Below are 115,343 nucleotides of genomic sequence, written 5' to 3' on the forward strand. Positions count from 1 at the left end.
TTATAAATGGTATTTAATCACTTACAAAGTGTTAAATCACTGTAATTTCTCAGACACAATCGCTTGCGTCCTGTTGAATTACTTGTTCTTTTGGAATTGATTATAGTGTTTTTCCAAACACTGTAAGGTTCCACAAGTTTCAGGTTTGTTCAATTTTCAAGGTCCTGCTTGGCGCTGCCCTCATCGGGACAGCTTGCTTATTATATCTCGCAAAGTTCTTTTTGTCAAGCACTTTTTTGAGATTTTTTTGAGCTGCGAAGTTCTTGATGAACTTCTTTTCTCAGCGCCTGCCGTTTCTTGCGAAACAGCTTAGTTATAATACCACCCGATCAAGCAATTGTCAACACCTTTTTTCAGATTTTTCAAAAAACTTGCCTGTGGTTTGCCAGCATTTTACCGGCATGTAGTAAGTTTAGCATGCAATCCTACTTCCGTCAAGCATTTTGCTTCGCTATAACGCAAATTTGGCGTTTTACCCATCCGGAGTGTCCCCAGTTGGATAAAACGCCTAAAAAATCATACTTTTGATTTGGGTCTTTTCTTTTCCTCCTTCCTCTCTTCCCCGGTCAATTCCTGACGCATCCACTTAAGAATCTTCCGTTCGCGGCGCGAAATCTGGACCTGCGTGGTGTGCAGCACCTTGGCGGTTTCGCTCTGGGTCTTTCCTCCGAAAAAGCGAAGGCGGATCAGCACTCGGTCCTGGGGCGGCAGCTTGTCCATAACCTCCCGCAACCCGATCCGTTCTGACAGCTTCTCTTCCGGGGATTCCACCGGTATATCCCACTCCCGGTTTCCGTCCTCACTTTCGGTAGGAGTCAGGGATACCACCGGCATGGACGCCCGGATGGCCATGGCTACCTGTTCCGGTGTAGCCCCCAGTGTTTCGGCCAACTGTGTGACCCCCGGTTCGGCGCCTGTCTGTTTGAGAAACCGTTCCCGTTCGGCATTGATCTTCAGTCCCAGTTCTTTAATGGAGCGGCTGACCTTGACCGTGCCGCCGTCCCGGAAAAGCTTTTTGATTTCCCCCAGGATGACCGGTACCGCATAGGTGGAAAAGCAAACGCCACGTCCCGAATCAAACCCGTCGCAGGCCTTGACCAACCCCAGGCAGCCCGCCGCGTACAAATCCTCGTACTCAATGCCCCGACCGATGAACCGTCCCGCGCAGGTACGGGCCAGGCCCAGGTTGCGCTGGATGAACTCTTCCCGGGGAATCCGATCATACAGGGCGGTGGTATTGGCCGATTGGGACACGGCAGAAGTCGTTGCTGACATGACGGTGACCTCCTTATGTTGGTATGTAGGAAGTCAGCCTTTGGCCTCCAGCCGCTTGGCCATGGTCACCCGGGTTCCCCGTCCCGGTGTGGAGCTGACCTTGACCTTATCCATAAAACTTTGCATGACCGCAAATCCCAGTCCTGCCCGTTCATCCGGGTTGCCTGTGGTGAACAAGGGTTCCATGGCCTTGTCCACATCCGGAATGCCCACGCCACGGTCGGTGACGGTGATGCGCACCAGGCCGTTTTCATACAAAGCCGCGGTCAGGGTGACCTGGCCCACCGCATCCGGGTAGGCGTGTACAATACAGTTGGTAACTGCTTCGGACACGGCGGTCTTGATGTCGGCCAGCTGGGGCACCGTGGGATCCGCCTGGGCCAGAAATGCCGCCAGGGCCGCCCGGGCAAAACTTTCATTGACGCTGCGGCTGAGAAAGGTAAATTTGACCTGATTGACCATCTTCATGTAACATGTATCCTCCGTTCACACATAGGAGATCCGGGCCAGGTCCAGCATGCGCCGGACAGCCGCGGGCGGGTTCTGCACCGTGAGGCGGCCGCCCAGGGAGGACATGTACCGTCCCCGTCCCAGGATCAGTCCCACACCGGAGGAATCCATAAAAGTAACACCCGAAAAATCCAGGGTCAACAGTTCCGGCATGCGCGCATCGATCTGGGCGTCGATTTCCCGGCGCAGCCCCTGGGCCGCATGGTGGTCGATCTCCCCCGAAAGATAGGCAGCCAGTGTTCCGCTGGCGGGCACAAAACAGATCTTTGCCAAGTTTGTCCACCTCGATCATACAAAAAGCGCCCCGTAGGCTGGTTTGTATCACCAGTATACGGGGCGCTTGGCAAATATTTTGCTGAAATACGGCGTCACCTGCAAAAAAGAGGTTCCGTGCTTTTTATTCCGGGACCGTACTTCCGGGGGAATCAGTTTTCCGCTTCTTCCAGCAGAATCGGCCGGGCTTCGGCGGCCAGATACAGACTGCCGCAGACCACCACGCCGGCCAGGTTGTGGTAGTCGGCATAGTCCACCGCCTTGCGGATGGCTTCGCGGACGGTACCACCTGCTTCGGCGTCCAGATGGAACCGGGCGGCATGCTCCAGTTCCTCCGCCGTCATGGCACGGGGACAGTCGGGAGTGACCGTGAACACCTTATCAAAGGTTTTGGAGAGGGCTTCCAGCATAGGACCGTGGTCCTTATCCTTCAGCACTCCCATCACCCCCACCAGGTTGCCTTCATATCCGGCTTCGGACAGGGTGGCGGCCAGGGCGGCAGCGCCGTCGGGGTTGTGGCAGCCGTCCAGCAACAGCAGCGGATGGCGACGGATGACCTCGATGCGGGCGGGCATATGGGCCGCCTGCAGACCGGCTTCAATGGCTTCGTCGGAAATGTCGTAGCCGTACTGACGCCAGAGGGTCAGGGCAATCTCGATGGCCATGGCCGCATGGTTGGCCTGGTGCTTGCCGGGAAAGGACAGCATGACCCGGTATCCGCCGTAGTCGATATAGTTCTGCAGCGGGCGGCATTTCAAGGGCAGAATATCCTCCAGGTCCGGGGTCTGGATGGAAGTATGGGCTTCGGTGGCCGCGGTGAGCAGCGGCCCCATGGCTTCCGGCGGCTGGTCCGGGTAGCAGATGACGGCACAGCCTTCCTTGATGATGCCGGCCTTCTCGGCGGCAATGGCGGCCAGGGTATCCCCCAGCACATCCATATGGTCCATACCGATGCGGGTGATGGCCGCCACCAGCGGGGCGGGAATGGCGTTGGTGGCATCGAAGCGGCCGCCCAGACCGGTTTCCAGCACCACGAAATCGCACTTTTCCCGGGCGAACCAGAGCAGCGCAATGGCGGTGACCACCTCAAATTCCACCGGGGAGGGCTTGCCGGCGGCACACAGCTCGTCCACGGCGTCCAGCACTTCCTCCGCCAGATCGCCCAGGGTCTGGGGAGGAATCATCTCGCCGTCGATCTGAAAGCGTTCCCGGAAATCCAGCACATACGGGCTGATGGTGAGCCCGGTCTTGTAGCCGGCATGGGTCAGGATGGACGCGGTCATGGTAGACAGCGTCCCCTTGCCGTTGGTGCCGGCAATATGGATGCATTTCAGCTTGTTTTCTGGGTTGCCCAGGGTATCCAGCAACGCATGCATGCGTTCCAGGGTCGGTTTCCCCGTGCCCATACGGGGCAGGGCGTGAATGGCCTGCACGGCCTGTTGTTCGGTCAAAGCAGTTCCCTCCTGTTAGGGTTTTCGTGGTGGGGCGGTTCCGCATTGATGCGGTCCTCCTCCTGTTCCCGCAGCAATCGTTCCCGTTCGGCACGCAGGCGGCGGTTTTCCTTCTTGATGCGGTGGAAGGCTGTGATGGCCCGCACGATGAGCAGCAGGATCAAAGCCACAAACAGGCCGAAGACCACACCGCCCATGTCGATCCAGACGTCGGTGACCTGGGAGGTACGGCCGGGAATGAATTTCTGGATGGTTTCATCCATCAGTGCCGTGGTCATACCGCCCAGCAGAGGCCAGCTGACGTGGCGCACAAAGTGGGAGGTATACACCCGCAGGCAGAGCATGAGCAGGAAGCCTTCCAGGGTGAACTCGGCAAAATGGGCCAGTTTGCGGACGGTGTGCTCGGAAAGCGGGCCCAGGTTCACCTTATCCAGCAGATGGTTCAAAGCCCGCATGACCGCCTGGCTGCGCTCGGAGGAGAAATATCCTTCCTGCAGCGAATTGCGGAAGATGAACACAATGCAGGCAATCAGCGCGATGGTGAAGATCACCCGGAAGGCGATCAGCCATGGACTTGTTTTTTGATTTTGCATTTCAGTTCCTTTGTTTTTCTATGTTTTTGATACGGGTTTTACTGATTATAGCACCGGCAACGCCAACAGGCAAGGCCGTGGATTGTAAAAGCAGAACCGCCGACCGCACGCCCCGGCGTTGAAAACAGGCCGGAATGGCAGTGCGGGCAGCGGCTCCGCTACAGATATTCCTGGGTAGGGATTTACTGGATAAAGGCGTCGTGGATGGCGGAGACGGCACGGTCCGCATCCGCCTTATCGATGATGACGCTGATCTTGATTTCGCTGGTGGAGATCATGCGGATGTTGATGTTCTGGCCGGCCAGCGCCTCAAACATGGTGGAGGCAACACCCGGATGGCTCTGCATGCCGGCGCCCACCACGCTGACCTTGGCGCCGGTCTTATCCACCGAGATTTCGCCGCCGCCGAAACGGCCCTTGTGGTTTTCCAGCACGCTGACGGCGCTTTCGGCATCGGTGAGGGGCACGGTGAAGACCAGGTCCTTGTTGCCCGCGGTGCCGGAGCTCTGCAGAATGATATCCACGTTGATGTTGCGCTGCGCCAGCAGGCTGAACACCTTGAAAGACATGCCCGGCACGTCGGGCACTCCCTTGATCGAGATTACGGCCACGTTGTCATCCTTCGCAACGCCTTTGATCAGCATACCTTCCACTTTCGTTTCCTCCTTCACGATGGTTCCCGGAACGGGATTGATGCTGGAGAGTACCTCCAGCTCGACGCCGTACTTTTTGGCAAGTTCGACGCTGCGGTTGTTCAGGACCTGGGCTCCCAGAGAAGCCAGTTCCAGCATTTCATCAAAGGTGATTTCCTGCAGCTTGGTGGCTTTGGGAATCTTGCGCGGGTCGGCGGTGAACACGCCTTCCACGTCGGTGAAGATCTGGCAGCGGTCCGCATGCAGCGCAGCCGCCAGTGCCACGGCCGAAGTATCACTGCCGCCACGGCCCAGGGTGGTGATGTCGTCGGAACGGTTGAGGCCCTGGAACCCGGCCACCACAACCACACGGTTGCGGGCCAGCTCGCTTTCCACGCGCTCGGTGTCCAGGCGCTTGATGCGGGCCTTGGAATAGGAACGGTCGGTGACGAAACCGGCCTGCCAGCCGGTGAGGCTGACGGCGGAAACGCCGATTTCCTGCAGGGCCATGGCCAGCAGGGCGATGGAGATTTCCTCGCCGGCCGCCAGCAGCATATCCATCTCCCGGTGGGACGGGTCGCCGGTGATCTCGGCCGCTTTGGCGATCAGGTCATCGGTGGTGTCGCCCTGGGCAGACACCACGACCACCACATCATTGCCCGCGTTGCGGGTGTTGGCCACGATGCGCGCCACATTGAAGATGCGGTTGCGGTCCTTGACCGAGGTACCGCCGAATTTTTGTACAATCAATGCCATTGGTGAATTTCCTCCCCTTCTATGCTGTCACGCCTCAACGGTCGCGCCGATATTGTCGGCCAGCAGGCGATAGACGGTGAAATGACGGAGTTTTTCGGTCTGGGGCAGGGCTTCCCGCGCCTGCTCGAAGAACTCCTGGTCGTCCTTGTGGACGACCGCTATGATGGTGGGGCCGGCGCCCGAAATGTACACGGCCTGGGCTCCCAGGTCCTGGGCCAGCTCAAACATTTCCTCGCCCCCGTCAATGAGCGGCAGGCGGTAACGCTGGTGTAGGGCGTCCTTGGTAGCCACCCCCAACAGGCCGTAGTCACCGTCGCAGAAAGCTGCGGTGGCCAACGCCGCCCGGGACAGGTTGTAGACGGCGTCCTTATGGGAGACCATCTGGGGCAGCGCTGCGCGGGCCTTGGAGGTGAGCAGGCGGAAATCCGGCACAAAGGCCGCAAAGGCCAGGTCCGGGTCGATGTTCTTTTTGACGGTGTAGACAAGGCCTTCGTCATACACGCTGGTGACGAAGCCGCCTAGCATGGCGGGGGCCACGTTGTCAGGGTGACCTTCGATGGCGGTGGCCAGGGTGAGCATCTGACGTTGGGTCAGAGGCTTGCCCAACAGGGCGTTGGCTCCCAGCAGACCAGCCACGATGCAGGCGGAGCTGGATCCAAGGCCCCGGGCCATGGGAATATCATTGCGCTGGGTGATATTCAGTCCCTTGAGGGGCACCCCCAGCTGGTCATAGACGGCGCGGGCGCTGCGGTACACCAGATTGTTGGCGCCGCCCGGCACGTGGGTGTCATCCAGCGAGGTGATATGGATACGGTCGGATTCCTCAAAGGTAAACACATTGTGCATAGAAAGCGCCAGGCCCAGAGAGTCGAACCCGGCGCCCACATTGGCGCTGGTGGCAGGTACGGTAACGGTGACCATTGTGTTGTTCCCTCCCCTGTTTACTCTTCCATCTGTTTCAGGACCAGATCCACATGGCCCCCCAACAGCCCGACCTTTTCGCACACGGCGTTGACAACGGCGGGGGTGGCGCCCTGCATCCGGTAGCTCACCCCTTCGGGACCTTCGTCCACCGGGGAGCCCGGTCCGGCCAGGGAGGCCAGCACGGCGGCGGAAATGCCCCGGGCCCGGATGTACCAGGAATATGCGGCGTCATCGGGCAGCATGCCCTCCCGCTTGGGGGCGGGCTGCCAGAACAGGCTGTCATGGATCTTGGCGCCGTCCTTCAGTGCATCAATGACATCGGCCACCACAGCGCTGGCGGTGGGCAGCTTGCCCGCGCCCTTGCCGTAGAAGATCACGTCCCCCAGCATATCGCCCTTCATGAGAACGGCATTGAAGACGTCGTCCACGTTGGCCAGCTGGTTGGTATCCGGCACCAGCATGGGCTCCACGCCGGCGGAAACACCGCCGTCCGGCAGTTCCTTGTACCAGGCAATGAGCTTGATGGCGCTTTCCAGCTTTTCCGCCGCCTTGATGTCGGCCACGGCGATCTGGCGGATCCCCCGGGTGGGGATGTTGTCGGGATAAACGGCGGAACCGCTGGCCAGCGAGGCCAGAATGGCGATCTTGCGGCAGGCATCCCGGCCGTCCACGTCGTCGCTGGGATCCTTGGTTTCGGCGTAGCCCAGCTGCTGGGCGATCTTGAGGGCGGCGCCAAAGCCCATGTTCTCCCGCTTCATCTTGGTGAGCATGAAGTTGGTGGTGCCGTTGACGATACCTTCGATGGAGCTGATATGGTTGGCGGCCAGGCACTGGTGCATGGGGGTGATGATGGGCGTGCCGCCGCCCACGCTGGCCTCAAACAGGAAAGCCACATTGTGCTCCCGGGCCAGAGCCAGCAGTTCGGCGCCGTAGGTAGCCACCATCTCCTTGTTGGAAGTGCAGACGCTGCGGCCGCTTTCCAGGCAGCGCCGCACATACGGGTAGGCAAACTTGGTGCCGCCGATGGTTTCCACCACCACCCGCACTTCCGGGTCGGCCAGGATGATGTCCAGGTCCTTGACGAACAGGGCCGCATCCGGCGAATCGGAGAAATCACGCACATCCAGGATATATTTGACTTCCACGGGTTCGCCCACGCGCCGGGCGATGGAAGCCGCGTTGCGGCGGCAGACTTCCAGCACGCCGCTGCCCACGGTGCCGAACCCCATGATCGCGATTTTAGCCATAATTACACTCCCTCTCACATTTTATGCCGGCGCCTTGCCTCAGGTGCCCCGGTGTACTTCCACCACAAACGGCTGGCGGGCCAGCTTGAGCAGCATGTCTTCCACCGACATCTGCATGGTGGCGGTGCGCACGGTGACTTCCACCTGCGCGGTGCCGTTTTCCGGCCGGGACTGGGTGATGGTCACGATGGACGCCCCCGCCGCCGAAATACCGGACAACAGCCCCTGCAATGCACCGGTCTTATCCAGCAGGGTGGCAATGACGGTCAGTGTTTCGCGCCCGGACTCCGCATCAAAGACGTAGTCCTTGTATTTATAAAAGGCACTGCGGGAAATACCCGCCCGGCGCGCCGCCGAAGATATGTTGGTGACCGCGCCGGAGGCCAGCAGCTCTTTGGCTTGCAGGACTTTCAGAAACACGTCCGGCAGGACTTCGGCGTCCACCAGAAGAAAACGTCGTTCCGCCATGTGTGTACCTCCTTCAAAAACAGTTGTGTTTGCGACAAGGATAATCATAGCACATGGCGCCTGTGGATGCAAGGGTGTGCCCACCCACCGGCCACAAATTGAGCAAGGTGCACACCCTCGCCGTCAGATTGTGGATTGTTTTCGTCAGACAGACAGTCCTTGTATGCCAGCGGCGCACACGCACAGCCCGGCAAAACCCCGGACAAGCGCGGGGCTTATCCGGGGTCAAAAGTTTTGCCTGTGTTTGGGCTCAGGCGGCCGGGTCGGCGCTGGCCAGCGCGTCCGCAGTGAGCTGTCCCAGCGCAGCGGCGTCATCGCTCAACAGCGAGGCGGAGCTGGAATCGGGCAGGTTGTCGTCGGTGTAGTAACCGGTTTGCCCGCCGCTGGACACAATGGCACCGGTGGAGGTGTTGAACTGGTACTTGTGCACGTTCTCGTTGGTGTAGAAGTTTGCAGCCGGCTTGTCGGCCTGGATCTCCTCCATCAAGGTCTTGAAGGCACGCTGGGTGGGTTTACCGCTGTTGCCGCGGCTGCCGTCCACACCCCACATGCTGTACGGCTTGTCATAGCCCCACCACACAGCGATGGAGTAGTAGGGGGACAGACCGGCAAAGGTGTAGTCCTTGTAGTCGGAGGTTGTACCGGTCTTGCCCACGGCGTCGATGCCCTCGGTTTCGGGCTTCATGCCGTTGGCCGTGCCGGGGCTGGTCCAGACGTTGGCCAGCAGGCGGTTCATGATGACGGCGGTCTCGGGCTCGATGGCCTGGGTAGTGGTGGTCACCTTGTCCATATCCAGCACCACATTGCCCTGGTAGTCTTCCACGCGGGTGTAGTAGTGGGGGGTGGTGTAGGTGCCATCGGTAAACATGGAGTAAGCGTTGGCCAGTTCCACCACGGTCAGGCCGCGGTTCTGGGCGCCCAGCACCAGAGGCGCCAGGTCGGCGTCGTTCTCATTGATCCACTGGCACTGCAGGGTCTCGGTGACGAAGTCGTACATATAGTCCACGCCCACCATAGAGCCGACCTTGACGGCGATGGTGTTGTAGGACTGCCGGATGGCGTCCCAGATCAGCATGGGGGCTCCGTCGCCGCCGGCACCGCCGTAGTTGGTGGGCCATTCCTTCCAGACATCACTGCGGGCCTGGTTGGTGGGATCGTTGGGGTCCAGAGAAAGGCCGAGCTGCAGGCACTTTTCGGTGTCCAGCATCTCCTTGCCTTCCTTGGTGTACAGCGGAGAATCTTCCAGCGCGGTGGAATAGTTGATCAGATGGTCATCCAGAGCCAGGCAGTATGCCGCGATGGGCTTCATGGTAGAACCGGTCTGGTGGGGCACCACAGCACGGTTGATACCGCGGTCCACCGTCTTTTCGCCCAGACCGCCGCCCACGGCGATGACCTCGCCCTTGTGGCCTGCTTCGGTGCTGGTAACGGCAATGGCGGCCTGGGTACGGACTTCCTCATAGAAGGTCAGATACTCGTTGCCATCCTCCGCCGTGTAGGTGCCGGTCTTGAAGGTCTGGTTGGTCTTGTCGGTGTAAACGGGCACATCGTCCTGAGCAAAAATGCTGCTGGCCGATTCGTCGGTGGGATTCATGGGCAGGCCGTTGACATCATACTTGATCTCGGCCCCCACAGGGATATCACTTTCGATCTCTTCCTCATGCCACAGGGCATAGAACAGCTCGTCGCCGTTCCAGGTGTTGTTGAGCATGAGCTGCTCCACCGAGTTCTGCACCGCCGGGTCCACGGTGGTGTACACGCGCAGACCGCCGTTGAAGATCATGTCCTGGGCCTCGGCGTCGGTTTCCAGGTTGTAGGCTTCCTTCAGGTCCGCGGTCAGCTGGGTGATGACCGCCTCGGTGAAGTAGGAGTTGTTGGAGCTGACGGCCACGTTCTCAGTCTTGGACTTGCTTTCGGCCAGGGTGATGGTCTCGGCCGTGGCAGAATCATACTCTTCCTGGGTGATATAGCCCTGGTTGAGCATCTCATACAACACGTGGTTGCGGCGCTGAATCAGATTTTCCGGGTTGGTGAAGGGGTTGTAGCCGGTGGGGTTCTTGGAGATGGACGCCAGCACGGCACATTCGGACAGGGACAGTTCGCCCACGCTCTTGCCGAAATAGGTGTTGGCACCGGCCTCCACGCCCTGGATGGTGCCGGTCAGGGGCACCGTGTTCAGGTAGGCTTCCAGAATGGTTTCCTTACTGTACCGGTTGGACAGGCCGATGGCTCGGAAGATCTCGCGTACCTTACGCATATAGTCCACTTCGTTATCGTCGGTCAGGTTCTTGACCAGCTGCTGTTCCAGGGTGGATGCGCCCTGCTGGCCGCCCAGCAGCTGCTGGCCGGTCAGTTCGTTGAGGGCCGCGGCGATGGTACGCTTGAAGTTGACGCCGATGGAGTCATAGAAGTCCTTATCCTCGATGGCCACCACCGCATGCTGCAGGTTTTCGGGAATATCCGAAAGGTTGACCCACAGAGAGCTGACGTCACCGGACAGGGTGGTGTACTCGTCCCCGTTGCGGTCAAAGAAGATGGTGGACTGTTCGTCCTTTTTCTTTTCCAGGTCCAGCTTGCCTTCGGGGTCGGCGGTGACCTGCACCACATACATGGCCAGCAGCACCGCCCCCACGCTGCCCAGCATGATACACACGCAGATCAGGCAGCCGATAAAGCGCATGATCATACCGAAGATGCTGCGGCGCTTTTTCTTGGCCGGTTTCTTGCCGCCTTTGGCGGAATTGGGCGCGTCACCGGGAACTTTCGCCCCCTGGGTGGACAGATGCCGTTGCTGTTTGGGGTCTATGGGGACCGCCTCCTTTGCGGGTTTTGGTTGTATGGCAGACGGTGACGCTCCCCGCGTCACACAATCATGGACAATACCATATCCTGAATTATAGCACAAACCGCTGCCAAAAGTACAGGTATGGAATGTAAAATTCACAAGAAATTGTTTTTTGGGGTGCGCGGCGGACAATACTTGTTCTGGCGCCGTTGTTTTTTTCTTTTGGCTTTTACGATTTTGTCATCTTTTGTGTGCGGCGCGGGACAGGCAAAAGGGGGATTGGGAATGGAACACAAGCTGCCGAAATTTGTGCGGATTTATCTGGCGCTGCTGGGCGGCGCGGCCCTGCTGTGCGTGGTGGCGGCCGCCGTCTGGTTTGCCCGGGCGGAGTACGATGCCCGCATGCAGGACGGCCCTGCCTATCTGCTGAAGGACAACGGCGGGTATCTGGCCCTGTACACCGGTGAGGGAGAAGGTCCCCTGGCCGAATATGACCTGCGCACCCGGCTGCTGCCGGAGCAGGATGTGCTGGCGCTGCAGCAGGGCGTGCCGGTACAGGATGAAGCGGAGTTGCAGCAGCGGCTGGAAGATTACGGGCTGTAAGACTCCGGGACGGTGCAGGCGGAAAAATCTGTGGATTCCCGTGGTCTTTGTCCCGCCAAAATGGCGGTTTGTGTTGCGAAAACCGAATGAATGTGGTATTTTATATACGTTGGCATTCTATAAAAAGGAGAGTACCGCCATGACCGAACAAGCGATCCTGGACGCCGTGCAGGAAATTTTCCGCGATAATTTCGACGATGACACCCTGGTGATCACCCGCAGCACCTGCGCCGATGACATCGAGGACTGGGACAGCCTGGAGCAGATTAATCTGCTGACCGCCATCGAAAAGAAGTTTTCCATCAAATTCAAGCTGGCGGATGTCCGCGATCTGAAAAACGTGGGCGATCTGCTGGACCTTGTTGCACGCATGACCGCGTAACCACACATTCTGCGGGCGGCCGCTGCTTCTTTCAAGCGGCGGCCGCCTTTCGCATATACAGGAGGGCTTTCATGAACCACTATACCTTGGCCGACATGACCCCCGGCCTGACCGAAAGTTTTACCGTAACCGTAACCGAAGAGATGATGGATGCCTTCAAGGCCATCACCGGTGACTGTTCCCCCATCCATGTAGACGCCAACTACGCCAAGGGCCGGGGATATCCCGGCCGGGTGGTCTACGGCATGCTGGGGGCCAGCTTCTTCTCCACCCTGGCGGGGGTCTACCTGCCCGGGGAGCACTGTCTGCTCCACGGGGTGGAATGCAAGTTTGCAAAGCCCATCTTCATTGGCGACACCCTGACCGTCACCGGCACCGTGGTCAACGTGAGCGAGGCAGTGTCCGAAGCCGAGATCAAGGCGGTCATCACCAACCAGGACGGCAAGAAGGTGACCCGGGGTATTATCCGGGCCGGACTGGCAAAATAACCCTGCACATATTTCCTATAGATAATAAGGAGAAAACCTCATGGCTTATACTTATCTGATTTCCGGCGCCACCAGCGATGTGGGCCGGGCTCTCATTGAACGGCTGCTGAAAACCGCCCCCGAAGGCACCCTGGTTCTGGCCCAGGGCTGCGGCGACGTGGAAAAGCTGGCCCCTCTGTGCCAGGCTTATCCCGGCATGATCCGCCCCTTTGACGTGGACCTGTCCGATCCGTACAAGGTGGACACCTTCTGCCAGGTGCTGGCCTCCACCTGCCCGGCGCCCACCCATTTCATCCACCTGCCCGCCCTGCCGGTGGTGAACACCAAGTTCAAGGCCTTCGACGAGCCCCGCTTTGCCAAGGACATGGAAATCCAGGTGCACAGCGCCGTCAAGCTGTGCAAGGCAGTGCTGCCCGCCATGACCAAGGCCCGATTCGGCCGTATCCTCTTCATCCAGACCAGCTACACCCTGGGCGCTCCGCCGAAAAACACCGCCGCCTATGTGATGGCCAAGCAGGCCCTGGGCGGGCTGTGCAAGAGCCTGGCGGTGGAGTATGCCCGGTTCGGCATCACCGTCAACTGCGTGGCCCCCAGCATGATGGAAACCAACTTTCTGAAAGATACCCCCGACCTGATCGTGCAGGCTTCCGCCGCCGACAACCCCATGGGCCGCAACGCCACTCCCGCCGATGTGGTGCCGGCCATGGCCTTCCTGCTTTCGGATGAGGCCGGGTTCATCACCGGGGTGACCCTGCCTGTGACGGGAGGGTCCGCCATTGCCTGATGTGAGCTTTCGCCTGGCCCGGCCCGGAGAGGACGCCGCCATCCTGGATTTCATCAACACCCACTTTGACATGCATCTGCCGCTGATCAACCGGCCGGAGTTTTACAGCTTCTATTTTGCCGGGCAGGCAGGGGCCGCCCCCCACTTTGCGGTGGCCGTGGACGAAAACGGGCAGTATCTCAGCGCTGCCGGGTACATTCCCGCTGGGCAGTCCCCCGCCGCCGGGGCGTGGGTGTCCATCTGGGTGGCTGCCAAAGGCCACAACGGGGTAGGCCTGGAACTGATGGACGCTCTGCCCGATCTGCTGGGTACCCCGGTGCTGGCCTGCAACAACATCCGCCCCGCCACCTGCAAGCTGTACCATTTTCTGGGCTGGCAAGCCGAGCGCCTGCGCCACTATTACCGCCTGGGCACCCCCGGCCCCGAAGGCTGGACCCTGGCGGTGCCGGGGGCGGCCGCTCCCCTGCCCGGGCCCGCCCATGACCTGGACCTGGAACCGGTGGTAAATGCCCAGTCCCTGCAGGCTCTGGGTCTGCCCGAGACGCCCCACACGCCGAAAAAGGATCTCTGGTATCTGGCCCGGCGATACTTTGCCTTTCCCCACTTTCATTATGATGTGTGGGCGGTGCGGGAAAATTCCCGTTTGCTGGCTTACGCTGTGACCCGCACGGTATCGGCCGCCGACACCGGCTGTGCCTCCGTGCTGCGGCTGGTGGACTTTGTGGGGCCGGATGAGGTATTGCCGCGTATCGGATATGCCCTGAATGAACTGCTGCACCGCACCGGCGCCGAATATCTGGACTGCTACAACGCCGGCATCGATCCGGACATCTGGCGGCAGACCGGCCTCACCGAACGTCTGCCCGAAGACGGGGTCATCATTCCCAACTATCTGACCCCGCCTTTGCGGGACAACACCGAATACTATTACTTTGTCAACCGGCCGGAAAACTTCGTGCTCTTCAAGGCCGACGGCGACCAGGACAGGCCCAACCTTTCCTGATGTCCGACGGCAGGGACGTTTTCAAAAGTTCTCCACCGAACCTTCGTTTCCCGGTTGAATTCTGCTGCAAAGGCCCGGATGTTTCCACATCCGGGCCTTTTTCGGTGGAAAGACAAAAAATGAAGGCGGCACATTTCCGTGCCGCCTTCATTGCCGTATTATGAGATAAGAAATCAGTTGCCGTCGTCGCTCTGGTAGACGGGCACCTCCGCATAGGGGTCCGGGTCCTCGTCGGGCAGGCTCTGCATGTACTGGTGCATGGCTTCGGCCACCTTTTTGCTGTAGGCCACCGCCTCCACCACCGTGCGGGCCCCCTTGACGGCGTCGCCGGACGCAAAGATGCCCGGACGGCTGGTGCGGCCCACCTCATCGGTGACAAAGAGACCCCGGGGATTGACCTTCAGACCTTCGGTGCTCTCGGTGATGGTGGTGCAGGCCCCCTGGCTGATGGAAACCACCACACTGTCCGCCGGGTACAGCATCTCACTGCCCGGAATGTCGGTGAGGGTGCCGTCCTCGGCCTCGTTCACGTCCCGGAAGACCACGCCCTGGTCGGTGATCTCCACCGGCTTCTTGTTGTAGAAGAACTCCACCCCTTCCAGCTTGGCGTAGCTTTCCTCATAATGGCTGGCGGCAATCTTTTTGGTCAGGGAGAAGCATTCCAGATGCCGGGTGCCGTGGCGGATGGCCGTGCGGGCCACGTCCATAGCCGCGTTGCCGGCGCCGATGAGCACCACCCGGTTGCCCAGATGATACACATCCGGGTTCTGCAGGTAGTTGATGGCAAAATGCACGTGACCCAGACTTTCGCCCTTGATGCCCAGAGTGTTGGGCCGCCATACACCGGTGCCGATAAAGATGGCCTTGTAGCCGTCCCGGAACAGGTCGTCCACCTTCAGGGCCTTGCCCACGTCGGTGTTGGGGCGGACCTTGATGTCCTTCAGGCGAAGATGGCGGTATTCAAAGTCGTCCAGCACGCTCTTGGGCAGGCGGAATTCCGGAATGCCGTACCGCAGCACGCCGCCGATCTTATCATGGCTTTCAAAGATGGTCACATCGTAGCCGTAGCGGGCCAGGATCACCGCGATGGTCAACCCCGCCGGGCCGGACCCGATGATGGCCACCCGCTTGCCGTTGGGGGTGGCGGGGCCCTGGGTCATCTGGGACGCATAGGTGGAGGAAATATAGTTTTCGATGATGGAAAAATGCACGGGAGACCCTTTGATTCCCTGCACGCAATGGCCTTCGCACTGGTTTTCATGGTTGCAGATCAGGCTGCACACGGTGGTCAGGGGATTGTTTTCAAACAGCATCCGTCCGGCTTCGTTGAGCTTGTTCTCCTTGAGCAGGCGAATCACTTCCGGAATGTTGGTGTGGATGGGACACCCCTGCTGACAGCGGGGATTTTTGCACCCCAGGCAATGGTTGGCTTCGTCCATAACGTGCAAGGCCATGTTGTTCCCTCTTTCTTCTGTGACCGTTATTTTTGCAACAAAGTGTCAATACGGGCAATGAAAATCCATATCTAATTTATAATACCACTGGTTTTGCAGTATACGCAAGGCCCATGGGCTGGGTTTGTTCCCTGCATAGTGCCGAAAAATCCGTAAAAGAATTGTGCATCTTGATAAGATTTTCTGCTTGGGGCAGGGCCTGTTCCAGCTTGGACAGAGAGGTGGAAACGGGCATCGCCGCGTTCCGCAGCAAGGGCAGTGCCGCTCGCCGGGCCCCCAGCACATGCAGATAAGGCGGCAGTTCCGGCAGGGATCCGGCTTCCACCCCTATGGCCGCATCCAGGGCCAGGCGGCGCAGTCGGGCATGGGGGTACCGTTTTGTCTTGAGGCGAGCATACAGGTCCTCGGCGTCCGAGGCCTGCCGCACGGCAGCGGAAAGGCGGTGTTCCAGCCCTTCGTTGACACCACGCACCCGGGCAAAACGGGCCGGGTCCCCCGCACGCAGCAAGGTCAGCAGCGCCAGGCTGAACCGCCCGGCGTCCATCGTCAGCCCCTGGGCCGCTGCGTGCCGGTAGACCTCCATGGCCGGTTCCGGCACATAGGGGGCCAGGGCTTCCACCCCGCCCCGCCGCACCGCTGCCCGCAGGAAACTGGCCGAAGCCAGCAGCGTCTGCCCCGCCCGACCGGGCTGGACGGAACCGTGGTCAGCCCCCAGCCGGTGCAGGGCCAGCGGCTGCATGGGGCTGTGCTGGGCCAGAAGGGCCTTGCAGTATTCGATGCCCAGAATGTTGTTGGGCCGGGAGAGCAGATCGCTGAGCCCGGGCTCCAGTTCCTCCGCCGCCTTGGCACGGGCCGCCGCAAAGGTCATGCCCTGCCCCAGGTATCCCCGCAGCCGTGCCGACAGGTCCGGCGCTTCCAGCAAGCGGGCGGCTTGCAGCAGGCGGTCGGCGTCGGGGTCTTCCGCCCCGAAGGCCAGGGTATCACACCCCAGGGCGGTGAGCAGGGCCACCCCCGCCGCCGCAAAGGCTTCCGCCCCCGTGTTGGCATAAGGGGCCGGCAACGCCACCACCAGGTCCGCGCCGCCCAGCAAAGCCGCGCGCACCCGGACCGACTCCGGGAACAGGGGCACACCGCCCCGCTGCACCGCCCCGCTGCTCATACAGACGGCAATGGTTTCGGCGCCGCGCTGCCGCAGCATCTGCAGCTGGGTTGCATGACCGTTGTGAAAGGGATCGTATTCGGTGATAATACCGGCAAATTTCATATTGCACCTCAACTGTCCTGTTGTCCGCCGATCATCGTCCTGCACGGCGACTTTTGGAAACATTATACCATATTGTACCGCCTTTTTGCGGACTGAAAGCTGGATTTTCGCATTGCATCCCGTGCACCGGGCTTCAGGTGTATATTTTTTCACGCTTTTTTCATTTTTTTTTCCTTCTTTGCTCCCGTTTGGGGCTGAAACGGACTGTTTTTCCTTTGTGCAATCTGTCAAAAATTTATCAAGCCAATCCGCTCTGCCTTAGGCGTTTATACCGGAAACTGCGCAAGAAATGCACTGTTTAGCAGATTTCATTCTTGAAAAATGTCTGTTTTCATACTATAATTGAACTGTTATTGAATATACGGGATGCGTACCCGAATGATTGAAGGAGAATTGACCATGAAAGTCCTCGTTATCAACTGTGGTTCATCCAGCCTGAAGTATCAGCTTATTGATATGAACGGCGAACATGTGCTTTGCAAGGGCCTGTGCGAACGCATCGGCATGGAAAGCAGCATGATCACCCATGAGGCCAACGGCCACAAAGCCACCACCCCGGCGATCTTTCCCACCCATACCGAGGCTTTCCTGGAAGTGGTGAAGAAGATGACCACCGGCGACGGCAAGGTCATTGATGATCCGTCCGAGATCGACGCCATCGGCCACCGCATTGTGCACGGCGGCGAAAAGTTCAAGGAAAGCTGCCTGATCACCCCCGAAGTGGTGGAGGCCATCCGTGAGCTGAGCCCCCTGGCTCCCCTGCACAACCCCGCCGGCATCCTGGGCATCGAGGCCGCCAAGAAGGTCTTCGGCGACATTCCCAACGTGGCTGTGTTCGATACTGCCTTCCACAGCACCATGCCTCCGCGCGCTTACATGTACGCCATCCCCTATGAATATTATGAAAAGTACGGCGTGCGCCGCTACGGCTTCCACGGCACCAGCCACAAGTATGTCAGCCATCGCGCTGCCGAGTTCCTGGAAGAGCCCATCACCCGCCTGAAGCTGATCACCTGCCACCTGGGCAACGGTTCTTCCATTGCCGCCGTGGACCAGGGCAAGGTTGTGGATACCTCCATGGGCATGACCCCGCTGGCCGGTCTGATGATGGGCACCCGCTGCGGTGACCTGGACCCCTCTGTGGTCAACTACCTGAAGTACACTTTGAACATCACCGGCCATCAGCTGGACGAAATTCTGAACAAGAAGTCCGGCCTGCTGGGCATTTCCGGTGTTTCCAGCGACAAGCGCGACGTGGAAAAGGCTGCCGCCGAAGGCAACAAGCGCGCCCAGCTGGCCAGCGATATGCTGAACTACCAGATCAAGAAGACCATCGGCAGCTACATTGCTGCTATGGGCGGCGTGGATGCCATCGTCTTTACCGGCGGCATTGGCGAGCATGACGCTCCGTCCCGCGCCCGCATCTGCCATCACATGGACTGGCTGGGCATTCACATCGATACCGACAAGAACAACGATGCCCACAACCAGAAGTCCGACGTGGTGGAAATCACCGCCTGGGGCGCTCGTGTGCGCACCCTGGTCATTGAAACCAACGAAGAGCTGATGATTGCCCGGGATACCAAGGAAGTTCTGAGCAAGCAGTAATCTGCCTCATCCGCCAAAACGGCTTACACGTCGGGACCGCATATCAATGCGCGTCCCGGCGTTTTTTTTGTTGGCAAGAATCCCCGGATGTGCTAAAATGTGATAAAAATGTGGAATTATGTCGGGGATCATCTGCCCCGCCTGGGAGCGAATGGATATGCAGAAACAGCTGACGCGGGCTTTCTCCCTGGGATTTGCCCTGGTATGGGGCTGGGTTCTGCTGAACAGTGTGCTGCGCTGGCCCCACAACGGACCGGCTGCCCTGTTGGCAGGTCTGGCCCTGGGCTTCGTCGCCTTTTTTGCGGCCCGGTTCCTGCTGCCCCTGTTGGACCAGATTCCCATGCCCCGATTCCGCCGCGGCATGGCGGCGGCACTGGCGGTTTATACCCTTATCCTGGGCTGGCTGGGTTTCCGGCTGGCGGAACTGCCCATCATGGACATGGCCACCGTGCTGCAAAGCCTGCCGGATTTTCTGGACGACGGCGTGCCCCAGGTGTGGGGCGCTTACTACATCATCTGCAACAACAACCTGGGTCTGGCCTTGGTGCTGGTGCTGTGGTACCGTCTGGTGGGCATTTTCGGCATCACACCGGACACTGAGGCCGGCATTTACGCGGGGATTGTGCTGAATGTGCTGGTCATTGCCTTTTCGGTGGCGCTTGTCTGCCTGCTGGCCCGGCGGATTCTGGGGCGCAACAGTGCCGTAGCACTGGCCTTTTTGCTCTGCGTCGGTTTTCTGCCCTTTGTGCTCTGGTCCCCCTGCTTTTATTCCGATACCCTCTGCCTGCCCTTTGCCCTTCTGGTGGTGCTGGGATGGACCCGTTACCGCCAAGAACACCACCCCGGTGTGCGTCTGGCCCTGCTGGCTGCCATGGCAACCGCCGCCTTTGTGGGGTATGCCGTCAAGGGCAGCGTGGTGGTGGTGCTGGTGGCAGTACTCATCCAGCTGTTTCTGGAGAAAAAAGTCCGGCAGGCCCTGGTGGCGGCGGTTTTGTTGCTGGCGGTGTTCGGGGTGCTGCTGGCGGGATACCGGGCCTGGCAGCGGACCTTTCTGGATTTTTCGGTACAGGATGCGGTGGGGTTGCCGGTGGAACTCTGGTTTGCTTACGGCAGCGGCGGCGACGGCAACTACAATGACCAGGTATGCCAGAGCGCCAAAAGTCTGGCCACCATGGACCAGCGCCGGCAGATGCTGCGGCAGTATATTGCGGCCCAGTACGGGTCCCGCAGCCCGGCGGGGCAGCTGGACTTTATGACCCGCAAAGCCGCCATCACCTGGGGCAACGGACTGTATGACGCCCAGGAATTTCTGGCCACACCGTTGAAGGTGAACTGGACCCATCGGTTCATTCTGCAGGGCCAGCCCGGGTACATGCCCATGGTGTACTATTGTCAGACCTATCTGTATTTTGTGATGCTTCTGGTATGGCTGGGTACGGTGGGGGCCATCCGCCGCGCCGCCCCCGGTCCTCTGACCCTGGTGCGGGTGAGCGTGTTCGGGCTGATGCTGTTTTTATGCCTGTGGGAGACAAAGGCCCGGTACGCCTTTCAGTTCACCCCGCTGTTGTTGCTGCTGGCCACTGCCGCCCTGTGGCAGATGGCCGGTCTGGGGGCTTCCCGCCCCCGGACGGAGCAAGAAGCCGCCCTGGTGGGATAACACCATCTTGCACGCCGTTCCGGCTTACCGCCGGGGCGGCTTTTTTGCATGTCTGTGTAAAAAGTGCAGGGGCGGGGCATTGACTTTCTCGATAATCGAGATTATACTGAAGATAGAAAACTCGATATTCGAGATTGTGCAGAAAGAAGGTGGACGCCATGCCCCGGGAACGGTTCAAGACCCTGACCGAACAGATGTTTTATCTGCTGCTTTGCCTGCGTGAGGAATGCCGGGGCATGGAGATACTGGAGAAGGTGCGCCAGATGACCGACGGCCGGGTAACCATCGGGTCCGGCACTTTGTATGATCTTCTGGAGCAGTTCACCGCCGAAGGCTGGATCGAGGCCACCGGAGCCTTGCGGGGTCGGCGCCGCTACCACATCACCGAAAAGGGCTCCGCCATGCTGGCCAAGGAGTACGAGCGGCTGCGGCTGCAGGCTCGGGATTATGAGCGCTATTCCGGAAAGGAGGCACAGCCATGAACCAAACCAAACGCCTTTTGGTTCCCCTGTCCGTCTATGACCAGCGTGCCATGGAAAGCCTGTTGGAAAAACAGGCCGCCGAAGGCTGGCTGCTGACCCGGATCGGCACCCCGTTCTGGACTTTTGAGAGGATAGCGCCACAACCCCTGCGGTTTGCCGTTGTCTACTTTTCCAAAGCCACGGAATATGATCCCCTGCCTACCGAAGACCAGAAGGACAAGGAAATTCTGTGTGCCCAAAGCGGCTGGCATCCGGCAGCCCGACGGCATTATATGCAGGTGTTTTACACCGCCGACACCGACGCTCCGCCCCTGGAGACCGACCCGGTGGTGCAGGTGGAAAGTCTGCGCAAAGCCATGGGCCGCATGACCATCCGCCCCCGGATGCTGACGCTGGCAGTGTGCCTGATCTGGCTGCTGCAATATGGGCTGGATTTTCGGCATGATGCCATCCGGTTTCTTTCCGACGGGTTCAAGGTGATGGCTCTGCCTGTATGGCTGCTTTTGATGATTGCCTGCCTGGTGGAGCCCATCGCCTGCCTGGTCTGGTATCAGAAAGCCAAACCCGCCGCCGTGGAACAAAACCTCTTTCTGGAACCGCACATTCCGGTCCGGGTAAGCTGGCTGTTTGTGGGAGCGGCCTGCGTTCCGCTGGTTTTGGCCGCACTCACCTCCGGCCTGCCGCTCCAGTGGTTCCTGGCCTGGCTGCTGGTGTGTGTGGTGGCCATCGGAGGCGCCCCCCTGCTGCGCAACCGGCTGCGGAACCGGGAGTATCCCGCCGGGCTCAACAAAACCTTGAGTGTCTTCTGGGCGGTTGCGGTGTACGTGGTGGGCGTTGTGGTATTGCTGGCCGTGTCCCTTGCGGGCGGTCTGGGCCGCACACCCCACACGGAGGTCGACAGCTACGAGGAAAATGGCCGGACATATCCCATTTACAGCGATCCCCTGCCCCTGACTGTGGAGGATTTGACCGAGAGCGATGGAATGTATTCCCGCACAGCCTACACCTATGCCAGTCCTTTGCTGTTCCGCGGCCTGTATGACCAGAGCCCCCTCATCCTCGACAATGCCGGGGCGCCCACCCTCTGGTACACCGTCTATGACACCGATTTCGATTTTGTGCAGGAACTGGTGGTCCGTCAGCTGCTACGCGAGCACAAGGACGAGCCCTACGAGGACGGGCTGGTGTTCCGGGATTCTTACCTTCCCATCGACCCCACCCCCTACGGTGCCCAGGCCGCCTACCAGTTGCAGTGGAGCACCACCGGACCCATTCCGCGGTATCTTTTGTGCTGGCCGGGACGGGTGGTGGAACTGAGTTTTGCCTCCTGGGACCCCACCGACGAACAGCTGACCAAGGCAGCCGAAATTCTGGCCCCCGATGCCTGATGATAAAAACAGCGTGCATGTCCAAAGGACATGCACGCTGTTTGCTTGTTTATGGTATGCCGGAATCAGAACAGGCCGGTGATGCGGCCTTCCTCGTCGCAGTCAATGTCCATGGCGGCCGGGTGCCGGGGCAGACCGGGCATGGTCATGATGGAACCGCAGATGACCACCACAAAACCGGCGCCGGCGGACAGGCGGACTTCCCGCACATTCATGTGGAAGTGTTCCGGCGCCCCCAGCAGAGAGGCATCATCGCTGAAGGAATACTGGGTCTTGGCAATGCAGACCGGCAGCTTGCCGTAGCCCATGGATTCCAGCTGGTCCAGCATCTTTTTGGCGGCCGGGGCGTAGGACACGCCTTCGGCGCGGTAGATCTTGCGGGCCACCGCTTCCACCTTGTCAGCCAGAGAGGCTTCCAGGTCATAGGTGAACTGAATGGGATGAATTTCCGGATTTTCGTCCAGAACCTGCAGCACGGTTTCGGCCAGAGCCTTGCCGCCTTCGCCGCCCTTGGCAAAGACCTCGCTCAGCGCGCAGGGCACGCCGGCTTCGGCACAGACCTGACGGATGACATCCATCTCCTCTTCGGTATCGGTGGGGAAGGAGTTGATGGCCACGCACACCGGCAGGCCGAACCCGTTTTTCAGGTTGTCGATGTGGCGGGCCAGGTTCACCGAGCCCTTGCGCACAGCCTCTGTATTGGGGGCATTCAGGTCGGCCTTGGCCACGCCGCCATGGTATTTCAGGGCGCGGACGGTGGCCACCAGCACCACGGCGGAAGGATTCAGCCCGGCGTAGCGGCACTTGATATCCAGGAACTTCTCGGCACCCAGGTCGGCGCCGAAGCCGGCTTCGGTAACCACATAATCCGCCAGCTTCAGGCCCAACTTGGTGGCGGTGACGCTGTTGCATCCGTGGGCGATGTTGGCGAAGGGACCGCCGTGGATGATGGCGGGGTTGTTTTCCAGGGTCTGGACCAGGTTGGGGTCGATGGCGTCTTTGAGCAGGGCAGTCATGGCACCGGCCGCGCCGATTTCACCGGCGGTGACCGGCTTGCCGTCATAGGTGTAGGCGCAGACGATGCGGGACAGGCGTTCTTTCAGGTCCTTCAGGTCGGTGGCCAGGCAGAAGATGGCCATGACCTCGCTGGCTACGGTGATGTCGAAGCCATCCTCCCGGGGGGTACCGTTGACCTTGCCGCCCAGGCCGTCCACAATAAAGCGCAGCTGCCGGTCGTTCATGTCCATGCAGCGCTTCCAGACCACCCGACGGGGGTCAATGTTCAGGGGGTTGCCCTGCTGGATGGAATTGTCGATCATGGCCGCCAGCAGGTTGTTGGCGGTGCCGATGGCGTGAATGTCACCGGTGAAATGCAGGTTGATGTCCTCCATGGGCACCACCTGGGCGTAGCCGCCGCCGGCAGCGCCGCCCTTGACACCGAACACGGGGCCCAGAGAGGGTTCCCGCAGGCAGAGCATGGTGCGCTTGCCCATGGCACACAGCGCATCCGCCAGGCCCACGCTGGTGGTGGTCTTGCCCTCGCCCGCCGGGGTGGGACTGATGGCGGTTACCAGGATCAGCTTGCCCTGCTTGCCCTCCCCTTTGGCCAGTTTATGGCTGATCTTGGCCTTATACTTACCGTAGGGAATGATATCATCGGCGGAAAGCCCCAATTTGGCCGCCACCTGGGTGATGGGAAGCATATGAGCGTTTTGTGCGATCTGGATATCGCTGAGCATTCTGATCTCTTCCTTTCCTGTCTTTTTGTGCGCAACATCTTGGAAACATATGGATACTATGCTGATTGTAACAAATTTTTGGGAAAAATACAAGAACAGCCATTTTCCCCCAATCCCATTCTACGGGTTTTATTTTAGGACGTGCCATGCTATAATGGAAAAAGACTGTGGGCTCTCCCACAGGGAAGGAGGACTGTGATGCCTGCCATATTGATGCAAAGGCGCATCCCGTTTCTGGCCGGGCACCGACAGGCAGGGCAGCGGGTCTACTGTACGGCCATCGCTCTGCTGCTGATTCTTTCGGAAATTTTCAGTTCCAATATACAAAGTACCTTACCGGAATTCTGCCGCCTGGCACGGATGATTCTGACCGGGCTGGGCCTGGCGTTGCTGGTAATCAAATGCGCGTTCCTGACCCGGTATGACAACCGCCTGCAAGGGGGAATTGCCGCCGCCGCTGCCCTGTATGCGGCGGCGGCCGGAGCCCATGGCGGGGATACCTGGTTTCTGCTGGCCATTCTGGTGGGGTTGGGTGCCAAGGGCGTGGATCTGCGCCGGGCCCTGCAGGTCTATGTATGCGTGGGTTTTGCGGGTATCGTGCTGGTGCAGCTGCTGCATTACACAACGCCGCTGGTTCCTTTCAACGTCTACGCCCGCAACTGGGATTACGGGTATGGGCATTACAACGGCTACGGGTCCCGGCTGCTGGGGGTGTTTTTTGCCTGGAGCTGGCTGCGCTGGCCCAAGCTGCGGTGGTATGACTGGTGCCTGCTGGTTGCCACTGCGCTGTACACCCTGCTGGTGCCCCAATGCCGCGGGGCGGGTGGCGCCATGCTGCTGCTTTTGCTGTTGTTTGCGGCCCAGAAACTGCTGCCCCGCTTTTTTGAAAGTGTCTGGTGGCACGGGCTGGTCCTGGCGCTCTATCCCCTGCTGACCGCGTTCAGCCTGGTCATGGGGTATCTGTTTGACCCCGGAGCCTCCGATCTGACCCCCAAACTTTCGATTTTGAACCGGCTGTTTTCCGGCCGGCTGGAAATCTGGCATCACGTGTTCTGGGCCTTTGACTACCTGCACCCCGCCGAGGACGGGGCCGCGGCCTGGCTGCACAGCGATATGCCCCACGTGGTTACCCTGCTGGGCGGTTTTGCCACCGATTCGGATGTACACCATTCCATTGACAACACCTATCTGGCCCTGGTGATGAACAAGGGATTGCTGGGCGCCGTGCTGGTGACCGGGGTCACCTTGTTCCTGCTGTGGCGGCTGTGCCGGGGCAAGCATACGGGAGAAACCCTGCTGGTCTTTGCACTGCTGTGCTACCTGCTGATGGAAAACAAGATGTTCCTGGTTTCGGCCAATCCGCTGATCATGCTGCTGCCCTGTGCCCTGCTCACCCCCAAGGGAGCGCCGTTGCCTGTGGTTTGCCCCAAGCCGGATGCACCCGCAAACAAAAAGCATTTGTCGCACAAAACCTGAACCAAACAAAAAGGACACCGTTTTTTGAAACGGTGTCCCTTTTTATTTTATCAACACGACCGGGCTCAGTCCCGCTCCACCATATCCATGGCAAAGAGGGCCGCGCCCAAAGCACCGCACAGCTGGGCGCGCTCGTCCACCACCAGGGTGGTGCCCAGCTTCTGTTCCAGGGTCTTGACCAGGCTTTCATTCTTGGAAACACCGCCGGTCATCATGTAGCGTTCTTCCCCGCCCACGCGCTTGGCCAGGGCGGCAGTCTTGGAGGCCACCGCCTTGTTCAGGCCATGGACAATATCGTCGGCGTCCTTGTTCTGGGCGATCAGGGAGACGACTTCCGATTCCGCAAAGACAGTGCACATGCTGGAAATGGTGATGTCCTCCTTGTATTTCAGGCCCTTATGGCTCATCTCGTCCAGGCTCATCTCCATGGTGCGGGCCATCATCTCCAGGAAACGGCCGGTGCCGGCGGCGCACTTGTCGTTCATGACAAAGTTCACCACGGCGCCGTTCTCATCCAGGCGGATGACCTTGCTGTCCTGGCCGCCGATGTCCACCACGGTGCGCACCGAGGGATCCAGGAAATGGGCGCCCCGGGCATGGCAGGTGATCTCGGTGATGCTCTTGTCGCCCTCGGTGATGGCGGTGCGGCCGTAACCGGTGGTCACCATGGCGTCGATGTCCTCCCGCTGGAGGTGGGCCTCCTTCAAGGCCTCTTCCAGGGCGCGCTCGGCGCCGGCGGCGGCACCGGCACCGGTGGGCAGAATGATGCCGGTGACAATGTTCTTGTCCTTATCCAGAATTACCACGTCGGTGCTGGTGGAACCGCTGTCAATGCCCGCAAAATAGCCTTTACCCATCTTCTTTTCCTTCCCCTTCTGCCATTCGGCGTTGATGCTCTCGGCAAATGCTTCCAGACGGGTCGAGAGCTGCCCGCTGTTCTGCAGCGAATAGTCGGATTCGATCTTCAGCAGCGGCACGGCGGCTTCCCGCTTGACCTGGGCATACTCGAAGCTGTAGAAATCACAGAACTTGACGGTGTGGTAGATGATGCCCTTCAGGTTGGGGTTGTTGTACAGCTGCTTGCGGCCGGTGTTGTCGATCATGCGCATGCAGGGCAGCTGCCCCAGCAGCGCCCCGGCGTACCAGTCCATGAGCTCGTCAAAATCGGAGGTTTCGGGGGGTTGCTCGTTGCCCGCCGACCGGTTGTTGACGCAGGTGTCATTTTCCACCGGGTAGGGCATGGTCTGGCGGACCACCTCAAACAGCTCGTTGCCCATGCGGGCGCCCAGCACGCTGATGTAGGGTTCGTGCAGCCGCTGCCGGGGCCGGAACGCCTTGCGGAAGGCAGCCTCATCGAAGGTGGTGCCCTTGTACTCGCTGTAGGCCTTGGCCAGCCCCTTGAGCTGTGTCACGGTGCGTTCCCGCCCGCAGGAGCCGTTGTCGTGGGGCATGTCCATGATGTACAAAAAATCCAGCTTGCCGCTGTCGGCCAGGATGTCGTAGACGCTGCGGATGGTATCGCAGCAGTTCACGATGACCAGTTCCTTCACATGGTCGTTGATGACCTGTTCCAGCACCGCCTTGCCGAACCCGCAGATGTTGGGATGGGCCAGCTGGTCGGCATGCTCAAAACCTTCGGGCATCTCGTTCAGGCTGGCGCACTCGGCTCCCAGAGACTCCAGCAGTTCGATGGGCGTATATTTGCAGATGTAATACAGTTTGTTGCTCATGCTTGTCTCCCCTTTCACACCTTGTCGCCATTGAGCATTTCCAGGAAGGCACCCAGGCGGGTGGAGGTCTGGCCTTCACCGCCATGGCTGCGGTCGCAGCCGTCGCCGTCCAGGATCAGCAGGGGCAGGCCCGCTTCCTCAAACTTCTTCTTGGCGATCTGGGCGGCGCCCATGGTGTGCTTGCAGCCCCAATGGTTGAACCACACCACGCCATCGGCCTTGGTCTGCCGGGCATGGCGGATACCGGCCTCGATGCGGCGGGTCACGCTGCCGTTCAGGGCATGGTAGACCAGACGATGGGCCATGGCTGTGTAGGGATCCGCCGGGTCGAAGTCGGGTTCGCACACCTGGCTGAGCTCGCAGCCCACGATCTGGGCCTGCTCATTGAAGGCCAGGTCTTCCCGCACGGCGTCGGACCAGAAGGGAATGGTGTGCATCCAGTAGATGCGCTTGCCCTTCTTGGAGGGGGCCTTCTTCACATCCCGCAGCAGCATGTCCACGTACTTTTCCTCCTGGGGAGTGCCCAGCAGGATGTTGTTAGTCATACCGCAGTACAGCGGGCTGACCAGATCGGCGGGAATGTAGCGGTCGGCCTTTTCTTCCTGAAACCGGCCGAACTTTTCCAGCGTGCGCTTGCTGCGTTCCAGGCGCTGGGACAGCGCCGCCTCGTCAATCTTTTTGCCGGTGTTCTTTTCCAGGAAAGCGGCCAGGGCCCGCAGCTGCTCGGCCACATACCGCACATTTTCCTCGTTCTGCTGCAAGGGTACATCCAGGGCGAACATAGGCACCTTATACAGGCTGGCCAGCGCCCGGAAGGTCAGCATGTTGGCGTCGCACATGACGTTGGTGTACACGATGCACCGGGGCCGTGGCAAAAGGCCTTTCTGGGCCGCACCGAAAAAGGTCTTGTGGTAGCTGCACAGGGTTTCGGCAATGCCGCTGTTTTCCGCCTGCTGCAAAAGGCTCCGCTCCACCTTGCTGGCCGACAGGTAGCAGGACATGGCCTCGGCGTTATAGGGATGCAGACCAACCTCCTGCAGCATTTCGCAGGGGGTGAACACGCTGACCACCGCGCACCGGTCCGGGCACTGCAGCGGTTTGAGCATGGCATCCATCATCATGCCGGCCAGAAACCGGTCCGCCGGGATCAGCCGCTTGTCCGGCATGAGCTTGAACTTCAGGTTCTGGGCTTCCCAGCCGGTTTTCAGCAGCCAACGGGCACGGGTACGGTTGGTGCCGCTTAATTGTTCTACTTTTTCTCCAAAAACATCAACTATTGCCATATACTTTTCCCCTTTATTCCAAAACAAAACGATCGGCGCCCTGTTTCTTTCCCCAAAACAGGCGTAATTTTAAGTGTAGCACAAAAGCAAGGTATATGTAAGCCCCAAAACATACAAAAAGTGGTGATCTGTTCAAAAAACAGATCACCACCCGATGCCCATGATACAAGAAACGCCGGAACATGCCAAAGGCTGCCCCGGCGTCAACGGTCCGAGAATTCCCCGTTCCCAGAACCATCGAACCACAGGTTCCGGGCGTGAGCTGCCGTGCCCCCCGCAACAGGGCCCCGGACGGTTCACTGGGTTTCTTCGGCCGCGCATTTGCTGCAAAGACCAAACACGGTCAGGTTCCAGTCCTCGGCCACGATGCCGGGGCAGGACTTGACCAGATCACGGAGTTTTTCCGGATCGATGTACAGGCTTTCCACCTGGTGGCACTTGCGGCACCACAGGTGCTGATGCCGTTCCACCTGACCGTCAAAACGGTCGGCCTCCCCGGGAATGGAAACACGGCGGACCTTGCCGATCTCCACCAGGGTGTTCAGGTCGCGGTACACAGTACCCAGGCTCAGGCGCGGACATTCCGCCCGCAGGGAAGTGCAAATCTGTTCGGCGGTGGGATGATCGGTACGCCCGAGTACCTCCCGCAGAATCAATTCGCGCTGATGTGAATAACGCATGGGAGCTCTCCTTATAAAGTGAAAATTTGGCCGCCCGGCATGCCGGACGGTCCCCCTCACACGCTTTTATTCTACTGAATTTTATTGTTCTTTGTCAACACCTTTTGGTAAATAATGCAGGAAACGGCCGCCATTTCCTGTAAATTTTTGCCGGATTTCCTGCCGTGACAGTAGGATTTATTTTTTTGTTGCCCGTACAGACACATTTTCGCCATATCGGAAAAAAGATTCGGGATTATTTGCCGGTCTTATTCGGGCCGTCCGGGGCGGCTCTGTCCTGTCCCTTGACCCGTTTCCAATACTGTGCGGCAGCCTGTTCTGTTTTATTGTCACCAAAATGGTAGTATACCTTTCCCTGCAGCGCATCGGGCAGATACTGCTGGGAAACCCAATGGTTGGGCCAATCGTGGGGGTACTGGTAGTGCTGGCCCTTGACGGCGGCATCCTCCCCGTCAAAATGTTTGTTCTGCAGCTGGCGCGGGATGGGGCCGCCCTTGCCCGCCTGCACATCGGCCATGGCGGCGTTGATGGCGTCATGGGCGGAGTTGGATTTGGGTGCTGTGGCCACCAGCACCACCGCATCGGCCAGGGGCAGGCGGGCTTCGGGCAGGCCCAGCATGTTGGCGGCATCCACCGCTGCCTTGACGATGGGGATGATCTGCGGCCAGGCCAGGCCCACATCCTCACAGGCGGTGACCATCAGGCGCCGGCAGGCGGAAGGCAGGTCCCCGGCTTCCAGCAGGCGGGCCAGATAGTGCAGGGCAGCGTCCGGGTCGGAGCCGCGCATGGATTTCTGATAGGCCGAGATGATGTCGTAATGGTCATCCCCCTGTTTGTCGTACCGCATGGCGGTGCGGCGGGCCACCTGCCTGGCCATGTCCAGGGTGACCACCCGCGCCCCATCCACCGAAGGTGCCGCGGTGACCACAAATTCCAGATTGCCCAGGGCCTTGCGCATATCCCCGCCGGCACTTTCGGCCAGGTACGGCAGGGCGTCCGGCTCAATGCGCACCGGGATGCCGTCCTCCTCCCCCAGGCGGCGGGCGGCGTTTTCCAGCCCCGCCCGGATATCCTCCGGGGTCAGGGATTTGAACTCGAAGACGGTGCACCGGGACAGCAAGGCGTTATAAATATAAAAGTAGGGATTTTCGGTGGTGGAGGCGATGAGGGTGACGGTTCCCTGCTCGATGCACTCCAGCAGGCTTTGCTGCTGCCGCTTGTTGAAATATTGTATCTCGTCCAGATATAACAGAATGCCCCCTGACCCGTGCAGGGTGCCGATCTCCCCCAGCACCGTCTTGATGTCGGCGGTGGACGCGGTGGTGCCGTTGAGCTTGTGCAGCCGCATGCCGCTGTTTGCCGCAATGATGCTGGCCACCGTGGTCTTGCCTACGCCGGAAGGGCCGTAAAAGATCATGTTGGGAATGCGGCCGGAAGCCTGGGCTGCTTCCAGGGTACGGCGGAAGACCTGTCCTTCCCCCAACAGATGACGCTGACCGCAGACTTCGGCCAGGGTGCGCGGGCGCAGACGCTGTGCCAGTGGTTCCATGAAAAAATCTCCCTTTTTCGCAAATACGTGACTTACCCTTGCATTATAGACGATTAAAATGGTAGAATCAAGGCAGAGAAGTAATACCTTTGGAAAGGGAGAGACCCCCATGACCAAGAAAGAACTGGCCGCCATTTGCATCCAGCGGCTGAAAGAAGAGTACCCCCTGGCGGACTGCACCCTGGATTACGACCACGCCTGGCAGCTGTTGGTGGAGGTGCGTCTGGCCGCCCAATGCACCGACGAGCGGGTAAATGTGGTGGTCAAGGACCTGTTTGCCAAATATCCCAACGTGCAGGCCCTGGCCGCCGCCGAGCCGGAGGAGATCGAAGCCATCGTGAAGCCCTGCGGTCTGGGCCGCAGCAAGGCCCGGGATATTTCCGCCTGCATGCGGATGCTGCGGGACAAATATGACGGCAAGGTGCCGGACGACTTCGACGCCCTGCTGGACCTTCCCGGTGTGGGCCGCAAGAGCGCCAACCTGATTATGGGGGATGTATTCGGCAAGCCCGCCATCGTCACCGACACCCATTGCATCCGCCTGTGTGGGCGCATCGGACTGGTGGACGAGGGAGTCAAGGAGCCCAAGAAGGTGGAGATGGCTTTGTGGAAGATCATTCCCCCAGAGGAAGGCAGCGATTTCTGCCACCGGCTGGTGTACCACGGCCGGGCCGTCTGCACCGCCCGCACCCAGCCCTACTGTGACAAGTGCTGCCTGGCCGACGTGTGCCGGTACGCCAAAAAGAACGGCAAAGACAAGAAGGAGGAGGCGTGAGTTTGGAACAGCAAACCAAGGCCCCGGCCATGTTGGGCGGCGCGCTGATCTCGGCCCGGGTGGTGGATCGACTGCTGGAAGAGATGGCCCACGGTGCCTACGCCGGGCTGGACCGCCTGCCCCCGGAACTGGAGCTGGCCGCCCGGCTGGGGGTGAGCCGCACGGTGGTGCGGGATGCCCTGAGTGAACTGGAGCGGGGCGGATACCTGGAGCGGGTGCGGGGCATCGGCACGGTGGTGAACCGGGACGTGGTGCATCTGGCCCACCGCATGGACCAGAAGATGGAGTTTCACAAGATGATCGAGGCCATGGGACACATCCCCCACACCGACCATCTGCTGGTGACCCGCCAGACCGCGGATGAAGATCTGACCCGCGCCCTGGGCCTGCAGCCAGGGGAGACGGTTCTGGTGGTGGGCAAGCGGATGCTGGCCGATGACATTCCGGTGTTGTTCTGTACCGACGTGATGCCCCTGTCCCTGTTTGGCGGGCGGCTGGACGGCATCGACTTCAGCCGGCCCGTTTTTGATGTGCTGCAGGACCACTGCGACATCCAGACCACCAGCACGGTGGCCCGGCTGCACGCAGTGCCCGGCGAGACCGCCGTGCGGCGGCTGCTGGGGCTGGGCCCCGACAAAGCGCTGCTGGAGCTGGAAGAGACCTGTTATTCCCGTCTGTGCCGTCCCGTGGTGCGCAGCCGGACCTTGTACACAGATTTTTTTGATTTTGCTCTTGTGCGCAAGCTCGTATAGTTGTAGAATAGGTGAGGCTTACAGGCCGCTGCCTCTGCAAACGGGATTTTCCGTGCACAGGGGCGGCGGCCTTGGGCTGTACGTTCAAACAAACAGGAAAGGAAAGGTTGTTGCCCATGAGACACCTGATCGATCCGCTTGATTTCACCTACGAGGAAACGCTGCGTCTGCTGGATCTGGCCGACCGCATCCACGACGACCCGGCCGCTTACCGGGACGTGGCGTACCGCAAGCGCCTGGCTTCGCTGTTTTACGAGCCTTCCACCCGCACCCGGCTTTCCTTTGAGGCCGCCATGCTGAACCTGGGCGGCCAGGTGCTGGGGTTCCCCGACGCGGGGGTTTCCAGTGCTTCCAAGGGCGAGACGGTGGCGGACACCATCCGCATCGTCAGCTGCTACGCGGACATTGCCGCCATGCGCCATCCCAAGGAGGGTGCCCCCCTGCGTGCGGCGCGGTATTCCCGGATTCCGGTCATCAACGCGGGTGACGGCGGCCACAGCCATCCCACCCAGACCCTGCTGGACATGATGACCATCCGCCGCCGCAAGGGACATCTGGACGGGCTGACCATCGGCTTCTGCGGCGACCTGAAGTTCGGGCGCACCGTCCATTCCCTGATCAAGAGCCTGTCCCGCTGGCCCAACATGAAGTTCGTGCTCATCAGCCCCGAGGAACTGCGGGTGCCGGACTACATCCTGACCGAAGTGCTGGACCCCAAGGGCATCCCCTATGTGGAGACCCGCAGCCTGGAAGAGGCCCTGCCCCAGCTGGATATCCTGTACATGACCCGCGTGCAGCGGGAGCGCTTCTTCAATGAGGAAGACTACGTCCGCCTGAAGAACAGCTATGTGCTGACCAAGGCCAAGCTGGCCCAGGCCCCCGCCGACATGGCGGTGCTGCATCCCCTGCCCCGTGTGAACGAAATCACCCTAGATGTGGATGACGACCCCCGGGCGGCTTACTTTGAACAGGCACAGAACGGCGTTTACATGCGCATGGCGCTGATCATGACTTTGCTGGGTCTGAAAGACCCCAAGACCGGGGAGGTGGCTTTCGAATGCTGAACATCGACGAAATCCAGAACGGCGTGGTCATCGACCACATCACCGCCGGCACCGGCCTGGCGCTGTACCATCTGATGGAGCTGGAAAAGCTGAACAACGCCAGCGTGGCTCTGCTGCAGAACGTGCGCAGCCAGAAGAGCGGCAAGAAGGACATCATCAAGATTGAGGGCGACATCCAGAGCCTGGACTTTGACGTGCTGGGCTACCTGGATCCCCAGATCACCATCACCTACATCGAGAACGGCCATGTGACCCGCAAGGTCCGGCCGGAACAGCCCAAACAGCTGGTGAACGTGATCAAGTGCACCAACCCCCGCTGCATCACCTCCATGGAGGAAGGCTGCGACCACATCTTCGCCCTGACCCCCAGCGGACGGTATCGCTGCATCTACTGCGAACAGGAATTCAAGGTCCAGAACCTGTGAACCTTTTCCCATAAACAAAAGAAGTGCTTTCCTTTTATAAGGAAGGCACTTCTTTTTTATACGCAGGCGGCCAGATCGCCGCTGTCGCTGAGGATGATATGGCCGTCCGCTCCCACATCCGCCGTGTAGGTCACGCCGGGATGGGCGGTACCGTTGGCAATGCGGTCGGCCAGCGCCTGCTCCACCGCCCGGCTGACCTTGCGGCGCAGGTCACGGGCCCCGTAGGGCGGCACCTCCCGCCCGGCCAGAGCTTCGGCCGCGGCGGCCGTATGGCGCAGGGTATAGCCCTGCCGGGCCGCCCGCTCCTCCAGCTCGGTGAGCAGTTTGCCCGCGATTTGCGCCAGCTGGGCCGGGCCCAAAGGGTCAAAGACCACCACATCGTCCAGGCGACCCATGAGCTCGGGACGGAAATAATCCTTGGCCTCCTGCATTGCCTGACGGCTGCGGCGCTCGGTGTCCTCGGCGGCGGTGCCGAAGCCCAGGGGTGCTGCCTGCCCCACCAGGCACCTTGCTCCCAGGTTGGAGGTCATCAGGATGATGGTGTTGGAGAAATCCGCCTTGCGGCCCTGGGCGTCGGTGAGCACGCCGTCCTCCAGAATCTGGAGCAGGATGTTCTGGATGTCGCCATGGGCTTTCTCGATCTCATCAAACAGCACCACGCTGTAGGGGCGGCGGCGGACCGCCTCGGTGAGCTGGCCGCCCTCCTCGTGCCCCACATACCCCGGAGGCGAACCGATGAGCCGGGCCACCGTGTGCTGCTCCATATATTCCGACATATCAAACCGCAAAAGGGCCTTTTCGCTGCCGAACCAGTTCTTGGCCAGGGTGCGGGCCAGCTGGGTTTTGCCCACGCCGGTGGGGCCCAGGAACAGCATGGCCCCGATGGGCCGTCCCGCCTCCCGCAATCCGGTGCGGCTGCGGCGGATGGCCGCCGCCACCGCCCGCACCGCCCGGGGCTGGCCGATGACTTCCGCCGAAAGGCGGCTTTCCAGCTGATCCAGCCGTTCCCGCTCGGCCTCGCCCACCCGCTGGGCAGGCACTCCGCTGGCTTTGCTGACCACCCGGGCAATGTCCTGGGGCGTCAGGGCGGCGTGGCGGTTGCCGTTTTCGGCGCTGGCAATGCGGGCCGCCGCCGCGGCTTCGTCCAGCAGGTCGATGGCCTTGTCCGGCAGGAACCGCCCCGGCAGATACCGCACACTGAGTTCCACCGCCGCATGGATGCTTTCCGGCGGGATGGTGACGCTGTGATACCGCTCATACCGGGGCATGAGTCCCCGCAGGATCGTCTCGGCATCCGCCGGGGCGGGCTCCTCGATCATCACCTTGCCGAACCGGCGGTCCAGGGCCGTATCCTTGGCAATGGTCTTGCGGTATTCTTCCGGGGTGGTGGCCCCGATCAGCTGCAGCTCGCCCCTGGCCAGCATGGGTTTGAGGATACTGGCGGCGTCGATGGCGCCTTCCGCCGCACCGGCCCCCGCAATGACATGGATCTCATCGATGAAGAGGATGGTCATGCGGTCCCGGTAAAGTTCTTCCAGCAGGCTTTTGAACCGTTCCTCAAAGTCGCCGCGGTACTTGGTGCCCGCCACCATGGACGCCATGTCCAACGCCAGCACCCGGCGCCCCCGCAGGCTCTGGGTGACCTGGTCGGCGGCAATGCGCTGGGCCAGGGCTTCGGCCAGAGCACTTTTGCCCACCCCGGGTTCCCCCAGCAAGCAGGGGTTGTTCTTCTGGCGGCGGCAGAGAATCTCGATCATCCGGTCCAGTTCCTTGTCCCGGCAAAGCACCGGGTCCAGACGGCCTTCCTGGGCCAGGCGGGTCAGGTCACGGCCGTACTTTTCGCTGGGACGGCCGCTGCGGCTGGTGCTCATGCGCGGGGTGCCGGAGGGCAGAATCAGCTGTCCGGACAGCTGGCGGCATTCCCGGGCGGCCTGGGGCACTTCCACCCCCAGGGACGCCAGCCACACGCTGGCGGTGCAGGCACAGTCTTCCAGCATAGCGCAGAGCAGATGCTCGTTTTCCGCCTTGGGAACCCGGGCGGCGTGGGCGCCCAGCACCGCAAATTCCAGGGCCTTGCTCATCTCAGGGGCCAGGTCCCGCCGGGTCAGACGGATGCTGCGCCCGGTGCACACCCGCCCCGCCGTGCAGCTGCGCAGGGCTGTTTCGCTGATGTTCTTGCGCCGCAGGAAATCCGCAGCCGGGCCCTGGGCTGTTTGCAGCAGAGCCAGCAACAGATGGCCGGTATCGGCGGCGGTGCATCCCTGCTGCCCGGCCAGAGACAAAGCCCGCCCCACCGTGCGTGCGGCGGAGCAGGACAAACCTTTATGAAAATACAGCATATGCCTCCCCTTTCGGCACGCCGGAAAGCGCGCCCGCTGTGTGAATAAACTACAACCAGTATAGGCGGGCAGCGGGCAAATAATCATCGAAACCGGGCAAAAGCGCTGACAAATACGGGGCAGCATGGTATAATGATTCTGCATTTTTATAAAAGGTGGGTGAAGCATGCGTAGATTGCTGCATTATCTGAAAGGCTATGAGAAAGAGACCGTGCTGGCGCCTCTGTTCAAGATGCTGGAAGCCTGTTTCGAGCTTCTTGTGCCGCTGGTGGTGGCCGCCATCGTGGACACCGGCATCCAGAACCGGGACGTGGTTCAGATCTGGCGTCAGGGCGGGCTGCTGGTTCTGCTGGCGGCGGTGGGGTTGCTTTCCAGCGTAACGGCTCAGTATTTTGCCGCCAAGACCGCCCTCGGATACGGCACGGCTTTGCGCCGGGATCTGTATCACCACATCAATACCCTGTCCTACACCGAGCTGGACGGCATCGGTACGCCCACCCTGGTCACCCGCATGACCAGCGACATCAACCAGCTGCAGAACGGCGTGAACATGACCCTGCGCCTTCTGCTTCGGTCCCCCTTCATCGTCATCGGCGCGCTGATCATGGCGCTGTCCATCAGCCCTCAGATGACCGCCTGGTTCCTGCTGGTCACGGTGCTGATCTCCCTGGTCATCTACCTGATCATGCGCATCACCGTGCCCCGTTACCACCAGGCCCAGAGCATGCTGGACAAGGTCACCCTGCTGACCCGGGAAAACTATGTGGGCACCCGGGTGGTGCGGGCCTTCTCCCGCCAAAAAGATGAAATCCGGGATTTCACCGAAACCAACGACACCCTGAAAAAGGTGCAGACCACCGCCGGGCGCATTTCCGCCCTGATGAACCCCATGACCTACCTCATCGTCAACTTCGGCATCATCGTGGTGCTGGTGCGGGGCGGTGCCCTGGTCAATGAGGGTGCCCTGACCCAGGGCGAGATCATCGCCCTGATCAGCTACATGAACCAGATTCTGACCAATCTGCTGCGCATGGCCGACCTGGTCATCTCGGTGACCCGGGCCCTGGCCAGCGGCATCCGTGTCAACGAACTGCTGAAGACCGCCACCGGCATGCCCGACCCGGCCCTGACCGGCGCCAAGAAGCTGGCACCGGTGGCAGCGGCCCCCGCCGTGGCCTTTGACCATGTGACCTTCACCTACAAGAATGCCGGCGCGCCCAGCCTCACCGACCTGGATTTCCGGGCCATGAGCGGCCAAACCATCGGCGTCATTGGCGGTACCGGCAGCGGTAAGAGCACCCTGGTCAACCTGATTGCCCGCTTCTACGATGCCAGCGAAGGCACGGTGGCGCTGTACGGCCATGATGTGCGGCAGTATCCCTTTGCCCAGCTGCGCACCATGATCGGCGTGGTGCCCCAGCGGGCAGTGCTCTTCACCGGCACCATCCGGGACAACATGCGCTGGGCCTGCCCCGACGCCACCGACGAACAGATCTGGTCCGCGCTGGAGATTGCCCAGGCAGCGGATTTTGTCCGCGGCAAACCCGGCGGACTGGATGAACCCGTGGAGACCGCCGGGCGCAACTTCTCCGGCGGCCAACGCCAGCGCCTGACCATTGCCCGGGCGCTGGTTCCCCGCCCCGCCATCCTGATTCTGGACGACAGCGCCTCGGCCCTGGACTACGCCACCGACGCCGCCCTGCGCAAGGCCCTGAAAGAAAAGACCTCCGGTATGACGGTGTTCATCGTATCCCAGCGCGCCACGGCGGTGCAGCACGCCGACCGCATTCTGGTGCTGGACGACGGTGCCCTGGCCGGCAGCGGTACCCACGCCGAGCTGCTGAAAACCTGCGAAGTCTATCGGGAGATCTGCCTGAGCCAGCTTTCCCGGGAGGAGGTGGAGAAAACCGTATGAGCAAGGCAAAACAAACCGCCAGCCGCGATACAATCCGTCGGGTGCTGAAACTGATCGCTCCCTACCGCCTGCTGGTGCTGGTTTCTCTGCTGCTGGCCGCCGTGACGGTCATCACCACCCTGTACGCGCCCATCCTCACCGGCCTGGGGGTGGACCTGATTCTGGGTCCCGGGCAGGTGGACTTGCCCGGGCTTGTACGCCTGGCCATCCAGCTGGGCATCGTGGTTCTGGTCACCTCGGTGAGCCAGTGGCTCATGAGCCTGATCAACAACCGCATCACCTTCCAGGTTGTGCGGGATATCCGGGTGCGGGCCTTCAGCCACATGGAGGAGCTGCCCCTGAGTTACATTGACGCCCATCGCCCGGGCGAAACCATCAGCCGGCTGACCACCGACGTGGAACAGTTCTCCGACGGTCTGCTCATGGGCTTTACCCAGCTGTTTACCGGTGTGCTGACCATCCTGGTCACCTTGATCTTCATGCTCACCATCGACTGGCGCATCACCCTGGTGGTGGGGCTGCTGACCCCTCTTTCCATCTTTGTGGCCAAGTTCATCGCCCAGCACACCTACTCCATGTTCCGGGTGCAGAGCGAGACCCGTGCCGAGATGACCGGCCTGGTGGAAGAGCTGGTGGGCAACCAGCATCTGGTGCGGGCCTTCGGATACGAAAGCCGGGCCGAAGAACGGTTTGAGCGCATCAACCTGGACCTGCAGTCCTGCGGGCTGCGAGCCACCTTCTATTCTTCCCTGTCCAACCCCTGCACCCGCTTTGTGAACTCCCTGGTGTATGCGGCGGTGGGGGTGTTGGGTGCCCTGTTTGCCATTGCGGGGGGCATCACCGCCGGCAACCTGTCCGCCCTGCTCCAGTACGCCAACCAGTACACCAAACCTTTCAATGACATTTCCAGCGTTATGACCGAACTGCAGAACGCCCTTGCCTGCGCCCAGCGGGTGTTTGACCTCATCGACGAGCCGCCCATCACTCCCGACGCCCCCAACGCAGTGGAGCTGCATCAGGGCGCAGGTCGGGTATCCTTTGAGCATGTGAAGTTCCGGTATGTGCCGGACGTGCCCCTGATCGAGGACATGAACCTGCGGGTGTGGCCGGGCCAGCGCATTGCGCTGGTGGGGCCCACCGGCTGCGGCAAGACCACCCTGGTCAATCTGCTCATGCGGTTCTACGAGATCAACGGCGGTTCCCTGAAGGTGGACGACAACGCCATCGACGCGGTGACCCGGGATTCTTTGCGGGCCAACCTGGGCATGGTGCTGCAGGAAACCTGGCTGAAATGCGGCACCGTGGCCGAAAACATCGCCTACGGCAAGCCGGACGCCACCCGGGAGGAGATCATCGCCGCGGCCAAGAAGGCCCGGGCCCACAGTTTCATCTGTCGGCTGCCCCAGGGCTACGACACCATGATTGCGGAGGACGGCGACAACCTGAGCGCCGGACAGCGTCAGCTGCTGTGCATCGCCCGGGTCATGCTGCGCCGCCCGCCCATCCTGATTCTGGACGAAGCCACTTCCAGCATCGATACCCGCACCGAAGTACTGGTGCAGGACGCTTTTGAAGAATTGATGCGAGGCCGGACCAGCTTTATTGTGGCCCATCGCCTTTCCACCATCAAGAATGCCGACCGCATTCTGGTGATGAAGAGCGGCAGCATCATCGAGAGCGGCACCCACGAGGAACTGCTGGCCAAGAACGGTTTCTACGCCCAGCTGTACCAGAGCCAGTTTGCACCGGCCTGACCGGTTTGCATAGAAGGAGGAAAATGAGATGTCCAACACGCAGATTCCGCAGAACTACAAAAGCCTTCTGGGATTGTACGATACCCAGAAGGCCATCGGCCTGATCAAGACCATCTTTCAGGAAAAGCTGTGCGCCGCTTTGCACCTGAAACGGGTCACCGCTCCCCTGTTTGTGCTGCACGGCAGCGGTCTGAACGACGATCTGAACGGCGTGGAACGCCCTGTGCGTTTTGACGTTCCCTGCCTGGAGGAAGAAGCCGAGGTGGTACACAGCCTGGCCAAGTGGAAGCGCTACGCCCTGGCCAAATACGGGTTCCGGCCCGGGCAGGGGCTGGTGTGCGACATGAACGCCATCCGCCGGGACGAGACCCCTGACAACCTGCACAGCATTTATGTGGACCAGTGGGACTGGGAACGGGTGGTCACCGAAAAGCAGCGCACCATCCCCTTCCTGAAAGACACGGTGCGGGACATTGTGGACGCGGTATGTGCCACCGCCGATGAGCTGCGCTGGAAGTTTCCGGAGCTGAAAAAGGTCCGTCTGGGTCGGGAGGTTACCTTCATCACCACCCAGGAACTGGAAGACATGTACCCCACCCTGACCCCCAAAGAGCGGGAAAACGAGATTACCCGTCTGCATGGCACCGTCTGCATTATGCAGATCGGCGGCAAGCTGGCCAGCGGCCAGGTCCATGACGGCCGCGCCCCCGACTATGACGACTGGACACTGAACTGCGATATCCTGTTCTGGCACAAGGCTCTGGGCTGCGCCCTGGAACTGTCCAGCATGGGCATCCGGGTGGACGCTGACGCCCTGCGCCGCCAGCTGGAAGAGGCCGGCTGCCCCGAGCGGGCGCAGCTGCCCTTCCACCAGATGCTGCTGAATGGCCAGCTGCCCCTGACCATGGGCGGCGGCATCGGCCAGAGCCGCCTGTGCATGCTGCTGCTGGGCAAGGCCCACGTGGGCGAAGTGCAGGTCAGCCTGTGGGACGAGGAAACCCGCAGCACCTGCGAAGCCGCCGGGGTGACCCTGCTGTGACCGGAGAAGAGCGCCTGGCCGCTTTTGAGGCCATGCTGGAAGCGGTACAAAAGCAGTACGCCGAAACCACCGCCCGCATGGACAAGATGAAGCAGGAAGGCAAGGTCAAGACCGCCACCTATCGCCAGCTGTTTGCCCGCAAGCTGAGCTTGCAGGATGTGCTGACCCTGTATGAAGTATACGGGCTGTTGCCCAAGGATCGCGACATCCAATAATTTGCAAAGAGAGCCCGACCCCGGAATGATTGTACATTCCGGGGCCGGGCTGTTTCTTGAGAAAGTTTCAAGCTTTTGATTGCATAAAAACACGCCGCAAGCAAAAGGCTTGCGGCGCGATGGAGCTGGCAACAGGAATCGAACCTGCAACCTGCTGATTACAAATCTATCTTATAGCTACTGTACAGCGCTCTATTGTTCTAAATTTTATCGTTTATTCGCACTTTTCATACAATCAAAAATATCAGAGATGAACAGCGTGGTAGTCAAAAAGTAGTCAGTAAATGTAGTCAGCTTTATTTAATTTTATGCGACCAAATATAAACGAAAAGCCCCCGACTATCTGGACAAATGGACCGGACAGTCGGGGGTATTTCATTCATTTCATTTCGTTATCAGTAACCTGATCAACTGCCTTTTTTCCTGCCGCCAGCATCTTGGTGAGCCAACCGGGCACCGGGGCACCCATGTCGGTGGCGTTCTCGGCGATGCTGCCCAGCTCCGTAAAAATGTACCATGCCAGGACCATGGGCAGGACCAGAGTGCTGTAATCGACAGAAAGGCCCGGCAAATGCTCCACCACCATAGCCAGTACACAGTCGGCCAGGGCGGCCACGATGACTACCAGGATCATACCTGCCTTATGCCAGATACCTGCACGGGCGGCGGCACTGGACCACTCCCCTTTTGCTGCGGCCGCCGCGCTGCCGCTGATCCAGTCGATGACCATGCAGGCCACCCAGGCCACGATCAGCCATCCCAGCCAGCCGAAGGCGGCCGTGAAGCCACCGCACAGGGCCACGATGGCCGTCTTGATGGCCAGGAAAATGTTGTTGGTGTTTTCCATTATTATCACCTCTCTACGTACTTGCTGTGGTACAGCCCCATCTCCAGCAGATCCAGCTGTTCACACCGGCGCATGAGATAGAAGGCATCGCCGGAGCTGACCGGCCCGATGGTCAGTGTCTGCAGATGCTTGTCCGCATCATTCCATACACTGTGATACAATCCCTGGGCGGTAAGCCCAAGATCGGAACACAGCTTCTGCAGATTCAGCGCATCCCCGATGGTGATAGGCCCAATGGTAACCAACTGCATCAGCGTGCTGGCATCCGGTTCCGGATCTTCCTCCGGAGCTTCAAAGCCGTTCAGCCCTGCGTCTTGCATAATTTTCGGGTAGTCCTTATACACCCGGTTGCAGTCAAGACTATCACCGAAACCGGGAACGCCCAAGGCATTACCGGAGCTGTACTGCCAGATGCCATATGGCAGCGGGCAGGTGCAGGAGCTGCCGTACTGGGCGCACCAGACGTCGTACTGCTTCAGCTCACGCCAGTTGAGCTTGTTGGCGATAAAGTCCCGGCTGGCATACAGGATACCATAGTAGCCAGCCGCCTCGATCTCGCCCAGGAATGCTTTGACGATAGCCGTGCGGGTGGCGTTAGACAGTGCCAGGATGCAAGGCTCGTATTCGATGTCAAATGCCACCGGCATACCGGGCTTCAGACCCTTGATGACCTGCAGGCAGCAACGTGCCTCCTGGATGGCCTGCTCCGTGCTGGTGGCATAGCTGTACCAGTAGCAGCCCCATTCGATGCCGTGCAGGATGCAGTTGGTTACATTACGGCGGAACTGAGGATCCTCCTGCTTGATGCTGCTGCCGTATCCGGCCCGCAGCATCGCGTGACCAATACCGGAATTTTTGACAGTGGCCCAATTCACAGTTCCCTGCCACTTGCTTACGTCAATTGCAGAAAACAATATTTTATCCTCCTCACTTGGATTTTAGGAGCCTGGCTCATTCCTCCAGCTTGATCAATCACCGTCTTTTTAACGCTCAACACTGGATGATATTGAACTTGAAATTTCTCCACAGACCGGTACTGCGATTCTTCCAGACGGCACTATACTGGCTCATGTAGGCGATGCAGGTTTCGGTGGCATTGCTGTCGCCGAACACCGGATGAGTAAATGCGAACTGTACCTTTCCTGCAAACAACCCCCGCAGATAGGCCAGTTCCTCATCGGTAAGATAGGCATAGGAAAAGCTCCAGGTACCCACTTTTTCTCGAATCATAAACCGGTGCATGACACCGCTCTCGTCCCGGCCGGCATCGCTGGAATCCAGGTCCGAAAAGCCGAATTCCGGTTCCGCATCGGGTGCGAGCATGGGCTGTCCATCCACCTGGTAAAAATCCACCTTCTGTCTCATACAAAGCCACCTCCCGTGATAATGGCCTGCTGGAGTCGGTACCGCTCCGCAGCCCGTCCGATGACCTCATCTCCTACCCGGATTCCATACACAGCTTCCAGAATCTGGTGAAGCACATCCGTCATTCGTTCCATCGCAACAAGCTCCCCATCCTGCATATCCTGCATAACAGCAGCCACCGCTTCCTGGATGGTGGACAATGGCGCTTCGATGTTGGTGCCGCTGCTCTGGTCACCCAGCACAGCCAGGAACTCCCGGTTGGGCGGGATGACCGCGCCCTGGGCCAGATACGGAATCTGTGGGGCTGTGATGGCAGAAAGCTGAAAGCCGAACGTAGACCCGCCGATACCGGGAACCCAATCCGGGACATCAAAGGATAGGCTTCCAACCGCGCTGATGACACGGTTCAATGCATTCACAATAGCCTGGATCATGCTGTTCACAAAAGCGATGATACCGTTGATGCAGTTCTTGATTCCGTTCTGAATACGGTCCCAGACGGCCAGCGTGGTATCCGCAATGGCATTCCAGGCGGCGTCCCAGTCCCCTTTGAACACAGCGGTCAGGAAATCGGCCAGTCCGCGCAAAAGGACCATGGCCGCATCGATGACATCCGCCACCAACCCCATAGCTGTTTCTACGGCCCCTGCTACTGCATTGAATACATCAGTAAACACCGGTCCGAAGGTAGAAATCAGCCAGTTGATCAGCGGGGCCAGAACATTGTTCCAGAAGGTCAGCAGCATATTTTGCACACTGCCGATCAGCAAAAGAAGGTCATCCCACAAAGGCTTTGCATGCTGGGACCAGAACTTGTCCAGGAGTGCAATAATGTTGGCCAGAATTGGCTCAATCACGGTGTAATACAGATTGCTGAAAATGGACAGCAGGTTCTGAAAAGCCAGGACAATGCCATCCATTACAGGCTGGCCATAGGTAGCCCAGGCGTTGGAGATGCCCTCCATCATCCCCTGCCAGATGGTCAGGATCACCTCCAGCGCCGGCCGCACCAGATTGTTGATGGCATCAGTGAGGATACCGCACATCCACACAAAGTCGGCAGCAAAAAGCTGAATAGCCGTGGATACAGTCCCACCCACAATGGGAGCAAATGCCTGGGAAAAAGAATTGATCACACCAGGCACAAAGGTTCCTGCCAGATATCCCAGCAAAGGCTGCAACGCATTGGTCCACAGCCCTGATGCAGCCGCCTGGATCTGGGGCCACACAGCCAGGGCAGTGGCCTTGATCTGTTCCCAGGCCGCGCTCCAGGCGGCAATGGAAGGCGCCAGAGCGGTTGTGAAGGAATCCCAGAACGCCTTCACCCGGTCCATCAGAGAAGCAAATCCCGCCCCGGTCTGGTCCACAAAGTCATAATTGGGGGAAGTTGCGCCCCCGCCACCTCCTCCGCCGGAGCTGTCCGCCTGCGGCGCGTCCAGTCGGTTGATCTCATCGAATCCGGCCAGGCTGCGGGTGGCCTTTTCCGTCTGCTTGGCGGCACTGCCGGCGGCGCTCCCGTAGCTGTTCATTGCCTTGGCGCTACTCTTCATGGCCCCCAGGCTCTTGCCGGTGATCAGGCTGATGAACCGTGCCAGGTAGCTGATACCGGTAGCCAGCATATTGTTGATGTAGGCAAGGGCATTGCCCAGCGCCTGCACCAGAGGAGCGGCGGCCACGCTGGCAGCCCCCTGCAGGTTGGCCAGGCTCTGCCGGAAGGTGTCGCTGGACTGCATGGCCTGCCCGAACCAGCCCACCATTTTGGTAAGGGCCGAAGAAATGATGTTGAACAGCAGCGCACCGGACACAATGCCGGAAAGCCGTGTTCCGAACTTCTGCATGGCAGTAGAAGCTCGGGTCACATCCTTGGCCGCAGAACCTGTTTTCTTGGCAGAACCGGCCTTCTTCTGCCTTTCATAAGCTGCGGATGCCTTCTGTACAGCGGACTGTTCCTGCCCCAGCTGCTTCTCCAAGACGCCATGACGCTGCTGCAACTCCGCAACAGACTGCACCTGTTTCTGATATTCCGCCTGGATGGCCGCTGCCTTTTCCTCCTGCTTGGCCAGTGTTTGCACCAGCCGGTCACTCTCTGCATACAGGGATGCGTTCTGTGCCTGGGTCCGGCTGGCTGCCACGCTGGCGACATTGGCCTCGGACATAGAGGGGAACTCCTGCCGCACCTGGACTGCATTCTTGGCTCTGGCATCGTCCAGCTTGGCGTTCACGTCCTCCAGAGCCCGGGCGGTGGCTTCAGCTTCCTGCTTTGCTTTGGCCAGGTCATCCCCCAGCTTGGTGCGTTTGCCCGTTGCCTGGGAGATCTGCTTGTCCAGCGCACTGATCTGCTGGGCCGTGCTCTTGGCCTTGGCCTGCAGGGCTTTCAAATCTGCCTCGGCCCCTTTATTGTTCACCCGGGTATCAATGATGATAGAGCCGTCTGCTGCCATACACTACACCCCCAATCTGCGGAAGAATTCTTCCTCTTCTTTGGTCAGGCGCGTCACCGGCCCGATCAGTTCTTCATTTTCACGGGCAAAGGCCCGCTCGGCCTTGTCCAGTGCCTGTCCCCTGGCCCGCTTGTCCCGGATAGCAACCACCTGAGCAAACAGACCCTTGCCGATGTTCTGGAAGGCCCCCACAAAATCCCACCAGTGCAGGTAGGCGCAGGCCCGGCAGCTATACCCCAGAACCTTGTCCACGGCCGGGGCGATGAGCTGCACGTCGGTGTCCCAGTGGACAAGGGCGATGCGTTCTGGCTGATTTTCCGGAAGCGGACGGCCCAGATTGATGAACTCCATGGCAGCCCGCAAAGCCCCCTCAGCCCCCATATCAGACAGCTTTTCGTATTCCGGGAAAAGGATCTTCAGTAAGGTGGAAAGGCGCCATGCCTGGGGCATTTCTTCGTCCTGCAGGGCGTCAATGGCATCCAGCACGGCGCGGAAGTCACTGCGGATGGCAAAGGTCTGTCCGTCCACCTCCACCGTGGTGGGAAGTCCCCAGCCCATCAGCCGGGCAGTACCTGGCCGGGTGCCAGGCCTTTGGCGGTCCCATCATAGGGCGCGGTATGGGCTTCGGCGCGGCTGCGTACGGCCTTGGCGCCGGCCTGCATGGATGCCTCGATCACGGGGCCAATAGCGTCCAGAACATGCTCCAGGACGGTGGCACCATCACCACACACACCGAAGCAGGACTGCCCGCCGAAGAAACCTTCCGACACCTTGGCGCCGAAGGCATAGTCGATGCAGGACTTGATCCGCTCATCCGCCTCCTGCAGCACGTCCAGGATGGTATCCTCTTCCGCATTGTGTGCCTTTTCGGTCAGGGAATTCACTTCTGGCTGAACCTTCTTCCAGCGGGCCGCAATACCGGGGTCAGCGGGATTGAAGCGAACAGTGCCGGTCACGGTACCGTCCGGGAGCCGGATGTCATAGCTTTTGAGACCCAAGTCAATGTTCAGTTCCATGGATCATTCCTCCTCTTTGGCAAAAGTGGGCTTGCCCTCCGCCATGGTCACGGTGCCCAGGTCGGTATCGTTGGACAGATAGACGGTCAAGGGCATATCCACATAGGAAGAACCGCCCAGGCTGGTGGGCACGATGGTGCAGCCCTTGTGCAGCTCGGCAGTGAAAGGGCCGGTGGTGGCGGTGCCCAGATAGCAGTGGACCACCAGCACCTCGAAGTTGCCCAGTTCGCTCAGTGCCTTGCGGCGCTCGATGTCCAGGATTTTCTCGCTGAGCTTGTTGCCGCCCCGGATGGTGTTGGGGTCCAGTTCCTGGGTGGGCTTGGCCGGGGACACGGTGGTGTCGGACATCCCCAGGATATCGGTGGTCTGATCCACATCGTGGTTGTATTCGATGCTGGAATCCTCCACGCCGCGGCCCAGGATCTCCCACTCGGGCGATCCGCTGGTGGAGCCCACGTTGACGAAGGTCATCAGAAGTTTGCGGTCGGCCTTCTGGCCGCTGGTCAGATTGATAGAAGCTGCTGCCATTGTCATACCTCCTCAAGGTTCAGCTTGATCTGCAGCTGGTAGCGGGCGGCATTGGCGTCCGCTTGGGTAGGGACACCCGCGTTGGATGCCTGAATTTTCGTAACGGTATACCCGGACACTTCCGGGTAATCATGGAGCCGTTCCTGCCCGCGGATCCAGGCGGACAGGCGGGCAAAGAAATCCGCCGCGCTCAGATTTGGGGCAATCGCCGCCCCGAAGGGCAGCTGTGCCACAAATACCAGGTCATACTCGGCCATGTCATACCCCAGCACATCGGTCTTGTGGCTCTCACCGCCGGTGCGCAGGGTGTATTCGGTGGCTTCGGCCCCCAGATAGTTGGCGTTGAAGCGGTCGTGCTTGTCGATGAGCGGGCATTTGTCCCGCAGCCACTTTCGGGTGGCGTCCAGTGCGTTCACGGTGTGGCCCTCCCTCCGGCCAGGGCAGCGGCGCCCCGGATGATGTCATCTCCGCGCTCGGCCTTCATGCGCTCAAACCAGAAAGCGCCCCGCTCCGGCGCGCCGTTGTAGGTCAGTTTGCGGCCGGTGGGGTGCTTTTTCTTTCCGGGCGGTGACCAGAACCCCGCCAGCTCTCCGGCTTCATACCGGGGAATGTTGGGACCGTAGACCTCGCTATAGTAGAGATACCGGGCGTACGGGGTGGCATACACCACCATGCCCTGCCCAATGACCGATGCGGTGATGGCACTGTGCTTGAGCACACCGGTGGCAAAGGGCACTTTGGGGTCGCACAGGCGGATAACCTCGCTGTCGATGAACTTCTGCACCTTTCCGCCGGGTTTCAGCCCCCGGACTTCCAGAGCGTCCTGCAGGCCGTCCAGATCCAGGCGCGCATTGTACTTGATAGGCATTTATTCCGCCTCCAGATAGATATGAGCTCCGGGCCTGCCCCGGTTGTCGCGCACGACGGTCACGGTGGCCGTCTCACTGCCGCAGGCGATCTTGTCCCCCACAGCCACAACAGTGTCCCCGGCGCTTTGAGGAATGCGGCACTTGTACACGCAGCGTGCCGCCATGCCTTCCTTGCCCGGTGTAGCGGCCCGGCCGCCGTACCAGCTGCAGCCGTGGAAGGTTTGCTCCTGCTCGGTATCGCTGTCACTGTCTCCATCGTAGCCCAGATGGGTGATGGTGACAGTCCTGTTACACCCCTGCATGGGTCCACCTCCTTCACACAAAGGCATGTCCGGCAAAAACCAGCAGGTTTACCGGCACGGTGAGGTAATCAGCCAGCAAGCGTCGCAAAGCTGTCCGGGATTCCGCTCCGGTGACGCGGGTCTCGCTGTATCCGTCATTGGAAAAGCTCTGTACCCCGTCGGAAGAGAAGTTCCCCGCGGCCAGTGCGTCGATGAGGGCGCATTCGCAGTCGCACAGCGCATCGGCCATGCAGGCAGGCGCATCCCGCGCCTGCCCCATGGTTTCATGGTCGATGATGTACGCCGCCTTTTTGGCCTTACGCTCATACTCATCTTGCGGCAGAGTCCCGCCGTTTTCCTGGTACTTGCCGTAGGTACTGTACATGGGCGGCTCCTTTCCGGTTAGCCGGCGGCCACCTTGCGCACACGGGCAAGCGCGGCGTTGGCCACCTTGTAGCCGGTGTTCATCTCCACCTGGGCCTTGGAACCGACGAAATTCTCGGAATCCACGATACGGGCAGTTTCAAAGTTGGTGACCACCTTCAGGGTCTGGTGGTAGTACATGACATACTGCACGGTGGAGCAATTCACAGTCTTGAGCGTGCCGGTGCTGTCGTAGTACTTGATGGAGCCGGTCAGGCCGTTGGCTTCCACAAAGAGCATCCCCAGCCAGCGGCCCACGTTGCCGGTCTCAGCAATGCGGTCGTTGTGTTCGGGGGTGAAGTCCTTGCCGGCAGCCAGCAGCACCTGGGCATAGAAGTCAGGGCTGCACATGACAACATCCACGCGGCCCTTTGCCTTGATGATCTCGGCACGGGTCTTGACGATGTCATCCTTCACATCGGTGATAGCGGTGGTCAGAGTGGCAGCGGTGCCCTCCTGCACCAGGCAGCCCAGTCCGGACTGCATCCAGCCTTCGCCGCACTCCTGGGTAGCCACTGCCAGCTGCTCCTCTGCCAGATTGAAGGAAACGGAAGCCGCCTGGACGCCGTAGATCTTCTTGGACTTCTGGAAGTTGTTGTTCAGCTGGATGGGGATCAGAGTATCCGCCGTCGCTTCATCCGTAAAATCGCGGCCAGGCTTGCCCGGCTCAGCGGCGGAGGTGTTCAGCTTGTGGACAAAGATCTGACCCGCCGGGCCGAACGTGAATTCATCGGAGCAGGTCACACCGGGAACCAGGACCGGGTTGTAGTAGAGGTTGGGCTCCAACGTGGAGGCGTACTGTTCATCCACGTTCTGGTTATTGTACATAACAGACATACGTTATTCTCCTTTCGGATGATAGAAGGGATTGTTCTTGTACTTGTTGTCCAGGAAGGACTGGTTGGAAGAAGCAGGCGCCTGCCCCTTGCCGCCCACGGTGACGGTGGGGGCGGCCTTTTCCGGTGCGAAGGCGCCGGGGTCGGATTCCTTGTAGGATTTCAGGTAATCGTCAAAGCCCAGCAGCTTGCCTTCCTGCAGGGGCAGCTTCTTGGCCTTGAGGTCGGACAAGAATGCTCGCTTGGCGCTATCACTGGAGAACTGCACCCCGGAGACAGCTCTCTCTGCGGCAAAGTCGTGCTGCAGCTCTGCCACCTGTGCCTTTGCATCATTCTCAGCCTTTTCGGCTTTGCTTCTCCATTCGGGGTCATAGCCTTCCAACTTCTTGTTGGCTTCACCCAAATGGGTGCGGGCGGTATCCCGCTCAGTGGTCAGGGTGGCGACCTGCTGTTTCAGATCGTTCATTTCGGCGCCGTTCATGGCGAACACCTTCTGTACCTGATCGTCATTCAGCCCCAGGGCTTTGAGGTCTTCGGTTTTCATACGGATCTCCTTTCTCTGATTGCAGATAGCCTTGATAAGGCGGTCGGCTCCGCCAGTCTGTGCGGCTGATAAGTCCCGCCGCCGGGCAATAAAATTGCCCGCCCCGGCCTCCTGCGGCCAAGGTGGGCATACAATACGCCTTTGCAGTCGAGTGCAAAAGCGCATAATCCGGATCAGACAGAGATGCCTTCCATCTCCGCCCGCACCTCCAGGGTATCCAGATAATTCTGCATGGGTTCTACCTGCTCTTTCAACAGCTTCAGACTGCAGGACGGTGTAAAGCCAAGCGTTCCAGCCTGCCATTTTGCGATCATTTTGCGCAACTTTTCCAGCCGGATTTTCACCTGCCAGTATTCAGCCTTGAACCGGTCCTTGTAGTCGGAACTGTTCATCAGGTCGATAGTATCTTTCAGTTCCACATTCTGCCTCCTTGAATTTTGCATGAAAAAAGCACGGTGCGGTCTGCATCGTGCTTTGGCATATGGCGTTTTTCCGGTCAGATCAGCTCGATCTTCGCGATCTCCGGGGCAAAAAGTTCAAAGATGCCGATGGAAATACTTTCCGGGTCCGGCTCGTTGTCCAGCGCGGAAGTATAGTCGTAGGCACGCCCCTCGAACACTTGTCCGTCTTTCAACGTGATGCGAACATTTTTACCGCTGTATTCCCATAGCTTCATGTCTTTCTTTCCTCCATGGGAACCACATGGGTCCCCCGTTTTCCGTAATGAATTGCAAAACGATGGGTAGGCGTTGCAATTCCGGTTTCAGGGTTCACAGATTCGCCAACAAGGTGGTCTGCCGTCACAAATTCTTTGTGCGTCCAGTTACCATTTCCGTCCAGCTTCGGCTCCCCGGTACCGCTGTACCTGTCCACCAGCCGCTGCGCATCTTCCATCGTTCCATACAGGAAGCTGCGGTTGCCGATGTCGCGTCCTTCTTCCCGGATGTGCTTGCGCTGGTGCCCCGCATTCAGCGTCTTCGGCGTTTCCGCAGAGCGGATCACCTGCAGCGCCTCTTCTCTCTTTTGAGTATACTCCGTTTCGGCCTGCTGCACAAGGCGGGTGGTTTCCCTGGCCTGCGCATACCCGAACCCGGACACCTCGGTACGGGCACCGTCCACCTTGTCGCCGGTGGCTTCGATGAAAGCGTTCAGCTCCCGCCGGGCATCCCTCAGCCGCAGGGCTGTAGAGGTGGTGTCCTGTCCCGCTACTTTCTCGGCCAGGAAGCGCCGCTTATATTTGCGCACCGTGCGTTCCAGGGCACGCCGCATCTGGCGGATCTCGTACCGGGTGTACTGCTTCCCGCCATACTCCACATTCCTGGCGTTCAGCTCCTCCAGGCGGTCCGCGGTATAATTGGGCACCGAGATCCCAGGGAAGAACGGGTAAAAGTTGTGCCGGCAGTTCCACCCGCACAACCCCGGCCCCGTTCCGTAGCCGGTGGCTGTCTCGAAGTCCTCATACCATACGCCCTGGTACAGAATCGCTCCGCCGATGTGGTAGACCTTGCCTTGCCAGAGGGCGTGTTCCGGGCGGGCCCCCTCATGGGCCGTGACCTCCACAAACTCGCAGCCCATCTCCTCGGCGCGGGCCAGCTGCAGCTTAGCTGCCGTCTGGTTCACGCCAGTGAGTACCGCCCGGCGCACCGCCACTTCCAGGGTGTCGGTGTGGCCGCTGGGATAGGTGACGCCGGGCATGTGGTCAGCCAGGTCATCCACAGCGCTCTTGATGGCCGTATTGTAGTCGAAGGCCCCGCTGGATACCTGCAGCCACGCCCTGTCCAGTCTGCTTTCAAAGGCGCCGGTCACGGTGGCGGCCGTGGTGGCCGTCAGGTTCTGCCAGGTGCCCAGGGTCTGCTGATACCCGGCATTGAGCAGGTTGTTCAGCGGCTCACTGTCCTGCACCGGGGAAGGCGTAAGCCCTGCCGCCCGGTAGATCTCATCATCCGCCGCCAGTGTTTCCAGACCGGCATCCAGGAGCAGCTGCCGGATATTGTCACGGCTCCGGTCGCTGTATTTGGCCAGGGTGTCGGTGACATCCTGGCGCACGGCCTGCACCTGTTCCAGGCGCCACGCCTGCCACGCGGCGGTGGGTGCCAGTGGGTCCAGCTCATCCATGGCCTTGATCCGCCGGGCCACATCCTGCAGAATGTCATCTTCTACATTCTGCCACAGTTCCACCAGTGCATCAGGCAGGTTTTCCAGATAGTCAGGTGTCAGCATCAGCGGCTACCGAAGGTCAGCACGTCAGGGTTGGAAGGTGGCATCATCTGCCGTGCCTTCTCTTCATCCACGCCGAAGTACCACGCAAGCAGCTGCTCCGGTCGCAGGTAGTTGGCCTGTGCCAAGGACAGCCGCCGCTGAAACTCCACACCGGTATCCTCGAAGATGCTGTCCCCGAAGCTGACCGCCGGTTCAAAGTTCCCCGCCGGGGCCAGACCGTACAGACTGGCATAGATGTCGAACCAGTACAGAACATCCAGCAAGCCGGTGGTCAGCCCCCGGTCCTGGATGGCCTTGATGGTGTTGTAGGTGGTGCGGTCCTCGCTGATCACCTGGGTGGCGGTCACGCGGCCAGTCTTGGGGTCGATGGCAAATGTTCCCGCACTGAATCCCACCTGCATTTCCAGAAGGCGCAGCAGCGTTTCAATGCCATTGCGATACTGCTCAAACCGCAGGTCCGGGGTGTAATCGTCCCAAGGATGCGTGTCCGGCATGTCCATCGTCATAAACAGGTCGCTGGCCAGTTCCTTGAACGGGATGGCCGGTTTCCCGTTGACCGGGTCTTTCATGGCCGCCACCCTGTCGATGATCATACGACGACGGCCGGTTTCCCGCTCCCATACAAAGTCACCATAGGCAGCATCCAGCTGCCGGATGGTGTCTGTGGCGTTGGCGTACAGGCTCACCGGGTAGGCACTGCCGTCCACCGTGTTCAGCATGGGCATCCGCAGCAGGCCGAAGTGAGGGCGATCCACGTTATGGATGGTCAGATCTGCTTCCAAGCCTGCCCAACGCTCCACCTTATCCAGGGCGATCTCCTCCCCCAGAAGCCCAACGGACTGACGGCGGAAGGCCCGGTTGGTGATGTGCAGACCTTCGGCGGTCATATCGAAGTGTTCCACCCTCACCGCCCCGGTGCCGTCACCGAGATGGTCGAAGTCAGTGAAGTATCCGGCATCCAGACGCCGGTTGGGTCCCCACCGTTCGGGAAAGATGCGGGACCGGGGAATCACCTCTGCGTACAGGCTGCCGCCCACCGCATATGGCTTTACGGCTGCCATACCGCCAACACCCGCCAGCTGTACCGCCTCATACAGACAGGGCAGCAGGTTTTGCTGTGCCTGTGCCTGGATCCAGTCGGCCCTGGCCCCGGCCCCGGCGCTCAGAGTCAGTTCGCTGGTGGCCAGGGTAGCCATGTAGGCGGTGACAGTCTGGGCCAGCTTCAGACTGTGGGGAGGCTGGTCGGTGAGATAGAACAGCTTGTCCCATTCCTGCACAGCCTGCTCCATAAGCGAGGACATATCACAGCCCAGAGCGCGGGCGTCCCGCAGATTCAGCAGTTTCATGGCCATTCCTCTCAATGTCTTAAAGATGTTCATTACGCACCTCGGCGTTTCCAGATCAGCTCGGTGGCATAGCGCACCGCATCGATATGGTGGTTGTTCAGATCCGGGTATCCGGGCAGTACATCGCCGGTGCGGGGATCCCGCTCATACTCATACTCCGAAAATTCCCGGGCTGTGTCGGGGCACCGGTTCTGGTCAATGACGATGCCCGCCAGACCCTGCAGCCACTTCATGCTGGCCGTCACGCTGCCAGGACCCTTCTGGGCGGCACGGCAGGAAAGGCCAAACGCCCGGTAGTCCCCAACGCTCTTGGGTTCAGCAGAATCGGCGGTGATGAAGTCTGCCCCGGTCAGCCCCCGCTGCAAAAGCAGGTCGGCGGTGTCCCGGTTGGAGGTGCGCAGCCGGGTCAGCTCATCCAGAATATAGAGAACGCCCCGGGCGGCATCGTAGTGTACCGCGTTGTAGGCCCAGGGGTCCGGATACCAGCCCCAGTCCACACCATACAGCGGGCGGTCAAAGCTGCGGAGCTGTTCCTCCGGGATGGATTCCAGCCGCAGGTTCTCGAATACGGCGGTACCGCTGCCCACAACTTCCCCGCCGTACTCGTGGCGGTAGGCGGTGGGGTTCGTTTCCTTCAGGTGTTCGGCATCCGCCAAAAATCGCGGCCCCAGCCAGGCGGCCGGGGTCGTTTGGTAGGTGGAGTGATGCACCAGCTTGCCCGGGCGGTTGTCCAGGGCGTAGCGATTGACCCAGCTGCGGGCCGAAGCGGGCGGGTTGAAACTCTTGAAAGTCAGGGAGTATTCGCCGCCGCGCAGACAGCTCTGCTCCACGTTGCGCACCTGTTCGGCGCCATCGAACTGATCCAGCTCCTCGAACCAGAGCAACCCCACATACCCGCGGGGCACTTTCAAAGATTTGAGCTTGCCGGGGTCATCCAGGCCAAAGAAGAGGATCTTCTGCCCGGTAGGCCGGTAGACACATTCCATCGGGCTGACGGTGCACCGGAAGTGCCCGCCCAGGCCCAGGGCGTTGATGGCCCAGCAGATCTGGGCGTAGACGCTGGTGCGCAGGGTCTTGTCCACCCGGCGCAGCACCACCGCATTGCAGTCTGGACGGCGCAGCAGCTGCAGCACCAGCTCCACGCTGATGTAGCTGGACTTGGCAGAACCTCGGCCGCCCTTGGCCAGCAGCTCATCCACCTTCCCCGCCTTGATCTGCCGGTGGACATCAAAGAAGGCGGGCGAGATCAGCTCCGACAATTTACAGGTCGTCAACGATCCGCACCTCCCCGTCGGTATCTGCGGGGGCCTTTTCATTCCACCCAAAGTTGCACTTCAGACTGAACTGGGCGCCGGTCGTCCCGTTGCGGTCGAACAGCCGTTCTTCGGCGTAGGCTTCGCACCGGGCCTTCGCGCGTGTTATCGTGTCCACAAATTTGGGCTTTGCCTGGTAATTGAGCAATGCCTGACGCCCAGTAAAACCCAGCGCCAGGGCCAAGCCCGTGACGGTGGGCGGGTGCGCCCCCACAATGACCGGTTCCCCGTACTTGTCGGTGACGGCCTTCCCCTCATCATCCAGAAGGGGCGTTCCCTCGCAGGCGGTGAAGTAGGCGTCAATCTTCGCCTGCATCTCTTCCACCGTCTTGTACTTCGGCGGACGTCCCGCTCTGCTCTTGCCCGACGCCATAGTTCACCACCTTTCACGAGTATAAGTCTATTGGCGGAGCAGACAGGATTTGAACCTGCACAGCCTCTCGGCTCTGACGGGTTAGCAACCCGTTCCCTTACCGTTTGGGTACTGCTCCAAATTTGTGAAGGTGTAAACCTCCGAATGGGCCAGGCCTTTCTTTCCGTGCAAAATCAGGGCATAAAAAATCCCCCGACCAAAATGGTTGGGGGTACCGGCATTCCAACCGGTGGTGGGTACCTTATGTCGCAGCGATGCGGAGCGGCTTGGCCGCATTCCCGCACAGGTCCCGTGCTGCAGGAGAGTGTTTATGGTCCAGACGCAAATAGCGTGGCCCCTTTCCATGCACCTTTCGACGATATCATAATACACCATACAAAGGTGAACTGAGGGGAACAATTTCCAGATTGGCAAGAGCTTTCTTGTGCTGACTTTTTACCCACCGATCTGAGATGTACATCCGGTTGGCTGTCTTCCATACCGGGAGACCGTCTATATAGAGATACTGGAGCACTTCCCTCTGCATTGGATCCTTCAGGCGGTTGATAGCTGCCTCGATTTCCTGGCGGATTCTCTGTGACTTTTCCAGCTGAGCCACCAGCTCTGCTTGGTACGCTTCCAGGATCTCGGTGCCTTTTTCCTGTTTGCTGCCGTTCCGGCTTCCGCCACCGGCGACGGGTTGCAGAGCCTGCGTGGTTGACTCTGTGCGGCTGCGCACAGCACGGATCCTGTCCCGCAGACGGTCTTCGACGCGCAGGGCTTGGCGATACCGACGAAGCCAGCGTCGCTTTTCGATGTCAGTCATCGCATCGCCCCTTTACAAAACTGCCTCCACCTTATCCTGAACCAGAAGGAAAACGGTTTGCACTCGCCCGGCTTTTTGTTGCAAAGGTCATCCCTCTTGCATACCCTGCAGGGACAGTCACCGAAACGCCTGTCGGCCTGGCTCTTTCTTTTTTGATCAGACAATATGCACCCCTCCCCCTTCAGTTTTTCAGTACATCAGACGTTTTCCCCTGGATCACTGCCACAATACGGCTTACACGGCGAAGAACCGCGCATCCATTCTCCCTGCAGCCGCGCTCGAATCGGCACCCCAAGCATGCCCCGGGAAGACCTTCAGCCTTCACTCGATGCAGCTGCTGAGTATAGCTCGGAACCGTTTCTTGAGTTCGTGCCCCGGGGCGGAACCTGGAGTTTTTCCATGCCATTTTCACATTATTCATCCTCCTCATCCAAATAGATCTGGCCTTCCAGTTCCTGGTAGGCGTTATACAGGTTTACGATGGCCCCGAACATAGCGTCCAGAAAGCCATCCGGGGAATTGGGCGAATCCGTCATGGCGGTATGAACCGCATCCACACAATCAATGGCGCATTTCAGCTGATACATCGGTTCATCCAGGTCAAAAGCAGTGACAGCTTCATTCAGTTTATGGCTCGCGTTTTTCTGCATGATTTTTCCCTCATAAAGCGAATTGTTTTGATAGCGGTTCGTCGAAAGGCTGTTATAAGGGGACACGCTCTTACTACTTTCCATCCGTTCCTATTTTCCCATCACCTCCATAATCTGTTCCAGCACTGCAACGAGCTCCTTGTGATTGCCCATCTCCGGCACTGCCAGCAGCGCTTTCTTCATAGTTCATCGGCATCACTCCTTTGCCTTAAAATGATTGCAGAAATAGAAGGGTGTAATCTCCATGCCGGAGCAAGGGCAAACCAAAAAGCCCTCCTTGTTGAAAGTTGCCTTTTTTTCGTATTTGCAGTCTTTACACCGCCCAATCGGCGGGGCTGCCCTGTTATTCCAGACTGCTATGGCTTCCTGCTTTTCCTTGTGATACCAACTGTTCATGTTGCAACCGGTGCATGTCACGACATACCCATGACACGGGTCGAAGTCCGCGCTAGGATCGCGTTCAACGTAGCTCAGTTTTGCAGGGTTTCCACATCCGCACGGCAGCACAATCCCCTGCCGAGTACATTCTTCCTGCGCCTGCCGGTCGCCCAGCAGTGCGCGGCGTTCAAGTTCCATCATTGTCTGTACCCTCTTCCCGCCGCCTGATTGTTTCGTCGTATGCAAGCTGAATCAGGCTGTCAGGCAATCCATATGATTGCAATTCCCGAATCAGATGGACATCTTCAGGTTCGGTTTTTCTTAAATCAATCTTTACCATGGCTTCCCACCACTTCCCCATCCTGGGTTCTTCTCCTCTCCTTGCCGACTACTGCCACCACACGGCTCACGCTGCGCAGGACTGCGCAGCCCCTGATAGCACAGGAATTTTCAAAGCCGCAGCCGGTGCAGGCGCTCGGGCGTTCCTCAGTGACAAGGCGTTGCAGCTGGGCCGTCAGGCCGGACGGCAGCGGGTCATACGGTATACAGCAGCTGTTGACTGCGTCAAAGGTCAGGTTTTTCACAGTGCTACCACCTTCACGAAGATCCCGGGAACATCCGCCCAGAATTTCTCGCTGATTTCGCTGCATACCTGGGCGTCATCGCGCCAGAAGTGCAGACGGGTCATTTCGTCTTTGAGGGCCTTGTCCAGGTTATCGGTATCCGGCTTGGTCGTTTTCCACTCGCCGTCAGCGTGGCGGTCATCAGACGGGAAACACCACTTGACCAGAAGCCTCACCGGACCGCCAAAGGGCTTGTCCGGCGCGTAGGGTGCCAGAGCGGCGTGGAGTTTTGCGCGGGCGTCCTTCAGTTCGGGACTGTCGTGCAGCACCGCGCAGGGCTTGCCGCCCCGCATGAAGGCGTGCAGATCCTTGTCGTGATGGGTCACCGTGGGTGGGCGCATGGGAAGAAAAAATTGCATGGATATTTCTCCTTTCTTTTGGCCAACGTGTTTGGGAGGGGGTTCCCCAATGTATGGGGGCTGTGTACGCCCCATACTTGGGGACACCCAAACACAACGCAGTTGTTTTGTATATATATATAAGGCTATTTACGCACTGCAATTTTGCAGTTTATAGCGGCATTTTTCGCTATTCACAACATTTTTGCAGTTGCACAAATAGCGGCTATAATTGCAGAATTATACATCTCGTACACCAAAATAATACATTCTGTATTTTACCCTTTGTAACCAGGCTCTTTTCGTCCTACCTTTTCGCCATCAATCCAGTAACCACCGTCCGCTTTCAACCGGTTTTTGACAGTGCGGGGCTTCAGGTCCATATATTGGGCCATGGCATAGACCGTGACCTCGCCGTCCATGGTGCAGGCCTCAAAGGCACTGTCCAGCTCCCTGCTGCGCTTCTTTGCCTGATCCTCCCTGCCCTTGTCGCTCCACCGTTTTGCCGCCCCTCTGGCACCTAAGGTCTTATAGTCGCTTTCGGGCTGCAGGTCCTCCAGAAGTCCATCGTCCAGCTTGTGGACGGGGTAATCGAACCACAAGTTCACGGGGTCGAAGCGGGCAAACTCCCGCAGGGTTCCCTCGATGCGCCAGGCTGTCCGGGCCGTAGCCTTTTGGGAAGCCTGCTCGATGGCTGTGTCCAGCGCCCGCCGGTCGGACAGGGACAGGTTCTCCTTGCAGATCTCCAGCATACGGGCACGGCTGAGGGCATCTTCCCGGGTGTAGGCATCCTCCAGTCCCCGCCGGTCCAAGGCCACAGTGCAGGCCGCGCAGGCAGCCCGGTTTCGCAGCTGCTCCCGGATGGCATCGGTGGGTTCCAGCTCGGTCATGTCCAGCATGGCGTCTGGGTCCCGGGCGAAGACGCCGGAGCCGGATGCGCGGTCCATGCTGCGCTTTCCGCCCTGGGCTCCCTTGCTGTGATGGTGGCAGTAGATCACGGCACAGCCCAGCTCCCGGCAGACCAAATCGAACTGGTTGCAGAACTTAGCCATCTGATCGGCGCTGTTCTCGTCGCCGGTGATGACCTTGTAGATAGGGTCCAGGATGATGGCGATATAGTCCTTTTTGGCAGCCCGCCGGATCAGCTTGGGGGCCAGCTTGTCCATGGGCACGCTGGCGCCGCGCAGGTTCCACAGGTCGATGTTCCCCACATGGCCGGGCGGCAGGCCCAGGGCGTCGTATACATCCCGGAAGCGGTGCAGGCAGGAGGCCCGGTCCAGTTCCAGGTTGATGTACAGCACCTTACCTTGGGCGCAGTCGAACCGACCCAGCCAGGGAACGCCCTCGGCGATGCAGATGCACAGCTCGATGAGGGCAAAGCTCTTGCCGGCCTTGCTGGGCCCGGCCAGCAGCATCTTGTGCCCCTGGCGCAGTACGCCTGCGATCAGCGGCGGAGCCAGTTCCGGCATGGCGTCCCAGCTGTCGGAAAGGCTTTCGGTTTCGGGCAGATCATCGGTAGCCGACTCGATCCAGTCCCTCCATTCCTGCCAACAGGATTTCCCGGTGTTTGTCTCCAGCAGGAACTGCTTCTGTCCGTTACGTGTAATTCCGGGCATCCGTGACAGGCGGCTGGGATTGCGGTTCTGCTGGTCGATAACCAAACCATTTTTCTTACACACTTCGTACAGGTAGTCCACCCGCTTGCGGTATTCGGTGTAATCGGGAGCATCCACCTTTACAATGGCGTGCAGACTCTTTTTGCCGCTATACACAAGGGCAGCCAAAGGCAATTCCAGCTGGTGCAGGATTGCGGCTTGCCGGTTCAGATCCTGTTCATCGGATTCGACCAAAGCATAGCGGTACTCGGTGATGTCGGCATCACGGCGCCCTTGGCCGTTTACCGGGTTAAAACAGATCCAGGCGCCAACCTCGGGATCATAATCTCCCAGGACCTTCCCCAGTTCACCGCCACACTTCTCCAGCTCTGCAATAAGCTGCTCCGCCGTGCGGTCCCAGTGTCCCTTGGTGGGGCGGCGCCGGTCTTTATCCATAAAACTTTCGGTGACATAGGCTACATGGTCCGACGGCTCGTACAGGGCCCGCAGGTATTCAATCAGCTGGGCTGCAGGGTTCCAGGGCGTGTTGTCATCCGGGATGGCCAGGTCAGGTACATCCAACCAGTGTGGGTCAACCACCCTGCCATCCGTTGGTGCGTCAATAACGTCATCCCAGTCCAGCGCATGTCCTTCCGAACCTGACCACCCATGGTCTCGTGCTATTTTAAAAATGCTGTTCTCGGTAACAGGGGATGCGCTCCCGCGAAAGCTCTCCCATTTTCGGGAGCATTCCCCCTTATGATACCGGCTACCATCCTGCGCACTCCACTGCTCCCACATAGTTACAGGCAAACCTGCCTGTTTAAGCCCCATGCCAACGGTCAGCCATTCCTGATACGTACAAGACGCCGGGGACAGGAAGTCCAGCGCCTGACGGAGATCTTCATTCAAGTGCTCACCACCTTACACAAAATTCGGGGTATATGTCTTGGGGTCAACTCCCTTTGGCGCCCCACGCCAGCCTCCGGCGGCGATACGGGTGATCATATGGGAAGCCTGATCAAAGGTCCAAGTGCCCACATGCCGGAAGCCGTACTGCTCCAGGCGGCGGATCTGCTTGGGAGTGGACATTCCCTGTTCCTGGCGCTTGGCCAGGCGATCCAGCAGCAGGCTCGCCTTGCCGGCGGTGTCCACGGCATCGGGCAGGATGCCGAACTTCTCCAGAGCTGCCGTCTGGCTGTCTGTTGGCGGGGCGCTCTCCCAGCCAAAGGCCGGCACATAGCCGGACAGGTCCTCGGCCTGGATGCTCATCTCGTACTGGAGAGGATCCACCAGCCTGGCACGCTTACGGCGCTGTTCGGCCAGCTTCTTGGCCAGGGCTTCCTCCCGCTGGAGGACCACATCGGCATTTGCTTGCTGTACTGCTTCTTCCAGGTCCTTGGGTTCTCCGCCCGCGGCCAGGTTGTCGGTCATCTGCACGGCCACCTGGTGGTCTTCGCAGATCAGGTCGGCGGGGCGGCACAGTTCGTGCCGGTCGGTGAGCCAGAGGAAGTCCAGCAAAAGCAGGTCCTGTTTGCCCGTTTCGGGGCTGAGGCGGGTGCCGCGGCCCACCATCTGGCTGTACAGGCTGCGCACCTTAGTGGGCCGCAAAACCACCACACAGTCAACGCTGGGGCAGTCCCACCCTTCGGTGAGCAGCATACTGTTGCACAGCACGTTGTACTTGCCGGCGGAAAAATCCGCCTGGATCTCGGCCCGGTCAGGGCTTTTGCCGTTGACCTCGGCAGCCCGGAATCCGTGGGCGTTGAGCTTGTCCCGGAACTTCTGCGAGGTCTTGATCAGAGGCAGGAACACAACGGTTTTGCGGTCGCGGCAATAGTGGGACATCTGCTCGGCGATCTGGTCCAGGTACGGGTCCAGGGCGGTGCCAAGGTCCTCAGCGGCAAAGTCTCCGCCACTCATGCCCACAGTGGAAATATCCAGCTTCAGGGGGATAGTCTGGGCCATGATGCGGCACAAGTACCCGTCCCGGATGGCCTGTGTCAGCTTGTACTCGTAGGCCAGGGAGTCAAACACCTCGCCCAGGTTGCGCAGATCGCCACGGTCGGGGGTGGCAGTGACACCCAGTACCCGGGCATCGCCGAACCAGTCCAGGATGCGCCGGTAACCGTCGGTGACGGCATGGTGGGCCTCATCCACGATGATGGTGCCGAAGTACCGGCGGTCGAACTGTTCCAACCGCTTGGGGCGCATCAGGCTCTGCACGCTGCCCACTACCACCCGGTTCCAGGCGGTCAGGCAACTTTGCTCGGCTTTTTCCACTGCACAGGTCAAACCGGTGGCTTTGTACAATTTGTCGGACGCCTGCTCCAGCAGCTCGCCCCGGTGCGCCAGGATCAGCACTCGGTCCCCCGCTCTTACCTGGTCCTCAGCAATTTTGGCAAACACGATTGTTTTTCCGGTTCCTGTTGGCAGTACCGCAAGCACACGAAGGCGCCCACTATCCCACTGGGCGTGAACGCCTTCTCGTGCTTCCTGCTGGTACGGCCGCAATTCAGCGGCCATCAAAACGACCCCTGTTTCCAGGAAGTAGCTGCCGGCGCGGCCTTGGGTTCAGGCGGCGGCAGGAACTTCGTGATTTCATTGCTGGTACCAGGATTGCCGTCCTTCTTGGTATATTCATGGATTTCAAGATGGCAAAGTCCCTGGGAACCGACAAGCGCGTCCCAGCGCGGGCGCAGTTTCTCACCATGCTTACGCTGGCCGATGCTCTCAAAGAAGGCACAGAGGAGGCCTTCGGTGCGAGTGTGCAGGTAGAGGCGGTGGGTCACATATGCATCCCCCTTGTCGCCGCCATGAACCGTGATGGACAACTTAGCCATAGAGCAGGGCGGCAGCTTGGCGCTTCCATCAAAACGAGCCCGCTCGAACTTGGTGACAGTGAAGGGATAATCACCGTCCGGCAAAAGGACATAGTCGGGGCCGTCGTTCTGGATTTCATCGTCCCAGCCAAAAGCGCGGCCGGTGTTTTCTTCGTATGCCATAAGTATAAATCTCCTTTCGTATCAAAACGGAACGTCGCCAAAGTCTTTTACCATCTCGTACACCGCATCCCAGGCACCCACCAGGCAGCCTTCCACAAAGTCTGCCGGATAGTCCCGGATGGGCATATCTTCGGGGAAGTAGCCCTTCTGGGCGACCACCTTGCGGATGTCGGCTTCCTCAACCTTGTTGGCCACCATCAGCGCACGCAGGTTGTCGGGGATACCGGCGTCCCGCAGGTTGGCGTCCAGCCTGGCGCGGTAGCTGGCTTCCACCTCTGCAGGATCAAGGACAGGGGCCGCGTCCGTAGGCTTCGCAGTCGAAGTCGGCGCCGGTGCAGCAGTAGCAACGCTGGGGGAAACCGAGGGCGCGGGGGTCGTCCTGCGGGTCGGCGTAGGGTTTGCGGGTTCATCCTCCACCATCACAGGGCGGCTTGCGGTCGCAGGGGCGGCGGGCGGCGCAGTGGCAGGCCGGACGCTGCCGGGCACCACCCCCGCGATGGCCCCATAGTCCAGCGGCAGTTCATCGGCCAGGCCGAAACGGTTCTTGGCGTCCCAACAGGCGTGGTGGGTGGTGTACATCACCCGCCGCCCGCCGCTGGCCTTGTTCTTTGCGTTGGGGCCGCTGCCGGATTTTTCCACCACCGTCTTGTAGTTGGCGAACAGCAGCATATCGCACCATTCCCGAAGCAGCGGTGCCACCTGCTTGGTGGTCTTCATCTGCCAGCGGTCGTAGTTGCCAACGGCGTCTGGCTGCTCGAACTTGGCGATCGTGGCGTGGGCCAGCACCACCACGTTGCGACCGGTGGCCACAACCTCTTCCAGCTGGTCCAGCAGGCGGCCGAATTCCTCCTTAACGTAGACGTAGCCTTTGCCGTAGCCGAAGCCTTCCAGCCCGTCCACCTTTGCCTTGGCGCAGATTGAGCGGATGCACAGCGTTTCGGCCCAGTCGGCGGTGTCCAGCACCAGGGTGGTACAAGGAACGCCACCCCGGGCGGCTTCGGCCACTTCGTCCAGCAACATCGCCCAGCTGGTGGGCCGGGGCAGCCGGCGTACGTCCAGGCGCTTGGTGCCGCCCTCGGTGTCGATGAACACCGGGTCCGGGAACCGCGCCGCGAAGGTGGACTTGCCGATGCCCTCCGGCCCGTACAGCACGACCTTAACCGGCGCGGGGATGGTCCCCCCTGTGATCTGGTATTTGCCCATGTCAGAACTCTCCTTTCATCCACTGCCTGGGGGTGGTTGCCTCCAGGCGGGTCTCGGTATCCTGGCCGCGCACGCGGCCGTCCTCAATGATGATGCGGCACTCGCCGCCGGTGCTCACCCGGGTGGCAATAGCCTGCAGGCCCTCCCCTTCCAGCCAGGCACCGAATTCCCGCAAGGTGCGCAGGTCCATCTGCTCCAGCTTGTCCAGCAGCACAAAGCCGCAGTTGGGGTTCAGCTTCCGAACGATGGCCGTGGCCACACGCAACTGGTCACTGCCAGACATATCATTCCACTGGTGCCCGTTATAGGTCAGTCGGCCATCATCGACACCAAGGCCCGGAAGCGGCAGGTCCGCACCATTGAGCAAAGCAGTCCTCTTGGCGCGCAGGGCATTGATATTTTCGGTCAGCTGCTTATACTGTTCAGCCAACTGGCGTGCCTCATCCTCTGCACGCGCCTTGTCCATATTGGCACGAACCTTGCGGTTCGTCTCCTCGATGTTCTGCAGGTCGGCTTCCAACTCAGCGGTACTCTCATCCTGCAGATCAGAAGCAGACTTTCGAGCTGTTTCCAGATCCTGCATAGCCTTAGAACATGCCTCACTGGCTTCCCGCAGCTGCTCTGCCAGATTGTCAACCTTTTGCTGCAGCAGGTGCACCTGCTGTTCCAACTGCGCGGCAAGGTCCCGTTTGCGCTGGTTTTCTCCGTTACGGGCCAGGATGTCCTGTTGACGTCGAATCAACTCTGTGGCGAAGATGGGTGCAGAGGGAGCTTCCGGGTACTCCAACATCTCGTCGGCATAGTGCTGTTTACTTTCAGCGATCTGGCCGATGGCGGTGCGTTTGTCGTATACCTGCTTGATTTCACGATCAATGCAAGCCAACATGTCCCCCACGCCGATGATCTTGAGCAGCGTGTCGGCCTTTTCGCGGTCGTTGGCGTTCATAAACCGGGGCAGGTCCAAGGCCAGGGCCTCCACGAATTCGTTGAGCAGCTGCTGGCCTGCCCGCTTGCCGGTGGGGTCGGTAACAGTCAGAGCGCTGTTCTTGCCTTTGCGCTCCACGATGCAGCCGTTGGAGAGTACCACCCGCAGGTGGGCGGGGGCGTTGGCACCGTCCCGCTGGGCGGCCGCCGGGCGGAACTTATCCCCACCCAAGGCCCATGCGATGGAATCCAGTACGCTGGTCTTGCCCTGGTTGTTGTCACCGCCAATCAGGGTCAGACCGTTTTCGGCGGGGATGATTTGAACCGCCTTAATTCGCTTGACGTTTTCGGCCTCAAATTGAGTGATTTTCACAGACATGACATGATCTCCTTCTGGGTCTGGGCCCATTCTTTATTGATACGGTCGACGGCTTCAACCCGTTGCAACTCGTCCATTTCCGCCAGGAAGGGGCGGACCATCTGCCAGGCCGTGTTAATTTGACGTCCAAGCAGTATGATTGCATCCTCGGCATTGCGGGCAGAGATTTCCCTCTGTTCAGTCAGCTTGGCGGCAAGTACTTCCTGCGCACGGGCCTCGGCGCGGCGATTGACTTCGTCCTCATCTACTACAGCGGCCTCGATGGGACGGGCTTTCAGATCATCGTTCTCGGCTTTCAGTCGGTCGCCCCTCAGTTTGACGGCCTGCAGGGCATCCCGGGCGCCGTCCCTCTCCTTGCGGGCTTCGTCCCGGTCGTGCTCGGCGGCCCTGGCGCGGGCGTCGGCGTTTGCGGCGCGATTTTCTGCGGCAATGCGGGCCTCGTTGGCCTGCTGGCGGCGCTGCTGCTCATCGGCCAGCAGGGCGCTGGTGCCTGCACTGGACTGCTTTTCGGCGGCAAGGGCCTGCTCGGCTTGCTTCCGGGCGGTCTGTTCGGCCTTCAGTTGGGCCATGATCTCCTGGATGCGTGCAGAATCCCCTTGTCCGGCAGCCTCCAATACCTGCTCGGCAGCCCCCTGGCGGGCAATTAAGTTGATATCCTTTTTCGTGAGAGCTGGAAGATTTTTTAAATCCGCAGCAGTTGCGGATTTAAAACCGTCTCCATTTTGTACCATCGTGCGTGCACTTCCTTCGCTGATTCCCTTGCTTTGGTACCAGGAAGTCCATGTCCCGCCGCCGTATCTTCCGGCTTTTGCAGTAAGAGCATGGATGCGCGCCATGTAGATGCAGGCAACCAGAAATTCATCTTGCGCACGGCCATAATGCAGATTAAACTGTTCATCTGCTTCTGCTGCCTGCCCGGCAAGATCGCCCAGCGCCGAGAAGTCAAAGGTAGGGACATTCATGTCCTTAGCTTCCAAAGAGACAGGTCCAGCAGTGGACAGGCCTTGTTCGGCAGCTCCAGCATCCGCACGGGAGGCGGGGGCCGGTGAGGAATTCGGGCCTTGCGTGGAGGATGATTCCGACAATGGCGTGCTTGCATCCGCCCCGCTCTCCGAGGTGGTCGAGATTTCCACCCCCCTGGGCTGCTCTTTCACAGCACGCTCGACCGTGGTCGCAGCAGCATCCCCAGTCGGGGCAGCGGTCGTTTGGCAGTTGCATGTGGTATCCGTCCTTTCGATGTACTCCGGGCAGGTGACAGTCAGGCAGGATTCTTCTGCATTGGCGGGACACTCTTTTGCGCAGCCATGGGCGAAACAGCTTTCCCGCCCACATGTTTTGCACATGCAATCCGGCTCGCTGCATTCGTCCACGATCTCCGGCGGCTCGGAGCTGGCGGGCAAGCTCTTCTCGCCTTCCGTCTGGTAGCTGTTGCATTGGGTTACGAGATTGCCGCAGGCTGTGCAGTTGTGGAAGCAGCTTTCATGACATCCCGTACAGGTACAGGTGGAACACAGGCATTCGCTGGCGGTATCCTCTACCTGTTTCCATCCTTTCACTGCGGCCCAGTTCTCAAGTTGGGCTTGCAATTCGTCCTCCGTCCAGGCCCCAGGCGTGAACGGGGCGATCATGCTGCTCAAAGACCACGTCTCGGAAATTTCTGCGCGGCACATGATCGCAGGCGCCCCCTTATATTCCCTCACGGCAAACACAGTGCCGTATTGTGTCTTGTATTGCTTCACTCTCACACCTCCACATTCAGATCTTCCATGCGCTGGGCACGGCCGGAAGCGCGGGCATCCAACAGGCCGCGGATCTGTAAAAGTGCTTCAGTGTGGTCCGGCACCGAATCAAGCACTGCCAATATGTAGGCCAGACAATCTGAATCAGCTGCCGGATCTCCATTTCTATTGGCACGGTACACAATGTCTTCATAGTCAGGCAAGATCCTTCACCTCCATCTGGCTCCACTGCCTCAACAGTGTTTCCTGTTCCTCTCGGGTCAACGACTGGGGGCGTCCTTTGCGCCAGCCAACGATCAGCAATCGGCCGTAATACCACAGGCCATCATAGTAGCGTGTGGGCATTCCTCGCACAGCGTCTGTGTAAAGGAGTGCGGCAAACTGTCTGCGGATAGGCTTGCGCTTCAACGGTCCACCCACAAAGGCTGCCAGACCCTGCTCGGTATCCGCCAAATCATAAAGTACCGGGGGCTCACCGCTATCAATGAGAATTCCTTTCAGCCGCATCGCCGCGCACCTCCTCCCAGCAGCCCACTACCGTCATCAGTACGCCCAACACGAGCGGCCAGGGGCGGAAGCTCACGATGCCAAGCAACTGAGGAATGCCCGCGCCAATGAACAGTCCCACACCAGCAGCACCAAGCCCGACCACGAAGTTGTGGACAAACGCCCGAATCTTGGGTACAATGAAAATGCGGGTTTTCGTGATAGTTTCCCGCGCTTCTCGGCCGTTCCGGTGTTCCAGCACCGGGGCGGCCACTTTGTTTTTGGTCATAACGATTCTCCTTTCAGATAGGGCCGGGGTCGATGTGTCTCCCCCGCCGCCGGATTGCTTTTCCCTGCTGGTTTTTGTGGGCCGGGGCGGTGTGCGCCGATTCGAACTGGCGGACGCCCTCGGCGGTGACCAGGTGGGTGCGGGGGCCTGTATTGATCGTTTCCCCGAACTCTCCCGCCCGGATCAGGCGCTGAATGCTGCTCTTACTCATGCTGTACCGCTCTGCCAGCTGGGCGGCGGTGTAGGTAGGCGGCTGGCCTCTGGGCGGCAACCGCTCGGCCAGACGTTCGGCAAGGGCATCGGCCAGCGCATCAAGCAGGGCGTTCATAGTTTCGTTCATGGTGTACCTCCTTTGCTTGCCCCCCTTCCCGGCCCGTGCTACAATGGGGCAAGCAGAGCAGGAAATAAGGCAAAATCGAAATTAAAAAGGGGCTTATTATGATTCCAAAATTGATAGGGTGGCTATCCGTAAGGGATAACATTACTTTTTTTATTGCTCTGGCTGGCTTCGGTCTTTCTCTATGGAACTTCTTTTCCGATCTCTGGCGCAACCGATGTTCCATTTCGGTTGAGTATATCAGCCATTGTTGCGGTATTCGCCCAAATGGAAAGACGGTTTTGCAGTTGCGCCTTAATATTGTGAATCGTTCTTCTGCTCCAATTTCGATTTCAAGAATGTTCCTGATTTATCAAGGGTGTGAGTTTGAATTCCTTTTCCCGTCTGTATGTGTTTGGGAGTTTACGAAACTCAAAAACCATGAAGTAGTAAAACAGGAAGAAATCAAATCGCAGGCGATCCCATTCAAAATCGAAGGTCGCGGTGCAATTGGAGGGTACTTTCTCGTATATGTACCGCCCGAAGCAAAAGACGTTTTTGCCAAGAAAACCGAAATCGAGCTTTCTTTGCAAACATCGAGACGAAAAAAGAACTTTTCACTTGTGGCGCATAATCCAGGTCGCGATGCTGAGCAATATGGCAAGAAGTCCTAAAATCAAAGAGAGGTCGTTTAATTCCAAGCTGTTCACCTCCTCCTTACTGCGGCTCTTTTCTTGAGACAAGCATTTGCTGCGCCATCTCATCCAGCATTGTGCTCAGCTCCTCGTCCAGCACCGGCGTGGTCAGTGCCACGATCTGGATCTGGTCGATATAGGAATTGATGTCGGCCTGTGCCTGCCTGGTCAGGTTCTCAAAGGTGCGGACCAGGTCACACCACTTACTGTAGTTGGCCTTGACTTCAAGGTAGTATGCCTTTGCGTCTTCCCTGCTCTTTCTGGCCTTTTCGCATTCATACTGAATCTCCACCAGGTCGCGCTTGCGGTCGGCCAGCAGGCTGAGCCAATCGCGCAGCGCCTGGTTGCTCCGGCGCAGGCGTTCCAGCTCTGCCGGGTCCGCACCGTACATTCCGTCTTTGCGGATGGCGGGCAGAACTTCATCGAACCCCCAGTGCTCGAACTTTTCCGCGCTGGGCAGCTTGCTGTGGGTGATGAGCCGGTACAGGTCGCCTTCGGGGAGGAAGTTTGCCTGCTGCTTTCCCCCGCTGGTAGGGATATAACGTTTCGTTACCCCCTTGCAATGGTCGTTGAGCGCCTTGCTCTGGTTCTTATACCCCAGCGCCTTACAGGCGTCCGTACCGCAGAACAGCGGTTTACCATCTTCGTACAGGACGCGTACGCTGCCAAACGCGGCGTTGGTGTAGGTTTGGATTTCGGTCACTTTGTACCTCCTTTGTAGTGGCGTTGGTATCTTTTTAAGATACTTTCCCGCCAAAAAAAATAGCGTCAATCTGGGCTTCACTGAGCGAATACCGCTTTTTGATAGCTGCAATCTCAGTCTGGAAGAACTGCGCGCCGCGATATTCATTGATTTTGGCGTTCAGCCGCGACAAGCTTATCCCAAGGTAATCCGCCAAATCCGACTGAGTATCTGAGTTCAGCTTCATGACGCTCTCCAACATAGCTTTATTCATTGCGCACCTCCTTTCAGTGTCTTTTTGGGACACTCACAAAATACCACCGTTTCGGTGTCTTGTCAAGACATTTTTTCTTGATTTTTTGAAAATCTATGGTATTATTAAGACACGGAGGTATCCAAAATGACGATGGGAGAAAGAATCAAGGCCCTGCGAATCCAGCATGGCTTGACGCAAGAAGAGCTCGGCCAAAAGGTTGGTGTTCAGAAATCTGCGATTTATAAATATGAAACGGGTCTTGTCGTAAACCTAAAACGCTCCATGATTGAAAAGCTAGCTCTCGCATTGGGGGTGAAGCCGACTTATTTGATGGGACTCTCGGATGAAGAAACCACCATCCCACCCGGCTTCGAACCTCTCCCCAAAACGGTAAAACGTCCACTTGTCGGCGCTATCGCCTGTGGCGAGCCCATCACCGCGGAGGAAAACATTGAGGACTATGTGGACGTGCCGGAGGATGCCCACTGTGATTTTTGCCTGCGCTGTAAGGGTGACAGCATGATCGACGCCGGCATCCATGACGGGGACGTTGTCTATATCCACATCCAGCCGGAGGTCGATAATGGCCAGATTGCCGCCGTCAGAATCGACGGAGAGGCAACCTTGAAGCGTGTGTTCTGGGACGAGCAGCAGCAGGTTCTGCAGCTGAACCCGTGCAATTCCTCCATGTCCCCCATGATATTCACCGGCTCTGTCCTGGAAACCGTCCACATTGAGGGCAAGGCCGTTGGATATACCCACTGGTTTTAATCCATACAAACAGACGAGGAGGAATTATCATGATTTGCCCTAAGTGCGGAAGCCAAAATGTTCAAGTTCAGGCCGTTGCAGAAATGAAAAGCCGAGGTTGCCTGATCGTTCTTTTATACCTGGTTCTACTTTGCATCCCTGTGATTGGATGGATCGCATTGATTTTGCTCCTTCGTGGCCGAAAAAGTAAGACAAAGAGTTATGCAGTTTGTCAGAATTGCGGCCATCGCTGGGAAATTAAAAACAGATAAATGTTTTCGTTAGCTGTATTCCATCATATACACGCTTTGTGTATACTTTTATGGCACGCAAAATTGGTTGCCTAAAAAGTATACAGTTCTCACGATTGGGGGAACCTCTGGAAAGCCCATCCGTTCGCGGTTTGAGAAGCATAATGCCTTATCGCTGAGCAACCAGGTGTGGAATGTGGGTGTGCTCGGAACTCAAACACAGGAATAAAAACCACACAAGGAAAACGAATACACACGGTGTGTTTTTTGTTATGTTTTTGTTTCGTTTTTCACTTTTTCCATTAACTTATTTCAAAAACAGAGACAAAAACTCTAATTTTTAACTTTAAGTTACAGTTTTTGCCTGCAATAACTGCAACTACACTTACCATTTCGACACGATGGGAAGAAATAAAAAACGCCCCGCCGGCGGCAACCGACAGGGCGTAAGAAGATCAGCTTGTCCCAAGAGAACAATACCGACCAGACATCTGTATTGTACCACCTTCGGGGCAGGCTTTGCAAGTCATACCCCGGAGGTGTTTTTTTATGGCAAAACTGAAGAAGCGAAAAGACGGACGGTACCAGCGCAAAGTCACGCTGTCAGATGGCCGGCAGAAGATCGTATACGGCAAGACCCTGGCCGAGCTGAATGCGGCCGAAGATGCTCTGCGTGCTCAGGATCACGCCGGACTTCAGGTCGGTGACCACACTCTGGTGGGTGAATGGGCCAAGGTATGGCTGCAAAGCTACAAAGCCGATCTCCGGGCCAGCACCGTGCGTATGTACCGCGGCGCCTACAACAAGCACATCATGCCGGAACTGGGCATGATGGAACTGCAAGACGTTCGCCCTGTCCATATCCGGCGGGTCATGGCCCGTGTGGCCGGAAAGTCGGTCAGCCTGCAGCACAAGGTCTTGCTGACCATGCGGCAACTGTTTGAAACAGCACGCTTGAACAATCTCATCATGCGCAATCCAACAGACGGCATCAAGACCACACCGCATGCCAGACCGTCCAGGAAGGAATATCTGACCCCAGAAGAAGCCCGTGCACTGATGCTGGCCATCCTGGAGCCCCGCGCCCGTGTTTTCTGCGCGCTCTGCCTGTACTGTGGGCTCAGGAAAGAAGAAGCCCTCGGCCTTAAATGGACTGATATAGGGCCTGCCAGCCTTGTCGTGGCGCGTGCCGTCACATTCCCGGACGGAAACCAGCCCGACCCCAGCATGGAGCTGAAGAGCAAAGCAGCCCACCGGGTGCTGCCGATTCCGGCCCCGTTGCGCAAGATTCTGGATGAAACGCCACACCCCAGCGTATATGTTGTCCCCTCCCCTTCTGGCGGCGTGATGACCAGCACTTGCTTTGACCGCATGTGGCGGCAGAACGTCAGAGCTATGGTTGATTTTGAGGTCAGGCCCCACATGCTGCGCCATACCTTTGCTACCACCCTGTATCACGCCGGCGTGGATCTGCGCACCGCCCAGAAGCTGATGGGCCACGCTTCCATCCAGATGACAGCCAACATCTACACACATCTGGAAGCCGAGGACGGACTGCAAGTTGTAGGGCGATTGGATGCCTATTATGATTCCATGTCCGTATAAAATGTCGTCACTTTTTCGAATTAAAAAGCGTCACTTTTTTCATGAAAAGTAGTCAAAAAGTAGTCAAATATCAAGAAAGCAAAAAAAGCCGCGTCACCGGTTGCAAAATGCAACGCAATGACGCGGTATTTTTGGAGCTGGCAACAGGAATCGAACCTGCAACCTGCTGATTACAAATCAGCTGCTCTGCCAATTGAGCTATGCCAGCGGGGACTATATTATTGTAACATGGCCGGGCTGCCCTGTCAACCGGACAGCGCCCCCAGCAGGTCACAATACTGCTGCAGCGTCAGCTGTTCGGGGCGCAGGCGGGCGTCCAGGCCGGCAACCTGCAAGGCCTCCTGCACCTGAGATTTGGGCAGATTCAACCCGGAAGCCACCACGTTGGCAATGGTCTTGCGCCGCTGGGAGAAGGCCGCCCGGATCAAGCGGAACAACCCCGCTTCGTCCCCGCCCGGCACCTGCACGGTGGGTTGTTTGTGCACATCCAGACGAATGACCGCGCTGGTGACCTTGGGCGCCGGGTAAAAACTGCCCGGCTGCACCGTGAAGAGCATTTTGGGGCTGGAGTAATAGGCCACGGCGTAGCTGATGGCCCCGGCTTCCCGGGTGCCGGGGGCGGCACACAGGCGCTGTGCGGCCTCTTTCTGCACCATGACGGTGATATTCTCCACCGGCAGTTTCTCTTCCAGAAGGCGCATCAGAATGGGGCTGGTAATGTAATACGGCAGATTGGCGCAGACCGCCACCGGACGGTCGCCGAATTCTTCTTTCAGCAAAGCGGCCAGGTCTACCTTGAGCACGTCCCCCATGACCAATTTAAAGTTGTCGTACCCGGCCATAGTCTCGGCCAGAAGGGGTTCCAGGCGCTTGTCCACCTCCACCGAAACCACCTTGTCGGCCCGTTGGGCCAGCTGTTCGGTGAGGACACCGATACCGGGGCCCACCTCCAGGGCACCCCAGCCGGGGCCGATGCCGGAGGCTTCCGCAATGCGGGGACAGACGCCGGGATTGATGATGAAGTTCTGACCAAAGCCCTTGGAAAGGGCAAAGTCATACCGCGCACACAGGTCGCGGATGGTGGAAAGGTCGGTTAAAGCCGGCATAGGTGGCCCTCCTTACCCGACCATGGCCATGACCGAGTTCACCGCTTTGTTGATCTGCGGGTCGGTCTCGACCGTAAAGTCATAGTAGCTGTTCTGTTCGTCGGCGGTCAGGGTAGCCTCCACATCCGGGGTCAGGCCGCTGCCGTTCCAGCTCTGGCCTTCGTTGTCCAGCAGCAGGCCGATGGTGATGACCGCCGCGCTGCCGTCGGAAAAGCTCTGGGGTTCGCTGAGGACCACACCCTTGCCGGCGGTGGCAGTGCCCACAATGCTGGCGCCCGCCATCTTGCGCAGGGCGTTGGCAAACAGCTCGGCCCCGCCCGCAGTGTTGCCGTTGACCAGGCAAACCATGGGCACGGTGATCTCGTGGTCATCCGAAATGCGCAGGTCGGTCACGGTGCCGTCCTTGGCCTGACTCTGGGCAATCAGCCCCGCAGGCACGCAGTAGTCGGCGGCCACCAGCGCCGCCTCCAACGACTCGCCGGTGTTGTTGCGCAGGTCAAACACCAGTGCCTTGGCCCCCTGGTTCAGCAGGGATTCCACCGCGGTGCGGAACTCGGTGCCGGTGGTGGAGGCAAAGGCATCAATACACACATACCCGCAGTTGTCCCCCGTCATCTGGGTGAAGACGGTGGCGGTGGTATAGTTGGAACGAACCAGCTCCACCGCCGGCTGTTCCTGGCGGTCGGGGTTCAGATAGGTGATGCGGACGGTGGTGCCTTCCTCCCCCAGCAGAGCGGAGGTGATGGCCGCCGTGTCGGTCATGGTGCGCACGCTGGCATCGTCGATGTTGGTAATAAAGCCGCCCACCTGCAAGCCAACCTCGCTGGCAGGGCTGTTCTCATATACCCGGATGATGCGGGCGTACCCGGAAGAGGCATCCTTGATCACCGACACGCCGATGTTCATCAGGCGGCCGCTTTCCACCCCCACCTTTTCGGTGTAGGCTTTGGCCGAATAGTAGCGGGCATATTTATCGCTGATGCCCAGCATATACCCGGACGCAATGGTGTCGTTGAGGGTGTCCTCATTGATGTCGAAGTATTCGTTGTCGCGCACGTAGCGGTCGATTTCCGACAGCTTGTTGTACATGCGTTCCTTGTTCTTGACGCTGGACACCGTATTGTTGAACATATCCATGGACACGACCATGGTGATCGAGAAGGTCACGGCCATTGCGATGAGGGTGACGGTGGCGGCCACGGCCAGGTTGACTTTTCTGCTCATGAATCAGGTAATCTCCTTATCCGGCAGGCGGAACAAAGCCGTCTGCCACAGTCTTGGCGGTAGGATCAGACCAGGGAATAAACGACCGAGGAAAACAGACCCGCAACCATCAGCACCGCGATGACCAGACAGACCACGCGGATACCGGTCTTGTGATGATTTTCCATGGGAACGCCTCCTAACATACAATTACGACGGGATATACAGGGCCGGGTTGATGCGGGCGCCGTTCTGGCGCAGCTCAATGTGCAGGTGGTTGCCGGTGGAATTGCCGGTGGAACCCACATACCCGATCACATCGCCTTTGGACACGGCCTGGCCAACGCTGACGGGAGGCCAGGAGTTCATGTGCGCGTACAGGGTGGTGTAGTTGTTGCCGTCGTCAGCGGTGCCGTGGTAGATCATGACGTAGTAGCCGTAGCTGTAGTGGCTTTCCACCGTGATGACCTGGCCGGACGCCACCGCGTGGATGGGCGTACCGCCGGGGGCTGCATAGTCACGGCCCTTATGGCCGCCGCTGCCGTACTCACAGGAGATGTACTTATAACTGTCCAGGGGGCAGATAAAATCCAGAGAGCAGGACAGGGTGGCGTTGGTGCCGCTGCTGCTACTGCTGTTGATCAACGAGCGCAGGTAGGAGTCGTACTCGTCCGCCGCCTTGTTGAACTCAGCCTGCTTCTCACTTTCGGCGGCGGCCAGGGCCTCGGCCCGGGCTTCCGCCTCGCTGATGGTGGCGTCCTGCTGCTGGATGTTGGCCACCAGCTTATCGATGGTGCTATTCAGCTGGTTCTGGCTGTCGGCCAGGGTGGCCTCCTGGGATTCCAGCTGGGCCTTTTGGTCCTCCAGTTCCTGCTTTTCCTGGTTCAGCGCGGCTTTTTCGTCATCCAGTTCCTGGCACACTTCCTCGTCCTTCTCGGAGATATCGGCCAGAGCCTGGGTGAAGTTGAGCAGCTGAAACAGGTTGGTGGCGTTGGACAGAATATCGATGCCGCCGCTGTAATGGAGCATCTGCATACTGCTCATGCGCTCCTTGAAGCCGTCCCAGCGGGCGTCAAATTCCGCCTGCTTCTGGTCCACCTCCGCCTGCTTGGCGGTGATGGCATCCTCCGTTTCGCCGATCTGGGTCTTGATGTCGTCCAGCTGGTTGGAGATGGTGGCCACTTGCTGTTTCAGCTCGGCATTCTGGGCTTCCAGCTGCTGTTTCTGGTCCTGGGCATTTTCCAGGTTTTCCTGGTTGGCCGACTGCTGGTTGTGAATCTCGTTCAGTTCTTCCTGAAGCTGGTTTTTCTTGTCTTCCAGTTCCTGCTGCTTCTGATCGGCGTAAGCCGGCGTGGCTGCCTGGCAGAACAGCGCCGTGGCCATTACCAGGGTAAGGGCCAGCGAAGCGGCCTGCCGTAGATGTTTTTTGACTGCGAGTGAGATCATGCTTTGGATTTCCTCCACCTAATAATCAGACGTTGAGGTGTTTGCGGATGCTGGTGGCGGTGCCGATGCCGCACATGACAAAGCCGAAGGCCACGAAACCGATGACGATGTAATACCACACATTCTCCAGCGGAACCAGCGTCCCGCCCAGCAGGTTGGACAGGTTGGTGGGATTTTCCAAGTACCAGCGGTAGAGGGCGTAATAGGCGCCGCAGACCACGCCGGAGGAAATGGCGGCGGAGATCAGGCCGGAGGTAACGCCCTCCACAAAGAAGGGGAACCGGATAAAGCCGTTGGTGGCCCCCACCAGCTTCATGATGCCGATTTCCTTGCGGCGGGCAAAGACGGTCAGACGGATGGTGTTGTTGATGACCACGATGCTGACCAGGGCCAGCACCGCCACCAGGCCGTAGCTGATGTAGTTGACCACCTGCTGGATGGAGACGAACAGCTTGGACAGTTCCCGGGTGGCGCTGACGCTTTCCACATTTTCGATCATGCACAGCTGGTTGATGATGCTGTCGATGTTGGCCACATCATCCACGGTTACCCGGTACATGGAATGGAAAGGGTTATCCTCCGCAAAGGTATCCATCAGGTTGGTGTAGTTCTGGAGCATATCGTCAAATTCCGTCAGCACGTCGGTGGGCGAAATGTAGCTGACCGAAACCACCCCGGGCACCCCCTTGATGGCGTCGCCGGCGGCGGTGATCTGCTCATCGCTCAGCCCGTCCACCAGGTAGACATAGCTTTCATTCTGATCCCCGATATAATCCACCATGGCGTCGATGTTCATGCCGAACAGCATCGCCGCGCCCACCAGAATCATGCAGACGGTCTGCACGCCCATGGACGCAAAGGTCATCAGGCGGTTGGCCCGCATGTTGTGCAGGCCCTGCCCTACCAGATAAGTAAAACTGGAAAAACGCATCCTCAAGCCCCCTTACAGATAAGCCGGTTCCATACCCATTTCCCGCATACGGGCTTCGTACTGTTCGGCCACTTCCGGGTGGGAAGTATCCGAAGCCACCTGCCCGTGCGCCAGGGTAATGACGCGGTTGTTGTATTTCTGGGCCAGCTTGTGCACCAGTTCGTGTTCGTGGGTGACCACCACCACGGTGATATGTACCTTGTTGATGGCCTCAAACAGCTGCATGATGTCCATGCTCATTTCCGGGTCGATGTTGCCGGTGGGCTCGTCCGCAATGATGAGCTTGGGACCGTGGGCCAGGGCACGGGCCACCGCCACGCGCTGCTGCTCGCCGCCGGAAAGCTCGTCCGGCAGGCGGTCCATCTTGTCTTCCAGGCCCACCAGGCTCAGGGCAAAGGGCACCCGGTTCTTGATGGTCTTGGTGGAAATGTTGGTCACACGCATGGCAAAGGCCACGTTCTCGTAGACGGTCATGGTGGGAATCAGGCGGAAATCCTGGAACACCACGCCCATCTGGCGACGCATGTAGGGCACCTTGCGGCGGCGCAGGCGGGTCAGGTCCTGGCCGTTGATGAAGACCTTGCCTTCGGTGGGCTTTTCCTCCATCAGCATCAACTTGAGGAAGGTGGATTTGCCCGCGCCGGAATGGCCCAGGATGAAGACAAACTCCCCTTCTTCGATCTCGATATTGATATCCTCCAGGGCAACGTTTTCGTCGCTCTGGGTTTCATACACTTTGGAAACGTGTTCAAACTGAATCATGGCAATCTCCTGCGGTTCTGAGACTTCCCTGCCCCAAACGGGCAGAACGATACAGATACTAATGTACCATGAATCGCCCCTTGCGTCAAGGTTGCGGCGGGGGATCTTCTCTTGTACAAACGTGATTTTTGCGGGGTGATAAGGGCTTTTTGATAAGTTTGTAAAAATTTGGCCGACTGGCCTTTTCTTTTGTAAAAACGGAAAAAGGGACTCGACGTTACCGCCCGTGTGTCCACCGCATACAAAAGCGCCCCGTTCCCGAAGGAACAGGGCGCCGCAAAGGCTTTTCTCAGTATTTGGCCGGGTTGGCGGACAGATACTTCTTGACCATCAGGGCCACCTTGAAGACGATGGCGTCGTCGAACTTGCGCAGGTCCAGGCCGGTGAGCTTCTTGATCTTTTCCAGGCGGTAGACCAGGGTATTGCGGTGCACAAACAGGCCGCGGCTGGTCTCGGAAACGTTCAGGTTGTTTTCAAAGAAGCGCTGGATGGTGAACAGAGTCTCGGAATCCAGGCTGTCGATGCTGTCCTGCTTGAACACTTCGTGCAGGAAGGCTTCACACAGAGTGGTGGGCAGCTGATAGATCAGCCGGGCAATGCCCAGGTGATCGTAGGAGATGACCTGCTTTTCGGTGTCGAAGACCTTGCCCACTTCCATGGCGATCTGGGCTTCCTTGAAGCTGGCGGCCAGATCCTTGATGTTGCCGATGGGGGTACCGATGCCCACCACGGCCTTGATGTAATGTTCACCCTGGAGGTTATCCACGATGGACGCGGCCAGCTTTTCCATATCGCGGGTGCTGGTGTCGGGACGGATTTCCTTGACCAGGACGGTATCACTCTCGCTGATATTGAAGACAAAGTCCTTCTGCTTATCCGGGAACAGACCGCTGACCACATCGTAGGCGGAAATATCGTTGCCGCTGGTCACGCGGATCAGCAGCACCACCCGCTGCACGTCGGAGACGAAATGCAGTTCCCGGGCCTTGGCGTAGATATCGCCGGGCAGGATATTGTCCAGCACCACGTTCTTGATGAAGTTGGTCTTGTCAAACTTTTCATCATGGTACTGCTTGATGCTCTGCAGGCTGATGGACAGCAGCGCCGCAAACTGGCTGGCGGTGGTATCGCTGCCTTCCACAAACACGGCATAATCGTTATGCTTTGCGTTGGAGAACTGGTGGTAGGCGTAGCCGTCCTTGAAGAAGGCGTCCCCCGCCGTCAGCCGGACGGCGGCAAACCCTTCCCGCACTTCGCCGATCTGCCCCAGTTCCGAGCAGGAGATCACAGCCCCCGTTTCATCCACCACACCCACTACGCGGTCGATCGCGTCTTTCATCTGGTAGACCACATTTTGGAATACCCTGTTCGCCATATGCTGCCTCTCCTTACCATTGTGCTGAATGACCAATTTGCCATACGGCCCCTCGACGGTCACTCTGCCGTTATTTTGACCCAAACCAACGGGTCCCTGATGTATATTTTACACAATCAACTTGACTTTTGCAACATATTTCAACGAGAATTTCAATATTTTCTTGTGTAGTTTTGTTTTGTGCAAAATTTATTCGTTTTTGGCGGGAAAATGTACCCTGGTTTTTTCCGTCAAAATGACAAAACCCGGCCGAAATCGGCCGGGCAAAAAAGGCAAAAACCGGTATATACCGTCAATTTTTCTTCTTTTTTTCCTCTTCCAGGGCACCTGTGCCCCCTTCCACCACACCGCGGCGCTCAAACACGTAGGTGATGGAACGGAAAAAGATGGCAAGATCTTTCCGGAAGGTAATGTCGGCGGCATACTCTCCATCGTACCGGGCCTTCACGTCGATGGGCAGTTCGTCCCGCCCGTTGACCTGGGCCAGACCGGTCAGACCGGGACGGATATCGTTGGCATGCACCGCGTCCCGGGCTTCGATCAGATCGTACTGGTTGTACAACGCCGGACGAGGGCCGATGATGCTCATCTGCCCTGCCAGGATGTTGTAGATCTGGGGCAGTTCGTCCAGGCTGGTGCGGCGCAGGAAAGCCCCGCTTTTGGTGATATAGGAGTTGGCGTTTTTAAGTAGATGGGTGGGCACATCGTGAGGGGTGTCCCCGCGCATGGTCCGGAACTTCAGAATGTTGAAATGGGTCTTGTGCGCCCCCACCCGCCGCTGCTTGAAAAACACCGGCCCCGGGGAATCGATCTTGATCCAGATGGCCAGAATGGCCATGGGAATGGCCAGCACCACCGCCGCAACGGCCGAAAGAAGCAGATCCAGCAGGCGTTTGATATAGTTACGATACATCTTTGCCCTCCTTGCTTTCTTTGGCGGCCTGGGACATGGCGTGCTCGATCTCGCTCTTGTCCATGACGGCGGTGTTGCCGTGGGCCGCGCTGACGGTGTGGTCCTCGTTCAGTTTGCGGTTGGGATGGTACCGCCCCACAATGCGCTGCAACCCCACCACCACCGCTTCGTCGTTGTGCTCGGCGCAGGCGTGCAGGTTCTGCAGTTCCTCATAGAAACGGGCCAGGTCGATGTCCATGGGCGGCGCAATGAAGATCTTGTTGTGGGCGGTGCTCATCATCTTGTCCTGCTCGGAATCCAGCATAAGCTCCTCGTACAGCTTTTCGCCGGGGCGCAAGCCAGTGATCTCGATGGGAATATCCACCCCCGGTTCGTACCCGTAGAAGCGGATCAGCCGGTTGGCCAGGTCCATGATGCGCACCGGCTCGCCCATATCCAGCACGTAGATGCTGCCGCTCTTGGCCAGACCGCCGGCCTGCAGCACCAGCTGGGCCGCTTCGGTGATGGTCATGAAATACCGCACGATGTCCGGATGGGTGATGGTGACGGGACCGCCCCGCTTGATCTGCTCTTCAAACAGCGGAATGACGCTGCCGTGGCTACCCAGCACGTTGCCGAAACGCACCGCCATGCACTTCATGGTGGTGTTGCTGGCAAAGGTCTGAATGAGCATTTCGCAGATACGCTTGGTGCAGCCCATGACGTTGGTGGGGTTGACCGCCTTGTCGGTGGACAGCTGTACAAACCGCTCCACGTCGTGCTCGGCGGCGGAGGTCAGCAGGTTCTTGGTGCCGAAGACGTTGTTTTTCACCGCTTCGGCGGGGCTTACCTCCATCAGCGGCACGTGCTTGTGGGCCGCCGCGTGGAACACCACCGACGGGTGGTAGGTTTCAAACACTTCATCCAGGCGGGCTTTGTCCCGGATGGAGCCGATGAGGGTGATGATGGGAGCGTCGGCGCCGTACTTGTTGTGCAGCTCCATTTCCAGCTCGTAGGCACAGTTTTCGTAGATGTCGAAGATCAGCAGCTGGCGGGGGCTGTAGCGCATGATCTGGCGGCAGAGTTCGCTGCCGATGGAGCCGCCGCCACCGGTGACCAGCACGATCTTGTCATGCAGATACTCCGAAATCTGGGCGTTGTTCAGCTGGATTTCGTCCCGGGAGAGGAAGTCGGCGGTGTTCAGCTCACGCAGGCCCGCCACCACCGGCTTGCCACTTTCGTCCACGGCCTGGGGATCGTTGAGCATGCGCACCCGGCAATGGGTGGAGTTGCAGAGGTTGATGACCTCCCGCAGGCGCTCACCTTTCAGGGTGGTGATGGCGATGACGATCTCCACAATATGGTACTTGCGCACCAGTTCGGGAATATCCGAAATGGTCCCCCGCACCGGTACCCCCTGCACCCGCAGATTCTTTTTGGTCAGGTCGTCATCCACGATGACCACCGGGTTGCCGAAGGTGGAATTTTTGGTTTTGCACAGGTTGACCGCCCAGGCGCCCGCATTGCCGGCGCCCACGATGAGCAGCGGCGTTTTGTCCCGGGCGCGGCGGGTGGACTTGGGGGAATTATGGGTGTATTGCCGCACGGTGCGCATGAGCCGCCACAAAAAGCGCACGCCGGCCACCGCCGCCGTGTTGAGCACCGCGCCGATGATCAGCACCGTACCGCTGATGGTACGGGTGCGGAACAGCATATCAAACAGCAAACTGAACCCGGTGGCCAGCCCTGACAGACACATCAGGCGCGCCAGGTCCCGCATACCGGCATACTCCCACATGATCTCGTACAGGCCGCCGAACCAGAACACCACCATGTAGATGGGCAGGATATAGCTCAGCATGGGCGCCATGGCCGTGATGACCTCATGGCGGCGGAAAGCGTCCTCGCCGTCAAAGCGCAGCAGAATGGCAATGTAATAACACAGCACAATCAGCCCGCAGTCCAGCAGCATCAGCAGAATGCGGCGGGGCAGGCCTTTGATGAGTTGTTCGTTTGTTTTCTTCATGCGTTCTATCTTCCCTGTTTCCGGCGAAAAAGTGGCCCGGACGAAAAAAACGGCCGCCACGCCACAGTATATGGCGGGGCGCATCGGGCTGCGACGCCGGCCCCGCACGAAAATTTTGACTTCGTTTTGTATTATAACACGAAATTGCCCCGTTTGTCCCGGCTCAGCCGGGCCAAACGGAGCAAAAGGCGCACAAAATCACTGCCAAATTTTTGGCAATTCAGACAAAAGTGCCCGCCGTGTTCAGTTTTATTCTACCGTGACGCTCTTGGCCAGGTTGCGCGGCTTATCCACATCCAGGCCCTTGGCGCAGCTGACATAGTAGGCCAGCAGCTGCAGCGGAATGACCGACAGGCTGATGGCAAAGTGCGGGTCGGTCTTGGGGACATAGACGGTGAAGCCGGCGGTGTCCTCGATGTTGTAGTTACCGTAGCTGGTCAACCCCATAAGGAAGGCGCCGCGGCTCTTGGCTTCCACCAGGTTGGACACGGTCTTTTCGTACAGTTCCGGCTGGGTCAGGATGCCCACCACCAGGGTCCCCTTCTCCACCAGGGAGATGGGGCCGTGCTTCATCTCCCCTGCCGCGAAGGCTTCGGAGTGGATGTAGCTGATTTCCTTGAACTTCAGGCTGCCTTCCAGGGCCACCGCGTAGTCCAGACCGCGGCCGATGAAAAAGACATCGTGGGCGTTGGCGTACTTGCTGGCAAACCACTGGATGCGCTCCTTGTCGGCAAGGGTCTTCTCGATCTTGTCCGGCAGCGCCTGCAGTTCGGTGACCAGAGCGGCGGCGCGGTCGTCATCCAGCACGCCCCGCACCTGGCCGAAGGCGATGGCCAGCAGGTAGCAGGCCGCCAGCTGGGTGCTGTAGGCCTTGGTGGTGGCCACGGCGATTTCCGGGCCGGCCCAAGTATACAGGGTGGCGTCGGCTTCCCGTGCGATGGAAGAGCCCACCACGTTCACGATGCCGATGGTGCGCACGCCCCGGTCCTTGCACAGCCGCAGAGCCGCCAGGGTATCGGCGGTCTCGCCGCTCTGGCTGATGATGATGGCCAGGGAGTCCGGTTCCAGCACCGGGTCACGGTACCGGAACTCGCTGGCCACATCCACCTCCACCGGCACCCGGGCCAGGCTTTCGATGACATAGCGGGCGGCCACCCCCACATGGTAGGCGGAACCGCAGCCCACAATGTAGATGCGGCGCACGCCGCGGATGGCTTCCTCGTCCAGGGAAAGCTCGCTCAGGTCCACCTTGCCGTCCTTGATGCGGGGGCTCAGGGTATCCCGCACGGCGGCAGGCTGTTCATGGATTTCCTTCATCATGAAATGCTCGTAGCCGCCTTTTTCGGCCGCTTCGGCATCCCATTCGATGGTGGTGGATTCCTTCTCCACCGGTTCCCGGTCGATGTTGTAGAACTCGATGGAATCGGGGGTCAGGCGGGCAATCTCCAGGTTGTCGATGTAATAGACAGTGCGGGTGTACTTGAGCAGGGCGGGCACGTCGGAGGCAATAAGGTTGCCATCCTCGGCATGGCCCACAATGAGGGGACTGTCCTTGCGCACCGCATAGACCACACCGGGCTGGTCAGCAAACAGGATGCCCAGGGCGTAGGAGCCCCGCACGCGCATCATCATGCGGGTGATGGAATCCAGCGGATCCCCGGCGGCTTCGCCGGTGTAGTAGTAGTCGACGAGCTGGGCCACCACTTCGGTGTCGGTCTGGGACACAAAGTTGTAGCCGCGGTTGATGAGCCAGTCTTTCAGTTCCTGGTAATTTTCGATGATGCCGTTGTGCACCACCGCAATCTTTTCATCCCGGCTGTAGTGGGGATGGGCGTTGATCACCGAGGGTTCCCCGTGGGTGGCCCAGCGGGTGTGGCCGATGCCGCAGGTGCCGGGCACGGCGTTGCCGCCGTCGGTCATCTCGCTGAGTACCCGCAGACGTCCCTTGGCCTTGACGATCTCAATCTTGCCGGCCGCGTTCTGCACAGCCAGGCCGGCAGAATCATACCCACGGTATTCCAGTTTCGCCAGGCCGTCCAGCAGAATGGGCGCAGCCTGCGCACGTCCGGTAAAACCAACAATTCCACACATATCGGATTTCCTCCATATCAAAGGTTCATTGTTTTACAGGGCAATTCCATCACATAATATCCTCTAAGTATATGCGATTTTGGTGTAAATGTCCACCTCGAATTTTGCGTGCGCAATAAAAAACGGACGGCCGTCAAGGGCAACGGTCGCCCGTCGCACGCACGCTCCCTTTCCAGTTTCTTACACCATAAAGACTTTTCAAAGCAGAGTTGCGTACTTCGTATAGAATACCACGAATCCTTCCGCGGAGCAAGTCAAAAAAGGCTACGCCAGGCTTTCTGCGTGTTTTTGCCGGGCACATTTTAAGAATCTTTTGTTTTTTGGCCTGTTTTTTGAATAAACAAAAGCATTTTTCCGCCACAGCCTCCCCTTGGCAGAACCTGTGCCGATATGGTATAGTTAATTACAGTACGTTTTAATGTCCTTTCAAAGAAGGGAGGCTTCATGCTCGCATCTTTGCTTTTGTTCGCGGCCGTGGTTATGCTGGCCTGCACGCTGTTTTTGAAACTGAGTGCCCGGCTGGGGATTCCGGCCTTGCTGGTGTTTCTGTTTCTGGGCATGCTCTTCGGGTCCGACGGCCTTTTCAGGATTGCCTTTGACGACTACGCCGTCACCGAACAGATCTGCTCGGTGGCGTTGGTGTTCATCATGTTCTACGGCGGGTTCGGCACCAACTGGCGCGCTGCCCGCCCGGTGGCGGTCCCGTCCATCCTGCTTTCCAGCGTCGGCACCCTGCTGACCGCCCTGCTCACCGGCGGGTTCTGCCATCTGGTGCTGGGCATGTCCCTGCTGCAGGGGCTTCTGTGCGGGGCGGTACTGGGCTCCACCGACGCCGCATCGGTATTTTCCATCCTGCGCGCCCGCAATCTGGCTCTGAAAGAAAACACCGACTCCCTTCTGGAGGTGGAGAGCGGCAGCAACGACCCCTTTGCTTACATGCTGACGGCGGTGCTGCTGGCCGCCATGGAGGGCGGCATCACCCCGGGCGGCGCCGCTTTGCTGTTGATGCAACAGCTGGCCTTCGGGCTGGTATTCGGCTTTGGCGTGGGGGCAGCGGCCCTGTGGCTGCTGCGCCGGGCGCGGTTTTCCTTCCCCGGTTCGGACGTGATTCTGGTGGTGGCCACCGCCCTGCTGGCCTACGCCGCCCCCACCATGCTGGGCGGAAACGGATTTCTGAGCGTTTACATTGCAGGCATCATCCTGGGCAACGGGGACATCGGCCACAAGGAAACGCTGGTTCCCTTCTTTGACGGGGTGACCAGCATCATGCAGATGATCCTGTTCTTTGTGCTGGGTCTGCTCTCCTTCCCCTCCCGCATGCCGGCGGTGCTGCTGCCCGCTCTGGGTATCGCCCTGTTCCTGACCCTGGTGGCCCGTCCGGTGGCGGTGTTCCTGCTCATGGCGCCTTTCCGGGGCAGCCTGGGACAAAAACTGCTGGTTTCCTTCTCCGGACTGCGGGGCGCCGCTTCGGTGGTCTTTGCGGTGATGGCGGTGATCAGCCCCGCCTACATGGAGACGGACATCTTCCACATCGTGTTTGTGGTGGTATTGTTCTCCATTCTGGTGCAGGGGTCGCTGCTGCCCGCCGCGGCCCGCCGGCTGGACATGATCGACACCCAGGGTAACATTCTCAAGACTTTCACCGACTATGTGGACGAAGCGCCGGTACAGTTCATCCAGATTGCGGTTCCGGAAGGCCATACCTGGTGCGGCAAGGCGGTGCGGGAGATTCTGCTGCCCCCCGGTACCATTCTGGTCAGTCTGTGCCGGGGAGAAGCAACCCTGGTACCCACCGGCAGTACCGTGCTGGAACCGGGGGATCTGCTGGTTCTCTGCGCCCTGGAGCAGGACAAAGCCCCCGCCGCTTCCCTGACCGAGAAGGTCATCCATGCCGGGGACCTGCCCGAGAGCCGCCGTCTGGCCGATCTGCCCCGCCGCACGGGTGCCCTGATCGTGCTGATCCGCCGGGGTCAGGAATACCTGATTCCCAACGGGGACACCGTGTTGGAAGACGGAGACCTGCTGGTCATCAACAACACCGTGGCCCATTAAAAGATATGTCTGCTGAACAAAAAGCCCCGCCGTACACAATGTACGGCGGGACTTTTTTGTATGGGGCTCAGAAAAACATCATCAGCGGATTTCCACGTTCAGACGATATTTCAGGTTGCCCAGAATCTTCTTGACGAAGCGGTCGATCTCCTCGGGCGTCAGAGCCTTGCCGGCGGGCACGAAGTGCAGGGTGAAAGCCATACTCTTCTTTCCTTCGCCCACTGCCTCACTGCGGTAGATGTCGAAGAGTTCCACATCTCCCAGGCTGGGGCATGCGCGGTGCATTTCGGCAATGATATCGCCGCAGGCGGTCTCCTCGTCGGCCACCAGCGCCAGGTCACGGGCCACCGAGGCGAACTCGGAGATGGGGGCATAGCGCAGGGCCGGACGGCGGTGGGCCATGAGGGCGGGCCAGTCGATCTCCGCCAGGAAGATCTTCTGGTTGTCGCGGCTGTCCTTGGGCAGCTTGAGCTCGGCGGTCACGTCGTTGGCCAGCTTGCCGAAGACGCCGATCTTCTCATCTCCGCACAGGATGTCGGCGGAGATGCCGGGGTGCAGCCAGGGGGTGTTCTGGGCACGGCGGTAGTCGAAGGTGACGCCGAAGGCGGCGCCCAGGGCCTCGATGGCCCCCTTGAGGGCGAAGAAGTCCTCCTTTTCACCGAAGGCGGCCAGACCCAGGTGCAGGGTCTCGTTGGGCAGCTGGTTGACGGTCTCGGCGGGGGCGTAGACGTTGGCCAGCTCGAACAGGCGGCCGGCGGTGTTGCCCTTCTTCAGGTTTTCCACCACCACGTTGAGCAGGGACGGAGCCAGCAGCGGACGCATGATGGTCAGGTTGGAGGTCAGGGGGTTGAGGATGCGCACCACGTTGCGCTCCGGTGCATCGGCGGCGATGTGCAGGGCGTCCAGGTCGGCGTCGGCGTAGAACGCCAGGGTGATGGCCTCATAGAAGCCCTGGGCGCAGACGGTGTTCTTGGCCCGGGCCTGGCGCTGCTGGTCGGGATTCAGGCCGCCGTTGGTGACGGTGGCGTTTTTCAGGAAGGTGGGGGTGATGTGCTCGTAGCCGTATTCCCGGATGACCTCTTCGGCCAGGTCGGGCTCGCCCACCTCGATATCCTCACGCCAGCGGGGCGCCACCACCTGCATGGTGTCGCCGTCCGGCTGCAGCTCCACCTGGAAATCCAGACGGCGCAGGATGTCCAGCACCGCGTCGGTGGGGACCTCGATGCCCAGAATGGCGTTGATGCGGCTGATGCGGGCGGAGAAGTGCTTGCCTTCCCGGGAAGCGCCGGCGGACACATCAAACTCGCTGGAGGTGATCTCGCCGCAGTTCAGCTCCTGAATCAGGTGCAGGGCACGGGCCATGCCCAGCTCGGTGGTGTACTCCGACACGCCCTTCTCGTAATGGGCGGAAGCATCGGTGTTCTGGCCCAGACCGCGGGCGGTCTTGCGGATGTTGTCCCGGGCGAACTTGGCGGATTCAAACAGCAGCTGGGTGGTGTTCTCGGTGATTTCGCTGTTCAGACCGCCCATGACACCGGCCAGGGCTACCGGCTTGTGGCCGTCGCAGATGACCAGGTTCTGGGGGGTCAGGGTGAACTCCTTGCCGTCCAGGGTGGTGATGGTCTCCCCTTCTGCGGCGCGGCGGACGATGATCTGGCAGCTTTCCAGGGTGCTCATGTCAAAGGCGTGCATGGGCTGGCCGATCTCCAGCATGACGTAGTTGGTGATATCCACCACGTTGGAGATGCTGCGCAGGCCGCACAGGGCCAGCTGACGGCGCATCCACCGGGGAGACGTGCCCCAGGTGATGTTGCGCACGTAATGCCCCATGTAGCGGGGGCACAGGTCGGGGGCTTCCACCGTGATGGACAGGCGGGGGTCCTTGTAGTCGGTGGTGGTGTAGTCGGTAGCGGGCATCTTCAGGGGCTTGCCCAACACGGCGGCCACCTCCCGGGCAATGCCCAGGATGCTCTGGCAGTCGGCGCGGTTGGCGGTGATGGAGATATCGAAGATATACTCATCCAGGCCCACCACCTTGCGGATGTCATCGCCGGGGACGGTGTCCTTGGGCAGGTCGAGCAGGCCGTAGACTTCGGCGCCGGGGTACAGGTCCTCATTCAGGCCCAGTTCCTCGCCGGAGCAGAGCATACCGTTGGATTCCACGCCGCGCAGGGGCTTGGCCTTGATGGTAATGCCGCCGGGCAGGGTGGCGCCATCCAGGGCGGCGGGGGTGTGCATGCCCACGTAGACGTTGGGGGCGCCGGTGGAAATCTGGATGTCATGGCCGTAGGGGCCGCAGTCCACCTTGCAGATGTGCAGATGGGTGCCTTCCTGGGGGACGGCCTCGGTGACAACACCCACGACCACCTTGGAGATTTCGGCGCCCATATAAATCAGTTCTTCCACCTCAAAACCGCAGGAGAAAAGCTTTTCCTGCAGGATTTCGGGGGTCACGTCGATATCGACATATTGTTTCAGCCAGCTGAACGGTACTTTCATTGGTTTCTTCCTCCCTTAGCCCTTGAACTGCTGCAAGAAGCGCAGGTCGTTTTCAAACATCAGGCCGATGTTGTTGATGCCGTACTTGAGCATGGCAATCCGCTCGATGCCGATGCCGAAGGCAAAGCCGGAGTACACTTCGGGGTCGATGCCGCAGTTGCGCAGCACGTTCTGGTGCACCACGCCGGCGCCCAGCACTTCGATCCAGCCGGTGTGCTTGCACAGGCTGCAGCCCTTGCCGCCGCACTCAAAGCAGGAAACGTCCACTTCCACGCTGGGTTCGGTGAAGGGGAAGTAAGAAGGACGCAGGCGGGTCTTGACTTCCGGTCCGAAGAGGGCCTGGACGAACTTGTCCAGCATGCCCTGCAGGTCACACAGGGTGATGCCCTTGTCCACCACCAGGCCTTCCATCTGGTGGAACATGGGAGAATGGGTGGCGTCGGAGTCGGAACGGAAGACGCGGCCGGGCACCAGCACCTTGATGGGCGGGCGTTCGGCGTCCATGACGCGGATCTGGCCGCCGCTGGTCTGGGTGCGCAGCACGATGTCCTCGGCCACATAGAAGGTGTCCTGCATATCCCGGGCGGGATGGTTCTTGGGCACGTTCAGGCGGGTGAAGTTGTGCTCGTCGTCCTCGATTTCGGGGCCTTCGTAGATCTCAAAGCCCATGCCGGAGAAGACGTCGATGATCTCGTTCTTGACCAGGGTGATGGGATGCAGCCCGCCGGTCAGGTTGGCCTTGCCGGGCAGGGTGATGTCCACCGTCTCGGCCTTGTTGCGAGCTTCCAGCTCGGCGGCCTCGATCTGGGCGGACAGGGCTTCGTACACGCCCTCGGCCCAGACCTTGCATTCGTTGATGAGCTTGCCGGCGGCGGGGCGGTCTTCCTTGGCCACGTCCCGCAGGCTCTTGGTCAGGCCGGTGACGGCGCCGTTCTTGCTGAGGTATTTCTGCCAGAAGGCGGAAAGTTCCTCCTTGTTGTGCACGGCGTCACGGTCGGCTTCCAGCTGCGCGCGCAGTGCGTTGATCTTTTCCTGCATTTCGCACCTCTCCTTTTGTTGCGGTTGCGGGACGAAGCCAAATAAAAAAGCTCCGTCCCTGATGTTGTTCAGGGACGAAGCTGTAAAAACTCCGCGGTACCACCCGTGTTCCGCCGGCAGATGCGGCGGCACTCTGCGGACACTGGCGTGTCCTTCCGCCGTAACGGGGCGGGACCGTTCCGCACTACTGAGCCCTTGGCAGGGCCGTTCCCGCGGACCACTCGGGAGGGAACTTCCGCGCGGGACCCATGGGGCGGCTTTCAGCCGGTGACCGCCCTCTCTTTGCCTGGGTTTGCAGCGCGCGTACTTTCTCCGTCAGCGTGTTTTGCAAAATAACGCTACTAATTATAGGCGCGGGGGCGGGGTTTGTCAAGGGCGGACCTTCAGGCCCGGGGCTTGCGCAGACGGCGTGCCAGGCAAACCAGCCCCCATACCAGCCAGCCGCACAGGCAGCCCAGCAAGGGAGCCACACACCAGAACCCGGCCAGAATCCAGCCCATAAGCGCCCCGCCGGTGCACAGCGCAAAGAGCACGGCAGGCACCAGAAACAGGGCCAGAGGCAGGACCCGGTGCCAGGCAGGACCGGGCATATGGCACATGAGCAGCTGCAAAAAGAACAGGGGCACAAAATGGAAGAAGAGCAGCAGCCTCTGGTGCCAGGGACGGATATTCAGGGGCAGTTCCACAAAGGCGGAAGCAAAGATGGCCACATACACCCCCAGGCTGACCACAAAGCAGGCCAGCAGGAAGAGGTCGGTCTTTTCTTGTCTTGTCATGGGTTTTCTTTCCTGTAAGGGAACGTTACCAGCGTCCGGCCTGTCAGGACAGGGCGGCGATGGACTGCTGGATGCCGGCCTGCTTGTCCTGGGCGGCGGCCAGCTTGCGGCGGGTCTCCTCCACCAGGGCGGCAGGGGCCTTTTCCACAAAGCGGGGGTTGTCCAGCTGCTTCTGGAACATGGCAATTTCCTTTTCGTTCTTGGCCAGTTCCTTCTGCAGGCGGGCCAGCTCCTTCTCCCGGTCGATGAGTTCCATCATGGGGATGAAGCCGCGGGCGGCCGGGGTGACCACCGTGACCATGCCTTCGGTGCTGCCCTCATACTTGGGGGTGAGGGTCACGTCGGTGGCAAAGGCGAAGCGGGCCAGGTAGACGCTGCCCTTCTCGAAGGCGGCGGGGACGGAAGTCTCGATGATCATGCTGGTCTTCTTGGACGGCGGCACGTTCATGTCGCTGCGGGTGGCGCGGACCGCCTTGATATAGGCCATCATGGTTTCAAAGTCGGCGCTCTCCTCCGGCCAGGTGGGCAGGGTCCTGGCGTCCGGCCAGGACTGGGTCATGATGGTCTCGGCGCTGCCGGGCAGAGCCTGGTAGATTTCCTCGGTGATGAAGGGCATGAAGGGATGCAGCAGCCGCAGGGCGTTGTCCAGCACATACACCAGGACCTTGCGGGCGGTGTCGGCCTGGGTCTCGTCGCCGGAATTCAGGCGGGACTTGCAGATCTCGATATACCAGTCGCAGTAGATCTCCCAGATGAACTTTTCCACCTTGTCGGCGGCCAGGCCCAGCTCATACTTGTCCAGGTTGGCGGTGACCTCGGCGGCCACGTTGGCCAGCTCGGACAGCACCCACTTGTCGCTCATGTCCAGCAGGGATTCATCGGGCATGCCGGGGGCGAAGTTCTCGGGCAGGTTCATCTGCACAAAGCGGGAAGCGTTCCACAGCTTGTTGGCAAAGTTGCGGCTGGCGGTGACCTTTTCTTCGCTGTAGCGCATATCGTTGCCGGCGGTGGAGCCCACCACCAGGGTCATGCGCAGGGCGTCTGCGCCGTACTGGTCGATGACTTCCAGCGGGTCGATGCCGTTGCCCAGGCTCTTGGACATCTTGCGGCCCTGGCTGTCCCGCACCAGACCGTGAATGAGCACGGTGTCAAAGGGCGCCTTGCCGGTGTAGGCCAGGCCGGAGAAGATCATGCGGGAAACCCAGAAGCCGATGATGTCGTACCCGGTGACCAGGGCGTTGGTGGGATAGAAGAAGTCCAGGTCTTCGGTCTTGTCCGGCCAGCCCAGGGTAGAGAAGGGCCACAGGGCGGAAGAGAACCAGGTGTCCAGGGTGTCGGGGTCCTGATCCAGATGGGTGCTGCCGCACTTGGGGCAGACGGTGGGGGCTTCCTTGGCCACGATGGTCTCGCCGCAGTCGGCGCAGTACCAGGCCGGAATGCGGTGACCCCACCACAGCTGGCGGCTGATGCACCAGTCGCGGCTGCCCTTCATCCAGTTGATATAGTTCTTGGTGAAGCGCTCGGGCACAAATTTGATATCGCCCTTTTCCACGGCCTCGATGGCGGGGCCGGCCAGGGGATCCATCTTGACGAACCACTGCTTGGAGATCATGGGTTCGATGACGGTGTGGCAGCGGTAGCAGGTGCCCACCTCGTGGGTCAGGGGCTCGGTCTCCTTCAGGTAGCCGCCCTCAGCCAGGTCGGCCAGAATGGCCTTGCGGGCCTCCATGGCGGTCATGCCGGCATACTTGCCGCAGTCCAGCACTTCGGGTTCGTCGGCGCTGGCCCGGCCGCTGGCGCGCAGGGCGTCGGCCTCGGCCTTGTCGGCGGCACCGGTCATGCGGCCGTCGTAGGTCAGCACCCGGACCATGGGCAGGTTGTGGCGCTTGCCCACCTCAAAGTCGTTGGGGTCGTGAGCGGGGGTGATTTTCACCACGCCGGTCCCCTTTTCCATGTCGGCGTGCTCGTCGCAGACAATGGGGATTTCCTTGTTCAGCAACGGCAGGATGACATGGCAGCCGTGCAGGTGCTTGTAGCGGGGGTCGTCAGTGTTGATGGCCACGGCGGTATCGCCCAGCATGGTTTCGGGACGGGTGGTGGCCAGTTCCAGCATCTCGCCGGTCTCCTTGACCTTGTACAGCAGATGCCAGAAGCTGCCTTCCTTCTCCTCATACTCCACCTCGGCGTCGGAAATGGAGGTGTTGCAGTGGGGGCACCAGTTGACCATGCGGCTGCCGCGGTAGATCAGACCCTGGTTGTACAGGTTGACGAACACGTCCAGAACAGCCTTGGAGCAGCCCTCGTCCATGGTAAAGCGTTCCCGCTGCCAGTCGCAGGAGCAGCCCAGCTTCTTCAGCTGGCTGACAATGCGGTTGCCGTACTTGTTCTTCCAGGCCCAAGCCCGTTCCAGGAAGCCATCCCGACCCAGCATCTCCTTGGTCAGGCCCTCTTCCTTCATCTGGGCCACCACCTTGGCTTCGGTGGCAATGGAGGCGTGGTCGGTGCCGGGCACCCACAAAGCGGCGTAGCCCTGCATGCGCTTGTAGCGGATGAGGATATCCTGCCAGGTTTCGTCCATGGCATGGCCCATATGCAGCTGCCCGGTGACGTTGGGCGGCGGCATCACGATGGTGAAGGGCCGCTTGCTGCGGTCGATCTGGGTGTGGAAATACCCCTTGTCGCACCAGTTCTGATAGACACGATCCTCGGTGCCTTTGGGGTCATACTGTTTGGCCAGAGTTTTCTCGGTTTCTGCCATACGTGTGTCCTCCTTACGTTGTGTGCGGGACGAAAAAAAGACCGTCCCGTGAGAGAATCTCATGGGACGGCCATGTAAATTGTACAATAACCGCGGTACCACCCAAATTGCCTTTGAACCCAAAGGCCCCTTGACCGCCCGGTAACGGGGGCGAAACGGAAGGCACTACTGCGCCCCGGCGGGCGGTTCGCACCTTCTGCTTGGGGGCGACAACCGCCGGGCTCCTTTGCCGGGTTTCCACCCTCCCCGGCTTTCTATAAAAGGAAACTGCCCGCACGGAACTCCCCCGCACTGCATTTGATACCATTCAGTTTAGTGCAAGGGCGGCCGGTTGTCAAGGTCTTTTTGCGGCGTTTGACCGTGTTTTACTCCTGGGCCCAGGCGGTGTCCATGGCACAGCCGTAGGCGTCCAGCCGGTGCCCGGCCGTGACCTGTACCCGGGAAGAGAAGTTCATAAAGAAGGTACAGGTGCGCTTGCCGTCGGTGCGGCGGCGCAGCATCAGGTCCTGGGTATAGGGGATATCGGCCAGGCGGGGCACACCGGCTTCCCGCAGGATATCGGCGTACAGCTGGCGCAGGAATTTGGCGTCGCTGTGGCAGCCCAAATACCAGGCGCAGCCGAAGCCCAGCGGCCGCTTGGTCAGGGCGGGCTGGCCCCGGTAGAAGTCCTTTTCGTAGGAGGCCAGCATCCGGGCCCCGGTGCGGCGCAGGATATCGCAGCAGAAAACCGCCGGGTAGGTCCGGTCATCGTAGGTGAAGCTGTTGGTCTCCCCGTGCAGCAGCGGGTCGCAGTCCTCCGACCCCACCCCGAACACGTTGTTCAGTCCGATGGGCGGCCAGCCGGGCACGGCGGTGCCGTTTTCATCGGTGAGGCCGGACCCGAAGGTGAGCAGGAAGTGCCCGCCGCGCTGGATGTACTCCTCCATGCGTTTGGGCATATCGGGGCGGAACACCGCCAGCAGCGGGGCGGTGACCACCTTGTAGCCGGACCAGTCCGCTGCCGGGTCCAGCACGTCCACATCCACGTAGTTTTCCAGCAGGGCGGCGTAGTGGTCCAGAATCACATTCTGGGGATCCCCGCAGCGGTGGGCGGCGGCCAGGGCGGCCAGGCCCGCCGGGGTGCGCCCGTCATACAGAAAAGCCACCGGCGCCTTGGCGGTCATACCGCCCACGAAATTCAGCTTTTGCAGCACCTGCCCGGCTTCGGCGGTTTCCCGGAAAAGGCGGGTTTCGGCGCTGCCGTTGCGGCTGAGGATGGCGCTGTTGTCCAGCCCCGCAGGCAGCTGCCGCCAGACAGCGTGTTCCACCCCGTCTGCCCCGCAGGCCACCGCCAGCAGCATACCCAGCAGCTGCTGACCGGGACGCAGGCATTTGATGCCGGGCAGCTGCCGGGCCACAAACGGCCGCCGGGCACAGCGGGCGCGGTCATAGGCGAAGGCGGTGCGCACCGCCCGGTTCCACTCGCTGGACGGGTCGGTGCCGGTGCGCCAGTCCGGACGGACCACGGCCAGGGTCAGGTCGGCCCCTTCCCCGCCCTGCTCGGGCAGCATGTCGGTGAAGATGCGGGCGTCGGGGCTGCCCTTGCGGATGGCCTGGGCTTCCATGTGCAGCAGTTCCGCCCTCTGCCGGGCGCAGAATCCATCCCAGTCCATGGCGGCGCACAGGTCCGTATGATCCGGTGCGGGGGCGCTCACCTCTTCCCAGTCGGAATAGGCGGTGCCGCCGGCCTCGTTGAAGGCGCCCAGCGTCTCGTACTTTTTGCGCAGCCAGGCACGGTAAGCCTTCTGACAGGAGGAACAGTAGCAGGGCCGGTCCATGCCGGTGACCAGCCAGCCCAGTACCGCCGGGTGATTGCCGTACCGCCGAGCCAACTGTTCGTCCATCTCCCGCACCTTCTTGCGGCGGGCGGTGTGGCTGGGGCACAGTCCGCCCGCCATCCGGGGCGCCGGGCGGGAGCCGTCCGCCTCGGTGTGCAGCGCGCCGGGATAATGCCGGCCCAGCCAGGGCGGGCATACCTGCCCCTGGGCGGAGAGGATCACCCGGATTTTGGCCTTTTCCAGTGCGGCCAGGGCTTCGTCCAGCCAATCAAAGGCGTACTCCCCTTCCCTGGGTTCCAGCCAGGGCCAGGCCCCGGATGCCAGGGTGACCGTGTTCAGCCCGGCCTTGTGCATCAGTTCCAGATCACGGCGCAAAATTTCCGGCTGCCCGGCCCAGCGCTGGGGTGAGTAAACCGCGCTGTGCAGCAGCCCTTTCCAGTATCCATCCGGCATGGGTGTACACCTCCTGTCACAAAACAAGCGCCGCCCCGGCCGGGGCGGCGCTCCTTCCTGTTTGCATTGTAGCGTGGATGGTCGAACTTTGTCAACGGTTTGTGACCGCGGCGTTGTCCCGGTACAGCAGAACCGTTCCGGCTATGGCTGCCGCCAGCCCCACCAGAGGCAAAAATACCGGCAGTATTTCCACCAGAAGCTCCAGGGCATCTTTGGATGTGATTTCCAGCAGCTGGGGCACCTGGCACAGCACCATAAAGGACAGCCAGAGCACCAGACCGCCTTTTGCGCCGAAGCGGCGCAGCACTCCCACTGCCAGCGCCGACAAGGCTGCCGGCATCAACGCCAGGCAGAGCCAGCCCCAGGCAGGAATCTGACGAAGGAAGCTTTCCCCCTGACCGCCGGTCAGTACAAAATACCAGAAGGCCTCCAGAGCGGCAGAGAGCGCGGTTGTCACCACGCCGTATCCCAGCACAGCCACCCAGCCCACCTGCAGGGCACGGCGGCGGGCAATGCCGAAGTTGATCAGCACCACAAAATCCATGTTGAACTGCTGCATGCCTTCTATAAATAGAAGGATAGCACCGGCACACACGGTAAAGATACCCGGCAGTCCCAGGAAGAGCGCCGGCGGCTCGCTTCGGGCATCCCCATCCACCACGGCCAGAATTCCGACCGTAAGGGCCCAGACGGCCACCTGAACGCCTGTCAGGGTCGCCATCATCCTGGTGTCCAGTTGGAGAACACTGCCCAACGTGCGGGCAAAAGTTTGTCCTTTGTTTTTCACAGCCGGATCACCGCCTTTCGATAGAAACGCCAGGTCAGGATGCCCAGAATCACGGCAGCTGCCGCACAGACCAGAGAAAACACCGCCCAACCGGGACGCAGCACATGGATGGGGAAAAGGGCCAGCGGAACCCCGATTGCCTTGACAAAACCGATGGTGATGGAAGAAGACAAGACAATTATGATGAGGACCATCAGAATGGAGGCGGTTCGCTGTTTGGCCTCCCGGGGCAGATACTGTGCCAGCAGAGCCATCTCGGTGACAGTGAGGGATGCAGCCAGAAGCACCGGGATTCCCCCCGCGCTCAGCACCATGTCATACTCCGGATTCCAGGAAGCGATCAGAGAAGTCCCTTCAACCGCCAAGGCCAGCGTACACAGTTCCATGACCACCGCCAGGATCTGCACACAGAGAAATGTATTCCACCGGCGCACCCCGAAATAGGTGGGAAGCGCCATGGTGGAATGGCAGCCGACCAGTGTCAGCGGAGCGAGCCACAACCCCATCGTGGGCATCATATATGTGTAGCTTTCAAACAGAGACAGCGGGGTGTACCGGGCCCCCAGCACCACCAGCACCACAAAGGCTATCACCACCCCGATATATTGCAGAAAGGTCAGGCCGAAATATCGCACCAGATTGCGCATGGTCACCCCTCCTCGTCGCCGTGGCCGCACAAGGCCACAAACACATTCTGCAGGTTCATGCCCTCCACGGTCAGGCCGTCCCGGGCCTCCAACGCATCAAAGAGGGTCTCGTTTCCCCGCACAGCCACCATCTTGTGGCCACCCAGCACCTGGGTCTGCAGGGGTGCGATCCCCTGTTCGGCCAGAGCCGCGTCCAGTTCTGCGGCAGGGCCGCTGATGTAGCGGAATTCGCTGATCAGATCATCGGTGTCCGTGTCTGCCACCACCTTGCCCTCGTCCAGGATGACCACCTTTTCAAACACCGAGGCGGCTTCCTCAATGATGTGGGTGGAGATGACAAAGGTGCGGCCGGTGCGCTGGTATTCCTCCAGCAGAATGCGGTAAAACCGTTCCCGCACCACCACGTCCAGCCCGGCGGTGGGTTCGTCCAGCAGGGTGACCGGCGCCTTGGAAGCCAGCGCCGCCGTGATGGACACCATGCTCATCTGCCCGCGGGACAGGCGGTTGATCATCTTGTTGGGCAGTTCGAACTTTTTGATCAGCTCGTCGGCGTAGCCCTGGTCCCAGTAGGGGCAGAACAGCCGCCCGGCCCGCAGGAAGTTCTTGACCGAAAGGCCGGCCAGTTCACTGGATGCGGACAGCTCCCGGGCAAAATGCAGGTTACCCAGCACGGTGCTGTTTTCCCACACCGGCTGGCCGCCGTACAGGGCCTGGCCACCGGTGGCAAAGTTCTGCCCGGACAGAATGCCCAGCAGAGTGGTTTTTCCGGCGCCGTTGCGGCCGATGAGCCCGTAAATGCGCCCGGGTTCAAAGGTCAGGTCCAGGTCCTGCAAGACCTGCTGCTTGCCATAGTGTTTGCAGAGTTTCGCCGCCTGCAAAGGCTGCGGGGCGGGTGCTTTTTGGATGGTAGTCATGGCAGTTGCTCCTCTTCCGCCTGGGCTTGCACCAGGCTGTACAGTTCTTGTTGGGTCAGGCCCAGACGCTTGGCTTCCCGCACGAAGGCCCTGACCTGCGTTTTGGCAAAATCTTCCCGCCGCTTTTTCCGCAGGGCTTCGGCCGCGCCGGGCGACACGAACATGCCGATGCCTCGCCGCTTGTACAGAAGTCCTTCGTCCACCAGGCGATTGATGCCCTTGGCGGCAGTGGCCGGGTTGATGTTGAAGGCCCGGGCCAGTTCGTTGGTGCTGGGCACCTGGGTGTCGGCGGGGTATTCCCCCCGCAGGATGCCGTCTTCCAGCAGTTGGGCGATCTGCCGGTAAATCAGGCTCTGGTCATTGAGAGTTCCCTTCAAAACAGCGCCCCCTTTCTTGTGTAGAACAGGCAGGAACCAGAACCGGCTGCGCAGCCCGGTTTATTGGTTCATTACTTGTGTAATTAACCATATCACCTTTTGTCTTTTTCGTCAAGAGGTCTGAACGCATTTTTTTGATTTCTGGGGTGAAAATCCGGCAAAGAAAAAGGCGGCGGACAGCCGCACCGGATGGGTGCACACTGTCCGCCGCCGAAGCTGCGGTTTTTGTTATTGCGATCAGCCCAGGCTGATGCCCATAGAGCGGGCCACGTTGAGCATGGCGCAGTCATCGGGCACGCCGCGGGTCTTGCCGGCGATCTCGATGAGCGGGTTGGCGGTGACATTGCGGTTGACCATGGCCACGGTCACACCGTAGTGCTCGTCCGCCACCAGGCCGGCGGCATAGGCGCCAAACTGGGTGGCCAGCACACGGTCGTAGGCGGAAGGAGAACCGCCGCGCTGCATATGGCCGGGCACACAGATGCGGGTCTCGGCACCGGTCATCTGCTCGATCTGGCGGGCAATGCGGTTGGTGGCGGTGGTGTAGCCATCGGCAGCCCGCTTGGCAGTCCATTCCTTGCGCTTCATCTTGGCTTCCTCCACCGAGACGGCGCCCTCGGCCACCGCCAGAATGGAGAAGTTCTTGCCGGCTTTGGCGCGGCGCTCCACAGCGTTGGCCACCTTCTTGATATCATAAGGATGCTCGGGGATCAGGATGATGTCGGCACCGCCGGCAATACCGGAGTACAGCGTCAGCCACCCGGCCTTGTTGCCCATGATCTCGATGCACATCACCCGGCTGTGGCTGCCGGCGGTGGTGTGAATGCGGTCGATGACCTCGGTGGCGATGTCCACGGCGGTGTGGAAACCGAAGGTCACGTCGGTACCGTAGATATCGTTATCAATGGTCTTGGGCAGGCCGATGATGTTGAGGCCTTCCTGGCTGAGGAGGTTGGCAGTCTTGTGGGTACCGTTGCCGCCCAGGCAGAGCAGGCAGTCCAGCTTGGCCGCCTTGTAGGTCTTCTTCATGGCAGCAACCTTGTCCACGTTGTCATCGCCAACCACGCGCATCATCTTGAAGGGGGTCCGCTTGGTGCCCAGAATGGTACCGCCCACCGTCAGGATACCGGAAAATTCCGAGGGATCCATGACACGGTAGTTCCCGTTGATCAGTCCGTCATAACCGTTCATGACGCCGATGATCTCCACATTGTCGCCCATGCGCTGATACAGGGCCTTGGCCACGCCGCGAATGGTTGCGTTCAGGCCGGGGCAGTCGCCGCCGGACGTAAGGATACCAACACGCATTTTCATTGTGTAACCCTCCCGTTATTTGGCTGCGCGGGCGCTGTGCGGCGCACCGCTGCCGAATCGTTTTCTTCGGTTTAAGAGTACGCCACCGGGCACCAATTTGTCAATGCCTTGCCCGACCGACGACGCAAAAAATTCTGTTGTGTCAGTCTTTTTTGTTTTTGCTTCGGTACTCGGAGCCCCCTGCAAAAAATATATCCCATTTTTTTGCAAAAAACTGTTGACAAACCGGGATCAAGTGGCTATAATAAATAAACGTCGAGGGCAGCAAGCCCAGACAAAACCTACTGGGGATTCGCATAATGGTAGTGCAGCGGACTCTGACTCCGCCCGTGGGAGTTCGATCCTCTCATCCCCAACCACTGAAACCGCAGCAGCAAGAATGCTGCGGTTTTTTTCTCGGGGTGTAGCGCAGATGGTAGCGCGCTTGGTTCGGGACCAAGAGGCCGTGGGTTCGAATCCCGTCACTCCGACCAAAAAGCTCTCAGCTTTGGCTGGGAGCTTTTTTTGTTGCCCGGAAGTTGCGAGGCAGAATGCGGCACCACTTTTGAGTGTTACATCCTTAGCCGCTTTCTTCCATTGTTATTGCCTTTCAGATAATGTATAATTAAACCAGTTTATTGTAAAGGGGATATCTCGAATGGCAATTCCTAAATACGATGACATGTATCGAGAATTTCTAGAAGTTCTTTCCGATAATGCACCGCACAAAATCGGTGAGATACGAAATATCCTTGCAACTGTATTTCATCTTTCCGACGAAGAACGAAGAGAATTGCTGCCCAGTGGCAAACAGTTTTTGTTCAACAACAGAGTGAACTGGACCGCCAGTTATTTGAAGCAAGCCGGCCTCGTCAAGAACATTTCTCGTGGTACATATCAAATTTCGGATTCGGGAAAAAGTGTCCTCTCTTCGAACGTTCCAAAAATCGATAACAATGTTCTTCTTGAGTTTGACTCATTCAAACACTTTCTTTCTCGCAGTTCTACTACGTCTTCCGACATTACTGCCATCGATTCCACCGGTGTAACCGGATCCACCTTTGCGCAACAGTCTGTCATCTCCAGCGAATCCCCTCAGGATATACTGGACAGTGCTTACACAAAAATCAAAGATGCATTGATTGACGATCTATTGTCGGAAATCATGAAGCAATCTCCTACATTTTTTGAGCACCTTGTGGTAACCCTATTAACAAAAATGGGATACGGCAGTTCACTGAAAGGTGCCGGAACCGTCACCAAGAGTACCGGTGACGAAGGAATTGATGGCATTATTCGCGAGGACAAATTGGGATTCAACTTGATTTATATACAAGCGAAACGCTGGGATCGCAACAGTACGGTGGGGCGTCCCGAACTGCAAAAATTCGTAGGTGCTTTGGCAGGCCAGGGTGCTACAAAAGGTTTATTCATTACCACAGCTCAATTCACCAAAGAAGCCAGGGAATATGCAAATAAGCAGCACACAACCAAAATCATACTGATCGACGGCAATGCCTTGGCTGAACTGATGATCGAACACAATGTAGGTGTATCCGTTGAAGCCATCTATTCCATTAAAAGAATCGATTCAGATTTTTTTGATGATTCCTTGAGTTGATGGGATGTTTTTCAAGATTCGGTTTTTCACTCCGCCCTCAAAACCGGTAAAGCTGCCGTCATCCGGACTTGTTTCCCACAGGAAACGGTCCGGATTTTTCTTTTGTGTGCCTTTCTCTCCCCCCTTCTGCGGCGCGGTATCATATCTGCAAAAGCCGAATATACTGATACAGGCGCTTATTTCCAAGAAAAGCGCCTTGTACTTTTTTAGTTGCGGGGTGTGCTTATGTGCGGAATTGCCGGATTTTGCAGCTTCAAAGCTGATTTTCTTCAGGAGCCCGGGCGTTGGCCCCGGGCTCTTGTGAGGATGCGGACAGCGATTGCCCACCGGGGCCATGATCAGACCGGGGAATATCTGCAACACAATGTAGGGCTTGCCCATACCCGGCTTTCCATCCGGGACCTGCGCGGCGGGGCGCAGCCCATGCTGCGGCGGCGGGGCGAGAGCGACTATGGAATTGTGTACAACGGAGAAATCTACAACGCCGATGAGCTGAAGCAGGAACTGCTCCGGCGCGGATACCACTTTGAAACCACCTGCGACACCGAGGTTATTCTTTGCGGGTACATGGAATACGGCATGGAGATCGCAAAAAAGCTGAATGGAATTTTTGCGTTCGCCATATGGGATGAAAAACGGAATACCCTGTTTCTATGCCGGGACCGGCTGGGGGTCAAACCGCTGTTCTATGCCGTGAAAGGGGATACCCTTGTCTTCGGGTCAGAGCCCAAGGCCCTGTTTGCTCATCCGCTGGTTCACCCGGAAGCCGACCTGGACAGCTTCCGGGAAATCTTTGGGCTGGGGCCGGCCAGAACCCCCGGGTGCGGCGTATTCCGTGGTCTGCGGGAAGTCAGACCCGGGTGTATTGTGGAATACTCCCGGAAGAATGTGCAGGAGTATTCCTATTGGACGTTGGAAGCAAAGCCACATACGGACAGCTATGCCCGAACAGTGGAAACCGTATCCTGGCTGCTGCACGACGCCATTCAACGGCAACTGGTATCCGATGTGCCGGTGTGCAGCTTTTTATCCGGCGGCATCGATTCCACCGTGGTGACCGCCATCGCCTGCCGACAGCTGCAGTCGGAAGGGCAGACGCTCAACACCTTTTCCTTTGATTTTACCCACAACGATACCTGCTTCCAATCCAACGCCTTTCAGCCCACCCGGGACCGCCCGTATGTGGACCTGGTCCTGGGTTTGTATCCCCTGCACCACACCTATCTGGAATGTGACGAGACCACGCTGGCAGATTTGCTGGAGGATGCTGTCCGGATCAAGGACCTGCCGGGCATGACCGATGTGGACGCCTCCCTGTATTACTTCTGCGGCCTGGTGAAGCAGCACAACAAGGTGGCGTTGACCGGCGAATGTGCCGACGAGATTTTCGGCGGCTATCCCTGGTTCTACCGGGAAGACCTGTTCTATGCCGACGGCTTTCCCTGGTCGGCGGACCTGTCGGCCCGGACAGCCCTGCTTTCGGACGAAGCCATCCGCATTTTGCAGCTGGAGGACTACATGAACGAGCAATACCGGGATACCCTGGCCCGGGTGCCTGCCCTGCCGGAGGAACACGGCGACGCACTGCGCAGGCGGGAGATGGGCTTTCTGAATCTGCGCTGGTTCATGCAAACCCTGTTGGACCGCATGGACCGTACCAGCATGGCCTGGGGGCTGGAAGCCCGTGTCCCCTTTGCGGATCACCGGATTGTGGAGTATGTATATAATGTCCCCTGGGAGATGAAATACGAAAAGGGCATGGAAAAGAAGCTGCTGCGGGATGCCTGCAAGGACCTTTTACCGCCACAGCTGCTGTACCGTAAAAAGAGCCCCTACCCCAAGACCTACTCGCCGGTATACGAAGCTTTGCTGGCCAAGCGGTTCCGGCAGATCCTGGAGGACCCCCAGGCCCCCGTGCATCGCTTTCTGGACCGCAAAAAGGCGGAACGTTTTCTGGAACAGCCTAAGGACTACGGCAAGCCGTGGTTCGGCCAGCTGATGGCAGGGCCGCAGATGATCGCCTACTTTTTGCAGATCAACTATTGGATGAAGCAGTACAACATCACCTGAAAATACAAAGAGGGTGTCCCTTCGCGGGACACCCTCCCTGTTTTTATTGTTTGGGCATGATCCAGAATTTCATGGTCGGGTAGCTGAGTACCACCTGCACCACGATGTTCAGCACATTGGCCAGGGTGGGCGCCAGGGCGGCTGGCAGGCCCAGCCAGACAAAGAAACTCTGGCTATAGGCGGGCAGCGCACTGGACACGATGACCAGCACCACCGCCAGCACCACGTACCGCGGCACCGCACGGCTGAACGCCGCGTTGGATTTGAACACCCAGTTTTTCTGTACAAAGAAGTTCACCGTCTGGGCGGCGGCGGTGGCCACAAGAAAGCTCAGAAAGCCGCACAGTCCCAGATCGCTTTCCACATTGGTGTAGCGGAAGATCAAAAATGAGAAGGGTTGATTCCGGAACGCTGTGAACACGAATCCGGTACACACCCACATGACCACAAAATTGACCACAGTGGCACAGTTGGACAGCAGGTTGAAGAGGATGAACTCCCACACGGTGGGATGCGCCTTGATCCAGGCCTTGACTGCGTTCATGGTGTTTCCTCCTTTGCCGGCGCATTCAGGCGCTGTTCCAGCGCCCTGTTGCGAAGGCCGTTGAGCACAAACTCCGCCACAAGCCGCACCAGCCCGATGATCCAGAAGCCTTTCAGTTCCATGACCAGAGCGTCAATCATCCCCATGCTGACCATGCCGTTGGTCATTTTGGCCACGGCACGCAGAGGCATGTTGTAATTGAACAGCAGGTTCAGGTCGGGGGTTCCGGCTTGCAGGCTGCGGCGCAGCAAGGCCGTATGCACCCGGTTGATCAGCCAGGCCAGCGGACTGCGGCTGTGGCCGATCTCCCCCAGAGTCATATTGCGGTCAATCACCGTCTTTTCCTGGGGGATGGGGTGTCCCAACAAGCGCTCGAATTCCCGGTTGGTCACATGGACGATGTCCCCAGTCTCGTAATGTGGCAGGGCCAGCCCCGTATAGGGCAGGGGGTCGCCGCTGCCCGGCAGGGTGACCGCCGCACGGAACCGGATATCCGCCGCCGATGTACCGGCACAGATCTGGTAGTCGCCCCCTTCCACCGCCCAGCGGTCGGTTTCCACGTTCCAGTAGCGGAACGCACGCCGGTCCAGCGGGATGGTCAGGGTAGCGCTCTCCCCCGCTTTCAGGAACACCTTGCGGAAGGCCTTGAGCTGACGCCGGGGTCCGAACACCTTGGCATCCGGCTTTCCCAGATAAATCTGCACCAGTTCGGCGCCGTCAAAGCTGCCGGTGTTTTCCACCGTCAGGGTCACTTTTGTGGAATCGGCCCGGAAATCCCGCCAGGCGAAGGTGGTATAGCTCAGACCATACCCGAAGGGAAACGCCACCGGGACCCCCACCGTCTGATAATAGCGGTAGCCCACATACACGCTCTCCCGGTAGGGCACGATCCGCCCCGGCCCCGCAAACGTTCCGGCGGCAGGGGTATCCTGGTACCGCAGGGGCCAGGTTTCGGCCAGATGTCCGCCGGGGCACGCCTTGCCGGTGAGCAGGTCCAGCACCGCACCGGCACCGGCCTGCCCGCCCAGCGCCGCATACAGCAGCGCCTTGCAGTGCGGCAGCCAGGGTGTTTCCACCGGGGCCCCCGCGCTGAGCACCACCACCGTGTTGGGGTTGACTTCGGCCACGGCAGACAGCAGGTCCACCTGGTTGGGAGCCAGGCACATGTCCGTCCGGTCCATGCCCTCGCTTTCCCGCAGCTCGTCCAGCCCCAGGAAAAGCAGCACCACATCCGCCGTTTGGGCCAGGGCCACCGCCTCGGCCTGCCTGGCCGGGTCGGGGTTGCCGTTGCGGGCAAAGCCCGGGGCATAGCCCACGGCGCAGATGCCGCTTTCTTCCAGCAGGCCGGTGACGGTATCCACCCGGCTGGCGTTGACGGCGCTGGACCCGGCCCCTTGGTACCGGGGCACGGCGGCAAAATCGCCGATGACCGCCACCGTGGCGGCAGGGTCCAGGGGCAGGATGCCTTCGTTTTTCAGCAGCACCATGCCTTCGGCCGCGGCACGGCGGGCCAGGCGATGGTGGGCTTCCGGGTCGGCGGAAGGCTTGTTCTGCCGGATGCGTCGGGCATCCTCAACGAGGGTGAGCAGCTCCCCTACCCGGGCGTCGATGTCCTGCTCGGTGATCTTGCCGGTTCGCACAGCTTCCATCAGTTCCCGCACGGCGTCCCCGCCGGGGGCGGGCATTTCCAGGGTGGAACCGTTTTTTACCCCCAGGGCATGGTCGTTGGACCCGCCCCAGTCGGAGACCACCGTCCCGGTAAAGCCCCACTCTCCCCGCAGGATGTCCTGCAGCAGATGGGTGTTTTCGTTGGCGTAGGTCCCGTTGATGAGGTTGTAGGAGGTCATGAGGGAGCGGGGTTTGCCTTCCTCCACGGCAATCTCAAACCCGGTGAGGTAGATTTCCCGCAGGGTACGCTCATCCAGGGTGGAATCCGACACCATGCGGCGGGTCTCCTGGTTGTTGACCGCAAAATGCTTGGGACAGGCGGCGGCACCGCCTTTCTGGATCCCCCGGATCATGCCGGCGGCCAGTTTACCCGCCAGGATGGGGTCTTCGGAATAATATTCAAAGTTGCGCCCGCACAACGGGCTGCGCTTGATGTTGAGGCCTGGGGCCAGCAGCACGTCCACGTCCTGGGCGGCGGCCTCCTGCCCCATGGCCCGGCCCACTTCCTCCAGCAGGTCGGGGTCCCAGCTGCCGGCCAGGGTGACCGCCGTGGGAAAGCAGGTGGACGGCGCACTGGGATTGATGCCCAGATGGTCGCTGGCACCTTCCTGTTTGCGCACCCCGCTGGGGCCGTCGGACAGCCAGAGAGACGGGATGCCGTGTCCGGGCAGAGCCCAGGTGCAGAAGGTGTCGGCACCGGAGAGCAGGGCACATTTTTGTTCGAGGGTGAGGGTGGAAATTTTCTTGTCAGTCACCGTCATCTTCTCCTTTTGCAAATACCGCAGCCATCCCCGCGTGAGCAGGGACGGCTGCGGTGCCTTTACATCACGTTACTGCTCTTTCTGGGGCGCAGTTGCCTGTTTGCGTTTTTTGTACTGTTTGCGGATCACCGTCAGATCCAGGGCAGCCAGAACCAGAACCGCCACGACATCGATGGCAATGGCAGTGACCTTCCAGCCTTCCATGCCGGCATTGGCCGCATCTTCGGCATAGGCACTGCTGTTGACCACGGTGTACAGAATGTTCTTGCTGGTCTTGCGCAGGGTGGCCACGTTGGAAGCCGCCGTCAGATCCTTCATGTGGTTGTAGTCGGAATCGTAGGTGGTGAGCAGAGCGTCCACACCGTTGTGGAAGGCCAGGTCGGCGTTCATGTAGCCGCGTCCGTTGGGGGTGAAGTTGTCGGTCAGGACAAACCCGCGGAAGCCCCATTCGTCCCGCAGCACGGTTTCCAGCAGTTCGCTGCAGGTGCCGGCCCAGCGGTTGCCGATATCACACCAGGCACACATGACCGCGTTGGCGCCGCCTTCCTTGACGGCATACTCAAAGGGCTTGAAGTAGATTTCGCGCATGGCCTGCTCGTTGGACCAGATGGAGACCATCATGGCGTTGGAGTCGTACATGGCAAAGTGCTTGATGTAGGCATACACGCCGCGGCTCTTGGCACCGGCCACCGCGTTGGCTGCAATCTTACCGGCCAGGACGCCGTCCTCGGAGTAATACTCGAAGTTGCGGCCGCCAAAGGGGGTGCGATGGGTGTTCATGGCCGGTGCATACCAGCCGTTGACGTTCATCTCGTTGGCCATCTTGCCGATGTTTTCGCCAAACTGATAGGCCAGCTCCTGGTTCCAGGTGCAGGCGATCATGACAGCCACCGGGAAACCGATGGAGCCGGTGCCGGTGAAGTTGTTGTTGATGGAAGCGGGGCCGTCGCAATCCACGGTGGCCACCTTGCCGATGGAGGGCACTTCCGCTGTCTGGAAGCCTTCCAGACCGCACAGGTTGCTCATCTCTTCCACGGTCATCTCGTCCAGCAGGTCCTCCCACATGGGATCGTCGTAATCCTTGCCGCGCATATCGGCCAGTTTCAGGCCATTGTCCGCGCCGGTGGTGGGCATCTCCACGCTGTCATCGATGTACATGTTGAAGTCAAAGACTTCGTTGGTATAGAATCCTTCCACGTATTCCGGCGCCATATCCAGCGATGCGGGCGCCGCCGTGGCCTGGGCGTAGTTGGCAAAGCCATCTTTGCGGGACAGGTAGGTCACGTCCCCCGCGGCAAAATCAAACTGGTTGGTGGCCACGATGTTGTCGGTGGAACGGGGCTGGGTATCATAGACCACATCGCTGTCCACGGTATAGGTGCGGGAGTCGATGACATTGTGGGAATCCTTGTTGATGGAGATAATGTAGTCACCGGCTTCCAGCACATAGCTGCGGTGCACATTCATATCGTAGGAGGCCAGATCGTCCACCGGGAAGGAGATGGCAACCTCCTCGGATTCGCCGGGCTGCAGCAGGGCGGTCTTTTCGAAGGTGATCAGGTTGGCGGCGGATTTTTCGATGCCGCCGTTGGTGTAAGGCGGGTTGGAGTATACTTCCACCACGTCCTTGCCGGCCGCAGAACCGGTGTTGGTAACCGTGACGGTGAAGCTGATGTTGCCATCCGCCACTGTCATGTCACTCATCTTCTGGTCAAAGGTGGTGTAGCTCAGGCCGTAGCCGAAGGGATACTGCACGACCTTGTCATAGTCCAGGAAGCCTTCCGCGGCGGCAGTCTCATACCACTTGTAGCCCACGTAGATGCCTTCCACGTAGTTGGTGAACTTGGGCGCCGCCACCACCTCGCTGCCGTCGGTGCGGTAGGAAGTGACCGCCATATCGCTGATGTTCTCGTAAGGCAGCTGGTTGGAGTTGTTCCACCAGGGAGTGTTGGTCAGGTCATACACAAAGGTATCCGAGGTACGGCCGGAAGGGTTGATCTCGCCGTTAAGGATCTTGCCCAGCGAATTGAAGCCCACGTTGCCGGTGCCGGGGCACCACAGCACGCTCTTGATCTGGGGATACTCATCCACAAAGCCCAGCTCAAAGGAATGGGCGCTGTTGTATACCAGCAGAACGTTATCAAAGTTGCTGCACACCAGATCCACCATGTTGCGCTCGGTCTGGGACAGTTCCAGGTAATGGCGGCCTTCGGGGAAATCGTCGTACTCGGTGCTGTTGCTGTCATAGGCCACGGTGCTCAGGTCTTTGGGCATATCGTTATAGCCTTCGCCGCCGATACGGGCAATGACGATGACGGCCACATCGGAGAAGTTCTTGGCGTTGTTCATCATCTCGTCGGTGTACATGTCCGCGGTGGGTTCCGGCAGGGTCCAGGCCTGCTTGGATTCGGACATCTTGAGCCGGCTGGAGGTGTAGGACGCGTAGAAGTCATGCAGTTCGGTGTTCAGGGTGAAGCCGGCATTCTGCAGGCCTTCCTCCAGGCTGACAATGGGCCACAGGTCGTTGATGGACCCGGAACCGGCGCCACCATACACCGGATTGATGGAGGCCCAGCCGAACAGGTTCAGGTTTTTCTGCTGGGTCAGAGGCAGCATGCCGTCGTTTTTCAACAGAACCATGCCTTCCCCGGCGATCTCCTCCGCCACTTCGGAGGCAGCGTCGGCGCTTTCCTGGCTGACGGTGCCGTTGCCGGTAGCCAGACCGATCAGGGTGGACATGGGGCCGAAAGCAATCAGGTTGACCACCACGCCGGCTGCCAGGATACCGGCCAGGATGGACTGGCTGCGAACCAGATATTTCTTGTGTTTTTCCAGCTTGCGGCAAGCAATGACAATGGCCACGACAAGCACAAGAATACAGGCCAGCGCAATGAGATAAGGCTTGCAGAGATCCAGAACGCCTATAACGTCGTTAATGTTGATTTCCAGCATTTTGGTGTATTCCTCCTTTTCGTTTCCAGTTCAAGCGGTACCGCTGCCGAACTTTCCATGGCCTTATTGTACACGATTCCCTTCCGGCATGTTCTTCTTTTGCATAATCTGGCGATTTTGTGGCATATTCTGTGCAATCTCCGGTTTTGGTTTTCCTTTTTCTTGTCATAATTTCTAAAGGCAATCGGTCTGGTCTTGTGCAGAATGCTTAACCACCGCAAAACAGGCCCGCCGCGTTCCCGCTGCGGCGGACCTGCTTATTTTTGTGTTTCCGGCAGCAATACCCGCAGGGTAAACCAGTTGTTTTCCCAGTGGACAGTGACAGTGCCGCCGTATTTCTGGGCCGTGGCCCGGATACTCTTGATGCCGTACCCTCCGTGGCCGCCCGGCCGGGGTGTGCCGTCGGCAGAAAGTTCCGGCGCCGTTTCACAGTAGTTCTCAAACCGCAGCATGACAAACCCGTTCTGGGCGTACACCGCCGTTCGGATCAGACGCTTTTCGGTGTCCGGGATGGCCTCCACGCTCTCGGTGGCGTTGTCCAGGGCAGTGCCCACGATGGTACAGATATCCGCCGTGGGCATAAAGTCCAAAAGATGGCCGTCCGCCACGCAGGTCAGGTTGATCTCATGCTGCTGGCAGTACAGGCTTTTGGCGGTGAGAAGGGTATCCAGCACCGGGTTGCCGGTCTTGTTCTGGGCCTCGTACATGCGGATGCCGCTCTCCATCTCGTCCAGGGCGGCCGCCTGCTTGCCGGGGTCCCGTTCCGCCCGGATGGCCGCTATCTGCACCTTCAGGTCATGGTAACGGCGGTTGAGCAGGTGGATGTTTTCCTTGCTCTGGCGGTACTGCTCATACTGGCGATGCAGCACGTTGTCCATGGCGGACAGTTCTTCATGCAGGCGGGCCTCCCGCAGCTGTTCCTGCTGGATGGAGAGAATCAGCACCCCCGCAAAATCTACCAGAGTGCGGATATAAAACACGCTCATGGTGTTGCTGCCCGCCTGGGCAAAGCTCAGGTTGCTCACCGCAAAGGCGGTCAGTGCCATGACCACCGCGCTGGCCAGTGACCGCCAGGATGCCCCGATGGCCCCCACATGGCGCCCCATACGGCGCACATCGAACCAGAACACAAACCCGTACACCACCGCATACACCGCCACCATCAGCAGCAGGGAAAGCGGGTGTCCGCCGGGAAGGTCGGGCCACAAAAGACAGTGCAGCTGCCATTCCAGGCTGGCAGCAAATTCCGCCAGGATAAAGGCCCGGGCACAGCAGTATCCGGCATCCTGCGCCGAAAGTTCGCACCCCAGCAGCAAAAACAGGTACATGGCCGCCACCGCCGCCATCATGCAGGGAATCCACCACACAAGGGGCACATGGCCGGTGAGCTGCAAAAAGGCGCCCATGCCCACCAGCCAGCCGGCGCCGAGCAGAACAGTGCCCACCCGCCCGAACCGCGGGCGCAAAGCCAGCAGATACAGCAGGCAGGCCAGCCACTCGGCCAAAGCGGTATACAGCCGCGGAATATCCGGCAGTGTCATCGGACGCCTCCCCCGATATAGTCTGTAAGTGCTTCCATGAAGGCCTTCTTCTTGGGGCGGCTGATCTGCAGTTCGTAAGGCCCTACCTGCACCGTGTTCTGCTGCACCCCCAGCACCTGGGCCAGATTGACCAGGTAGCCGCTGTTGCAGCGGGCAAAGGGTTTGCCGGCCAGCTTTTCCTCAAAGCTCTTGAGGGTGCCCGGGGCGGTGAGTTCCCCGTCCTCCCCATACAGGCGCACCTTGTGGCCGTCGCTTTCCAGATAGTAGAGGGTGGCCACATTTACCCGCCGCAGACCGCCTTCCACCGGCACGGTGAGAAAGGTCTTCTGCCTGGCCTGCAGCCTGGCCACCGCCTTTTGCAGCTGCTGGGAAAAGGCAAAGTAGGGCACCGGCTTGAGCACATAGTCCAGGGCATCCACCGCATACCCGCGGATGGCAAACTGGGCCATGTTGGTGATGAAGATGAGCAGCACATCCTTATCCATCTGACGGATCCGCTCGGCGGCCGCCATGCCGTCCATGCGGCGCATCTGCACATCCAGCAGGATGATATCGTACACCGCGCGGTAGTCCGAAACGATCTCGTCCCCGTCCTCAAACAGGCTCAGTTCAAACATCCGCCCGAACTGGCGCTCATACCGGCGGATATAATCGGCCAGCTGGGCCTGCACCTGCCGGTCATCTTCCACAATGGCAATCCGGATCATGGCTGTGTCTCCCCCTTTCCCCACCGAAAACGTGTTTGCCTTCATTATGCCGGAGCCCGCCCTTCCTGTAAACGGCCGGACTGTCCTTTTCCGGCCGCCGGGCAGCAAAAAATCCCCCGCCCTTCGGCGGAGGAAGCCGTTTTTATTCTGCGCCGGTGCGCTTGAACACAACGCCCACCGTCTTGATCAGGATACGCACATCCAGCCCCAGGGACCAGTTATCGATATAGGCCACGTCCAGCTTGACCACATCTTCAAAGTCCTGGATGTTGCTGCGTCCGCTGACCTGCCACAATCCGGTCAGGCCCGGTTTCATGGAAAGGCGGCGCTTGTGGTGGGAGTCGTACCGGTCATACTCATCCAGCGTGGGCGGCCGGGTTCCCACCAGGCTCATATCCCCCTTCAGAATGTTCCAGAACTGGGGCAGCTCGTCGATGGAGGTGCGGCGGATGAACTTGCCCACCCTGGTGATGCGGGGGTCGTCGTCCATCTTGAACATCAGGCCCTGCATCTTGTTCTGTTTCATCAGTTCCTGCTTGCGCTGCTCCGCATCCACATACATGCTGCGCAGCTTATAAATACGGAAAATACGCCCGTTGAGCCCCACCCGTTTCTGGCAGAAAAAGAGGGGGCCGGGGCTTTCCAGTTTGAGAGGAATGGCGGTGACGGCGATGATCGGCACCGAGATGACCAGCCCTACCAGCGCCCCTGCAATGTCCATCAGCCGCTTGAGGACCATGGCTCCGAAATCATGTTCGGTAGCCATGATGGTGACAAAGGGCACCCCACCGGCGGTTTCCACGGTGGTTTGCAGCTTGGGGAACCACTGTTCCTCTTTGCGGGCAGCGGCGGTGTAGGGTTCCAGAACCGTCACGTTGAGATGCACGCACAGGCCCATGCTCTCCATCTCACTGAGAAGCGGCCGCAGGGAGTCGCCGCTTTGGTAGGGTACATTCACATACACTTCGTCCAGGGGTTCGCGGCGAATCCATTCCAGGGCGTCTTCGTACACTGCCGCCACCGGCACGCCGTCCACCTGTGCGCCGGGCTTGGCGGCATCCAGCAGCACCAGCCCCTGCAGCTTTTTGGTCCAGTCATGCTTGAGGTCATGAATCAGGGCGGGGGCCCGGTCGGAGGTGGTAATGATGCCCACCAGGGTGGCCAGAGAACCCTTGTAGAAATATTGGTTCAGGTAGGTTTTCAGGCCCATATGAGAAAGGTACAGGCAGACGGCGTTGGCGGTCAGCAGCCCCACATACAGGTAGCGGGATTCCAGCAAAGTGGCCTTGGTCAGCAGCAGACAGACCGCCAGCGCTGCCCCCAGCAGCACGGTGTTGCGCGCACAGTGGAGCAATTCGGCCTTCCAGCCGCGCCGGGTCAGCCTGGCTGCGCCGTTGAACCCGGCATACACCACCACAAAGGCCAGCAGCAGAATCAGGATAAACTGCCCCCAGTCCTGCCGGGTATAGTCCAGCAGCACATGCAGCCCTTTATCGGTGACCGCCCATGCAATCACGACACTGACCAGCAGGCTGAGCGCATCCGCCGCAAAATTCAGCGCATATTGGATTTTGTCCTTTTTAGCCACAGGTTTTCCCCCTGGTGTTTTTATTTCTTCCTAAGCCCGCAAACAAGCGGAAACACACTGTATTCCAGCATACCACAAAACCCCTGCCGGTGCAACGGCAGGGGTTTTGCGAAAAGAGAAAAGGACATCGGGGCAAAATGCCCCACTCATGGGTTTTACAGGCTGGAATAGCCGTAGCTGTTGACCAGCGCGTCGATCTTGACCCCCTGTTTGCACCACGGGCAGTTGCGGGAATCGTAGCTTTCGTAATCGCCCAGGGTAGAGGGATCGAAAATGGAGGTGACGGGATAGCCCGCACATTCGGTGACGGTGGCAAAGATGGAGGTGATGCCCGCCACCAGGCCGCCGTAATAGTCCACCGCTTCCACAGCTGCCTGGGCCGTGTAGCCGGTGGTGACCGAAGCCGCCAGAATCAGCACATGCTTGTTGGTGATCATGGGGGCGGTATTCTCCCGGAAAAGCAGCTGGCTGCCGCTGGTGTGTTCGGGGCTGACCACGTAAATGGTCTGGTGGGCGTTCATGTTCACATAGCCGCCGCGGGTGAGCTCGGAAGCCAGGCAGGCGCCGATGACTTCGGTGCCGTCCAGGCAGAGGACCGTATCCACAATGGTGGTGGCGGTGTAATGGCGCACCAGTTCCTGGGCCACCGCGCGGGCCTCGGACAGACGGGTCTTCTGCATGGTGACGTCAATGTAATAGTTGATGTGGCTGTGGCTGGTGGCAAAATGTCCTTTTGCCACGCGCAGCAGAAGATCCTTCTTTTTGGTGGGCAGCTTGACCAGGCTGATGGCCATGGAAATCACTCCTTTTTCCACTTTTTGTCTGCACCGCGGGGTGCGGGAGTTATTACTTTTATTGTAAGTTTTTTTCGCTGTGTACGCAAGCGGCGGGCCCCGGAAATACCCGCCAAGATTTCGTCTTTGTTTTTGTCGGTTTTGCTATGGGGTGCCGGTCCTTGCTTTACACCCCGCCCGAGCGATGGTATAATATGGGGAATCAAAACAAGGAACATACGGAGGAAAACAGGCATGGGATATCGGCTGGCGGCGCACAATGGGGATACGGTGGCAGTGCCCCGTCTGGTGTGGCAGCACCTGCCCCGGGCGGACGGAGACTCGGTGCGGGTGGCGCTGTACCTGATCGGCGGTGGTGCCCCCGACCCGCGTACCATCGCCCATGACCTGGGGCTGAAAAGCATCGAGGCCGCCAAGCGCGCGCTGCAATACTGGGCCGGCGCCGGGCTGCTGGAGAACGACCAGGGCGGTCTGCCCCAGCCCGAGACGCCCAAGGCCCCGCACATCGACCTGACCACCCTGAACGACCCCTATGTGGCGGTGCTGTGCCAGGAGGCCCAGGTTGCTCTGGGACGGGCACTGAGCCGCAGCGAGATGCAGCGGCTGGTGGGGTTATACCTGCAGGACGGCTGGCTGCCCGACGTGATCCTGACCTGCTGCGCCGAAGTGGCCCGGCAAGGCCGGTGCACGGTGGCGGCGGTGAGCCGGGAACTGACCCGCTGGCGGGAAGCCGGGGTGGAAACCGGCGCCGATGCCGAGCGTTTTCTGAAGCAGGAGGCGGTGCGGGCTGCCCGCTGGAGCGAGGTGGCCTTGCAGTTCGGCACCGAGGCGGCCCGCCTGACCCGGTGGGAGCGCAACGCCATCACCCGCTGGTATGAGGAATGGGGCTTTGGCGGCGAGATGATTGCCGAGGCCCTGCTTCACGCCGAAGCCCACCGCACCGTGCGGTATGTGGACGGTATTCTGCGGTCCTGGCGTGCCCAGGGCCTGACCACGTTGCAGGCGGTGCGGGGCAAGGGGCAGCTGGCAGGCGCCAACATTCTGGCCACCAGCCAGAAACCCGCCGCCCCCGCCCCGGGCAAGAAGGACCTGTTCCACGCCAACTGGAACGCCATGTTTGAGGACGAAAAGGAGGACTAAGCCATGCGCACCAAGGACGAACTGTTCCGCGAAGCCCAGCGCCATATTGCGGGGCGCCGCCAGCAGGCCGTGACCCGGGCCGAGCGCATGCGGGCCGCCGCCTTTGCGGCCCATCCTGAACTGGCCGCCGCCGAGGAAGCCCGTGTCCAGGCCGGTCTGGCCCTGACCCTGGCCGCCGCCCGGGGCGCCGACACCGCCGGGGCCGCCCAGAAGCTGGAAGCCGCAGGCCAGGCCCTGGAAGAAGCCCTGCGCAAGGCGGGGCGCTCCCCCGCTGACCTGGAGCCCCGGTTTACCTGTCCTTTATGCCACGACACCGGCCTGTACAAAGGGGCCCCCTGCCGCTGCGTGGCCCAGGTAGCCCGCACCCTGCGGCGGGAGGAGATCAACGCCGCCAGCCCCCTGGCCCTGTGCGGGTTCGATACCTTTGATGTGAACCGCTACCCTGCCGAGGTGGAACCCGAGCTGGGCGGCCCGCCCCGGGAATACATGGCCAAGGTGTTGCAGTTCTGCCGCCGTTGGGCGGAGAATTTCGGCCCCCAGAGCCCCAACCTGCTGTTCATGGGTGGGGCCGGGCTGGGCAA

At 59.6% G+C, this 115,343-nt stretch carries 107 protein-coding genes and 4 tRNA genes (1 of these 111 running past the window's edge); 28 read left to right on the plus strand and 83 right to left on the minus strand.

The features are described 5' to 3' along the window. Positions 1-516 precede the first annotated feature (516 nt). The 10 genes from H6B15_RS02765 to H6B15_RS02810 all read right to left on the minus strand — a co-directional run bounded on the left by H6B15_RS02765 (position 517) and on the right by H6B15_RS02810 (position 10,995). Positions 517-1,275, minus strand: coding sequence for a sigma-70 family RNA polymerase sigma factor (locus H6B15_RS02765; protein WP_204645829.1), 759 nt, complete (start codon positions 1,273-1,275; stop codon positions 517-519). A 33-nt stretch (positions 1,276-1,308) separates the two neighbouring features. Beyond that, positions 1,309-1,743, minus strand: coding sequence for an anti-sigma F factor (gene spoIIAB / locus H6B15_RS02770; protein WP_204645831.1), 435 nt, complete (start codon positions 1,741-1,743; stop codon positions 1,309-1,311). Between the two features lie 18 nt (positions 1,744-1,761). After that, positions 1,762-2,058, minus strand: a complete 297-nt coding sequence (locus tag H6B15_RS02775; protein WP_204645833.1) for an anti-sigma factor antagonist — start codon at positions 2,056-2,058, stop codon at positions 1,762-1,764. 152 nt (positions 2,059-2,210) lie between these two features. Further along, on the minus strand, positions 2,211-3,509 hold the full coding sequence (locus H6B15_RS02780; protein ID WP_204645835.1) for a bifunctional folylpolyglutamate synthase/dihydrofolate synthase: 1,299 nt from the start codon (positions 3,507-3,509) through the stop codon (positions 2,211-2,213). Next, a complete protein-coding gene (locus tag H6B15_RS02785) occupies positions 3,506-4,102 on the minus strand; it encodes a VanZ family protein (protein WP_204645843.1) in 597 nt (198 codons plus the stop codon). The genes H6B15_RS02780 and H6B15_RS02785 overlap by 4 nt, the downstream gene beginning before the upstream one ends. 182 nt (positions 4,103-4,284) lie before the next feature. Beyond that, positions 4,285-5,490 (minus strand): aspartate kinase, encoded by a 1,206-nt coding sequence (locus H6B15_RS02790; RefSeq protein WP_204645845.1) that lies wholly within the window; start codon positions 5,488-5,490, stop codon positions 4,285-4,287. A 27-nt stretch (positions 5,491-5,517) separates the two neighbouring features. Further along, the gene (gene thrB, locus H6B15_RS02795; protein WP_204645846.1) at positions 5,518-6,411 is read right to left on the minus strand and encodes a homoserine kinase; all 894 of its coding nucleotides are present in this window, start codon (positions 6,409-6,411) and stop codon (positions 5,518-5,520) included. Positions 6,412-6,431: 20 nt separating this feature from the next. After that, a complete protein-coding gene (locus tag H6B15_RS02800; RefSeq protein WP_204645855.1) occupies positions 6,432-7,661 on the minus strand; it encodes a homoserine dehydrogenase in 1,230 nt (409 codons plus the stop codon). Positions 7,662-7,700: 39 nt separating this feature from the next. After that, positions 7,701-8,129 (minus strand): ACT domain-containing protein, encoded by a 429-nt coding sequence (locus H6B15_RS02805; RefSeq protein WP_204645857.1) that lies wholly within the window; start codon positions 8,127-8,129, stop codon positions 7,701-7,703. 250 nt (positions 8,130-8,379) lie between these two features. Next, complete coding sequence (locus H6B15_RS02810) at positions 8,380-10,995, minus strand: transglycosylase domain-containing protein (RefSeq protein ID WP_204645859.1); 2,616 nt, start codon at positions 10,993-10,995, stop codon at positions 8,380-8,382. Positions 10,996-11,199: 204 nt separating this feature from the next. On the opposite strand from H6B15_RS02810, the gene H6B15_RS02815 reads away from it, so the two are divergent. From H6B15_RS02815 to H6B15_RS02835, 5 genes are all read left to right on the plus strand, one after another. Next, on the plus strand, positions 11,200-11,517 hold the full coding sequence (locus H6B15_RS02815) for a hypothetical protein (protein ID WP_204645861.1): 318 nt from the start codon (positions 11,200-11,202) through the stop codon (positions 11,515-11,517). A gap of 139 nt (positions 11,518-11,656) precedes the next feature. Beyond that, positions 11,657-11,899 carry an acyl carrier protein gene (locus H6B15_RS02820; protein ID WP_204645863.1) on the plus strand — a complete coding sequence of 81 codons (243 nt, stop codon included), beginning with the start codon at positions 11,657-11,659 and terminating at the stop codon, positions 11,897-11,899. Positions 11,900-11,970: 71 nt separating this feature from the next. Continuing rightward, positions 11,971-12,387, plus strand: a complete 417-nt coding sequence (locus tag H6B15_RS02825; protein WP_204645865.1) for a MaoC family dehydratase — start codon at positions 11,971-11,973, stop codon at positions 12,385-12,387. Positions 12,388-12,427: 40 nt separating this feature from the next. Continuing rightward, a complete protein-coding gene (locus H6B15_RS02830; RefSeq protein ID WP_204645867.1) occupies positions 12,428-13,171 on the plus strand; it encodes an SDR family NAD(P)-dependent oxidoreductase in 744 nt (247 codons plus the stop codon). Next, entirely contained in the window at positions 13,164-14,174 is a 1,011-nt protein-coding gene (locus tag H6B15_RS02835) for a hypothetical protein (protein ID WP_204645869.1), read from the plus strand. Before H6B15_RS02830 ends, H6B15_RS02835 begins: the two co-directional genes overlap by 8 nt. A 173-nt stretch (positions 14,175-14,347) precedes the next feature. Here the strand turns inward: H6B15_RS02835 and H6B15_RS02840 are convergent, their stop codons facing one another. Then, positions 14,348-15,628, minus strand: coding sequence for an NAD(P)-dependent oxidoreductase (locus tag H6B15_RS02840; RefSeq protein WP_204645871.1), 1,281 nt, complete (start codon positions 15,626-15,628; stop codon positions 14,348-14,350). 76 nt (positions 15,629-15,704) lie between these two features. Then, positions 15,705-16,892: a nucleotidyltransferase family protein gene (locus tag H6B15_RS02845; protein WP_204645873.1), complete on the minus strand. Its 1,188-nt coding sequence runs from the start codon at positions 16,890-16,892 to the stop codon at positions 15,705-15,707. 399 nt (positions 16,893-17,291) lie between these two features. On the opposite strand from H6B15_RS02845, the gene H6B15_RS02850 reads away from it, so the two are divergent. From H6B15_RS02850 to H6B15_RS02865, 4 genes are all read left to right on the plus strand, one after another. After that, on the plus strand, positions 17,292-18,500 hold the full coding sequence (locus H6B15_RS02850) for an acetate/propionate family kinase (protein ID WP_204645876.1): 1,209 nt from the start codon (positions 17,292-17,294) through the stop codon (positions 18,498-18,500). 157 nt (positions 18,501-18,657) lie between these two features. Continuing rightward, positions 18,658-20,157, plus strand: coding sequence for a hypothetical protein (locus H6B15_RS02855; protein WP_204645879.1), 1,500 nt, complete (start codon positions 18,658-18,660; stop codon positions 20,155-20,157). A 134-nt stretch (positions 20,158-20,291) separates the two neighbouring features. Beyond that, a complete protein-coding gene (locus H6B15_RS02860) occupies positions 20,292-20,639 on the plus strand; it encodes a PadR family transcriptional regulator (RefSeq protein WP_345941915.1) in 348 nt (115 codons plus the stop codon). Beyond that, positions 20,636-22,027 carry a DUF2812 domain-containing protein gene (locus H6B15_RS02865; RefSeq protein ID WP_204645882.1) on the plus strand — a complete coding sequence of 464 codons (1,392 nt, stop codon included), beginning with the start codon at positions 20,636-20,638 and terminating at the stop codon, positions 22,025-22,027. Before H6B15_RS02860 ends, H6B15_RS02865 begins: the two co-directional genes overlap by 4 nt. A gap of 65 nt (positions 22,028-22,092) precedes the next feature. Here the strand turns inward: H6B15_RS02865 and H6B15_RS02870 are convergent, their stop codons facing one another. Further along, on the minus strand, positions 22,093-23,766 hold the full coding sequence (locus tag H6B15_RS02870; protein WP_207751476.1) for a formate--tetrahydrofolate ligase: 1,674 nt from the start codon (positions 23,764-23,766) through the stop codon (positions 22,093-22,095). Between the two features lie 198 nt (positions 23,767-23,964). Between H6B15_RS02870 and H6B15_RS02875 the strand changes: the two genes are divergently transcribed. Next, positions 23,965-25,242, plus strand: a complete 1,278-nt coding sequence (locus H6B15_RS02875) for a hypothetical protein (protein ID WP_204645884.1) — start codon at positions 23,965-23,967, stop codon at positions 25,240-25,242. 65 nt (positions 25,243-25,307) lie between these two features. On the opposite strand, the gene H6B15_RS02880 is transcribed toward H6B15_RS02875, so the two are convergent. The 4 genes from H6B15_RS02880 to H6B15_RS02895 all read right to left on the minus strand — a co-directional run bounded on the left by H6B15_RS02880 (position 25,308) and on the right by H6B15_RS02895 (position 30,484). Further along, positions 25,308-26,972, minus strand: coding sequence for an acyl-CoA dehydratase activase (locus H6B15_RS02880; protein WP_204645886.1), 1,665 nt, complete (start codon positions 26,970-26,972; stop codon positions 25,308-25,310). 14 nt (positions 26,973-26,986) lie between these two features. Then, entirely contained in the window at positions 26,987-28,255 is a 1,269-nt protein-coding gene (locus tag H6B15_RS02885) for a 2-hydroxyacyl-CoA dehydratase subunit D (protein ID WP_204645888.1), read from the minus strand. Between the two features lie 296 nt (positions 28,256-28,551). Further along, positions 28,552-28,935 (minus strand): Fur family transcriptional regulator, encoded by a 384-nt coding sequence (locus H6B15_RS02890; RefSeq protein WP_204645890.1) that lies wholly within the window; start codon positions 28,933-28,935, stop codon positions 28,552-28,554. 235 nt (positions 28,936-29,170) lie between these two features. Further along, positions 29,171-30,484 (minus strand): replication-associated recombination protein A, encoded by a 1,314-nt coding sequence (locus H6B15_RS02895; RefSeq protein ID WP_204645892.1) that lies wholly within the window; start codon positions 30,482-30,484, stop codon positions 29,171-29,173. A gap of 109 nt (positions 30,485-30,593) precedes the next feature. Between H6B15_RS02895 and H6B15_RS02900 the strand changes: the two genes are divergently transcribed. The 4 genes from H6B15_RS02900 (at position 30,594) to H6B15_RS02915 (ending at position 33,500) form a co-directional block, all read left to right on the plus strand. Beyond that, complete coding sequence (locus tag H6B15_RS02900; RefSeq protein WP_204645894.1) at positions 30,594-31,259, plus strand: endonuclease III domain-containing protein; 666 nt, start codon at positions 30,594-30,596, stop codon at positions 31,257-31,259. Further along, positions 31,256-32,011: a GntR family transcriptional regulator gene (locus H6B15_RS02905; protein WP_345941916.1), complete on the plus strand. Its 756-nt coding sequence runs from the start codon at positions 31,256-31,258 to the stop codon at positions 32,009-32,011. Before H6B15_RS02900 ends, H6B15_RS02905 begins: the two co-directional genes overlap by 4 nt. A gap of 116 nt (positions 32,012-32,127) precedes the next feature. Then, positions 32,128-33,075, plus strand: a complete 948-nt coding sequence (gene pyrB / locus H6B15_RS02910) for an aspartate carbamoyltransferase (RefSeq protein ID WP_204645896.1) — start codon at positions 32,128-32,130, stop codon at positions 33,073-33,075. Then, positions 33,069-33,500: an aspartate carbamoyltransferase regulatory subunit gene (locus tag H6B15_RS02915; protein WP_204645901.1), complete on the plus strand. Its 432-nt coding sequence runs from the start codon at positions 33,069-33,071 to the stop codon at positions 33,498-33,500. Before pyrB ends, H6B15_RS02915 begins: the two co-directional genes overlap by 7 nt. A gap of 56 nt (positions 33,501-33,556) precedes the next feature. Here the strand turns inward: H6B15_RS02915 and H6B15_RS02920 are convergent, their stop codons facing one another. Next, positions 33,557-35,839, minus strand: coding sequence for an AAA family ATPase (locus H6B15_RS02920; RefSeq protein ID WP_204645902.1), 2,283 nt, complete (start codon positions 35,837-35,839; stop codon positions 33,557-33,559). A gap of 166 nt (positions 35,840-36,005) precedes the next feature. Between H6B15_RS02920 and H6B15_RS02925 the strand changes: the two genes are divergently transcribed. Genes H6B15_RS02925 through H6B15_RS02940 form a run of 4 tightly spaced genes read left to right on the plus strand, consistent with a single transcriptional unit; the run spans position 36,006 to position 40,762 of the window. After that, positions 36,006-37,754, plus strand: coding sequence for an ABC transporter ATP-binding protein (locus tag H6B15_RS02925; protein ID WP_204645904.1), 1,749 nt, complete (start codon positions 36,006-36,008; stop codon positions 37,752-37,754). After that, positions 37,751-39,508, plus strand: a complete 1,758-nt coding sequence (locus H6B15_RS02930; RefSeq protein WP_204645906.1) for an ABC transporter ATP-binding protein — start codon at positions 37,751-37,753, stop codon at positions 39,506-39,508. The genes H6B15_RS02925 and H6B15_RS02930 overlap by 4 nt, the downstream gene beginning before the upstream one ends. Positions 39,509-39,536: 28 nt before the next feature. After that, positions 39,537-40,547, plus strand: coding sequence for an aspartate--ammonia ligase (asnA, locus tag H6B15_RS02935; RefSeq protein WP_204645908.1), 1,011 nt, complete (start codon positions 39,537-39,539; stop codon positions 40,545-40,547). Next, positions 40,544-40,762 carry a hypothetical protein gene (locus tag H6B15_RS02940; RefSeq protein WP_345941917.1) on the plus strand — a complete coding sequence of 73 codons (219 nt, stop codon included), beginning with the start codon at positions 40,544-40,546 and terminating at the stop codon, positions 40,760-40,762. Before asnA ends, H6B15_RS02940 begins: the two co-directional genes overlap by 4 nt. A 379-nt stretch (positions 40,763-41,141) precedes the next feature. Here H6B15_RS02940 and H6B15_RS02945 read toward each other — a convergent pair whose 3' ends face one another. The 36 genes from H6B15_RS02945 to H6B15_RS03120 form a co-directional block, all read right to left on the minus strand. After that, on the minus strand, positions 41,142-41,609 hold the full coding sequence (locus H6B15_RS02945) for a phage holin family protein (RefSeq protein WP_204645909.1): 468 nt from the start codon (positions 41,607-41,609) through the stop codon (positions 41,142-41,144). A gap of 5 nt (positions 41,610-41,614) precedes the next feature. After that, positions 41,615-42,523, minus strand: coding sequence for a glycoside hydrolase family 25 protein (locus tag H6B15_RS02950; RefSeq protein WP_243424245.1), 909 nt, complete (start codon positions 42,521-42,523; stop codon positions 41,615-41,617). A gap of 76 nt (positions 42,524-42,599) precedes the next feature. After that, positions 42,600-42,974: a hypothetical protein gene (locus H6B15_RS02955; RefSeq protein WP_204645913.1), complete on the minus strand. Its 375-nt coding sequence runs from the start codon at positions 42,972-42,974 to the stop codon at positions 42,600-42,602. Beyond that, positions 42,971-45,415 (minus strand): hypothetical protein, encoded by a 2,445-nt coding sequence (locus H6B15_RS02960; RefSeq protein WP_204645915.1) that lies wholly within the window; start codon positions 45,413-45,415, stop codon positions 42,971-42,973. Before H6B15_RS02960 ends, H6B15_RS02955 begins: the two co-directional genes overlap by 4 nt. Before the next feature lie 3 nt (positions 45,416-45,418). Beyond that, positions 45,419-45,973: a Gp15 family bacteriophage protein gene (locus tag H6B15_RS02965; RefSeq protein ID WP_204645917.1), complete on the minus strand. Its 555-nt coding sequence runs from the start codon at positions 45,971-45,973 to the stop codon at positions 45,419-45,421. After that, a complete protein-coding gene (locus H6B15_RS02970) occupies positions 45,973-46,431 on the minus strand; it encodes a hypothetical protein (RefSeq protein ID WP_204645920.1) in 459 nt (152 codons plus the stop codon). Before H6B15_RS02970 ends, H6B15_RS02965 begins: the two co-directional genes overlap by 1 nt. 3 nt (positions 46,432-46,434) lie before the next feature. Further along, complete coding sequence (locus H6B15_RS02975; protein ID WP_204645922.1) at positions 46,435-46,959, minus strand: hypothetical protein; 525 nt, start codon at positions 46,957-46,959, stop codon at positions 46,435-46,437. A gap of 2 nt (positions 46,960-46,961) precedes the next feature. Further along, positions 46,962-47,375 carry a hypothetical protein gene (locus tag H6B15_RS02980; RefSeq protein WP_204645924.1) on the minus strand — a complete coding sequence of 138 codons (414 nt, stop codon included), beginning with the start codon at positions 47,373-47,375 and terminating at the stop codon, positions 46,962-46,964. After that, a complete protein-coding gene (locus H6B15_RS02985) occupies positions 47,372-47,827 on the minus strand; it encodes a minor capsid protein (protein WP_204645926.1) in 456 nt (151 codons plus the stop codon). Before H6B15_RS02985 ends, H6B15_RS02980 begins: the two co-directional genes overlap by 4 nt. After that, positions 47,828-48,130, minus strand: a complete 303-nt coding sequence (locus tag H6B15_RS02990; RefSeq protein ID WP_204645928.1) for a DUF6751 family protein — start codon at positions 48,128-48,130, stop codon at positions 47,828-47,830. It lies immediately after the preceding gene. A 13-nt stretch (positions 48,131-48,143) separates the two neighbouring features. Continuing rightward, a complete protein-coding gene (locus H6B15_RS02995) occupies positions 48,144-48,494 on the minus strand; it encodes a hypothetical protein (protein ID WP_204645930.1) in 351 nt (116 codons plus the stop codon). 17 nt (positions 48,495-48,511) lie between these two features. Beyond that, on the minus strand, positions 48,512-49,369 hold the full coding sequence (locus H6B15_RS03000; protein WP_204645932.1) for a hypothetical protein: 858 nt from the start codon (positions 49,367-49,369) through the stop codon (positions 48,512-48,514). Positions 49,370-49,372: 3 nt separating this feature from the next. Continuing rightward, on the minus strand, positions 49,373-49,912 hold the full coding sequence (locus tag H6B15_RS03005; RefSeq protein WP_204645945.1) for a phage scaffolding protein: 540 nt from the start codon (positions 49,910-49,912) through the stop codon (positions 49,373-49,375). A 173-nt stretch (positions 49,913-50,085) separates the two neighbouring features. Beyond that, positions 50,086-50,331 (minus strand): crAss001_48 related protein, encoded by a 246-nt coding sequence (locus tag H6B15_RS03010; RefSeq protein WP_345941918.1) that lies wholly within the window; start codon positions 50,329-50,331, stop codon positions 50,086-50,088. A 77-nt stretch (positions 50,332-50,408) separates the two neighbouring features. Further along, positions 50,409-50,546, minus strand: coding sequence for a hypothetical protein (locus H6B15_RS03015; RefSeq protein ID WP_243424246.1), 138 nt, complete (start codon positions 50,544-50,546; stop codon positions 50,409-50,411). A gap of 38 nt (positions 50,547-50,584) precedes the next feature. Further along, a complete protein-coding gene (locus tag H6B15_RS03020) occupies positions 50,585-52,132 on the minus strand; it encodes a phage minor capsid protein (protein ID WP_204645951.1) in 1,548 nt (515 codons plus the stop codon). Next, positions 52,132-53,478 (minus strand): hypothetical protein, encoded by a 1,347-nt coding sequence (locus H6B15_RS03025; protein WP_204645954.1) that lies wholly within the window; start codon positions 53,476-53,478, stop codon positions 52,132-52,134. Before H6B15_RS03025 ends, H6B15_RS03020 begins: the two co-directional genes overlap by 1 nt. A gap of 32 nt (positions 53,479-53,510) precedes the next feature. Then, a complete protein-coding gene (locus H6B15_RS03030; RefSeq protein WP_243424247.1) occupies positions 53,511-54,752 on the minus strand; it encodes a PBSX family phage terminase large subunit in 1,242 nt (413 codons plus the stop codon). Next, the gene (locus tag H6B15_RS03035; RefSeq protein ID WP_204645958.1) at positions 54,739-55,164 is read right to left on the minus strand and encodes a terminase small subunit; all 426 of its coding nucleotides are present in this window, start codon (positions 55,162-55,164) and stop codon (positions 54,739-54,741) included. The genes H6B15_RS03030 and H6B15_RS03035 overlap by 14 nt, the downstream gene beginning before the upstream one ends. Positions 55,165-55,195: 31 nt before the next feature. Next, positions 55,196-55,282, minus strand: a tRNA-Ser gene (locus tag H6B15_RS03040). A gap of 243 nt (positions 55,283-55,525) precedes the next feature. After that, positions 55,526-55,969, minus strand: a complete 444-nt coding sequence (locus H6B15_RS03045) for a DUF1492 domain-containing protein (protein ID WP_204645961.1) — start codon at positions 55,967-55,969, stop codon at positions 55,526-55,528. Between the two features lie 413 nt (positions 55,970-56,382). Then, complete coding sequence (locus H6B15_RS03050) at positions 56,383-56,619, minus strand: hypothetical protein (RefSeq protein WP_204645964.1); 237 nt, start codon at positions 56,617-56,619, stop codon at positions 56,383-56,385. Between the two features lie 195 nt (positions 56,620-56,814). Next, complete coding sequence (locus tag H6B15_RS03055; protein ID WP_204645967.1) at positions 56,815-57,198, minus strand: hypothetical protein; 384 nt, start codon at positions 57,196-57,198, stop codon at positions 56,815-56,817. Beyond that, positions 57,185-57,337, minus strand: coding sequence for a hypothetical protein (locus H6B15_RS03060; RefSeq protein WP_204645970.1), 153 nt, complete (start codon positions 57,335-57,337; stop codon positions 57,185-57,187). Before H6B15_RS03060 ends, H6B15_RS03055 begins: the two co-directional genes overlap by 14 nt. Continuing rightward, complete coding sequence (locus tag H6B15_RS03065) at positions 57,324-57,581, minus strand: hypothetical protein (protein WP_204645972.1); 258 nt, start codon at positions 57,579-57,581, stop codon at positions 57,324-57,326. Before H6B15_RS03065 ends, H6B15_RS03060 begins: the two co-directional genes overlap by 14 nt. After that, positions 57,578-57,979, minus strand: coding sequence for a RusA family crossover junction endodeoxyribonuclease (locus tag H6B15_RS03070; protein WP_204645974.1), 402 nt, complete (start codon positions 57,977-57,979; stop codon positions 57,578-57,580). Before H6B15_RS03070 ends, H6B15_RS03065 begins: the two co-directional genes overlap by 4 nt. A 257-nt stretch (positions 57,980-58,236) precedes the next feature. Next, the gene (locus H6B15_RS03075; protein ID WP_243424248.1) at positions 58,237-60,465 is read right to left on the minus strand and encodes an AAA family ATPase; all 2,229 of its coding nucleotides are present in this window, start codon (positions 60,463-60,465) and stop codon (positions 58,237-58,239) included. A 12-nt stretch (positions 60,466-60,477) separates the two neighbouring features. Continuing rightward, positions 60,478-62,079: a DEAD/DEAH box helicase gene (locus H6B15_RS03080; protein WP_204645976.1), complete on the minus strand. Its 1,602-nt coding sequence runs from the start codon at positions 62,077-62,079 to the stop codon at positions 60,478-60,480. Beyond that, positions 62,079-62,558, minus strand: a complete 480-nt coding sequence (locus H6B15_RS03085; protein ID WP_204645978.1) for a DUF669 domain-containing protein — start codon at positions 62,556-62,558, stop codon at positions 62,079-62,081. Before H6B15_RS03085 ends, H6B15_RS03080 begins: the two co-directional genes overlap by 1 nt. A gap of 21 nt (positions 62,559-62,579) precedes the next feature. Further along, positions 62,580-63,761, minus strand: a complete 1,182-nt coding sequence (locus H6B15_RS03090) for an AAA family ATPase (protein WP_204645980.1) — start codon at positions 63,759-63,761, stop codon at positions 62,580-62,582. A gap of 1 nt (position 63,762) precedes the next feature. After that, positions 63,763-65,064 (minus strand): AAA family ATPase, encoded by a 1,302-nt coding sequence (locus H6B15_RS03095; RefSeq protein ID WP_204645982.1) that lies wholly within the window; start codon positions 65,062-65,064, stop codon positions 63,763-63,765. Then, positions 65,055-66,803 carry a hypothetical protein gene (locus H6B15_RS03100; RefSeq protein ID WP_204645985.1) on the minus strand — a complete coding sequence of 583 codons (1,749 nt, stop codon included), beginning with the start codon at positions 66,801-66,803 and terminating at the stop codon, positions 65,055-65,057. The genes H6B15_RS03095 and H6B15_RS03100 overlap by 10 nt, the downstream gene beginning before the upstream one ends. 2 nt (positions 66,804-66,805) lie before the next feature. Beyond that, on the minus strand, positions 66,806-67,006 hold the full coding sequence (locus H6B15_RS03105; RefSeq protein ID WP_204645987.1) for a hypothetical protein: 201 nt from the start codon (positions 67,004-67,006) through the stop codon (positions 66,806-66,808). Beyond that, positions 66,999-67,310, minus strand: coding sequence for a hypothetical protein (locus H6B15_RS03110; protein WP_204645989.1), 312 nt, complete (start codon positions 67,308-67,310; stop codon positions 66,999-67,001). Before H6B15_RS03110 ends, H6B15_RS03105 begins: the two co-directional genes overlap by 8 nt. Beyond that, positions 67,285-67,578, minus strand: coding sequence for a hypothetical protein (locus H6B15_RS03115; RefSeq protein WP_204645991.1), 294 nt, complete (start codon positions 67,576-67,578; stop codon positions 67,285-67,287). The genes H6B15_RS03110 and H6B15_RS03115 overlap by 26 nt, the downstream gene beginning before the upstream one ends. A 13-nt stretch (positions 67,579-67,591) precedes the next feature. Further along, positions 67,592-67,918 carry a hypothetical protein gene (locus H6B15_RS03120; RefSeq protein WP_204645993.1) on the minus strand — a complete coding sequence of 109 codons (327 nt, stop codon included), beginning with the start codon at positions 67,916-67,918 and terminating at the stop codon, positions 67,592-67,594. 98 nt (positions 67,919-68,016) lie between these two features. Here H6B15_RS03120 and H6B15_RS03125 point away from each other — a divergent pair, with 98 nt between their 5' ends. Next, the gene (locus tag H6B15_RS03125; protein ID WP_204645995.1) at positions 68,017-68,568 is read left to right on the plus strand and encodes a hypothetical protein; all 552 of its coding nucleotides are present in this window, start codon (positions 68,017-68,019) and stop codon (positions 68,566-68,568) included. Between the two features lie 43 nt (positions 68,569-68,611). Here the strand turns inward: H6B15_RS03125 and H6B15_RS03130 are convergent, their stop codons facing one another. Both H6B15_RS03130 and H6B15_RS15400 read right to left on the minus strand, forming a co-directional pair. Beyond that, positions 68,612-69,292, minus strand: coding sequence for a BRO family protein (locus tag H6B15_RS03130; protein ID WP_204645997.1), 681 nt, complete (start codon positions 69,290-69,292; stop codon positions 68,612-68,614). A gap of 34 nt (positions 69,293-69,326) precedes the next feature. Continuing rightward, positions 69,327-69,545 carry a hypothetical protein gene (locus H6B15_RS15400; RefSeq protein ID WP_204645999.1) on the minus strand — a complete coding sequence of 73 codons (219 nt, stop codon included), beginning with the start codon at positions 69,543-69,545 and terminating at the stop codon, positions 69,327-69,329. Between the two features lie 126 nt (positions 69,546-69,671). Between H6B15_RS15400 and H6B15_RS03140 the strand changes: the two genes are divergently transcribed. Together H6B15_RS03140 and H6B15_RS03145 are read left to right on the plus strand one after the other, a co-directional pair. Then, the gene (locus tag H6B15_RS03140) at positions 69,672-70,298 is read left to right on the plus strand and encodes a LexA family protein (RefSeq protein WP_204646001.1); all 627 of its coding nucleotides are present in this window, start codon (positions 69,672-69,674) and stop codon (positions 70,296-70,298) included. A 779-nt stretch (positions 70,299-71,077) separates the two neighbouring features. Then, a complete protein-coding gene (locus tag H6B15_RS03145; RefSeq protein ID WP_204646011.1) occupies positions 71,078-72,133 on the plus strand; it encodes a site-specific integrase in 1,056 nt (351 codons plus the stop codon). 132 nt (positions 72,134-72,265) lie between these two features. Here the strand turns inward: H6B15_RS03145 and H6B15_RS03150 are convergent. From H6B15_RS03150 to glmS, 10 genes are all read right to left on the minus strand, one after another. Next, a tRNA-Thr gene (locus H6B15_RS03150) sits at positions 72,266-72,341 on the minus strand. Between the two features lie 37 nt (positions 72,342-72,378). After that, complete coding sequence (gene rsmA / locus H6B15_RS03155) at positions 72,379-73,239, minus strand: 16S rRNA (adenine(1518)-N(6)/adenine(1519)-N(6))-dimethyltransferase RsmA (protein ID WP_204646013.1); 861 nt, start codon at positions 73,237-73,239, stop codon at positions 72,379-72,381. Between the two features lie 12 nt (positions 73,240-73,251). Then, positions 73,252-74,463, minus strand: a complete 1,212-nt coding sequence (locus H6B15_RS03160; protein WP_204646016.1) for a S41 family peptidase — start codon at positions 74,461-74,463, stop codon at positions 73,252-73,254. Between the two features lie 189 nt (positions 74,464-74,652). Then, positions 74,653-75,888, minus strand: coding sequence for a murein hydrolase activator EnvC family protein (locus H6B15_RS03165; RefSeq protein WP_204646018.1), 1,236 nt, complete (start codon positions 75,886-75,888; stop codon positions 74,653-74,655). A 25-nt stretch (positions 75,889-75,913) separates the two neighbouring features. After that, the gene (gene ftsX, locus H6B15_RS03170) at positions 75,914-76,819 is read right to left on the minus strand and encodes a permease-like cell division protein FtsX (RefSeq protein WP_204646020.1); all 906 of its coding nucleotides are present in this window, start codon (positions 76,817-76,819) and stop codon (positions 75,914-75,916) included. Between the two features lie 12 nt (positions 76,820-76,831). Next, positions 76,832-77,581 carry a cell division ATP-binding protein FtsE gene (ftsE, locus tag H6B15_RS03175; RefSeq protein WP_204646022.1) on the minus strand — a complete coding sequence of 250 codons (750 nt, stop codon included), beginning with the start codon at positions 77,579-77,581 and terminating at the stop codon, positions 76,832-76,834. Between the two features lie 289 nt (positions 77,582-77,870). Continuing rightward, positions 77,871-78,956, minus strand: coding sequence for a PucR family transcriptional regulator (locus H6B15_RS03180; protein WP_204646024.1), 1,086 nt, complete (start codon positions 78,954-78,956; stop codon positions 77,871-77,873). A gap of 292 nt (positions 78,957-79,248) precedes the next feature. Further along, positions 79,249-79,869, minus strand: a complete 621-nt coding sequence (locus tag H6B15_RS03185; protein WP_204646026.1) for a sugar transferase — start codon at positions 79,867-79,869, stop codon at positions 79,249-79,251. After that, on the minus strand, positions 79,859-81,874 hold the full coding sequence (locus H6B15_RS03190; protein ID WP_204646028.1) for a polysaccharide biosynthesis protein: 2,016 nt from the start codon (positions 81,872-81,874) through the stop codon (positions 79,859-79,861). Before H6B15_RS03190 ends, H6B15_RS03185 begins: the two co-directional genes overlap by 11 nt. Positions 81,875-82,123: 249 nt before the next feature. Further along, complete coding sequence (gene glmS / locus H6B15_RS03195) at positions 82,124-83,965, minus strand: glutamine--fructose-6-phosphate transaminase (isomerizing) (protein ID WP_204646030.1); 1,842 nt, start codon at positions 83,963-83,965, stop codon at positions 82,124-82,126. A gap of 444 nt (positions 83,966-84,409) precedes the next feature. On the opposite strand from glmS, the gene H6B15_RS03200 reads away from it, so the two are divergent. Continuing rightward, the gene (locus H6B15_RS03200) at positions 84,410-86,017 is read left to right on the plus strand and encodes a potassium/proton antiporter (RefSeq protein ID WP_204646031.1); all 1,608 of its coding nucleotides are present in this window, start codon (positions 84,410-84,412) and stop codon (positions 86,015-86,017) included. An 81-nt stretch (positions 86,018-86,098) separates the two neighbouring features. Here the strand turns inward: H6B15_RS03200 and pheT are convergent, their stop codons facing one another. The 10 genes from pheT to H6B15_RS03250 all read right to left on the minus strand — a co-directional run bounded on the left by pheT (position 86,099) and on the right by H6B15_RS03250 (position 99,397). Continuing rightward, a complete protein-coding gene (gene pheT / locus H6B15_RS03205) occupies positions 86,099-88,516 on the minus strand; it encodes a phenylalanine--tRNA ligase subunit beta (RefSeq protein ID WP_204646033.1) in 2,418 nt (805 codons plus the stop codon). 15 nt (positions 88,517-88,531) lie between these two features. Then, a complete protein-coding gene (gene pheS / locus H6B15_RS03210) occupies positions 88,532-89,554 on the minus strand; it encodes a phenylalanine--tRNA ligase subunit alpha (RefSeq protein WP_204646035.1) in 1,023 nt (340 codons plus the stop codon). Positions 89,555-89,937: 383 nt separating this feature from the next. Then, on the minus strand, positions 89,938-90,330 hold the full coding sequence (locus H6B15_RS03215; RefSeq protein WP_204646037.1) for a hypothetical protein: 393 nt from the start codon (positions 90,328-90,330) through the stop codon (positions 89,938-89,940). A gap of 43 nt (positions 90,331-90,373) precedes the next feature. Next, the gene (locus tag H6B15_RS03220) at positions 90,374-93,088 is read right to left on the minus strand and encodes a valine--tRNA ligase (RefSeq protein WP_204646050.1); all 2,715 of its coding nucleotides are present in this window, start codon (positions 93,086-93,088) and stop codon (positions 90,374-90,376) included. 365 nt (positions 93,089-93,453) lie between these two features. Further along, complete coding sequence (locus H6B15_RS03225) at positions 93,454-95,358, minus strand: beta-galactosidase (RefSeq protein WP_204646052.1); 1,905 nt, start codon at positions 95,356-95,358, stop codon at positions 93,454-93,456. Between the two features lie 91 nt (positions 95,359-95,449). Continuing rightward, positions 95,450-96,145 (minus strand): hypothetical protein, encoded by a 696-nt coding sequence (locus H6B15_RS03230; RefSeq protein ID WP_204646054.1) that lies wholly within the window; start codon positions 96,143-96,145, stop codon positions 95,450-95,452. Then, positions 96,142-96,792, minus strand: coding sequence for a hypothetical protein (locus H6B15_RS03235; protein ID WP_204646056.1), 651 nt, complete (start codon positions 96,790-96,792; stop codon positions 96,142-96,144). The genes H6B15_RS03230 and H6B15_RS03235 overlap by 4 nt, the downstream gene beginning before the upstream one ends. A 2-nt stretch (positions 96,793-96,794) precedes the next feature. After that, complete coding sequence (locus H6B15_RS03240; protein WP_204646059.1) at positions 96,795-97,706, minus strand: ABC transporter ATP-binding protein; 912 nt, start codon at positions 97,704-97,706, stop codon at positions 96,795-96,797. Then, complete coding sequence (locus H6B15_RS03245) at positions 97,703-98,083, minus strand: GntR family transcriptional regulator (RefSeq protein WP_204646061.1); 381 nt, start codon at positions 98,081-98,083, stop codon at positions 97,703-97,705. The genes H6B15_RS03240 and H6B15_RS03245 overlap by 4 nt, the downstream gene beginning before the upstream one ends. 237 nt (positions 98,084-98,320) lie before the next feature. Beyond that, positions 98,321-99,397: a 6-phosphofructokinase gene (locus tag H6B15_RS03250; RefSeq protein WP_204646063.1), complete on the minus strand. Its 1,077-nt coding sequence runs from the start codon at positions 99,395-99,397 to the stop codon at positions 98,321-98,323. A gap of 285 nt (positions 99,398-99,682) precedes the next feature. On the opposite strand from H6B15_RS03250, the gene H6B15_RS03255 reads away from it, so the two are divergent. The 4 genes from H6B15_RS03255 (at position 99,683) to asnB (ending at position 103,067) form a co-directional block, all read left to right on the plus strand. Next, positions 99,683-99,756: transfer RNA gene (locus tag H6B15_RS03255), tRNA-Gln, on the plus strand. A 38-nt stretch (positions 99,757-99,794) separates the two neighbouring features. Beyond that, a tRNA-Pro gene (locus H6B15_RS03260) sits at positions 99,795-99,870 on the plus strand. A gap of 164 nt (positions 99,871-100,034) precedes the next feature. Further along, positions 100,035-100,997 (plus strand): restriction endonuclease, encoded by a 963-nt coding sequence (locus tag H6B15_RS03265; RefSeq protein WP_204646065.1) that lies wholly within the window; start codon positions 100,035-100,037, stop codon positions 100,995-100,997. Between the two features lie 225 nt (positions 100,998-101,222). Continuing rightward, complete coding sequence (gene asnB / locus H6B15_RS03270) at positions 101,223-103,067, plus strand: asparagine synthase (glutamine-hydrolyzing) (protein WP_204646067.1); 1,845 nt, start codon at positions 101,223-101,225, stop codon at positions 103,065-103,067. A gap of 43 nt (positions 103,068-103,110) precedes the next feature. Here asnB and H6B15_RS03275 read toward each other — a convergent pair whose 3' ends face one another. From H6B15_RS03275 to H6B15_RS03305, 7 genes are all read right to left on the minus strand, one after another. After that, positions 103,111-103,611 (minus strand): GtrA family protein, encoded by a 501-nt coding sequence (locus H6B15_RS03275; protein ID WP_204646077.1) that lies wholly within the window; start codon positions 103,609-103,611, stop codon positions 103,111-103,113. After that, entirely contained in the window at positions 103,608-106,040 is a 2,433-nt protein-coding gene (locus H6B15_RS03280) for a glycoside hydrolase family 3 C-terminal domain-containing protein (protein ID WP_204646079.1), read from the minus strand. Before H6B15_RS03280 ends, H6B15_RS03275 begins: the two co-directional genes overlap by 4 nt. Positions 106,041-106,109: 69 nt before the next feature. Next, positions 106,110-108,992, minus strand: coding sequence for a glycoside hydrolase family 3 N-terminal domain-containing protein (locus H6B15_RS03285; RefSeq protein ID WP_204646081.1), 2,883 nt, complete (start codon positions 108,990-108,992; stop codon positions 106,110-106,112). Between the two features lie 257 nt (positions 108,993-109,249). Further along, a complete protein-coding gene (locus H6B15_RS03290) occupies positions 109,250-110,533 on the minus strand; it encodes a sensor histidine kinase (RefSeq protein WP_204646083.1) in 1,284 nt (427 codons plus the stop codon). Beyond that, on the minus strand, positions 110,530-111,240 hold the full coding sequence (locus H6B15_RS03295; RefSeq protein WP_204646086.1) for a LytR/AlgR family response regulator transcription factor: 711 nt from the start codon (positions 111,238-111,240) through the stop codon (positions 110,530-110,532). The genes H6B15_RS03290 and H6B15_RS03295 overlap by 4 nt, the downstream gene beginning before the upstream one ends. Positions 111,241-111,382: 142 nt before the next feature. After that, a complete protein-coding gene (locus tag H6B15_RS03300; RefSeq protein WP_204646090.1) occupies positions 111,383-112,828 on the minus strand; it encodes an exopolysaccharide biosynthesis polyprenyl glycosylphosphotransferase in 1,446 nt (481 codons plus the stop codon). A gap of 155 nt (positions 112,829-112,983) precedes the next feature. After that, complete coding sequence (locus H6B15_RS03305; RefSeq protein ID WP_204646092.1) at positions 112,984-113,622, minus strand: phosphoribosyltransferase; 639 nt, start codon at positions 113,620-113,622, stop codon at positions 112,984-112,986. Positions 113,623-113,856: 234 nt separating this feature from the next. Here H6B15_RS03305 and H6B15_RS03310 point away from each other — a divergent pair, with 234 nt between their 5' ends. Together H6B15_RS03310 and H6B15_RS03315 are read left to right on the plus strand one after the other, a co-directional pair. Then, on the plus strand, positions 113,857-114,762 hold the full coding sequence (locus H6B15_RS03310; RefSeq protein WP_204646094.1) for a DnaD domain protein: 906 nt from the start codon (positions 113,857-113,859) through the stop codon (positions 114,760-114,762). Positions 114,763-114,765: 3 nt separating this feature from the next. Next, on the plus strand, positions 114,766-115,343 hold the 5' portion of the coding sequence (locus H6B15_RS03315) for an ATP-binding protein (RefSeq protein WP_204646097.1). The gene runs 391 nt beyond the window's last position; the window shows 578 of its 969 coding nt (coding positions 1-578); it begins with the start codon at positions 114,766-114,768; the stop codon falls past the right edge of the window.

It is taken from the genome of Gemmiger formicilis (genome assembly GCF_016900095.1).
GTDB classification, from domain to species: domain Bacteria; phylum Bacillota; class Clostridia; order Oscillospirales; family Ruminococcaceae; genus Gemmiger; species Gemmiger formicilis_A.

Excerpts from the sequence above, each read along its gene's own strand:
- H6B15_RS02765 (WP_204645829.1), bottom strand. The coding sequence starts at position 1,275 with ATGTCAGCAACGACTTCTGCCGTGTCCCAATCGGCCAATACCACCGCC.
- spoIIAB (WP_204645831.1), bottom strand. The coding sequence starts at position 1,743 with ATGAAGATGGTCAATCAGGTCAAATTTACCTTTCTCAGCCGCAGCGTC.
- H6B15_RS02785 (WP_204645843.1), bottom strand. The coding sequence starts at position 4,102 with ATGCAAAATCAAAAAACAAGTCCATGGCTGATCGCCTTCCGGGTGATC.
- H6B15_RS02790 (WP_204645845.1), bottom strand. The coding sequence starts at position 5,490 with ATGGCATTGATTGTACAAAAATTCGGCGGTACCTCGGTCAAGGACCGC.
- thrB (WP_204645846.1), bottom strand. The coding sequence starts at position 6,411 with ATGGTCACCGTTACCGTACCTGCCACCAGCGCCAATGTGGGCGCCGGG.
- H6B15_RS02800 (WP_204645855.1), bottom strand. The coding sequence starts at position 7,661 with ATGGCTAAAATCGCGATCATGGGGTTCGGCACCGTGGGCAGCGGCGTG.
- H6B15_RS02805 (WP_204645857.1), bottom strand. The coding sequence starts at position 8,129 with ATGGCGGAACGACGTTTTCTTCTGGTGGACGCCGAAGTCCTGCCGGAC.
- H6B15_RS02815 (WP_204645861.1), top strand. The coding sequence starts at position 11,200 with ATGGAACACAAGCTGCCGAAATTTGTGCGGATTTATCTGGCGCTGCTG.
- H6B15_RS02820 (WP_204645863.1), top strand. The coding sequence starts at position 11,657 with ATGACCGAACAAGCGATCCTGGACGCCGTGCAGGAAATTTTCCGCGAT.
- H6B15_RS02825 (WP_204645865.1), top strand. The coding sequence starts at position 11,971 with ATGAACCACTATACCTTGGCCGACATGACCCCCGGCCTGACCGAAAGT.
- H6B15_RS02830 (WP_204645867.1), top strand. The coding sequence starts at position 12,428 with ATGGCTTATACTTATCTGATTTCCGGCGCCACCAGCGATGTGGGCCGG.
- H6B15_RS02840 (WP_204645871.1), bottom strand. The coding sequence starts at position 15,628 with ATGGCCTTGCACGTTATGGACGAAGCCAACCATTGCCTGGGGTGCAAA.
- H6B15_RS02845 (WP_204645873.1), bottom strand. The coding sequence starts at position 16,892 with ATGAAATTTGCCGGTATTATCACCGAATACGATCCCTTTCACAACGGT.
- H6B15_RS02850 (WP_204645876.1), top strand. The coding sequence starts at position 17,292 with ATGAAAGTCCTCGTTATCAACTGTGGTTCATCCAGCCTGAAGTATCAG.
- H6B15_RS02855 (WP_204645879.1), top strand. The coding sequence starts at position 18,658 with ATGCAGAAACAGCTGACGCGGGCTTTCTCCCTGGGATTTGCCCTGGTA.
- H6B15_RS02865 (WP_204645882.1), top strand. The coding sequence starts at position 20,636 with ATGAACCAAACCAAACGCCTTTTGGTTCCCCTGTCCGTCTATGACCAG.
- H6B15_RS02870 (WP_207751476.1), bottom strand. The coding sequence starts at position 23,766 with ATGCTCAGCGATATCCAGATCGCACAAAACGCTCATATGCTTCCCATC.
- H6B15_RS02875 (WP_204645884.1), top strand. The coding sequence starts at position 23,965 with ATGCCTGCCATATTGATGCAAAGGCGCATCCCGTTTCTGGCCGGGCAC.
- H6B15_RS02880 (WP_204645886.1), bottom strand. The coding sequence starts at position 26,972 with ATGAGCAACAAACTGTATTACATCTGCAAATATACGCCCATCGAACTG.
- H6B15_RS02885 (WP_204645888.1), bottom strand. The coding sequence starts at position 28,255 with ATGGCAATAGTTGATGTTTTTGGAGAAAAAGTAGAACAATTAAGCGGC.
- H6B15_RS02890 (WP_204645890.1), bottom strand. The coding sequence starts at position 28,935 with ATGCGTTATTCACATCAGCGCGAATTGATTCTGCGGGAGGTACTCGGG.
- H6B15_RS02895 (WP_204645892.1), bottom strand. The coding sequence starts at position 30,484 with ATGGAACCACTGGCACAGCGTCTGCGCCCGCGCACCCTGGCCGAAGTC.
- H6B15_RS02900 (WP_204645894.1), top strand. The coding sequence starts at position 30,594 with ATGACCAAGAAAGAACTGGCCGCCATTTGCATCCAGCGGCTGAAAGAA.
- pyrB (WP_204645896.1), top strand. The coding sequence starts at position 32,128 with ATGAGACACCTGATCGATCCGCTTGATTTCACCTACGAGGAAACGCTG.
- H6B15_RS02915 (WP_204645901.1), top strand. The coding sequence starts at position 33,069 with ATGCTGAACATCGACGAAATCCAGAACGGCGTGGTCATCGACCACATC.
- H6B15_RS02920 (WP_204645902.1), bottom strand. The coding sequence starts at position 35,839 with ATGCTGTATTTTCATAAAGGTTTGTCCTGCTCCGCCGCACGCACGGTG.
- H6B15_RS02925 (WP_204645904.1), top strand. The coding sequence starts at position 36,006 with ATGCGTAGATTGCTGCATTATCTGAAAGGCTATGAGAAAGAGACCGTG.
- H6B15_RS02930 (WP_204645906.1), top strand. The coding sequence starts at position 37,751 with ATGAGCAAGGCAAAACAAACCGCCAGCCGCGATACAATCCGTCGGGTG.
- asnA (WP_204645908.1), top strand. The coding sequence starts at position 39,537 with ATGTCCAACACGCAGATTCCGCAGAACTACAAAAGCCTTCTGGGATTG.
- H6B15_RS02945 (WP_204645909.1), bottom strand. The coding sequence starts at position 41,609 with ATGGAAAACACCAACAACATTTTCCTGGCCATCAAGACGGCCATCGTG.
- H6B15_RS02955 (WP_204645913.1), bottom strand. The coding sequence starts at position 42,974 with ATGAGACAGAAGGTGGATTTTTACCAGGTGGATGGACAGCCCATGCTC.
- H6B15_RS02960 (WP_204645915.1), bottom strand. The coding sequence starts at position 45,415 with ATGGCAGCAGACGGCTCTATCATCATTGATACCCGGGTGAACAATAAA.
- H6B15_RS02965 (WP_204645917.1), bottom strand. The coding sequence starts at position 45,973 with ATGGGCTGGGGACTTCCCACCACGGTGGAGGTGGACGGACAGACCTTT.
- H6B15_RS02970 (WP_204645920.1), bottom strand. The coding sequence starts at position 46,431 with ATGGAACTGAACATTGACTTGGGTCTCAAAAGCTATGACATCCGGCTC.
- H6B15_RS02975 (WP_204645922.1), bottom strand. The coding sequence starts at position 46,959 with ATGGCAGCAGCTTCTATCAATCTGACCAGCGGCCAGAAGGCCGACCGC.
- H6B15_RS02985 (WP_204645926.1), bottom strand. The coding sequence starts at position 47,827 with ATGCCTATCAAGTACAATGCGCGCCTGGATCTGGACGGCCTGCAGGAC.
- H6B15_RS02990 (WP_204645928.1), bottom strand. The coding sequence starts at position 48,130 with ATGCAGGGGTGTAACAGGACTGTCACCATCACCCATCTGGGCTACGAT.
- H6B15_RS02995 (WP_204645930.1), bottom strand. The coding sequence starts at position 48,494 with ATGTACAGTACCTACGGCAAGTACCAGGAAAACGGCGGGACTCTGCCG.
- H6B15_RS03000 (WP_204645932.1), bottom strand. The coding sequence starts at position 49,369 with ATGTCTGTTATGTACAATAACCAGAACGTGGATGAACAGTACGCCTCC.
- H6B15_RS03005 (WP_204645945.1), bottom strand. The coding sequence starts at position 49,912 with ATGAAAACCGAAGACCTCAAAGCCCTGGGGCTGAATGACGATCAGGTA.
- H6B15_RS03020 (WP_204645951.1), bottom strand. The coding sequence starts at position 52,132 with ATGCTGACACCTGACTATCTGGAAAACCTGCCTGATGCACTGGTGGAA.
- H6B15_RS03025 (WP_204645954.1), bottom strand. The coding sequence starts at position 53,478 with ATGAAACTGCTGAATCTGCGGGACGCCCGCGCTCTGGGCTGTGATATG.
- H6B15_RS03035 (WP_204645958.1), bottom strand. The coding sequence starts at position 55,164 with ATGGCGTCGGGCAAGAGCAGAGCGGGACGTCCGCCGAAGTACAAGACG.
- H6B15_RS03045 (WP_204645961.1), bottom strand. The coding sequence starts at position 55,969 with ATGACTGACATCGAAAAGCGACGCTGGCTTCGTCGGTATCGCCAAGCC.
- H6B15_RS03050 (WP_204645964.1), bottom strand. The coding sequence starts at position 56,619 with ATGCAGAAAAACGCGAGCCATAAACTGAATGAAGCTGTCACTGCTTTT.
- H6B15_RS03055 (WP_204645967.1), bottom strand. The coding sequence starts at position 57,198 with ATGATGGAACTTGAACGCCGCGCACTGCTGGGCGACCGGCAGGCGCAG.
- H6B15_RS03060 (WP_204645970.1), bottom strand. The coding sequence starts at position 57,337 with ATGGTAAAGATTGATTTAAGAAAAACCGAACCTGAAGATGTCCATCTG.
- H6B15_RS03070 (WP_204645974.1), bottom strand. The coding sequence starts at position 57,979 with ATGCAATTTTTTCTTCCCATGCGCCCACCCACGGTGACCCATCACGAC.
- H6B15_RS03080 (WP_204645976.1), bottom strand. The coding sequence starts at position 62,079 with ATGGCCGCTGAATTGCGGCCGTACCAGCAGGAAGCACGAGAAGGCGTT.
- H6B15_RS03085 (WP_204645978.1), bottom strand. The coding sequence starts at position 62,558 with ATGGCATACGAAGAAAACACCGGCCGCGCTTTTGGCTGGGACGATGAA.
- H6B15_RS03090 (WP_204645980.1), bottom strand. The coding sequence starts at position 63,761 with ATGGGCAAATACCAGATCACAGGGGGGACCATCCCCGCGCCGGTTAAG.
- H6B15_RS03095 (WP_204645982.1), bottom strand. The coding sequence starts at position 65,064 with ATGTCTGTGAAAATCACTCAATTTGAGGCCGAAAACGTCAAGCGAATT.
- H6B15_RS03110 (WP_204645989.1), bottom strand. The coding sequence starts at position 67,310 with ATGCGGCTGAAAGGAATTCTCATTGATAGCGGTGAGCCCCCGGTACTT.
- H6B15_RS03115 (WP_204645991.1), bottom strand. The coding sequence starts at position 67,578 with ATGACCAAAAACAAAGTGGCCGCCCCGGTGCTGGAACACCGGAACGGC.
- H6B15_RS03120 (WP_204645993.1), bottom strand. The coding sequence starts at position 67,918 with ATGAACGAAACTATGAACGCCCTGCTTGATGCGCTGGCCGATGCCCTT.
- H6B15_RS03125 (WP_204645995.1), top strand. The coding sequence starts at position 68,017 with ATGATTCCAAAATTGATAGGGTGGCTATCCGTAAGGGATAACATTACT.
- H6B15_RS15400 (WP_204645999.1), bottom strand. The coding sequence starts at position 69,545 with ATGAATAAAGCTATGTTGGAGAGCGTCATGAAGCTGAACTCAGATACT.
- H6B15_RS03140 (WP_204646001.1), top strand. The coding sequence starts at position 69,672 with ATGACGATGGGAGAAAGAATCAAGGCCCTGCGAATCCAGCATGGCTTG.
- H6B15_RS03145 (WP_204646011.1), top strand. The coding sequence starts at position 71,078 with ATGGCAAAACTGAAGAAGCGAAAAGACGGACGGTACCAGCGCAAAGTC.
- rsmA (WP_204646013.1), bottom strand. The coding sequence starts at position 73,239 with ATGCCGGCTTTAACCGACCTTTCCACCATCCGCGACCTGTGTGCGCGG.
- H6B15_RS03160 (WP_204646016.1), bottom strand. The coding sequence starts at position 74,463 with ATGAGCAGAAAAGTCAACCTGGCCGTGGCCGCCACCGTCACCCTCATC.
- H6B15_RS03165 (WP_204646018.1), bottom strand. The coding sequence starts at position 75,888 with ATGATCTCACTCGCAGTCAAAAAACATCTACGGCAGGCCGCTTCGCTG.
- ftsX (WP_204646020.1), bottom strand. The coding sequence starts at position 76,819 with ATGCGTTTTTCCAGTTTTACTTATCTGGTAGGGCAGGGCCTGCACAAC.
- ftsE (WP_204646022.1), bottom strand. The coding sequence starts at position 77,581 with ATGATTCAGTTTGAACACGTTTCCAAAGTGTATGAAACCCAGAGCGAC.
- H6B15_RS03180 (WP_204646024.1), bottom strand. The coding sequence starts at position 78,956 with ATGGCGAACAGGGTATTCCAAAATGTGGTCTACCAGATGAAAGACGCG.
- H6B15_RS03185 (WP_204646026.1), bottom strand. The coding sequence starts at position 79,869 with ATGTATCGTAACTATATCAAACGCCTGCTGGATCTGCTTCTTTCGGCC.
- H6B15_RS03190 (WP_204646028.1), bottom strand. The coding sequence starts at position 81,874 with ATGAAGAAAACAAACGAACAACTCATCAAAGGCCTGCCCCGCCGCATT.
- glmS (WP_204646030.1), bottom strand. The coding sequence starts at position 83,965 with ATGTGTGGAATTGTTGGTTTTACCGGACGTGCGCAGGCTGCGCCCATT.
- H6B15_RS03200 (WP_204646031.1), top strand. The coding sequence starts at position 84,410 with ATGCTCGCATCTTTGCTTTTGTTCGCGGCCGTGGTTATGCTGGCCTGC.
- pheT (WP_204646033.1), bottom strand. The coding sequence starts at position 88,516 with ATGAAAGTACCGTTCAGCTGGCTGAAACAATATGTCGATATCGACGTG.
- pheS (WP_204646035.1), bottom strand. The coding sequence starts at position 89,554 with ATGCAGGAAAAGATCAACGCACTGCGCGCGCAGCTGGAAGCCGACCGT.
- H6B15_RS03215 (WP_204646037.1), bottom strand. The coding sequence starts at position 90,330 with ATGACAAGACAAGAAAAGACCGACCTCTTCCTGCTGGCCTGCTTTGTG.
- H6B15_RS03220 (WP_204646050.1), bottom strand. The coding sequence starts at position 93,088 with ATGGCAGAAACCGAGAAAACTCTGGCCAAACAGTATGACCCCAAAGGC.
- H6B15_RS03225 (WP_204646052.1), bottom strand. The coding sequence starts at position 95,358 with ATGCCGGATGGATACTGGAAAGGGCTGCTGCACAGCGCGGTTTACTCA.
- H6B15_RS03235 (WP_204646056.1), bottom strand. The coding sequence starts at position 96,792 with ATGCGCAATCTGGTGCGATATTTCGGCCTGACCTTTCTGCAATATATC.
- H6B15_RS03240 (WP_204646059.1), bottom strand. The coding sequence starts at position 97,706 with ATGACTACCATCCAAAAAGCACCCGCCCCGCAGCCTTTGCAGGCGGCG.
- H6B15_RS03250 (WP_204646063.1), bottom strand. The coding sequence starts at position 99,397 with ATGAAAATGCGTGTTGGTATCCTTACGTCCGGCGGCGACTGCCCCGGC.
- H6B15_RS03265 (WP_204646065.1), top strand. The coding sequence starts at position 100,035 with ATGGCAATTCCTAAATACGATGACATGTATCGAGAATTTCTAGAAGTT.
- asnB (WP_204646067.1), top strand. The coding sequence starts at position 101,223 with ATGTGCGGAATTGCCGGATTTTGCAGCTTCAAAGCTGATTTTCTTCAG.
- H6B15_RS03275 (WP_204646077.1), bottom strand. The coding sequence starts at position 103,611 with ATGAACGCAGTCAAGGCCTGGATCAAGGCGCATCCCACCGTGTGGGAG.
- H6B15_RS03280 (WP_204646079.1), bottom strand. The coding sequence starts at position 106,040 with ATGACGGTGACTGACAAGAAAATTTCCACCCTCACCCTCGAACAAAAA.
- H6B15_RS03285 (WP_204646081.1), bottom strand. The coding sequence starts at position 108,992 with ATGCTGGAAATCAACATTAACGACGTTATAGGCGTTCTGGATCTCTGC.
- H6B15_RS03290 (WP_204646083.1), bottom strand. The coding sequence starts at position 110,533 with ATGACACTGCCGGATATTCCGCGGCTGTATACCGCTTTGGCCGAGTGG.
- H6B15_RS03295 (WP_204646086.1), bottom strand. The coding sequence starts at position 111,240 with ATGATCCGGATTGCCATTGTGGAAGATGACCGGCAGGTGCAGGCCCAG.
- H6B15_RS03305 (WP_204646092.1), bottom strand. The coding sequence starts at position 113,622 with ATGGCCATCAGCCTGGTCAAGCTGCCCACCAAAAAGAAGGATCTTCTG.
- H6B15_RS03310 (WP_204646094.1), top strand. The coding sequence starts at position 113,857 with ATGGGATATCGGCTGGCGGCGCACAATGGGGATACGGTGGCAGTGCCC.